99 protein-coding genes, 3 pseudogenes, 3 CRISPR repeat arrays and 3 riboswitches (2 of these 108 only partly in view) are annotated in these 115,343 nt (G+C 36.2%); of the genes and pseudogenes, 20 read left to right on the forward strand and 82 right to left on the reverse strand.

Features of this window, described 5'->3' with window-relative positions:
• Both AB3I20_RS01275 and AB3I20_RS01280 read right to left on the reverse strand, forming a co-directional pair.
• Positions 1-312, reverse strand: partial view of a hypothetical protein gene (locus tag AB3I20_RS01275; protein ID WP_368026845.1) — the 5' portion only. The gene continues 1,332 nt to the left of window position 1, outside the view; only the first 312 of its 1,644 coding nucleotides appear in the window; it begins with the start codon at positions 310-312; its stop codon lies off the left edge, out of view.
• A 3-nt stretch (positions 313-315) separates the two neighbouring features.
• Entirely contained in the window at positions 316-1,050 is a 735-nt protein-coding gene (locus tag AB3I20_RS01280) for an ATP-binding cassette domain-containing protein (RefSeq protein WP_067481941.1), read from the reverse strand.
• Positions 1,051-1,220: 170 nt separating this feature from the next.
• On the opposite strand from AB3I20_RS01280, the gene AB3I20_RS01285 reads away from it, so the two are divergent.
• Complete coding sequence (locus AB3I20_RS01285) at positions 1,221-1,523, forward strand: DUF2316 family protein (RefSeq protein ID WP_067481939.1); 303 nt, start codon at positions 1,221-1,223, stop codon at positions 1,521-1,523.
• Between the two features lie 114 nt (positions 1,524-1,637).
• Complete coding sequence (locus AB3I20_RS01290) at positions 1,638-1,787, forward strand: hypothetical protein (RefSeq protein WP_169819312.1); 150 nt, start codon at positions 1,638-1,640, stop codon at positions 1,785-1,787.
• 437 nt (positions 1,788-2,224) lie between these two features.
• On the opposite strand, the gene AB3I20_RS01295 is transcribed toward AB3I20_RS01290, so the two are convergent.
• Positions 2,225-4,006, reverse strand: a complete 1,782-nt coding sequence (locus AB3I20_RS01295) for an ABC transporter ATP-binding protein (RefSeq protein WP_067481937.1) — start codon at positions 4,004-4,006, stop codon at positions 2,225-2,227.
• Positions 4,006-5,748 (reverse strand): ABC transporter ATP-binding protein, encoded by a 1,743-nt coding sequence (locus AB3I20_RS01300; RefSeq protein WP_067481934.1) that lies wholly within the window; start codon positions 5,746-5,748, stop codon positions 4,006-4,008. Before AB3I20_RS01300 ends, AB3I20_RS01295 begins: the two co-directional genes overlap by 1 nt.
• A gap of 135 nt (positions 5,749-5,883) precedes the next feature.
• On the opposite strand from AB3I20_RS01300, the gene AB3I20_RS01305 reads away from it, so the two are divergent.
• Positions 5,884-6,720 (forward strand): AraC family transcriptional regulator, encoded by an 837-nt coding sequence (locus AB3I20_RS01305; protein WP_067481932.1) that lies wholly within the window; start codon positions 5,884-5,886, stop codon positions 6,718-6,720.
• A gap of 66 nt (positions 6,721-6,786) precedes the next feature.
• Here AB3I20_RS01305 and thiT read toward each other — a convergent pair whose 3' ends face one another.
• The 3 genes from thiT to AB3I20_RS01320 form a co-directional block, all read right to left on the reverse strand.
• Entirely contained in the window at positions 6,787-7,347 is a 561-nt protein-coding gene (gene thiT, locus AB3I20_RS01310) for an energy-coupled thiamine transporter ThiT (RefSeq protein ID WP_067481930.1), read from the reverse strand.
• Between the two features lie 55 nt (positions 7,348-7,402).
• Positions 7,403-7,504, reverse strand: a riboswitch (TPP riboswitch).
• A 132-nt stretch (positions 7,505-7,636) separates the two neighbouring features.
• On the reverse strand, positions 7,637-8,956 hold the full coding sequence (locus AB3I20_RS01315) for a PTS sugar transporter subunit IIC (protein ID WP_067481928.1): 1,320 nt from the start codon (positions 8,954-8,956) through the stop codon (positions 7,637-7,639).
• A gap of 169 nt (positions 8,957-9,125) precedes the next feature.
• A complete protein-coding gene (locus AB3I20_RS01320; protein ID WP_067481926.1) occupies positions 9,126-9,839 on the reverse strand; it encodes a GntR family transcriptional regulator in 714 nt (237 codons plus the stop codon).
• A 174-nt stretch (positions 9,840-10,013) separates the two neighbouring features.
• On the opposite strand from AB3I20_RS01320, the gene AB3I20_RS01325 reads away from it, so the two are divergent.
• Positions 10,014-11,438: a glycoside hydrolase family 1 protein gene (locus AB3I20_RS01325; protein ID WP_067481924.1), complete on the forward strand. Its 1,425-nt coding sequence runs from the start codon at positions 10,014-10,016 to the stop codon at positions 11,436-11,438.
• A 204-nt stretch (positions 11,439-11,642) separates the two neighbouring features.
• A CRISPR array of direct repeats spans positions 11,643-11,943; the repeat unit is 37 nt; unit sequence GTTTTAGAGCTATGCTGTTTTGAATGCTTCCAAAACA.
• Positions 11,944-11,988: 45 nt separating this feature from the next.
• Here the strand turns inward: AB3I20_RS01325 and AB3I20_RS01330 are convergent.
• Positions 11,989-12,360 (reverse strand): pyridoxamine 5'-phosphate oxidase family protein, encoded by a 372-nt coding sequence (locus AB3I20_RS01330; protein WP_067482431.1) that lies wholly within the window; start codon positions 12,358-12,360, stop codon positions 11,989-11,991.
• 214 nt (positions 12,361-12,574) lie between these two features.
• Here AB3I20_RS01330 and AB3I20_RS01335 point away from each other — a divergent pair, with 214 nt between their 5' ends.
• Positions 12,575-13,012 (forward strand): PH domain-containing protein, encoded by a 438-nt coding sequence (locus tag AB3I20_RS01335; RefSeq protein ID WP_067481922.1) that lies wholly within the window; start codon positions 12,575-12,577, stop codon positions 13,010-13,012.
• A gap of 65 nt (positions 13,013-13,077) precedes the next feature.
• Here AB3I20_RS01335 and AB3I20_RS01340 read toward each other — a convergent pair whose 3' ends face one another.
• Together AB3I20_RS01340 and AB3I20_RS01345 are read right to left on the reverse strand one after the other, a co-directional pair.
• Positions 13,078-13,455: a MerR family transcriptional regulator gene (locus tag AB3I20_RS01340; RefSeq protein WP_067481920.1), complete on the reverse strand. Its 378-nt coding sequence runs from the start codon at positions 13,453-13,455 to the stop codon at positions 13,078-13,080.
• Positions 13,456-13,504: 49 nt separating this feature from the next.
• Positions 13,505-14,359, reverse strand: a pseudogene (locus AB3I20_RS01345) (aldo/keto reductase).
• Positions 14,360-14,895: 536 nt separating this feature from the next.
• Here AB3I20_RS01345 and AB3I20_RS01350 point away from each other — a divergent pair.
• Positions 14,896-15,096, forward strand: a complete 201-nt coding sequence (locus tag AB3I20_RS01350) for a hypothetical protein (RefSeq protein WP_067481918.1) — start codon at positions 14,896-14,898, stop codon at positions 15,094-15,096.
• A gap of 80 nt (positions 15,097-15,176) precedes the next feature.
• On the opposite strand, the gene AB3I20_RS01355 is transcribed toward AB3I20_RS01350, so the two are convergent.
• On the reverse strand, positions 15,177-17,315 hold the full coding sequence (locus AB3I20_RS01355; protein ID WP_368026847.1) for a UvrD-helicase domain-containing protein: 2,139 nt from the start codon (positions 17,313-17,315) through the stop codon (positions 15,177-15,179).
• Between the two features lie 512 nt (positions 17,316-17,827).
• Between AB3I20_RS01355 and AB3I20_RS01360 the strand changes: the two genes are divergently transcribed.
• Both AB3I20_RS01360 and AB3I20_RS01365 read left to right on the forward strand, forming a co-directional pair.
• Positions 17,828-18,892, forward strand: coding sequence for a type I restriction endonuclease (locus AB3I20_RS01360; protein ID WP_067481914.1), 1,065 nt, complete (start codon positions 17,828-17,830; stop codon positions 18,890-18,892).
• A gap of 140 nt (positions 18,893-19,032) precedes the next feature.
• A complete protein-coding gene (locus tag AB3I20_RS01365; RefSeq protein ID WP_067481912.1) occupies positions 19,033-19,422 on the forward strand; it encodes a YxeA family protein in 390 nt (129 codons plus the stop codon).
• 75 nt (positions 19,423-19,497) lie between these two features.
• Here AB3I20_RS01365 and AB3I20_RS01370 read toward each other — a convergent pair whose 3' ends face one another.
• From AB3I20_RS01370 to AB3I20_RS01385, 4 genes are all read right to left on the reverse strand, one after another.
• Positions 19,498-20,214 (reverse strand): transaldolase, encoded by a 717-nt coding sequence (locus tag AB3I20_RS01370; RefSeq protein WP_067481910.1) that lies wholly within the window; start codon positions 20,212-20,214, stop codon positions 19,498-19,500.
• Between the two features lies 1 nt (position 20,215).
• Complete coding sequence (locus AB3I20_RS01375) at positions 20,216-21,586, reverse strand: PTS ascorbate transporter subunit IIC (RefSeq protein ID WP_067481908.1); 1,371 nt, start codon at positions 21,584-21,586, stop codon at positions 20,216-20,218.
• A 63-nt stretch (positions 21,587-21,649) separates the two neighbouring features.
• Complete coding sequence (locus AB3I20_RS01380; RefSeq protein ID WP_067481906.1) at positions 21,650-21,931, reverse strand: PTS sugar transporter subunit IIB; 282 nt, start codon at positions 21,929-21,931, stop codon at positions 21,650-21,652.
• A complete protein-coding gene (locus AB3I20_RS01385) occupies positions 21,931-22,398 on the reverse strand; it encodes a PTS sugar transporter subunit IIA (RefSeq protein ID WP_082294042.1) in 468 nt (155 codons plus the stop codon). Before AB3I20_RS01385 ends, AB3I20_RS01380 begins: the two co-directional genes overlap by 1 nt.
• Before the next feature lie 263 nt (positions 22,399-22,661).
• Here AB3I20_RS01385 and AB3I20_RS01390 point away from each other — a divergent pair, with 263 nt between their 5' ends.
• Positions 22,662-24,569 carry a BglG family transcription antiterminator gene (locus tag AB3I20_RS01390; protein ID WP_067481904.1) on the forward strand — a complete coding sequence of 636 codons (1,908 nt, stop codon included), beginning with the start codon at positions 22,662-22,664 and terminating at the stop codon, positions 24,567-24,569.
• Positions 24,570-24,741: 172 nt separating this feature from the next.
• Positions 24,742-25,042: a CRISPR direct-repeat array (repeat unit 36 nt; unit sequence GTTTTGGAAGCATTCAAAACAGCATAGCTCTAAAAC).
• A 266-nt stretch (positions 25,043-25,308) separates the two neighbouring features.
• Here AB3I20_RS01390 and AB3I20_RS01395 read toward each other — a convergent pair.
• The 6 genes from AB3I20_RS01395 to AB3I20_RS01420 all read right to left on the reverse strand — a co-directional run bounded on the left by AB3I20_RS01395 (position 25,309) and on the right by AB3I20_RS01420 (position 31,333).
• Positions 25,309-26,688, reverse strand: a complete 1,380-nt coding sequence (locus AB3I20_RS01395) for an FAD-dependent oxidoreductase (RefSeq protein WP_067481903.1) — start codon at positions 26,686-26,688, stop codon at positions 25,309-25,311.
• Between the two features lie 176 nt (positions 26,689-26,864).
• Positions 26,865-27,734, reverse strand: coding sequence for a histidine phosphatase family protein (locus AB3I20_RS01400; RefSeq protein ID WP_067481901.1), 870 nt, complete (start codon positions 27,732-27,734; stop codon positions 26,865-26,867).
• 497 nt (positions 27,735-28,231) lie between these two features.
• Positions 28,232-29,506: a phosphopyruvate hydratase gene (eno, locus tag AB3I20_RS01405; RefSeq protein ID WP_067481899.1), complete on the reverse strand. Its 1,275-nt coding sequence runs from the start codon at positions 29,504-29,506 to the stop codon at positions 28,232-28,234.
• Between the two features lie 106 nt (positions 29,507-29,612).
• Positions 29,613-29,678: riboswitch (Fluoride riboswitch) on the reverse strand.
• Between the two features lie 43 nt (positions 29,679-29,721).
• A complete protein-coding gene (locus AB3I20_RS01410; RefSeq protein WP_067481896.1) occupies positions 29,722-30,024 on the reverse strand; it encodes a hypothetical protein in 303 nt (100 codons plus the stop codon).
• 72 nt (positions 30,025-30,096) lie between these two features.
• Entirely contained in the window at positions 30,097-30,459 is a 363-nt protein-coding gene (locus AB3I20_RS01415; RefSeq protein ID WP_067481894.1) for a hypothetical protein, read from the reverse strand.
• Between the two features lie 100 nt (positions 30,460-30,559).
• Positions 30,560-31,333 (reverse strand): MerR family transcriptional regulator, encoded by a 774-nt coding sequence (locus AB3I20_RS01420; RefSeq protein WP_067481892.1) that lies wholly within the window; start codon positions 31,331-31,333, stop codon positions 30,560-30,562.
• A 79-nt stretch (positions 31,334-31,412) separates the two neighbouring features.
• Between AB3I20_RS01420 and AB3I20_RS01425 the strand changes: the two genes are divergently transcribed.
• Both AB3I20_RS01425 and AB3I20_RS01430 read left to right on the forward strand, forming a co-directional pair.
• On the forward strand, positions 31,413-33,131 hold the full coding sequence (locus tag AB3I20_RS01425) for an ABC transporter ATP-binding protein (RefSeq protein WP_067481890.1): 1,719 nt from the start codon (positions 31,413-31,415) through the stop codon (positions 33,129-33,131).
• Positions 33,132-33,135: 4 nt separating this feature from the next.
• Complete coding sequence (locus tag AB3I20_RS01430) at positions 33,136-34,926, forward strand: ABC transporter ATP-binding protein (protein WP_368026848.1); 1,791 nt, start codon at positions 33,136-33,138, stop codon at positions 34,924-34,926.
• Between the two features lie 347 nt (positions 34,927-35,273).
• On the opposite strand, the gene AB3I20_RS01435 is transcribed toward AB3I20_RS01430, so the two are convergent.
• Both AB3I20_RS01435 and AB3I20_RS01440 read right to left on the reverse strand, forming a co-directional pair.
• On the reverse strand, positions 35,274-35,531 hold the full coding sequence (locus AB3I20_RS01435; RefSeq protein ID WP_067481886.1) for a hypothetical protein: 258 nt from the start codon (positions 35,529-35,531) through the stop codon (positions 35,274-35,276).
• A gap of 97 nt (positions 35,532-35,628) precedes the next feature.
• Positions 35,629-36,237 carry a hypothetical protein gene (locus tag AB3I20_RS01440; protein WP_067481884.1) on the reverse strand — a complete coding sequence of 203 codons (609 nt, stop codon included), beginning with the start codon at positions 36,235-36,237 and terminating at the stop codon, positions 35,629-35,631.
• 654 nt (positions 36,238-36,891) lie between these two features.
• Positions 36,892-37,060: direct repeats of the CRISPR family, unit length 36 nt; unit sequence GTTTTGGAAGCATTCAAAACAGCATAGCTCTAAAAC.
• A gap of 340 nt (positions 37,061-37,400) precedes the next feature.
• On the opposite strand from AB3I20_RS01440, the gene AB3I20_RS01445 reads away from it, so the two are divergent.
• A complete protein-coding gene (locus AB3I20_RS01445; protein ID WP_067482427.1) occupies positions 37,401-38,144 on the forward strand; it encodes a TraX family protein in 744 nt (247 codons plus the stop codon).
• Between the two features lie 52 nt (positions 38,145-38,196).
• Here the strand turns inward: AB3I20_RS01445 and AB3I20_RS01450 are convergent, their stop codons facing one another.
• The 20 genes and pseudogenes from AB3I20_RS01450 to AB3I20_RS01545 form a co-directional block, all read right to left on the reverse strand.
• Positions 38,197-39,720, reverse strand: a complete 1,524-nt coding sequence (locus tag AB3I20_RS01450) for a zinc ABC transporter substrate-binding protein AdcA (RefSeq protein WP_368026849.1) — start codon at positions 39,718-39,720, stop codon at positions 38,197-38,199.
• An 18-nt stretch (positions 39,721-39,738) separates the two neighbouring features.
• Positions 39,739-39,858: a putative metal homeostasis protein gene (locus AB3I20_RS01455; protein WP_086270960.1), complete on the reverse strand. Its 120-nt coding sequence runs from the start codon at positions 39,856-39,858 to the stop codon at positions 39,739-39,741.
• A gap of 13 nt (positions 39,859-39,871) precedes the next feature.
• On the reverse strand, positions 39,872-40,918 hold the full coding sequence (locus AB3I20_RS01460) for a GTP-binding protein (RefSeq protein WP_067481880.1): 1,047 nt from the start codon (positions 40,916-40,918) through the stop codon (positions 39,872-39,874).
• Positions 40,919-40,946: 28 nt separating this feature from the next.
• Positions 40,947-41,111 carry a 50S ribosomal protein L33 gene (rpmG, locus tag AB3I20_RS01465; protein WP_256869270.1) on the reverse strand — a complete coding sequence of 55 codons (165 nt, stop codon included), beginning with the start codon at positions 41,109-41,111 and terminating at the stop codon, positions 40,947-40,949.
• Positions 41,112-41,118: 7 nt separating this feature from the next.
• Complete coding sequence (locus tag AB3I20_RS01470; RefSeq protein WP_067481878.1) at positions 41,119-41,496, reverse strand: hypothetical protein; 378 nt, start codon at positions 41,494-41,496, stop codon at positions 41,119-41,121.
• Between the two features lie 12 nt (positions 41,497-41,508).
• Complete coding sequence (gene rpmF / locus AB3I20_RS01475) at positions 41,509-41,682, reverse strand: 50S ribosomal protein L32 (protein WP_067481876.1); 174 nt, start codon at positions 41,680-41,682, stop codon at positions 41,509-41,511.
• Between the two features lie 32 nt (positions 41,683-41,714).
• Positions 41,715-41,984, reverse strand: coding sequence for a 30S ribosomal protein S14 (gene rpsN / locus AB3I20_RS01480; protein WP_067481874.1), 270 nt, complete (start codon positions 41,982-41,984; stop codon positions 41,715-41,717).
• 326 nt (positions 41,985-42,310) lie between these two features.
• The gene (locus AB3I20_RS01485; RefSeq protein ID WP_067481872.1) at positions 42,311-42,694 is read right to left on the reverse strand and encodes a VOC family protein; all 384 of its coding nucleotides are present in this window, start codon (positions 42,692-42,694) and stop codon (positions 42,311-42,313) included.
• 260 nt (positions 42,695-42,954) lie between these two features.
• The gene (locus AB3I20_RS01490; RefSeq protein ID WP_067481871.1) at positions 42,955-43,314 is read right to left on the reverse strand and encodes a YxeA family protein; all 360 of its coding nucleotides are present in this window, start codon (positions 43,312-43,314) and stop codon (positions 42,955-42,957) included.
• Between the two features lie 850 nt (positions 43,315-44,164).
• The gene (locus tag AB3I20_RS01495) at positions 44,165-44,866 is read right to left on the reverse strand and encodes a YcjF family protein (RefSeq protein WP_368026850.1); all 702 of its coding nucleotides are present in this window, start codon (positions 44,864-44,866) and stop codon (positions 44,165-44,167) included.
• A gap of 538 nt (positions 44,867-45,404) precedes the next feature.
• Entirely contained in the window at positions 45,405-46,796 is a 1,392-nt protein-coding gene (locus AB3I20_RS01500; RefSeq protein WP_067481868.1) for a hypothetical protein, read from the reverse strand.
• The gene (locus AB3I20_RS01505; protein WP_067481867.1) at positions 46,793-47,362 is read right to left on the reverse strand and encodes an RNA polymerase sigma factor; all 570 of its coding nucleotides are present in this window, start codon (positions 47,360-47,362) and stop codon (positions 46,793-46,795) included. The genes AB3I20_RS01500 and AB3I20_RS01505 overlap by 4 nt, the downstream gene beginning before the upstream one ends.
• Before the next feature lie 585 nt (positions 47,363-47,947).
• Positions 47,948-49,333 (reverse strand): sucrose-6-phosphate hydrolase, encoded by a 1,386-nt coding sequence (locus AB3I20_RS01510; protein WP_067481866.1) that lies wholly within the window; start codon positions 49,331-49,333, stop codon positions 47,948-47,950.
• Between the two features lie 35 nt (positions 49,334-49,368).
• Positions 49,369-50,769 (reverse strand): annotated as a pseudogene (locus AB3I20_RS01515) (sucrose-specific PTS transporter subunit IIBC); the annotation flags it as partial.
• Between the two features lie 135 nt (positions 50,770-50,904).
• Positions 50,905-51,888, reverse strand: a complete 984-nt coding sequence (locus AB3I20_RS01520) for a LacI family DNA-binding transcriptional regulator (RefSeq protein WP_067481862.1) — start codon at positions 51,886-51,888, stop codon at positions 50,905-50,907.
• 181 nt (positions 51,889-52,069) lie between these two features.
• Complete coding sequence (locus tag AB3I20_RS01525; protein ID WP_082904069.1) at positions 52,070-53,788, reverse strand: class I mannose-6-phosphate isomerase; 1,719 nt, start codon at positions 53,786-53,788, stop codon at positions 52,070-52,072.
• Between the two features lie 19 nt (positions 53,789-53,807).
• The gene (locus AB3I20_RS01530; RefSeq protein ID WP_067481858.1) at positions 53,808-56,459 is read right to left on the reverse strand and encodes a glycoside hydrolase family 38 C-terminal domain-containing protein; all 2,652 of its coding nucleotides are present in this window, start codon (positions 56,457-56,459) and stop codon (positions 53,808-53,810) included.
• A 15-nt stretch (positions 56,460-56,474) separates the two neighbouring features.
• Entirely contained in the window at positions 56,475-58,451 is a 1,977-nt protein-coding gene (locus AB3I20_RS01535; protein WP_067481856.1) for a fructose-specific PTS transporter subunit EIIC, read from the reverse strand.
• On the reverse strand, positions 58,438-59,592 hold the full coding sequence (locus AB3I20_RS01540; protein WP_067481854.1) for a glycerate kinase: 1,155 nt from the start codon (positions 59,590-59,592) through the stop codon (positions 58,438-58,440). Before AB3I20_RS01540 ends, AB3I20_RS01535 begins: the two co-directional genes overlap by 14 nt.
• Entirely contained in the window at positions 59,589-61,274 is a 1,686-nt protein-coding gene (locus AB3I20_RS01545; RefSeq protein WP_368026851.1) for a sugar phosphorylase, read from the reverse strand. The genes AB3I20_RS01540 and AB3I20_RS01545 overlap by 4 nt, the downstream gene beginning before the upstream one ends.
• A 120-nt stretch (positions 61,275-61,394) precedes the next feature.
• Between AB3I20_RS01545 and AB3I20_RS01550 the strand changes: the two genes are divergently transcribed.
• The gene (locus tag AB3I20_RS01550) at positions 61,395-62,144 is read left to right on the forward strand and encodes a MurR/RpiR family transcriptional regulator (protein WP_067481850.1); all 750 of its coding nucleotides are present in this window, start codon (positions 61,395-61,397) and stop codon (positions 62,142-62,144) included.
• A 444-nt stretch (positions 62,145-62,588) separates the two neighbouring features.
• Complete coding sequence (locus AB3I20_RS01555) at positions 62,589-63,038, forward strand: hypothetical protein (protein WP_368026852.1); 450 nt, start codon at positions 62,589-62,591, stop codon at positions 63,036-63,038.
• Between the two features lie 117 nt (positions 63,039-63,155).
• On the opposite strand, the gene AB3I20_RS01560 is transcribed toward AB3I20_RS01555, so the two are convergent.
• The 5 genes from AB3I20_RS01560 to AB3I20_RS01580 form a co-directional block, all read right to left on the reverse strand.
• Complete coding sequence (locus tag AB3I20_RS01560; protein WP_368026853.1) at positions 63,156-64,721, reverse strand: phosphatase PAP2/LCP family protein; 1,566 nt, start codon at positions 64,719-64,721, stop codon at positions 63,156-63,158.
• A gap of 16 nt (positions 64,722-64,737) precedes the next feature.
• A complete protein-coding gene (locus AB3I20_RS01565) occupies positions 64,738-65,916 on the reverse strand; it encodes an FtsW/RodA/SpoVE family cell cycle protein (RefSeq protein WP_071869335.1) in 1,179 nt (392 codons plus the stop codon).
• Positions 65,888-67,036 carry an FtsW/RodA/SpoVE family cell cycle protein gene (locus AB3I20_RS01570; protein WP_368026854.1) on the reverse strand — a complete coding sequence of 383 codons (1,149 nt, stop codon included), beginning with the start codon at positions 67,034-67,036 and terminating at the stop codon, positions 65,888-65,890. The genes AB3I20_RS01565 and AB3I20_RS01570 overlap by 29 nt, the downstream gene beginning before the upstream one ends.
• A 115-nt stretch (positions 67,037-67,151) precedes the next feature.
• A riboswitch (M-box (ykoK) riboswitch) is annotated at positions 67,152-67,319 on the reverse strand.
• 479 nt (positions 67,320-67,798) lie between these two features.
• The gene (locus AB3I20_RS01575; RefSeq protein ID WP_368026855.1) at positions 67,799-70,537 is read right to left on the reverse strand and encodes an FtsX-like permease family protein; all 2,739 of its coding nucleotides are present in this window, start codon (positions 70,535-70,537) and stop codon (positions 67,799-67,801) included.
• 10 nt (positions 70,538-70,547) lie between these two features.
• The gene (locus AB3I20_RS01580; protein ID WP_071869338.1) at positions 70,548-71,249 is read right to left on the reverse strand and encodes an ABC transporter ATP-binding protein; all 702 of its coding nucleotides are present in this window, start codon (positions 71,247-71,249) and stop codon (positions 70,548-70,550) included.
• Positions 71,250-71,415: 166 nt separating this feature from the next.
• Between AB3I20_RS01580 and AB3I20_RS01585 the strand changes: the two genes are divergently transcribed.
• The gene (locus AB3I20_RS01585; RefSeq protein WP_067481836.1) at positions 71,416-71,967 is read left to right on the forward strand and encodes a TetR/AcrR family transcriptional regulator; all 552 of its coding nucleotides are present in this window, start codon (positions 71,416-71,418) and stop codon (positions 71,965-71,967) included.
• A gap of 1,194 nt (positions 71,968-73,161) precedes the next feature.
• On the opposite strand, the gene AB3I20_RS01590 is transcribed toward AB3I20_RS01585, so the two are convergent.
• The 11 genes from AB3I20_RS01590 to AB3I20_RS01640 all read right to left on the reverse strand — a co-directional run bounded on the left by AB3I20_RS01590 (position 73,162) and on the right by AB3I20_RS01640 (position 81,722).
• Positions 73,162-74,019, reverse strand: a complete 858-nt coding sequence (locus AB3I20_RS01590) for an aldo/keto reductase (protein WP_095803599.1) — start codon at positions 74,017-74,019, stop codon at positions 73,162-73,164.
• A gap of 44 nt (positions 74,020-74,063) precedes the next feature.
• Positions 74,064-74,378, reverse strand: coding sequence for a carboxymuconolactone decarboxylase family protein (locus AB3I20_RS01595; RefSeq protein ID WP_071869340.1), 315 nt, complete (start codon positions 74,376-74,378; stop codon positions 74,064-74,066).
• Positions 74,379-74,393: 15 nt separating this feature from the next.
• Entirely contained in the window at positions 74,394-74,807 is a 414-nt protein-coding gene (locus tag AB3I20_RS01600) for a cupin domain-containing protein (protein ID WP_086270972.1), read from the reverse strand.
• Between the two features lie 160 nt (positions 74,808-74,967).
• A complete protein-coding gene (locus tag AB3I20_RS01605) occupies positions 74,968-75,849 on the reverse strand; it encodes a LysR family transcriptional regulator (RefSeq protein ID WP_368026856.1) in 882 nt (293 codons plus the stop codon).
• A gap of 657 nt (positions 75,850-76,506) precedes the next feature.
• Positions 76,507-77,310: an NAD(P)H-dependent flavin oxidoreductase gene (locus tag AB3I20_RS01610; protein WP_368026857.1), complete on the reverse strand. Its 804-nt coding sequence runs from the start codon at positions 77,308-77,310 to the stop codon at positions 76,507-76,509.
• Positions 77,303-78,097, reverse strand: coding sequence for an SDR family NAD(P)-dependent oxidoreductase (locus AB3I20_RS01615; RefSeq protein ID WP_368026858.1), 795 nt, complete (start codon positions 78,095-78,097; stop codon positions 77,303-77,305). The genes AB3I20_RS01610 and AB3I20_RS01615 overlap by 8 nt, the downstream gene beginning before the upstream one ends.
• Positions 78,090-78,416, reverse strand: a complete 327-nt coding sequence (locus AB3I20_RS01620) for a hypothetical protein (RefSeq protein ID WP_143139943.1) — start codon at positions 78,414-78,416, stop codon at positions 78,090-78,092. Before AB3I20_RS01620 ends, AB3I20_RS01615 begins: the two co-directional genes overlap by 8 nt.
• Positions 78,367-78,714: a hypothetical protein gene (locus tag AB3I20_RS01625; RefSeq protein WP_067481818.1), complete on the reverse strand. Its 348-nt coding sequence runs from the start codon at positions 78,712-78,714 to the stop codon at positions 78,367-78,369. The genes AB3I20_RS01620 and AB3I20_RS01625 overlap by 50 nt, the downstream gene beginning before the upstream one ends.
• A complete protein-coding gene (locus AB3I20_RS01630) occupies positions 78,711-79,856 on the reverse strand; it encodes an acetyl-CoA C-acyltransferase (RefSeq protein WP_368026859.1) in 1,146 nt (381 codons plus the stop codon). The genes AB3I20_RS01625 and AB3I20_RS01630 overlap by 4 nt, the downstream gene beginning before the upstream one ends.
• Position 79,857: 1 nt before the next feature.
• Positions 79,858-81,168 carry an AMP-binding protein gene (locus AB3I20_RS01635; RefSeq protein WP_368026860.1) on the reverse strand — a complete coding sequence of 437 codons (1,311 nt, stop codon included), beginning with the start codon at positions 81,166-81,168 and terminating at the stop codon, positions 79,858-79,860.
• The gene (locus tag AB3I20_RS01640) at positions 81,165-81,722 is read right to left on the reverse strand and encodes a biotin transporter BioY (protein WP_075492150.1); all 558 of its coding nucleotides are present in this window, start codon (positions 81,720-81,722) and stop codon (positions 81,165-81,167) included. Before AB3I20_RS01640 ends, AB3I20_RS01635 begins: the two co-directional genes overlap by 4 nt.
• 705 nt (positions 81,723-82,427) lie before the next feature.
• On the opposite strand from AB3I20_RS01640, the gene AB3I20_RS01645 reads away from it, so the two are divergent.
• Entirely contained in the window at positions 82,428-83,627 is a 1,200-nt protein-coding gene (locus AB3I20_RS01645) for a restriction endonuclease subunit S (protein WP_368026900.1), read from the forward strand.
• Positions 83,628-83,652: 25 nt separating this feature from the next.
• On the opposite strand, the gene AB3I20_RS01650 is transcribed toward AB3I20_RS01645, so the two are convergent.
• The 4 genes from AB3I20_RS01650 to AB3I20_RS01665 all read right to left on the reverse strand — a co-directional run bounded on the left by AB3I20_RS01650 (position 83,653) and on the right by AB3I20_RS01665 (position 90,468).
• Positions 83,653-84,561: a site-specific integrase gene (locus tag AB3I20_RS01650; protein ID WP_368026901.1), complete on the reverse strand. Its 909-nt coding sequence runs from the start codon at positions 84,559-84,561 to the stop codon at positions 83,653-83,655.
• Positions 84,562-84,651: 90 nt separating this feature from the next.
• Entirely contained in the window at positions 84,652-85,845 is a 1,194-nt protein-coding gene (locus AB3I20_RS01655) for a restriction endonuclease subunit S (RefSeq protein ID WP_368026861.1), read from the reverse strand.
• Positions 85,845-87,446 (reverse strand): type I restriction-modification system subunit M, encoded by a 1,602-nt coding sequence (locus AB3I20_RS01660; protein ID WP_368026862.1) that lies wholly within the window; start codon positions 87,444-87,446, stop codon positions 85,845-85,847. The genes AB3I20_RS01655 and AB3I20_RS01660 overlap by 1 nt, the downstream gene beginning before the upstream one ends.
• 19 nt (positions 87,447-87,465) lie before the next feature.
• On the reverse strand, positions 87,466-90,468 hold the full coding sequence (locus tag AB3I20_RS01665) for a type I restriction endonuclease subunit R (protein WP_368026863.1): 3,003 nt from the start codon (positions 90,466-90,468) through the stop codon (positions 87,466-87,468).
• Positions 90,469-91,097: 629 nt separating this feature from the next.
• Between AB3I20_RS01665 and AB3I20_RS01670 the strand changes: the two are divergent.
• Positions 91,098-91,454: pseudogene (locus AB3I20_RS01670) on the forward strand (tyrosine-type recombinase/integrase); the annotation flags it as partial.
• 99 nt (positions 91,455-91,553) lie between these two features.
• On the opposite strand, the gene lepA reads toward AB3I20_RS01670, so the two are convergent.
• A complete protein-coding gene (gene lepA / locus AB3I20_RS01675) occupies positions 91,554-93,389 on the reverse strand; it encodes a translation elongation factor 4 (RefSeq protein WP_067481810.1) in 1,836 nt (611 codons plus the stop codon).
• Between the two features lie 147 nt (positions 93,390-93,536).
• On the opposite strand from lepA, the gene AB3I20_RS01680 reads away from it, so the two are divergent.
• The 3 genes from AB3I20_RS01680 to AB3I20_RS01690 are packed head-to-tail and all read left to right on the forward strand — an operon-like array spanning position 93,537 to position 95,943.
• Positions 93,537-94,757 carry an enhanced intracellular survival protein Eis gene (locus AB3I20_RS01680; protein WP_067481808.1) on the forward strand — a complete coding sequence of 407 codons (1,221 nt, stop codon included), beginning with the start codon at positions 93,537-93,539 and terminating at the stop codon, positions 94,755-94,757.
• Between the two features lie 26 nt (positions 94,758-94,783).
• Positions 94,784-95,275: a nucleoside 2-deoxyribosyltransferase gene (locus AB3I20_RS01685; protein ID WP_067481806.1), complete on the forward strand. Its 492-nt coding sequence runs from the start codon at positions 94,784-94,786 to the stop codon at positions 95,273-95,275.
• Positions 95,275-95,943 carry a hypothetical protein gene (locus AB3I20_RS01690; RefSeq protein WP_368026902.1) on the forward strand — a complete coding sequence of 223 codons (669 nt, stop codon included), beginning with the start codon at positions 95,275-95,277 and terminating at the stop codon, positions 95,941-95,943. Before AB3I20_RS01685 ends, AB3I20_RS01690 begins: the two co-directional genes overlap by 1 nt.
• Before the next feature lie 77 nt (positions 95,944-96,020).
• Here the strand turns inward: AB3I20_RS01690 and clpB are convergent, their stop codons facing one another.
• From clpB to murC, 18 genes are all read right to left on the reverse strand, one after another.
• Positions 96,021-98,630 (reverse strand): ATP-dependent chaperone ClpB, encoded by a 2,610-nt coding sequence (gene clpB / locus AB3I20_RS01695; protein ID WP_368026864.1) that lies wholly within the window; start codon positions 98,628-98,630, stop codon positions 96,021-96,023.
• Between the two features lie 170 nt (positions 98,631-98,800).
• On the reverse strand, positions 98,801-99,859 hold the full coding sequence (locus tag AB3I20_RS01700) for a lysylphosphatidylglycerol synthase transmembrane domain-containing protein (protein ID WP_071868442.1): 1,059 nt from the start codon (positions 99,857-99,859) through the stop codon (positions 98,801-98,803).
• 10 nt (positions 99,860-99,869) lie between these two features.
• Complete coding sequence (locus AB3I20_RS01705) at positions 99,870-100,142, reverse strand: DUF1294 domain-containing protein (protein WP_067481798.1); 273 nt, start codon at positions 100,140-100,142, stop codon at positions 99,870-99,872.
• A 61-nt stretch (positions 100,143-100,203) separates the two neighbouring features.
• Positions 100,204-101,100, reverse strand: a complete 897-nt coding sequence (locus tag AB3I20_RS01710) for a diacylglycerol kinase family protein (protein ID WP_067481796.1) — start codon at positions 101,098-101,100, stop codon at positions 100,204-100,206.
• Between the two features lie 197 nt (positions 101,101-101,297).
• Complete coding sequence (pepT, locus tag AB3I20_RS01715; RefSeq protein WP_067481794.1) at positions 101,298-102,536, reverse strand: peptidase T; 1,239 nt, start codon at positions 102,534-102,536, stop codon at positions 101,298-101,300.
• A gap of 15 nt (positions 102,537-102,551) precedes the next feature.
• Complete coding sequence (locus tag AB3I20_RS01720) at positions 102,552-103,673, reverse strand: Nif3-like dinuclear metal center hexameric protein (protein ID WP_067481792.1); 1,122 nt, start codon at positions 103,671-103,673, stop codon at positions 102,552-102,554.
• Positions 103,670-104,371 carry a tRNA (adenine(22)-N(1))-methyltransferase TrmK gene (locus AB3I20_RS01725; RefSeq protein WP_067481790.1) on the reverse strand — a complete coding sequence of 234 codons (702 nt, stop codon included), beginning with the start codon at positions 104,369-104,371 and terminating at the stop codon, positions 103,670-103,672. Before AB3I20_RS01725 ends, AB3I20_RS01720 begins: the two co-directional genes overlap by 4 nt.
• Before the next feature lie 610 nt (positions 104,372-104,981).
• Complete coding sequence (locus AB3I20_RS01730; protein ID WP_067481788.1) at positions 104,982-105,401, reverse strand: hypothetical protein; 420 nt, start codon at positions 105,399-105,401, stop codon at positions 104,982-104,984.
• A gap of 29 nt (positions 105,402-105,430) precedes the next feature.
• On the reverse strand, positions 105,431-106,357 hold the full coding sequence (gene dnaI, locus AB3I20_RS01735) for a primosomal protein DnaI (protein WP_067481786.1): 927 nt from the start codon (positions 106,355-106,357) through the stop codon (positions 105,431-105,433).
• A complete protein-coding gene (locus AB3I20_RS01740) occupies positions 106,357-107,739 on the reverse strand; it encodes a replication initiation and membrane attachment family protein (protein ID WP_067481784.1) in 1,383 nt (460 codons plus the stop codon). Before AB3I20_RS01740 ends, dnaI begins: the two co-directional genes overlap by 1 nt.
• Before the next feature lie 13 nt (positions 107,740-107,752).
• Positions 107,753-108,253 carry a transcriptional regulator NrdR gene (nrdR, locus tag AB3I20_RS01745; RefSeq protein WP_067481782.1) on the reverse strand — a complete coding sequence of 167 codons (501 nt, stop codon included), beginning with the start codon at positions 108,251-108,253 and terminating at the stop codon, positions 107,753-107,755.
• A gap of 269 nt (positions 108,254-108,522) precedes the next feature.
• A complete protein-coding gene (locus tag AB3I20_RS01750; protein ID WP_067481780.1) occupies positions 108,523-108,855 on the reverse strand; it encodes a hypothetical protein in 333 nt (110 codons plus the stop codon).
• Between the two features lie 191 nt (positions 108,856-109,046).
• On the reverse strand, positions 109,047-109,679 hold the full coding sequence (gene coaE / locus AB3I20_RS01755) for a dephospho-CoA kinase (protein ID WP_082904077.1): 633 nt from the start codon (positions 109,677-109,679) through the stop codon (positions 109,047-109,049).
• Positions 109,652-110,488 (reverse strand): DNA-formamidopyrimidine glycosylase, encoded by an 837-nt coding sequence (gene mutM / locus AB3I20_RS01760; protein WP_067481778.1) that lies wholly within the window; start codon positions 110,486-110,488, stop codon positions 109,652-109,654. Before mutM ends, coaE begins: the two co-directional genes overlap by 28 nt.
• 24 nt (positions 110,489-110,512) lie before the next feature.
• The gene (gene polA, locus AB3I20_RS01765) at positions 110,513-113,158 is read right to left on the reverse strand and encodes a DNA polymerase I (RefSeq protein ID WP_067481776.1); all 2,646 of its coding nucleotides are present in this window, start codon (positions 113,156-113,158) and stop codon (positions 110,513-110,515) included.
• Between the two features lie 119 nt (positions 113,159-113,277).
• Positions 113,278-113,961 (reverse strand): Bax inhibitor-1/YccA family protein, encoded by a 684-nt coding sequence (locus tag AB3I20_RS01770; protein WP_067481774.1) that lies wholly within the window; start codon positions 113,959-113,961, stop codon positions 113,278-113,280.
• The gene (locus AB3I20_RS01775; RefSeq protein ID WP_067481772.1) at positions 113,954-114,439 is read right to left on the reverse strand and encodes a MaoC/PaaZ C-terminal domain-containing protein; all 486 of its coding nucleotides are present in this window, start codon (positions 114,437-114,439) and stop codon (positions 113,954-113,956) included. The genes AB3I20_RS01770 and AB3I20_RS01775 overlap by 8 nt, the downstream gene beginning before the upstream one ends.
• A 157-nt stretch (positions 114,440-114,596) precedes the next feature.
• Positions 114,597-115,343, reverse strand: partial view of a UDP-N-acetylmuramate--L-alanine ligase gene (murC, locus tag AB3I20_RS01780; RefSeq protein WP_067481770.1) — the 3' portion only. The gene runs 588 nt beyond the window's last position; 747 of the gene's 1,335 nt are visible here — the last part of the coding sequence; the start codon falls outside the window, past its right edge; it ends in the stop codon at positions 114,597-114,599.

A 115,343-nucleotide genomic window follows, 5' to 3' on the forward strand; every position in this document is an offset into this window, starting at 1 on the left:
TAAACCAAGGTTGCCAGTGTGGTGAGTAAATGCTTTACCGGAAAATAAATCTGCTCCGCTCAATAGTATCGCGAGTCCATAGTAAAGAGCCAACCATAAACCTTTGGCGAGAATACTGCGGATATTTTCAATTATCAAACCAATGACGGTTAAAATTTGTTTCAATTCATAACTTTGATAGAAACGAGTAGGTATGAATTTTCCAATAACAGGTATTTTTCGTGAATAAAAAACAAGGCCATTGACCTTTTTAGTGACTGAAACTTGTTCTAATTGCCAATAGTCGCGCAAATAATCAAACATCCGGTTCATAGACTACGCCTCTTCCTTTGTAAAAGTAGGCCGTTCTTCTCTATCAGACAACAGATCAATGATTTCCTCTTCGAAATCTTGGTCATGAATCTTATCTGATGCAATACCAATCAATTTTTTGTGGTGTAGTAACACGATTTCGTCACAAAGATCTTGTGCTAATTGTAAAATATGAGTCGAAAAAATAATAACCGAGTTCGTTTTCATCTTTAAAATCAACTCTTTCATCTCGTGGGCGGCAACAACATCAAAAGACGTTAATGGTTCATCTAATAATAAAACAGGTGGTTGGACCATAAGTGAAACCAAAAGCTGTACTTTGTTTTGCATTCCGTGAGAAAAATCTTTTAACAAACGGTGTTGGTCTTGACGTTCGATCCCTACTGAATCTAGATAATTTTCTGGTCGTTTGATTTCTTCAATCCGATCTTGATTGATATCAATAAAAAACTTCACAAACTCATATGCTGTCATAAATGCTGGTAAATGTGGCATCGTATAAACAAAACCGATTTCAGTATTGTCATAGTCTGTGTTGAGAATGCCATTTTTTTCAAGGCCAATCGTTCCATTATCAAGTAATAGATTTTTTGAAATACAATTGAACAAGGTTGTTTTCCCAGAACCATTTCGTCCAAGCAAACCGTAGATTTTTCCCTTTTCAAAGGTAAAGCTAGCATCATCAAAAATCACTTTTTCATCAAAATTTTTCGTTATGTTTTCCAATACTAATTTCATTGTTCACCTCTTAATTTTTTTGTTCTTGTCTTCCTCGTTTCCTTGCTAATTTTACTTTACTGCATATTGTTAAGCTTTCCAATAGTGAATCACGTTTAATCACAGGTTTTACTTGTATTTTTCATTTATTAGGACTATTATTTCTACTATTAAATCAAGGAGATGGTCTGATGTCTTTAACAAAACAGCAACAAATAAATACACTAAATGAATTTCAAGAAAACTTTGCTTTACTAGGTTCATCGACTCAAGAAATTGCTGATGAATTAAGAACTTCTCCGGAGAAAATAGAAGCCATTTTGCTACTACAACCAGCTACAATCGAAGAACCTTGGATTCTAAAAAATTATTTAATCGAAAAATTAATTGAGCAAGGAAAAACACCTATTCCTTTCTCTGCTTTAATTGGCGATTATCATGATTATTGGTTCCTTGACACAAGAAAGATTGAAAAAAGAATACTCACGGATTAATCTTAAGAAACTCTTTACTAGCTGTTTTTTCTTTTTTATGTTATATTACTTGTGGAATTTCGTTATCAACGTAGTAGTTGCCTTTCGTTAAGATTTAAGAAAGGAGAATGAATTATGACATTCTATAACAAAAACTTACAATATCGTGTTACTTTAAATACTGATTTGAATCTATTTATCGTTTTTGATAAAGACAATGCAAACCACGTAGCTACAGGTGTCACGATTGAACAAGCTGTACAAGAATTGAAAAAATCCCTATAGGAGAGATATCTCATATGAATGATTGCAGTTCTAGTCATTAAAAGCACCTACTGGATGAATACAGTAGGTGCTTTTTTGGTTCTGCTATTTCTTCAGTTTTCTTTAATTTGTAATTAGATTTCTTGCTATTAAGGATATTCCCTGCTATTATTATTCTTAATACGAAAAATATTTTTATCGCGAATTGTTAATTTGTTTGATGAAATTTAATCAACACTGGCGTAACCTTGGAGTTACAAGGATGTATTAGAGGTTAGGGAATACATCGTTTAAATGAGAAAAATTAATTGTTAGTAATAGTCACCACCAACTTTAGAATAATAAATATTGATTAGTTAGATAGCCTTCTCTTAACAGAGAGGGCTATCGTTCATTTTACAAGAAAAACAGCAAGAAGATACGAACTGCCTCGTACGCTCCTTGCTGTTTTTTCGTTATCAATTTGCTTGAAGTAAATCATATTGTGATTGATACAAATGATGATAAAGACCTTGTTTCTCCATCAATTCTTCGTGTGTCCCTGCTTCTGCAATTTTCCCACCTGCGACATAAAAAATTTGAGAACTATTTTTAATTGTCGATAATCGGTGAGCAATAATAAAGGAAGTGCGCCCTTTCAATAACTGCTGCAAACCTTCTTGTAGTAATTCTTCTGTTTTAGTATCAATACTTGAAGTGGCTTCGTCCAAAATCAAAATTTTTGGATCTGCCAATAGCGCTCTGGCAAAAGAAATTAGTTGGCGTTGTCCCGCAGAAAGTGTGCTACCTCTTTCTTCGACAACGGTATCGTAGCCATCTTTTAGCTCTTTGATAAAATCATGAGCTCGAACGATTTTAGCAGCTGCAATTATCTCTTCTTTTGTTGCATCTAACTTTCCGTAACGAATATTATCAATAATTGTCCCAGAAAAAACAAACGTATCTTGTAGCATGACGCCCATTTGTGTTCGTAATGAAGCGAGTGTGACTGACCGAACATCATGACCATCCACTTGGACACTTCCCTCATTAACGTCATAAAAGCGACTCAAAAGATTAATAATAGTTGTTTTCCCTGCGCCTGTCGGGCCAACTAACGCAATACTCTCACCTGCGTTAATATGGAAGTTAACATCATTTAAGATATTCTTGCCTTCTTCATAACGGAATGTGACGTGATCGAATGTAACATTTCCTTTAATCGGTGGTAAAATCTGTGCATTTGGTTCATCTTGGATATCAGGTACTTCATCCATTGTCTCAAAAATCCGTTCCAAGTAAGCTGTTGCAGTAATCAGTGAGTTATAAAAATTTCCAATATTGATTACCGGATTCCAAAAATTGTTGATATAACCGATAAACGCAATCAATGTCCCTGTTGTAACATTAACCCCGATTTGACGAATACCTACAAAATAAATCAAGCAAGTTGTCATTACTGCAATATTTTGAACTCCCGGCCACAGCATGAACTGAACCTTGACAGCTTTCATCCAGGAGGAACGATACTCATCACTGACTTCATTGAAAATCTCGTAGTTTTCCTGTTCACGAGCAAAAGATTGTGTGATTTTTATACCGGATATACTTTCATGAATATACGCATTTAAATTTGATTGCTTATTACTCAACACTTGATATGCTTTACGTTGTTTCGTTTTGATGACCATAACAATCACAAATAAAACTGGCAGTAAAATTAAACTATACAAGGTTAATTTGACATCAATAAAAAGCATAAATATTAGAGTAATTAGCACATTGAAAATGTCTGAAATCAAGTTAATCAGACCATTACTTAGCAGGTCGCTTAACGTATTGATATAGTTAACGACACGAATCAAAATTTTCCCATGAGGTCGATTGTCAAAATAGGAAAATGGTAAGTGTTGTAGATGTTCAAAGATTGCATAACGCATATCTTTTAAAATATCTTGACCAATCTCGGTAATTGCATAAATTCGATAACGCATGCACCAGCCAATGACCACTAGCGAAATTAAAAAGATCACACTTATTTGGACCAATAATGTGGTATTTCCTTTTGGAATCACATCATCAATGGCAATTTTGGTAAAGTAAGGTCCCAACATCCCGGCAGTATTGGCAAGAATGATGACGAACAAAGCCTTGAAAATCGCTTTTTTATAGGGTTTAACATAAATGGCTAAGCGACGGTAATGTGACCAATTGAATTCTTGCTCCAGTGTTTCATCCACATCAAATTTATTACGTGCCATTAGTTCCCCTCCTTCTCTTGGATACCTAATTGTTTTTGGTAAACTTCATAGTATCGCCCTCTTTGTTCCAGTAATTCTTTGTGTGTTCCTTGCTCAATTACTTGTCCTTTTTCCATCATTAGAATCAAGTCAGCTTCACGAACAGAAGAAATACGATGAGCGATAATGAATGTTGTTTTTTCAGTTGTTAGTTGTGTTAACTCACGTTGGATCTTGAATTCTGTTTCCATATCCACAGCTGAAGTCGTATCGTCCAAAATAAGAATTGATGGGTCTTTCGTTAAAGCTCTTGCTAAAGAAATGCGTTGTTTTTGTCCGCCAGAAAGTCCTACACCACGCTCACCTACAATTGTTTCGTATCCTTCGGGCATCCGTGAAATAAATTCATGTGCATCAGCAATCTGTGCCATTTGTTGGACGTACGTTTCATTTGCTAAAGGATTACCAAAAGCAATATTATCTTCAATCGTGTTAGAAAATAAAAAGACATCTTGCATAACCATCGAGATGTTTTCACGTAATTGACGAACAGGGTACTCTTTTGCATTCTTTCCATCAATCAAGACTTCACCTGAAGTTGGATCATAAAAACGACCAACTAGGTTAACTAACGTTGTTTTCCCAGAACCTGTTTCCCCTAAAATACCAATCGTTTGCCCTGGACTAATCTTAAATGAGATGTGTTTCAAAACTAATGTATTTGGGTCATCAGAAAAATGGAATGAAACATCTCTAAATTCAACATGCCCTTTGATTTTTTTTACTTCATCATGAGTCAATACAGGAATTTGTGGTTTGGTTCCTAACATTTGACGAATTTTGATACAAGCTGCCGAAAAACGTTGAACATCGTTAATCAACCAGCCGCTCATTCTCATCGGCTGATTCAGCATCCATAAAAAGCCATTGAATGCGATCAAATCACCCAAGGTCATCTTTCCTTGAATAACAAATAACCCGCCTAAAATTAACGTAATCACGTTCAAGCTTCCAGCTAGTCCATCTAACCAAGGTAAGTATTTCATAGACACCTCGGCTGATTTCATGTTTTGTACTTTGTAATCTTCGTTGTGCTCAACGAATTTTTGAATTTCAAAGTCTTCTCTAGCAAAAGCTTTGACGACTCGATTTCCCCCGATGTTCTCCTCAACCATCGAATTCAAACGGGAAAAACTTTCACGAATCTCAAAAAAGATTGGTCGTGCTTGTTTCGACATCTTCTGGGTAAGCAAGAAAATGATTGGTGTGATTGCAACCAACGCCAACATCAATTGCCAATTAATTGTCGCCATTACGATGACAGCAATACTGAACCATAAAATACATTCAATGATGTTATAAACGACCCACGAAACAAAATGACGAATAGCGTCTGTATCCCCTGTCATTCTAGCCATAATATCCCCAACTCGAGTGTGATTAAAGAAATCAAAATCAAGTTCTTGTAACTTTTGATACATTTCTTGTCGTAATTCAAACAAACTGTTCTGACCAATACGTTCAAATAAAATCTGATAAGTATATCGAATGATCGTTCGAAAAATCGTGATACCAATCATTAATGCTAATAAAGGAATCAATAAATTGGCTTCACCTTTTTCAATTACTTTGTCGACAATCTCACCAGCCACTAATGGGTTGACTACAATTAAAAGCGCATTGATTATTAAAAAAATAATTGCCAGAAATCCTTTATTTGCATACTTCTTTACATATTGCCAAATCCATTGATAATTGCTCATTTTATTTCCCCTCCTATACGAAAGCCTTTTCTCAATCAAGTACTAGCTTATCTTTAATAAATTTGAAAGAAAATGGTTATTCTTACTTGTTTTGATGTACAATATTATCAAATCCACAAGAAAGGGTTTTCATTTATGAGTTATGCAAATGCCCAAATATTTAACCCAGAAATTATTTACGCTTTTGATCCTTGGAATGAGCAAGGAAACAAAAGTGACATCCATACCCATGATTTTCTAGAAATCAGTATTGTTTTAGAAGGTCAAGCGAACTACACCATCGAGGAACAAGAATTTCAATTAAATGCTGGTCAAATTATGCTTTTTAACCCTGGCACCCATCACGGTGAAGAACAAAGAACAGGAACTTATTCACATCAACTTCATATTGGTTTAACGAATATTTCATTAGACGGACTAAAGAGAAATCACTTACCAACTAAAAAAGCAATTCTTAATCTTGGGGAATATCAATGGGAATTTCTCGACAAAGCGTGGCGTCTAGTTAAAGAATATAGTGAAGAACAACCTGAATTTCAATTAATGGTCAAAGCGTTAATTATCGAAATGTTAGTACTTATTTTAAGAAGCCTAGAAAAAGTGCAAGATAATACGGTCACTCTAGCCCTTTCAAAAAATGCCAAACGAAAACAGTATTTAGTCAATCATGCCATTTACTATTTAGAAAACCATCACACGCAAGAAATTACTTTAGAGCAATTAGCTGATACGTTGTATGTTAGTCCTACGTATTTATCAAAAGTTTTTAAAGAGTCTACAGGTATGAGCCCCATCAATTATCTTATCCAAGTTCGGCTAAAACATGCCAAGGAACTACTAGCAAACGAGCAACTAACTATCCGAGAAATTTCTCAAGCTGTTGGTTATCAAGATGCGTATCATTTTAGTAAGCTCTTCAAAAAATATTACGGCGTCTCTCCTTCACAACTAGCAAAGAAATCACTGGCATAACAAAAAACTCTTAAAAGACTTATTCATTCTGAGTCTTTTAAGAGTTTTTTTATTTTCAATTCCTTTTTACTTCAAAGGATCAAATAATTTTGGTGAAACTCGATAACATATAACGACAACGATTGCTACAGCGATTGCAGTAGCAAGGCCACTTGCGCCATTCATGACAAATGAAAAAAGCCAAGGGTTCATACCTTCTGGTGCGTAATCTCCCCAAAAAATACCGCCAGCCACAAAATGCCAGAAAAAGCGAGTAAAGGTTCCAACCACCGATGAGACAATTAGGATTCCATAAATTTTGGTTGTCTCTCCATTCACCATTGCGCGATGCAAAGATAAAGTAAACAATCCAGCGAATCCAGCAAAGGTAAATGCAATTGGGTATTCAATTAAAACTTGTGGGATACTTAAAAATTGAACTTTCCCCATTAAAAAGTGTAATAGACCCCAAATCAAGCCAGCACCTAACCCTGCCTTGAGACCTCTACGTAAAGCATAAATAGTTATTGGAATTTGCCCGATCGACAAAGTAAAACTGCTTCCAATGTCTAGTGGAATCAATGAAAGCACCATAGCTAATGCTGCGATAATTGTCCCCTCAATCCAAACTTTTGTTTCTGAATGCATAAAAAAACTCCTCCTTTAGAATCACCACAATTCACAAAGGAGAAGTGTTAGCTACACTTCCACTCGTCACAATTCCTACGTTCGTATGACCGAAACAGGTACGGAGGGTTTAGAGTAAACTCATTCTCAGCCTCGAAAGGCTCCCCTTTGTGAGTAGATTCTATTATTTTTTACTTACCCGACTAGCATAACATATTTTTTCTTTCGTCAGAAGTGAAAAGATTTTTTTTGTTTAAGCAAATCAAAAAGCGAACCATTGAACTGTTCGCTTTTTTAAGATTTCTGAACTTTATTTTGTCATATCAGACGTAACTTTTTCATCAATACGTAAAAATGGTAAGTAGATGAACACGCTAGCTGCAATAATTATCACTTGAAGAACTGCAGCACGCCAGTCCCCTCCAGTCGCTAAGAAACCAGAAATGATTGGTGGTGTCGTCCAAGGAATTTGGACAACGACGTGATTGATCAATCCAACTGCAGTCGCAAAATAGGCGACGGTTAACGAAAAAATTGGTGCTAAAACAAATGGAATAATCAAACTAATGTTAAAGACGATTGGTAACCCAAAAATAATCGGCTCGCTAATATTGAAGATAGCTGGTGTAACAGATAACTTAGCAAAATCTTTGTAGTCCTTACGACGACTAAAAATAAAAATCGCAATAAGTAAAGCAATTGTATTACCAGAGCCGCCCATTACAGCAAAAGTATCTTTGAATGCCATATTGATGATATGAGGAATCTCTTCTTTATTTGCATACGCAGCCATGTTTTCTTGCATATTTTGAATCAAGAATGGATCTAATAATGAACCTGAAATGACAGCTTGATGAATTCCGAAACCAAAAAATAGATTTGCAATAGATGTTAACAATAAGAATCCTGGTAGTCCAGTAGTGATTTTACTTAAAGGCTTTGTAATGATCGTAGTAATCAATGTGTTGACATCCATATGGAACAACTGATTGATAGCAAATGAACCAATCGCAAATACTGTGATCGTCAACATAATCGGAATCAAGACATTAAATGATTTCAAAACAGCTGGTGGAATATTTCCAGATAAATTGATCTGAAGTTTTTCATTTTTAGATAACTTAATAAACAATTCTGTTGCTGCGAGACCAACAAAAATACCGACAAACATGCCTGAAGCTCCAGTGTAAGCAATCGGAATCACTCCACTCACTTCAATTGCTTTTTGACTGTTCTCTGGAGTGAACATCGTAACCATTGGTGTAAGGACAATAAAAGTAGAAATAGCAACCAACACTGCAGCGATTGAATTTTGATAATTGCGGCTAACGCACATATGATAAGAAACTGCTGCTACGACTAACAATGTCGTAATGCTAAGTGTACCATTGCTAATTGAAATTCCGATTTCTTGAATTGTAGATAAAGTAGCCGGTCGAATAAAGTGACCTAGAAAACCGGTCGGCTCCAATATGACATAGTTAATCAAAGTGACAAATCCTGCCAGCATCATAAAAGGCATGAATGTTGCAAATGCATCTCGCAACGTTCGTAAGTGAATCTGGTTTCCTAACTTTGTTGCGACCATCCCAAACTTTTCAAGAATGATCTCTTTTTTATTTTTACCCATAAAACTCTCCCCCTTCATTTGTAAGCGATTGCTTTCACCTAGATAATAACTCGTCTTTCCGATAAAGTAAATATCTTTTTTAAAAAATATATACTTTTGTCGAAAATAAAAAATAAACAGCAAGAAGTTAAGCTTAACTTGCTGTTTATTTTGATTGCATATCCGATTTTTATTTTTCAACAAAGATTGCCTCAAAAATGAAGTCCTTATAAATATGTCTGGATAACGAATACTCAAACGGCGTTCCTGAGGACAAAGAGACGACTTTATCTACTTCAATCATAAATTCACCGGGCTCGATATTTAAAATTTTTGCATCAAACTCATTGGCGATATCTCCCTTAATCCATAAATGAGAGGATTTTATTTCCAAATTTAATTCGTCTGTGATATAAGCATAAACTGATTTTTTCAAATGCTTAGGTTCCAATCCAGGTATAACAGCCAATGGCATAAATGTTTGTTCAATCGAATAAGGTTGATGGTCTATAAATCGACTTCGAATAATATTGTAAATATAATCTTTTTCGCTGATTTCCAACATCTCCGCCACTTCTTTTGAAGGAAGTTCAATCGAAAAAGTATGGATTTCAGAGTCAACATGTTCTTCTCCCATCGCGCTCAATAAACCTTCGTTTGGACCGAAAACTTTTGAATTATCAATTGGTTTACGTAAGACTTCTGTCCCAAATCCGCTACGTGTTCGCAACACGCCCTCGGATACTAATAAATCAATTCCTTTTTTTACAGTTAATTTACTTGTTCCGTATTCTTCCGCCAATTGGTCACCAGTCGGCAATTTTGTTCCAACCTGATATTTATCATCCATGATTTTTCGCTTAACATCTAAATAAATCTCCATATATTTGGGAATCTGTTTCATACTTATCCTCCTTTCACTTAAAACAATAGCTTCTCATATACTTTACCATACTTTCAGCTGTTTTTAACTAAAAAAAATAAGCTCCTGTCGTAAAAGTATATATTTTTATAAAAAGATGTTTATTTTATTTGAAAGCGGTGTTATGATTGGTATGAATTTAAAGGAGGTCTATCAATGAGTACAATCAAAAAATTATCCTTTCCAGAAAATTTTTGGTGGGGATCTGCGTGGTCTGCTGAACAAGCTGAAGGTCGTGGCGAAACAGGAAAAGCTGAAACGGTGTGGGAACGTTGGTATAAAGAACAACCTAATCGCTTCTATCAAAGAATCAGCTCAGAAATCACAACCGATCACATTCATCGTTATAAAGAAGATATTCAATTGATGAAACAAACCGGACATAATTCTTTTCGAGTATCTATTTCTTGGGCAAGAATGTTTCCGCAAGATGGTGTAGGAGAAGTGAATCCACAAGCGATTGCTTTCTATCGTGATTTATTTACTGAAATGAATAAAAACGGAATAAAAGTTTTTGCTAATCTTTATCATTTTGATATGCCTGCTAAGTTACAGGATCAAGGTGGTTGGGAGTCACGGGATGTTGTTGAGGCTTATGTCCATTTTGCAAAAACGTGTTTTGAAGAATTTGGCGATTTAGTCTTTCACTGGTTTACGTTTAACGAACCACTTGGCCCAATCTTAGGCTCTTATTTAGAAGACTTCCACTATCCCAATTTGGTTGACTTTAAACGCGGAAGCCAAGCCGCATTTTTTACGATCTTAGCTCATGCGAAAGCAATCGAAGTCTTTAAAACATATAATTTATCAAGCAAGATTGGTGTCATTTTAAATCTTAGCCCAACTTTTCCAAGAAGTAATAATTCCGCTGATGTCAAAGCCGCGGAGATTGCAGATTTATTTTATACACGAAGCTTTTTAGATCCAATGGTGAAAGGAAACTTCCCGCCCAAACTGGTTGAACTTTTAACCGAATATGATCAGTTACCACTCGACTTTACTCAGGAGGATTTAGCAACGATTCAAGCGAATACCGCCCAAATTTTAGGATTGAACTATTATGAACCTCGCAGAGTAAAAGCTCGTCTAACAGCAATCAATCCCGAAAGCCCCTTCCTACCTGAATGGTTCTTTGAAAATCATGTAATGCCCGGGCGTCGTATGAACGAATATCGTGGTTGGGAAATTTATGAAAAAGGAATCTATGATTTATGTATGGATATCAAGAATAACTATGGAAATATTGAAGCATTTATCTCTGAAAATGGCATGGGTGTTGCAAACGAAGAACGATTTATGGATGAAGATGGACAAGTAATTGATGAGTATCGGATTGAATTTATTCGAGACCACTTAGCTTATCTTTGGAAAGCAATTGATGACGGCTGTAACATCAAAGGTTATCATTTATGGACATTTATTGATTGTTGGTCATGGATCAATTCGTACAAAAATCGTTACGGACTAGTTTCCTTAGATCTACCTACTCAAAAAAGAACAATCAAAAAAAGTGGCGAATTTTATAAAAAACTAAGTGATGAAAATGGATTTAATTACGATATTGATTTGTTAGTTCTTTAAACAATTATGTCCCTGTAGCTCAGACTCATCCATCAACCAAAAACTGGTTATGACAGAAAGTCAGTTTATGCTATACTAAAGAAAACTGTTCGTTGACATTCAAATAGCCAACATATTACCAAATAAATAGAAAGAAGCATTCAAACTGAAGCCTTGCTATGGGTGAATAGTGCGATTACGAAATCTCAAAAATTTTTATCCGAGGTTTTAGAGCTATGCTGTTTTGAATGCTTCCAAAACATCAAAATGAATTTCATTCAAAAGCTCTAAGTTTTAGAGCTATGCTGTTTTGAATGCTTCCAAAACAAATATGATTCACTACGCACAACAATTTGTGTTTTAGAGCTATGCTGTTTTGAATGCTTCCAAAACAAACGCTAAATAGAAAGCGTAATCTTCACAGTTTTAGAGCTATGCTGTTTTGAATGCTTCCAAAACATAGCCACGACCACGAAGCATTTTCTTTAAGTTTTAGAGCTATGCTGTTTTGAATGACTGGCTAAATGTATGATAAAAAAGGACCGCCCATTGAGAGCTGGTCCTTTTTTTGTTAAATTTTTTGATCAATTTCAGTGACAGTTATTTTTAGCACACGGCTTAAGAACGGAAACTTTTCCTTCATTTCATTAAAAATTGGTCCCTCTGTGATAAACTCAGCGGTTCCGTGCAAATGGAATCCTGCACCAGGTCCTATTGTACCAATGACTTCTTTGCTTCCAACGGTTAACATCACTTGATTATTTTTTTCGATATCTTGTTGAACACTGTGCATCCCAGCTGCAGGAATATATAATTTATCGCCACTGATTTGAACATAGCTATTCCAAGTGTTCACAGCATGAAAGCCCGGAGCATTTTCACTCGAAGAAATTATTGTTACTGCTCCCTCATGTCTCATTACCTCTAAAAATGTTTCATTCATCATTTTGCAGACCTCATTTCAATTATCGTAAGTTTATTATAGCACCACTAAGTATTTCGTTCACTTTCTAGTAATAAAAAAATCAGACTTATAACTTAAAAATATATACTATAATTATGTGCGACGTGGTACGATAAAATAAGGTATGATTAATTAAATAGTCAATCATACTAAGTGTTTAGACACAAAAAACAACAACTTAGGAGGTCTCAATATGGCATTATTTAATAATCTTGTACAAGGAGCTTTAGGAAATTACTCAGAAAAAACGCCAGAACAATTGACTCAAGAATATGGAGCATATCTTTTTGATAATGAAGAAATTACGATGGGCTATCAATTGGTTAGGGATGCGTTGATTTTTACCAATCATCGAGTGATTTTCGTTGATAAGCAAGGAGCAACTGGTAAGAAAACCGCCTTCCACTCGATACATCTTGATTCAATTGTCGAAGTCGATATGGAAACTGCTGGAACAGGATTAGATGACAGTGAGATTACAATTACTTATCTTAAAAATATTAATCAACGTTCAAACAACGAAGTGCATGCCGTACATAAATTTGAATTTCCTAAAAAGACGGATATCTTACCCTTATACCGCTATCTAGGAAATGTCAGTATGACAAATCGAACGCGAATCAACAAATAATTTTGAATTGTTTCGCCCACTTTGCCGTATCAAAAGGTGCAGTAAAGTGGGCTTTTTTTCGTTATTTATTGTAACTTTTGTTCAGACTCGCGCATGTGCCCTTCGTAGTTTTCGACTTTAAACAGCAAATAATCATGTGCTTCTTGCATTTTAGTTATTTTTTCTTGCATCAACTCAGCTTGCTCCAGTAATAATGCTTTGCGAGCTGGGATCGTTGAATCATCGTTTTCATAAATCATCGCCACATATTCGCGTAAGCTTTCCACACCCATTCCTGCATTCCGCATCGTCTTTGTGAATTTCAACTGATTAATGCTTCTTTCTGAAAAATTACGTAGCCCGTTTTCTTGTCTTGGTACGGGCATAATGATTCCGATTCGTTCATAATAACGGATGGTATCATTCGATAGTCCTGTTAGATTGACTGCTTCTTTGATATTCATGTTGTTTCCCTCCGGCAATTGATCATTTTGCAGCTACATTAATTAAAAATCAAAGTCTTTCCATAAACCATTTTACTCTTTCTGGATCATGATGGTCAAAAAATGCTGATTCTTTTTGATCTAATTGAGCAATCAACGCCAAATCCTCCGCTGATAATTCAAAATCAAAAATAGTAAAATTTTCTGCCATTCGTTCGGGATTCACAGATTTTGCCAAGGCGATGATTCCTCGCTACATCAACCAGCGCAAAACAACCTGCCCAACTGTTTTGTTATACTTTCGACCAATTCCGGCTAACGTTTCATTAGTAAACAGCTCATGCCGTCCTTCCGCAAAAGGTGCCCATGCTTCCATTTGAACATCACACATTTTATGATAACTGACAGCTTCTTGTTGTTGGTTCCAAGGATTAACCTCAATTTGGTTGACTTGTGGTTGGGCTACTTCATTCATTTTGACAAATTCAATTAGCTTTGCCGAATCAAAGTTGGAGAGTCCAATTGATTTAACCAAACCTTTTTCTTGTGCAGCTGCCAAGGCACGCCATGCACCATAAATGTCGCCATAAGGTTGATGAATCAAGTACAAATCCAGATAGTCCAGATTCATATTGATGAGTGATTGTTGGATAGCTTGGGTTGCCTTTTCTTCTCCCATTTGTTGAATAAAAAGTTTTGTTGTGATAAAGAGTTCTTCTCGTTGAACAAGCCCTTCAGCAATTGCACGTTGGATTCCTTGACCAGTTTGAACCTCATTTCCATATGAAATAGCTGTATCGATTAAACGATACCCGATTTTGATTGCTTGATAGACCGCTTCAGCAGTGTCTGCTAGTGGGATTTGATAGACACCAAAACCTAATTGTGGCATTTTTTTTCCGTTGTTTAATAGTTTGCTATTCACTATTCTTCACTCCTTTTTTAAGATAATTCCATTCAATCATCTGGAGTGCACTCTAAGTCAAGAAAACATTTTGCTATTTCTTTATTATTAACCACAACATGTTCATCTACTTCGATTAATAAGTAAGTCATCAACTTCTTACTGATTAATGAAATTTATAAACACGAGACGAGTACTCTTTAACTCTAAAGTAAAAGGAGATGTGAGAATACTTGTCTTGCATCCCTTTTTCCAGATAAATGGGTTCAAGAGGTAACTTCTTCAAAATAAAAATAAATTTCACAAAAATTTGAGAAGCAGCTTCTGGAAATTTATTCTTATTTATTGGAGCTAGACACTTCTTTCACAGCCTTATTCATGGTGTTCCCAAAGCAATTTATTCGACAATGACATTAAGTGGAAATCTCACAAAATTTGAAAAGCAATTTACAAAAATTTCTATTTACTAAAGCTAATAACCTCTGTCACAAGGATTTTTTAAGCAAAAAACTCCCACCCGGTAGGAGGAGGTCGTTCCCTATTTAAAAAGATTAAGCATGCTAGCTTCTACTGGATTTACTATTTTTGATTTGCAAAACTTGACCAGTGACGCACAAAATTTGACAAAGGAAGAACAAATTACCTTTACAGAAGAAAAGATTCAGGAAATAACTGCCATGCAAAATGACTTAGAAAGTGCGAAGGAACTCTTGTCTAAAATGGTTGCAGAAAGTAAAAAAAACGATTGCGTCCTCTAATTTTTTTAAAGAAGCGCGGGACAAAACACAAGAATGACTCGTGTTTTGCACCGCGCTTCAATTTTTAATCCTCAATCAATTCAATTTTTCTTCAACTGCTCCGTTAAAAATCTTGTCAATTCTCCCTCATACGTAATCCACACCGCTTGCGTTCCACGAGAAATCGCTGTATAAAGCAATCGTTGATCTTGCTCTGTCTGATAATTTTTGTCGGAAACATCAAACAAGATGACATGGTCAAACTCTAATCCTTTTGCTAATTCAATTGGTAGAATCCGTACTTTTTTTGTCACATGCTCAGAAAGTTCTGCTCGCAAACCATCTGCTTCTGCTAATGTTTTTGTCAGGATTGTATAAATTTTCTCAGAATCCAGTTGTTCAATCAGATGGATAAACACTGACAGTCGGTCATAAGGGAGCCACTGAATTGCTTCTCCGTCTGGACGAATAGGTGTAATTTGCATTTCTTCGGGATTTTCCAATAATGATGCAAATAGTTTCGTGATTGCGCCACTTGAACGATAACTTGTCGTTAATTGATAATAAACAACGGAGTCTCCTATCAGCTCACTGATTTCAGCAAAAGAAATCTGACTGTTAAAAATCCCTTGATTTTCGTCTCCCACCATTGTCAGATCAGCACGTGGCCAAAAATGACGAATCAATTGAAGCTGCGCAGGTGTATAATCTTGAATTTCATCAATCAAGATAACTTTGTAATCCAAAAGGTCAAGCTTTTCAACTAATGTATGCTGAATGAACAATTGGATTATTGCTTCATCGAGGGTCAAAATTTCTTGTAACAGATATTCTTCTCCTGTAAATGCTTGATACAATTGAACAATCAAGTTGGTACTATCCAACCAATCTAGCTCGTTGATTTGCTCTGTTACTCTCCGATATTTTTTCCTCAATAAGATTTCGGCGTATTTTGCTAACGCTGTTTCTGATTGTTCCGTTAATAATTTACCAAAATATTCTCGTTGCTGTTTTTCCGTCAGTTCTAATAACTGATTTCTCAACTTTGCACTTTGGCTTTGTTGCAACAAGTGATGTTCCCACTGCTGAAGCATTTTTTCTTTAGTGCCTGCAATTCGTTCACGTAAGTCATAGTCTGTTGGTGTAGAGTTAAACAACTCAGCAATTTGTTCAGGTGTAAAGAAGACTTGTTTCTTCTGATTCACCTCGTTAAAGGTGACCTGTAGTGAACGAGTATTCTCTAAAATAAATGTGATAAATGCTTGACTTCGTAAGACGCGTTCTTGTCTGGTTGCCTCTTGTCGACTGATACGTTGAAAATAAGTTGTTTCATCTTCCACTTCAGCTTCTGAAAAGTCTCTTGCCAATTGTAAAATAGTTAAGGTCGGTGGATTTTCTTCTCCTAAACTAGGCAAGACATCTGCAATATAATGACCAAATGCTTGGTTAGGTGAAAAAATCAAGATATCTTTTGCAGAATACGTTTGTTGATTTTGATAAAGGAGATACGCAATCCGTTGCATGATTGTTGAAGTTTTACCACTGCCGGCTACCCCATTGACCAGTACATTTTTTGCTTCTTGATCACGAATAATTCGATTTTGCTCTTGTTGGATTGTCGCCGTAATATCTCGCATCGTGCTCGAAGTATTTTGCGCTAATACGTCAAGCAATACATCATCTTGAATGGTTGTCTTAGTATCGAAGTAATTGATTGGTTGGTCTGCTTTAGTAATTAACTGTCGGCGATTTTCAATTGCTACTTCAATTTCTCGGTTGTTCACTTGATAATGAGACTTCCCTAGCTCATTGTTATAAAATAGTTCAGCAATCGGTGAACGCCAGTCGTAGATTAAATCTGATCCTTTTTCAGTGGTAAAACCATTGATTCCAATATAAAAATCTTCATCTGGTTCTTCCTCCAAAAAATCCACGGAAATTTTACCAAAATACGGCGAAGCTAGTAATCGCTCAACCTTTTCTAAATTCTTTCTAGCGGAATCCAGTTGAATATTGTACTGGTCAATTTGCCGATTCAAGGCTTCAATAGTGGCAAAGGTGTCTAAATTATCAGTGATATTGTCCATGTTTAAACGAATATCACCAGTCATTTCTTCAATGTGCTGTCGCCCATGCTGATCTTTTTGTTGAATCAACTGCAGCAATCGTTTTTTTTCTGCTTTCAACTCTTGATAAACTGACGTTAAATGCTGTTGTTCTTTTTTCTCTACATTCTTCAAGAAAACACGCCCTTTGCCTATTTATTAAATTACTAAAAAATGATCCGTAAATGTTTTATCTACGGAATAGCAGTTTACAGCCACATCCACTCAAAAACAAGGCTACAATTACAATTTTTTTTGCGGTATAATAAAGATATAAGAGAAGAACGATTTTAGGACTTTAAGTGTGGACTACTTGTTGGTCTGCTTTTTTTTGCTGTCGTAGTTACTTATTTTATCTTCTCATTTATATTTTTCACCTCTTTTTTTCAATCCATGATAGAATAATAATTGTAAAACGTTTACGAAAATATTTGATTTTTAAAATCATACAAGATAATAGAAATATCATGATGATACTTAATTATTCAAATTTTTTGATTTATAAATTATTTTCATTACAGATAATAAGGAATTATGTGTAAGACTTTGTGGGGAAAGCCTATTTTAAACCATCATTCTTTGATTATAAAATTTGTGTATTTACTACTTTCCTTTTGACTCGTAGTAAATACCCGAGGAGGATTAAAATGGAGTCGGAAAAATTCCAAGATACTTTAAAACAATTAGGAAAAAGAGTCATTGAATTAAAAGATAATATTGGTACAGAAGAAGCAACTAAAACTTCTCTTATCATGCCTTTTTTTTCAGCATTAGGATATGATATCTTTAATCCTACAGAATTCGTTCCTGAATTTACAGCGGACGTTGGTATAAAAAAGGGAGAGAAAGTTGACTATGCCATAGTTCTTGACGGTGCACCCACAATTCTTGTAGAAGCAAAATCCATCAATGAACCATTAACAAAGCATGACTCACAACTATTTAGATACTTTGGCACGACCATGTCTAAATTTGGGATTTTAACGAATGGTGAAGAATACAAATTCTTTACCGATTTAGATGAGCCTAATAAAATGGATCTCACACCTTTTTTGACTATTGATATAACAAATATTAAGGACAGCCAGATTCCTGAGTTAGCAAAATTCCACAAGGATAACTTTGATGTAGACAAAATCACTAGTTCTGCTGCTGAGCTTAAATATCTAAGTTCTTTAAAAAATTATCTTAACTCCGAACTCAATGATCCTACTGAAGAGTTCGTTAAGTATCTTCTAGGTGAAATATATGATGGGATGAAAACCAAACAAACAATTGAAAAGTTTAAACCGATAATAAAAAAAGGACTGAATCAATTTATCTCTGAACGAGTAAATGATAAATTAAGTGCTGCCCTTAAAACTTCTGTATCTGTTGAGGAAACGGATACTCCGTCAGATTCTGATACAACAGACAGCTCGGATAATGAAATTGTAACTACCCCTGAAGAACTAGAATCTTATACAATCTGTAAAGTCGTCTTAAAAGATACTATCCCTTTGGACCGACTCTTCTATCGTGACAATAGAAGTTACTTCAACATCTTGCTTGATAATAATATTAGAAAATGGATTTTACGCGTATACTTTAACACCAGTAGCATGAAGATTGAATTGAATGATGACAATCATACTGTTTATGAATTGAAAGAACCTATCGATATCTACAATCATTCAAAAGAAATCATTGATGTCGTTACTAATTTTCTATAATTCACGATCAAATGGATAGCCCGTCTTGATTACGATTACCACCTTATCTTGGCCTTGCAAAACTGTTAGCACCCTGTTAGCCCTATCTTGGATCACCCTTGGTATACTAGAACATATTTCTAGGAGAAAAAGGTGATAAGATGAAAAAAGTGATTGGCGTAATATTTTTAGCATTATTGGCATTCGGTGGATTTAAAGGGTATCAATATTATCAAGATACTTATGTTGGTGAAGTTGCCTATGCCCATGTGCCAAACGAAGTCCCGGCTAAAGTAAAACATAAAAGTGAAAGTGCTATTGGTGACAATAGTCCCTGGTTTTCTTACGACTACGACCTTACTTTTGTTAAAGAAGACGGCTCAACTGAAAAACGAGAGATTCAGATCTCTAATGACAATGCGGAACCATTGATTCCAAATTCATATGTCAAAGTAAAAATGAGTAAAAAGCGGATTATCGAAGGTCCCAATACAATTGATCAAAAAGACTTACCCGAGAAAGTAAATAATAAACTAGTTACTACTAACTAGTCCAATAAATCTTATAAAAAGAGAAGCTTGGAACAATCAGTCGATTGCTTCAAGCTTCTCTTTTTATTGCTTAAGTTATTCTTCATCCAAAATAGTAAATCCTAGAGTTTGGATATCTCGATTGAACATTTTGACGGTTTCCAACGAAAGTTCATTCAAGTCCATGTGATACATTGACAATTTAGAAAGGATCGCAGGCGTCACAGTAATAATATCAACACCTAACTGTTCTGCTTGCACGATGTTGTAAACTTCTCTTGAACTTGCCCAAAGTAATTTAGTTCCTTCTTTACGGCCACAAATTTTCAAAGATTTTTCCATCAATGGTAAGGGATCGATTCCTGTGTCAGCAACACGTCCAGCAAATACAGAAACGATGTTTTCAGTGCCATTCGCTAATGCACCAACTGTGGCTTCTACTTGTTCTAAAGTCATGATAGCTGTGATGTTAAGTTTCAATCCTTTTTCTGATAATCGCTGGATTAATTCAGTTGATGACTCACCTTTCGTATTCATGATTGGAATTTTGACGTAAACATTGTCGCCCAATGCAGCGAGTTTCAAAGCTTCTTTTTCCATCGTTGCAAAATCATCGGCAAAAACTTCAAAACTGATAGGTAATCCTTCGACTTTTTCCAATACTTCTTTTGCAAAAGCAACATAATTCGTAATTCCCGCCTGTTTCATCAAACTAGGGTTAGTTGTAAATCCCGAAACGATTCCAGCAGCTTTCATCTTCAACATCTCTTCAATCACTGCACCATCTGAATAAATATCAAGGTTAAAATTCATGTTAATCAAGCTCCATTTCTTCATTATTAATCGCTGTTTTAGATGGTCGAATAATACTTGGGGCAATCAAAGCGACTAGAACTGCCACAATGATGACATAGATTCCCGTTTGTCCAAATTGACCACCAACTTTTCCTAATAAAATACCAATCCATCCAAAGTCAAAATCACCAAAGGTTGCATTTGAAAATCCTAGCTGACCTAAAACTGGTAATAAAAGTGCTGGTAAAAAGGCTAAGAATAAGCCATTGACGAATGAGCCAACCACTGCACCGCGTCGTCCCCCAGTTGCATTACCGTAAACACCGGCAGTTGCACCACAGAAAAAGTGCGGAACCAATCCAGGGATAATCAATACACCACCAAAAGCGCCAAGGATAAACATACCAATCAAGCCACCAACGAAACTTGAAATAAACCCAATGATAACTGCTGTTTGTGCATATGGGAAAAATACCGCACAGTCAACAGCTGGCACAGCATTTGGAATGACTTTATCAGCAATTCCCTGAAACGCAGGTAATAAATCAGCAAGAATCATACGGACACCCGAATAAACAATTGTAACGCCTACTGCGAATTTCAATCCACAAAGAATCGCGAATAAATAGGGTGATTTTCCGTCTGATAAAGTCGAAACAAATTCAGGTCCCGCCGCAATAGCGGAAATCAAGTAAAAAATCACCATCGTTAATGCAGTAGAAATTGTCGTATTTCGTAAGAACCCAAATTTTTCTGGCACTTGAATATCTTCTGTCGACTTTGAACCTTTTCCAACGATGCTCCCAATAAAAGCGGATAAGTAATAACCAATCGAGCCAAAGTGTCCCATAGCGATTTCATCACCATCAGTGACACGAAGCGTATATTTTTGACCAATTGCTGGAGAAATTGCGCTCCATGCACCTAAGAAAAAGCCACCGACTAAAATCAAAGAGGTTCCAGAAAAGCCAACTGCACCTAATACTGCCGATAATAAACACGCCATAAAGAATGAATGATGACCAGTTAAAAAGACATATTTATAACGGGTAAAGCGTGCTACTAACAAATTGACAATCAGTCCAACGATTAAGATCGACATTGTTTCAACACCAAGAATTTTTTGTGCGACAGAAGTTACAGCTTCATTATTTGGCACTACTCCTGTAATGTGAAATCCTTTTTCAATCATCTGAGAAAGTGGATCAAGGTTTCCACTAATAACGTCTGCACCTGCGGCTAACATCAAGTAACCAAGAATTGGTCCCAATGTTCCGGTTAAGATTTTGTGTCCAGGTGCTTTCATTGCAACCAAGCCAACCAAAGCAACTAACCCCATCAAAATTGCTGGTTCACTAAACATATCCTTGAGAAATTCCAAAAATTCCATTATGAATCCTCCTGTTTTATTGAATCTATTTAATCCTCTCATATGGCCATATAAGATAAATGATTACCCTTTACTTAATTCTTCCAATACTGGTAAAATGTCTTCCGAAATTTTTTTCTTGTCTGCGTAGCTTCTAACGACAGCGACTTTTTTGTTTGCAGGAAACTGTTTGGCAAATTCATCGACTGTTACAAACAGATCGGGTTCTTCTCCCAACGCTGCATTAAAATCACTGGATTTCGCATCAACTTCAAACCCATTCTTTTTCGCAATCTGATTGATTTTCATTGCCAATAAATTACTACTACCAATTCCATTCCCACACACTGTAATAATTTTGATCATTATAATTCCTCCTCTTCTTTGATAAACTTTTCTGCTAGTTTAATAAATGCTGTTTTTGTCGATGTTTCTAATAATGCATCGACTTTTTCCTCTTCATCAATTAGTGCGGAAATTTTTTGAAGCATTGCCAGATGAGCCTCATTATTATCCGTTGCTAGACAAATAATTAAGTACACATCTTTTACATCACCAAAAGAAATCGGCTCAACTAATTTCAAAATACTAAATCCTGTTCCTAATGCGCCTGCTTCTGGTCGGGCGTGAGGCATTGCAACTCGTGGTACTAATACCATGTACGTGCCCATTTCTCGAACGTTTTTGATCATTGCCTGAATATACTTTTCTTCAATGATTCGTTCTCGTAGTAAAGGTTCTGCGGCTAACTTCACTGCCTCTTCCCAGTTAGCAACCTTTGATTTGAATGCTAGATGATTTTCACATAAATAGTGCTGTTCGATTTCTTTCACTCGATTACCTCCTCGCTATCCATACTATAAATGAAATCGCATACATCCGATACCACTTCTCTTTCCTTTTCAAAGTGGAAAGAGCTGAATTTTTTAGTTCAATGACTTCCGTTATTAAATGGAAATCATTTGACCACCTTCAAACGAATCCATCATGCCTTGGAACTGTAAGCCTTTTCTTTCTTTTGGATTTCTTATTAAAATCTGCCAATTGTAATTCAGCTCATTCCTATATATGATAACAATTAAGGGGGGAGCTAATTATGTTTGCGTATAAAAGATTAAACCAGCTGTTTCAACGTCTCTATACCGAAAAAAATTGTTCCAGTGAGCAGCTGGCTTCGGACTTTTCAGTTTCTAAACGAACAATCAGAAATGATTTGAAGGAGTTAAATGATTTTCTAGCGAAATACGATGCCACAGTCGTGCTCAAAAGAGGTATTGGATACGAAATGTTACACAAAGAAAATGTTCAAGAACTATTTACCGAGCTGCATTCACAATCAACCACCCCATCCCATCAACTAGAAACTTCTGAAGATCGAATCAAGCAATTATTACTTCTGTTCTTATTTTCAGAGAAAGAAATATCACTAGATGAACTGTGCAATCAATTATATGTCGGGCGAACGACAATCTTAGGTTATATTCGCCAGCTTCGCTTATTACTTGCTTCTTATGAGATCAAAATCACTTCAAAAGTAAACATTGGGTATAAAATCGTTGGGGAAGAATCAGCTATCCGGCAGGTAATCTCAGATCAATTAATTGAAAAAAATTTTGAGAGCTATATCTCGCAGTTTTCTCGTAATGAGTATGAACTGTTTCACGAAATCAACTTAGTCGAACTATCACAGTTAGTAACAGATTACTTTCCACCTAATCTGTATAAAATTTCTGACTATCATCGAAAAAATTTTGTTATTCACCTAGCCATTGCTATCCTTAGAGTGAAAAATCAGCATCATCTTGAATCTGTTTCGAGTTTTTTTATTATTGATGAAAAGATTCAGTCTTCAATCAGAGAACTTTTGACAGCTATCGAAAAAAAGAATCAAATCAGCTTTGACCTTCAAGACGAAATCTGGTTACAGAACCATCTCTTTTTAGATTTACAACAGCCGCAACATTCCAGTAGCCAAACAACTAAGATCTATCAATTCATTGATCAGATGTTGATGGAACTTAATGAAATGATTGGTGAAGACCTGCAACAAGATGAGATTTTACGAAAAGATCTCTTTATCCATTTTTCTAGTTACCTGACATTAAAGGAAATTATGAAAAATAAAAAAAATCCCCTATTATCGGAGATCAAAAAGAATTTTTCGTATGCCTTTGAATTAGCTGTTTTGGCAACAAACAATAGTAAGTGGCTAAGCACCTTTGAGTTCACCGAAGATGACATTGGTTACCTAGCTTTACACATTGCGGCAGCGATTGAGCGAAAAAAAGCACACACAGCAGATAAAAAACGAATTTTGGTTGTCTGTGGTCAAGGCGTTTCGACAAGTCGGTTGATTGAAGCGATGCTCAAAAAGCGTTTTTCTGATCAATTAGAAATCATCGATACTATTTCCTATGCAACTTATCAAACAAAAAAGTTAACAAACGTTGATTTTCTTATCTCAACAGTTCCTCTCGAAGATAAACAGATTCCTGTTATCCAAATCGACTTTTTAGATATTAAACAAGGGATGGGCAAAATTGAAAAACTTTTAGCTGCTGAAGAAGAAAAACGTCATTTTTTGAGCTTGTTTGATCCAGCCTTATTCGTTGTCAACAATCAGCAACTTACACGGGACGAATTAATCCAGTCAATCGGAACTATTTTACAAGAACAAGACATTGTCGCTGAAGATTTTATTGAAAAAGTGATTGATCGAGAAGAAATTGCACCAACAAATATCACTGAGTTGATCGCAATCCCTCATGCTATTGATGCCTCCATCCAGAAAACAAAAATTTTTGTTTACATCTCAAAAGAACCGATTTTTTGGCGTCCGAATGCAACCGTAAAAATCATCTTTTTACTTGCCGTTGCTGAAGATGACAAAGACAAACTCCAAGCTTTTTTTGAGTATTTATCTGATCTTGTAGAAGACCGAAAACTACAACAAAAAATAGCTGATACGCAAAATTTTGAAATGTTTCTAGGTACTATTCGTTAATTAAATTAGGTATCAAAAAAACGCAGTTTCATGAATAGCTCCCTACTTTTAAGGAACTACATGAAACTGCGTTCTTTTTTACTGCAAATTATCATCAGTTATTCTTGAGTCAATATCACGTATTCTTTCTGCTACTTTTTATAAACACATACTAAAACAATGACAGTTTCAGTCAAAAGTAAGCATTCAAAACAGCATAGCTCTAAAACAGCCTATAGTCGCTTTTCTTTAATACGACTGTTTTGGAAGCATTCAAAACAGCATAGCTCTAAAACAATGTACAACGACTAATTAAGTTAGCTAATGTTTTGGAAGCATTCAAAACAGCATAGCTCTAAAACTAGCTAACAAGTGGGTAAAATCAAGTCCCAGTTTTGGAAGCATTCAAAACAGCATAGCTCTAAAACAACAGACATGGTGGCACGCCTAGCAGAATTGTTTTGGAAGCATTCAAAACAGCATAGCTCTAAAACCTCGGTTCAAATTTTTGAGGTTCCGTAATCGCACTATTCGCCCATAGCAAGACTCCAGTTTGAATGCTTCTTCGTTAACGTCATTGGTTATTCTTATTTCAAGGAACACTTTTCTTTAGTATAGCATGAAACCTTATTTGCAACGAAAATAGTTGGAAAACAATAAGCTTTTCACTATACTGGCTATCATTTGATTGTAAATGAAAAAATCAACCTCCAAAAGCCTGTCCATTTGACTACTTTTGGAGGTTGATTCAATTTTCGCTTTATTCAATAAATTCTTTTTCAGCTAAAGCATGTTGTGCAGCTAGGTTCAACAGACTCCATTGACGGTCAAATCCTGGTTGGAAGAAAAAGTCTGCCTCAGCTAAATCTTCTAGTGTTAATTTTTGTTGGATTGCTAAAGCTAACACATTTCCTTGAGCAGTAATATCATAAGTTGATAACACAGCTCCACCCAAAATTTGATGGGTCGTTGGATCGAAAAATAGTTGAACAGAAACTCTCGTATTTCCAAATTTTTCTGGTACATATTTTGGTCGTAAAGTATCTTCAAAGTAAGCAGAGGCAATTGTTACTCCTGCTTTACCCGCTGTAAAACTATTCAAACCACTTGCAGCAAAATGATAGTCAAATACACTCAATGCGGATGAACCAACTACTCCGCCAAAAGGTTGGCTTGGAATGCTTTCAAATAAATGTTGCACAACATAACGTGCTTCTCTTCTGGCAACTGTCGCCAAAGCAATTGGCATTTTGGCACGTGCCGGAATCGAATAAGCAAGTGTTGCATCACCAATGGCATACACATCTGGAAGATTGGTTTGAAGGTATTCATTCGTTACAATCCAACCACGTTGATCTAAGTCAACGGTTCCTTCTAACCATTCAGTATTGGCTTTTACTCCTGCTGCTTGAATGATCAAATCAGTTGGGATTTCTTCACCGTTTACTTGAATAGCGGAAACATTTCCTTCGCCTAAAAATGCTTCAATTTTTGCGCCGGTCATGACTTGGATTCCTTTTTCTGTTAAATGCTCTGCTAAAATATCTGTCATTTCTTGGTCCAGATAAGTGCCTAATGGACGGTCTATCATATCTAAAAGAATTACTTCTTTCCCAGCTTTACAAAAAGCTTCGGCTGCTTCAATACCAATATATCCAGCACCAATAACTGCTACATGTTTAACATCAGAATCATTGAGCTTTTCTTTGATTTTCGTTGCCCAGTTATACCCACGCATCAAATAAACATTTTCTAAATCGGTACCTGGAACTGGAAGCGAATTTGGTGTGACACCAGAGCTTAGAATCAATTTATCATATGCATAATCAGTAGTCTGATCTTCCAGTGTATTGGTGACAGTCACTGTCTTTTGATCTGCATTGATTGCTTTTACTAAATGATTATTCAAAATGTGTACATTTTCTTCTGGAAAGTTTTCTGGTCGAAAGTTTCTGACATCATTTACATCCGTTACTTGGTCCTCTAAATAAAGTTCCATTCCACACGACATAAACGAAATATAATCTCCAGCCTCAAATAACGTAATCTCCACATTTTCACCATATCTAGATAATAATTCTAAAATAGATTGATGTCCGCCATGTGATGCACCTACGATGATAACTTTTCTTTTACTCACGATAAATCTCCTTCCTTGTATAAAAAATAAACTTCCCCCCACAGTTCCAGAATAGTACGAACGAATTTATCTGTCATACCATTTGCTTGTGAAAAATCAAAAGTTATTTTTTAGTTTTCCGGAGCTGACCGCTTGGAGCCACAACTTTTTTGAGCAAGTTACTTTTCATCTGCAGACTATTTATCTTTTGCACCTTTTTCTAAGTAAGATAAATCATTAACTGATTCCACTGTATACTTACCATCTTGATAAATAATTTTACAAACACTGGCATTTTTTAAGCCAGTTGGCGGAACTTCTGCCGATTCATCAATTGATGCGACAAATGAAGCAATTGTCATACCGTGTGAAGTGATTAAGATTTTATCTTGCCCTTTTTCCTCAGCTGTTTTAACAATGTCAGCTACTGCACTCGAAACACGGTCAATAACTGTTTGATAATCCTCTGCTCGCCAACTCACTTCATCAGCAGCGACATCATGCTCTTTTCCTAATTCTTCAAGTTTCTTTTCATCTAATTCATGTAAAGTGTCTGCAAAACCTTGGATTGTTTTGACGAATCCTTCTTCACCCATTTCATTTTGCCACTCTTCTAACGTTTTTCCTTGTTCTTTGGCAATTTCGCTCCACATTTCAGGATTGGGAATTCCTTCATAGGTACCAAAGTTGAATTCACGTAATCGTTTGTCAGTGTGTAATGTATCTAAAAGCTTTTCTTGTCCATTATTTTTCAATACTAAGGTTGCTGTTTCGACTGCTCGTCCGCTATCACTAGAATAAACTGCATCAAAATCTACATCTGCTAATCCCCTCCCCAAGTCCTCTGCAACAGCGATGCCTGCCGGTGTTAACGGTGCATCGATCCAGCCTTGCGAGCGATCCGTTGTGTTCAGCATAGTTTTGCCATGTCTTGCTAAATAAATTTCTACTTGATCTGGCGCTTTATTTGCCTCTTTTTCAGTACTTGTTGCGGAGTTTGTTTCTTGACAAGCTGATAAAGAAAACATCAATCCAATCATTCCTACTACTTTCAACCACTTTTTCATTTCTATCCCCTTCCATTTTTAAGCACATGTCAAAAAATTCCAACGAACGTTTTAACAATGTACTTCTTGATACATTCTTTTTTAGTGATAGCGAGTTGCTATAATCAAAATGCTCCTTTCTTTAAGCTACTAGTTACTAAAATTTCGTTTTAGCAACTAGTAATTCTATTACCAACTATCCTCAGATAGAATTACACAAAAAAAGACCTAACCAGTCGAAACTGGTCAGGTCTTGCTTAACTTAATAATAACAATCCTATTATTCTTTGCTTATTCAATTTACTATACAAATAAATTACCATTTAGAGAAAGCGCTGTCAATATGATTTGTTCTTTCTTTTTCTATCTCAGACTTTCTTTTGCTTTTAGTTAGCATTTTCAACGAATCAAGCGTGTTTGCTGCTCACATAATAGCTGAAAAAAGAAAAAAGGGGTTCAAGTGAACTTTCTCTCGCTTGAACCCCTTTTTTAATTAAATTTAGCTAATTCTTTGTTTTTTATTGGACTTTAGGAAACTGTGCAAGTGCGCCGTAGCCTTCTAGCTCTTCTTCGATACGTAAAAATTGATTGTATTTTTCAACACGTTCACTGCGTGCCATCGAACCAGTTTTAATTTGACCAGCATTCATCGCAACTGCAAAATCGGCAATAAATGTGTCTCCTGTTTCACCAGAACGATGAGAAATCATCGTTGTGTAGCCATTTTTTCGTGCCATTTTGATGGCTTCAATGGACTCTGACACTGTTCCAATTTGATTTAGTTTAATTAAAATCGAGTTGGCAACACCTTTGGCAATTCCTTCAGCAAAAATCGTTGGATTAGTTACAAAGATATCATCACCAATTAGTTGAATGGTTTGACCCATTTCATCCGTCATTTTTTTGAATCCGTCCCAATCATGCTCTGAAAATCCGTCTTCAATAGAAATGATTGCTGGATATTTTTTAACTAAATTTTGGTAATAAGCAAGCATTTCATCAGAACTTAATTCTTTTCCTTCAAAATGATATTTTTTTGTTTCATCTTCATAGAATTCACTGGAAGCTGGATCAAGTGCGATACCAATTTCCGTTTTTGGTTCGTAACCTGCTTCTTCAATTGCACGATAAAGCATTTCAATCGCAGCTTCTGTACTTCCTAGTTTTGGTGCGAAGCCACCTTCATCTCCGACAGCTGTTTCGTAGCCGTCTTTTGCTAAAATATTTTTTAATGTATGGTAAATGTTAGCAATTTTTTCTACGCCATCACGGAAAGTTGTTCGTTGAATGGGCGTAATCAAAAATTCTTGCACATCAATACCAGAATCTGCATGAACACCTCCGTTGATTACATTGAAAAATGGTTGAGGTAGCTCTAAATCAACGCCACCAAGATAACGATACAATGGAACTTTTTTACTTTGTGCCGCTGCGCGAGCAACCGCCATTGAAACACCAAGAATCGCGTTTGCTCCAAGTCGTCCTTTGTTTGATGTTCCGTCTAAATCAATCATCATTTTATCAATTTTTGCTTGGTCAAAAGGTGAAGTTCCCTTCAATGCATCATTGATTTCTCCATTGACATTAGCAACAGCTTTACTAACTCCTTTTCCTAATAAACGAGTACCGCCATCACGTAATTCCACGGCTTCACGATCACCAGTAGAGGCGCCGCTTGGCACTTCGGCTCTGCCTAATGTTCCATCAGATAAAATCACATCGACTTCCACCGTTGGATTTCCGCGTGAATCAAAAATTTCTCTTGCTTTTACTTGTTCAATTACTACTGTCATCTTTTTTTCCTCCTAGTTTTTACAAAAATGCAATAAAAAAACGCCTATTGTAAAGCAATTACTTAAAAACAGAGTACAACAAATACACTCTTGGATAAGTAATTAGTTTACAATAGGCGCCATCAGCTGATTTACTCAGCGTTTAGGAGGGAGCACCATCCCTCACACATAACGTTAGCACGTTTAGATAATTGTTTCAACTAGAAACACTTCTATCATTCATCTTCCAGCTTAAAATAGTAATCGATGATTGCTTTTATTCCTTGATAATCTTTGATTACAAAGAGATTTGATGGCACTTCAATAATTGGTAGCTTTTTTTCATTGATGAATGGTGCTAACTGTCTCGGTACAATCAGATAGTCTACCTGCTCTTTATCTCGAAGGTAATTCAGCGAAACATCATAGTCTTTAGAAAAGAACTCTTTTAAATGTTGCTGATTTCTTAAGCCTATAGGGAGTGCGGAATAAGACAATCCACCGTCTACCGCTAAGACAAAACAAATCTTCTTTTTCATTACAAACACGCTCCTCACTTATAAAAACAGTAACAATTTCTTATCAGTCCAATTCTCATAGTAACAGTCACACTAATTGATGAATCTCGGATCAACGGTTGAATTAGAAACAAAGAAATCTGTCTTGATTTGAATATCAAATGTTTCTGTAACTAATTTTTCAATTGTTGCGAAAGAATTAGTCGTGCTGATTCGATAGATTTTTGTGCCGTAGTTGATCCATTCAGCTGCTTGCAACAATTCTCGGTAGCCACGTACATCCGGTTTTCTATCAGTAAATACGACAAAGTAATCATGGATTAATTCGCCATTACTTGAACGATTCATACTTGTTGTTGCCCTTTTGATAGGGGTTCCAATTTTTTCGTACAGTTGTAAAGGGCTTCGTCCCCAGATATCAACAGGTTCCTCAGCTTCTTGCTTGTGTTTAACCATCTTATCCCTTCTTCATCATAACTCATTTGTTTCTTTTATCCTACAACGAATAAGGCAAATTTACGAATCTTACTTTTAGACAGACTTATCAAACTGTCTATTATTTGTTTTGTTTCCCTTTGTTCTTGATTTCAATCCAAGATAAATAATACTCCTTATCAGAAGTGTGCTCATATTGTTTTCTTACGAGAAACTCGCCAATAACTTGCTGAATATCATAACCCTTAGCTGTTAACGTACGAACGACCTCTTGAAGATTATTTCGGTCGCTATCTGCAGGATCTACTTCAATGATTACTGGTTGATAATCAAACGCTGGGTTGTACTCCCAAAGGATTTCTTCTTCAATTTCGTCTTCAAAAGATGTGCCGATACAAAAAACATATTCTAGCGATTGACCTTTTTGTTGCCAAATAATCCCTGAGTTACAATTTTTTTCTAAATATTTCCGTGCAGTAAAGTTTTCATCTAAATCAGCACGAACCATTTTCGTAAAATCGATTTTCAAATCATGTGTTCCAGTCAAATCAAACCCAGTGGATGAAAGATGTCGTTTTCGTTGCTCGATTTGTGCCATTTCGCCTTTTAATCTTTCAATTTCTTCTGCCAAACGTTTTTCTGTCTGCTCCAGAACTTCATAAACTTCTTTTTCTGATTTTCGATAAATGCCTTGAACATCTTTGATTGATAAACCCAAACTTCGAATGAATTTGACATCATACAATGCAAATAAATCATCATAGGTAAATGTCCGATAATCATTGGCTTTATTTCGGGAGTTCGTTAGCAAACCAATTGAATCCCAATAACGAATCGTAGATGTTGGCAAGTTCAAAAATTTCGCAGCTTCACCAATAGAAAATGTTTTATTCATTTTTTTTAAAACCTCCTTGACCTTAAAGCTACTTTAACCTGTATACTCCATTATTGTCAAAACTAAGGAGGCATGACTTATGAAAGTACTAAAAAATTTCTTGTTACAAAATAAGGGCATTGTTGCTCTGACTAGCAGTTTTATTGTTTTACAAATCATCGGAATCTTAGGCGTGCCTATGCTAGTAGCACGGCTAATCAATCTTGGCATTTTAAAAAATGATCTTGACGCAATCAAGCTTATTGCCATTCAAATGATTATCGTTACGGTTTTAGGTACGATTGCCGCCGTGATTGGTAGCTATCTGTCAGGAATTCTTGGCGGACGTTTCGGTCGCCAAATCAGAAAATCGTTTTTCCAAAAATTTCAGGAACTAAGCATTTCTGATATTGATAAAATTGGTTCTAGCACTCTGCTCACTCGTATGACGAACGATGTGGACAATGTGCAACAAATGATTGTGATGTTTTGCCAATTGATCCTACCTGCTCCAATCATTGCTGTTTTTGCTTTGACCATGACGTATCTCAATGCGCCAAACTTGTTGTGGATTCCACTGGTAGCTATCCTCTTTTATTTGGTCGTATTATTGTTTTTACTGAAAAAAGGAACACCCATTGCATTAAGTATTCAACCAAAAATGGATCGAATCACTACTAAACTAAGAGAGTTTTTTACTGGAATCAACATGATTCGTGCATTCAACAATCAGGACCATGAAGAAATGAAAACGAATGAATCATTTACCAACTACGCGAATCAAATGATTCAAGTGAATAAAATTTTTGCTTTTATCACTCCTACCGCTTTTCTGATTATGGGTGTTGTCTATGCATCCATTCTTTGGGTCGGTGGTTACCTCGTGGGCAATCAGACCATCCAAATTGGAAACATCGCAGCAATTACGGAATATGCGCTTTTGGCACTCTCATACCTTATGCTTGCAGCAATGGTTTTTGTGGTCATCCCTCGTTCCGTTGCTTCATTGAAACGACTGGAAGAAGTGATGGATTTTGAACCGTCAATCAGTGACCCTGAGCCGTTTTCTTTTCAAATCAGAGATGCTAGTGCTGCAAGCTATCAAAACGTTTCTTTTGCGTACGGAAAAGAAAGCAATCCAGTGATTGAAAAAATTTCATTTACAATCCCAGCTGGAAAAACAACCGCTATCGTTGGCGCAACTGGTTCTGGAAAAAGCACGTTAATGAAGCTTCTTTTACGAATCAATGACCCTACAAGTGGTGAAATCAAATTGAATGATGTCCCAACGACTGCTTTGACACAAAGCAGTATTCGTGAACAGGTTGCTTATGTTCCACAAAAAGCATTTTTATTCAAAGGAACAATTAAATCAAATCTTTTAATGGGAAAAGCAGATGCCACACCAGCTGAAATTGACCAAGCAGCAAAAATTTCTCAGTTAAAATCATTTGTAGATACTTTACCCGATAAATATGAGTCATTCACTGCACAGGGAGGCAGTAACTACTCTGGTGGACAAAAACAACGAATTTGTATTGCGCGAGCGTTAATCAAGCCCGCTTCAATGTATGTTTTTGATGACAGTTTTTCTGCTTTAGATTATCAAACAGATGCCGCTTTGCGAGAAGCTCTCACAAAAGAACTGTCGAACAAAACATTAGTAATCATTGCCCAACGCTTGAGTACAATCGCCCATGCCGATCACATCATCCTCATGGAAAATGGCAAGATTGCTGGTGAAGGCACACATCAAGAATTGTTATGTACCAACAAAATTTATCAAGAAATTGCAGCTTCGCAAGGAATGAAGGAGTGATAATATGAAACAGAACAACATGATGCCGAATAAAAAACATCTGATGTATCGCTTTTGGAAATTACATCGTTTTGAACATAAATATTTTTATCTATTGATGTTTTGTAGTTTGGTTGGAAATATTTTAGTGGTTGCAATGACCTTCTTGATGGCGCTAGGAATTGATAAAATCGTCGCGGTCATTCAATTGAAAGAATCTTTGTCAGTAACACTTGACTTACTCACAGAACAATTGCTTCCAACTGTCTTACTGTTAATTCTGTTTTCGCTAATCAGTAGTGGACTTTCCTACGTGCAAGAACGAGCAATGGCGACATTGAGTGAACGACTTACTTTGAATACTCGAAAACTAATTACGAAAAAAATCAAAAAATTACCGATGTCCTTTTTTGATAATCATCAAGTTGGCGATCTAATTAGTCGGACGACTACAGGCTTGAATCAGCTTTCTCAAGTATTATTGACCGGTATTAACCAACTATTCACATCCGTCGTTACCATTCTTTTTGCGGGAATCATGTTGATTTACATCGACAGTAAAATGTCAATCTTAGTGATTGGTTTATTGGTTCTTAGCGGACTGGTAACACACAAATTTTCAATGATCAATAAAGAAGTGGCCGATAAAGCACAGGTGAAACTTGGTAGTATCAACAATGAAATGGAAGAATATCTTTCTGGTGTCATTGTTTCAAAAACCTTTAACCAAGAAAATCAACAAACAGAGGCTATCAGTCAAACAATTGATGAACATTATACTGTATTTAAACGTGCTCAATTCTTGAACTTTGCTATCTACCCTTTATCCCGTGTTATTAACCAATCAGCTTTTATTTTTAGTGCGATATTTGGTGCAATGACCGTATTAAGTGGCGGAATCACGATTGGTTTCTTGCAAGCATATCTACAATATATCAATCAAATTTCCGAACCAATTTCAACAGCTTCTTACGTCATTAACTCGATTCAAGCTGCCATGGCTTCGATTGAACGGATTTTCTATATTTTGGATCATGAAGAAGAACAAGCAGATACAAGTCGAACAACCATTCAACATCCTGCTGGAAATATCCGATTCAAGGATGTTCGCTTTGGCTACTCCCCCGACAAAACATTGATGAAAAAAGTTGACTTTGATGCGAAAGCAAACCAAAAGATTGCCATTGTTGGACCAACCGGCGCAGGCAAAACAACACTAGTCAATCTACTTATGCGATTTTACGACATCGAATCTGGCCAAATCGAATTCGATGGCATTCCAACCACTGATCTTCCAAGAGAAAATCTTCGCTCCCTATTTGGAATGGTCCTACAAAATACTTGGTTATTTGAAGGTACGATTGCTGAAAATATCGCATATGGAAAAATGGATGCAACACGAGAAGAAATTATCCAAGCAGCTAAAATCGCTCAGTGTCATCACTTTATCCTGACGCTTCCTAATGGCTATGATTCCATCGTCACAAGTGATAATGGTGGAGGCCTCTCACAAGGGCAGCAACAATTGTTGACCATTGCTCGTGTCATTTTGGCAAATCCACCAGTGGTTATTTTGGATGAAGCAACTTCTAGTGTGGATACTCGCACAGAATTACAAATTCAAGAAGCAATGAACTCGTTGACCCAAAATCGGACAAGTTTCGTCATTGCTCACCGCCTTTCCACCATCGAAAATGCTGATTTGATTTTAGTGATGGATAAGGGCGACATCATTGAAAAAGGAACGCATAAGCAACTGTTGAAACGTCCAACACTCTATCGTTCACTTTACAATAGCCAATTTCAGGCAACTTGATTTAAGTAAAAAAGATAATAATAACTATAGCAAAAACAAATTATAAAAGCGTTTTTAATACGTTATAATAATATTGTACGAATAAATTATCCCTATCTTCCAATTCAATTTATTCGTATGATATCTTCTCATGTTAGTTATTCCCAAATATTTACCCAACAAAAAAACCACCAATTATTTGGTGGTTTTTTGTTGGAATTGGTATCAAAAAATCAGTTGATACGTTTCTGACGAATATTGGATAATTACTGCAAACTCGTTTCCTTCAAATGGCTCAGTTGGGTACCATTGATAAACACAGCTATTATTATTGGGGAAGCATTCAAACAGCGTCGCTCTAAAACAAATCATGATAAAAATATTACCAACAATAGCACGCCTATTGTTATGACTAAATCCATAATATTTTCAATCCATACTGGAAATAATAGGCCTTTATAAGGTGACCAAAAAGGGAAACGATATTTTTGGGGGACAGTGAAACTTAACCCACCAGATAGCGCCCAGATAAACAAAGCTAACAATAAATTGTGTTTCATAGCAAAAAAAAGACTTGCAATTAAAAGAAAAAATTGAAAAAGTCTAATAAAACCCAAAGATTTCATCGCCCATCTCCTCATTATATTAAAAACAATCTCTGTTATTCTATTTATTGCAACAATAAATGAAGACAGAGATTGTTTTCCAGTTTAAATTATCAATTTACCAACGATGATCATATTGTGAAGACCATCTTGATTCAGTAAGTGTAATCCGTGCAGTACCAGTATTTCCATGATTATCAATGTTATCTCTGCAATCTTTCGAGTAAACGCTAAGTGCACCCATTGCTATACCTGCTAAAAGAGCTGCAGCTCCAACAATTACTGCACCACCAGAAGCACTAAATTTTGCTAATACGGTAGATAGACTACCGGCTCCTGCTGCTGCAACATACATACCGTTATAAGATGTACGAGCAGTTTGCTTGCCCGAAGCTGAATTATAATATACATTCCAACCGCCATTTTGTATACGTTGACCTAATCCCGCAGCGAATGCTTCTGCTCCCTCATATTTATTAAGAATATATCTTGCAGTGCCTTCAGGGTTAGCTTTTGAAGCTACTTGATATTGTGGTGTAGCCATTTCTTGTTCTAATGCAACCCATTTTGCATTTTTTACCACTTCTGTTGAACTTGCTTCAGGTACAGTAAGTTCATCTGCAGCCACCACTATTGATACCGTGGGTGAAAATATACCTAAACATAAAAGAATTGCGAAAAATAAAGCATAGACACTTTTAGAATAATTACCAACATCGTTTTTCATTTGATATTCTCCATTCATTCATTTAGTTTGTAAACGTTCACAAAAAGTATAATAAACTAATTTGGAAATGTATGCATGATATTTAGAAAAAGGGATAATTATAAATCGGTGTCATTACGATAACATTTTTAAAATTTATTGATAATTCAATTTCAATACCTAAACACGCTAAAAAACAAGGTTTATCAAGTATGTACACTCACAAAAAATAACATTTAATATTTAACTATATAATCTTATAGCCTAATAATCTTCAGGATTTATACCCTCTTCAAAGCATTTGTTCGGCTACATCTTTTTTATTTTATCTTGATATATTTCTGGAACTGGTATTCCAATTTCTTTCAAGCGTTCTTTTTAAACCTTTAATAACCTTTTTACAAGGAAAATCTACGGCTGCTGCAGCTTTAGCTCATACTCTCTAGTATCCAACATATTTTTCCCTTCAAATAGTACAACTCAGAGATTTTAAAAAACTCCGGAAATTGTTGTTCAATTTTTTTAGGATTAAGAAAAAATCTATCCTCTCATTGATATCGATTTCTGCCATTTCAAAATTAAGGAAGATAATTATCAATAAATAGAACATTATCGTATATTTTGAGTATACCCTAAATATACACAGGTAGAGCATTGAAAAACCTTCTTTTCTATTGTTTTGGAAGCATTCAAAACAGCATAGCTCTAAAACTCTGGAATTGTCGGAGTCATCGAATTACCTGTTTTGGAAGCATTCAAAACAGCATAGCTCTAAAACGAAAATTGGGAAAGAGCTTTTGACTACTACGTTTTGGAAGCATTCAAAACAGCATAGCTCTAAAACCTCGGCTCAAAATTTTTGAGGTTCCGTACTCGCACTATTTGCCCATAGCAAGGCTTCAGTTTGGATGCTTCTATTGGTATCTATTTATTTAGATTTCAAGGATCTTTTTTATTAGTATACCATGAATTCACTAGCCCAACTACCCAACTCTTTCCTCATAAAGACCAGTATATGATCGATAACAAAAAAATCTCTTGTGACAAAATTGTTCGCTCGTTCTATATTACTTCACTAGCCTTTCAATCAATCATATTGTTAACATATAGTTATTGTTAGTTAGGAGGAATTATTTTTGACGATTGATACACCCAAAAAAGGCCTATCAACATTTGATTTAAAGATGTTAGGCATTGTCTTAATGTTTATTGATCATATCCATCAGATGTTTGTTCCATTTGGAGCACCTAACTGGCTAGACTGGTTTGGTAGACCTGTCGCAACAATTTTCTTTTTTGTCAGTGTTATTGGCTTTAGTCATACGCACAACAAGAAAAAATATATGTCAAGACTCTACCTGTCGATGGTTCTGATGACCTTATTTACCTTTACTCTCGAAAAACTTGTGGGATATGATCAAGTTGTTTTGATGAACAATATTTTTAGAGATCTTTTTATAGGTACACTGATGATGTTCGCTATTGATCTTTTTGTCGAAGGGAAACATGCAACTAATTTGAAAAAAATGCTTGGTGGGACGATTCTATTTATTCTTCCAATCCTGTTTTCTTTCTTATTACCACTATTAATGGAAAGCCCCATGATTATCCAAAATCAATTTGTTTTTTTAACAATTACTGCGACTTTACCAGCGTTACTTTTGGCAGAAAACAATGTCATGGTACTGCTGATTCCTTTACTGTATCTCGCTAGAAATAATCGGCAAATCCAGTGTTTAATGATCGTAGTAGTTGCAACCATTTACTTTTTCTTAGGTTCTACGCAATGGATGATGATTTTTGCAATCGTTCCGATTTTGCTCTACAACGGTCAAAAAGGAAAAGGAATGAAGTATTTCTTCTATATTTTCTACCCTGCACATATTGCTATTTTGTATCTCTTATCTGCATTCTTATACACACACTAAAACAAAAACGAGGACCTCAAAAGTCCTCGTTTTTTTCTGTCATAAATAGGTCTTAATGTGCAATCATTTCCTGTGCGATTTCTTGCGAAGTCAAATCAGCTGGATAAAAAGTGGGCCAGTTAGTTAGTTCATTGAAAAGCTTTTGCTGACTCTCTCCACCAAAAAAGACATGGAAATGTTCCGCTTTAACTGGTGCAATATTGTGATCGCTAAATTGCACATATTTAAATTCCCCAGCATCCTTGTCAGCCGTTTCAAAAAGGAAACGTACACCACGATTTCCCTTTTCATAATTTAAAATCTTGTAACCAGCATAGTTGTATTCATATTGATGGTGCTCGCCATCGACAACAAAGTCAATCGTATGATCTGTGATCGTCATTTTATCAACAGTTGTTTTATAACCAGCTGTATAATAAGACTTATATTCTTTCGCAGTTTTATCTTTGTTTAATTTTGCTTTATAGTCGAAAACTTGATCTAAAGCGCCCTCTTTTAACAAAGGATAAAGTGATTGCCACTCACCTGCATAATCAGCTAGTGTTCGGTCTTTGACTGCCTCATCTTTAAAGTAACCATTGGCAACCGTCTTAGTCGATTCTGTTACGTTTTCTGGTTTGATTTCTTTGCCTGCAACGCTTGTTGTTTTTTCTAAAGCCGTCAGATTTTCTTTCATCACCGAGAGATAATCTTCTCCATTTGCTATTTGTTCTTTAGTTAAACTTTCGACAGGGTTTAGTACTTCGAGTTTAACTTTCGCTTCATCTGCTAACGTTTTTGCAATTTTATCCTCAGCATTTTCTTCAAAGTAGATGTATTTAATCTCATTTTCCTGAACATATTCTTTTAGCTCAGCTAGTCGACTTGGTGAAGGCTCTTGGTCTGGAGACAAACCTGCTATAGGAACTTGATTCAATCCGTAATCTAAGGCTAAGTAGCCAAAAGCAGCATGTTGCGTAACAAAGTTTTTTTGCTTAGCTACACTTAATTTTTCTGTATACTCTTCATCTAGTGCTTTTAGTTTTGTTAGATACTTTTCTGCATTTGTTTCAAAAGTTTTCTTTTTCTCGGGATAAAGTTGTTCTAACTGTTCCTTGATTGATGTCACTTCTTTAATCGCCATCTTACGTGAAACCCACGTGTGCGGATCTAACTCATGATGATGCTCTTCTTCGCCGTGGTCATGATCGTGTTCTTCTTCACTTCCAGGTAATAACACCATCCCATTTGTTCCTTTAATTACATTGGGTGAACCTTTTTTCCAACTTTTCTCGGCTTGTGGCACCCAAGTTTCCATATTTTCATTATGATAAACAAAAACATCTGCATCATGAATACTTGCAATTTCTTTAGCAGATGGTTCATAATCATGTGGCTCCGTTCCAGCTGGAATCAGCAACTTGACTTCACCTTCATCACCTACAATGTTCTTCGTGAAATCATACATGGGATAAAAAGTTGTGATAACTGATAGCTTTTCTTTTCCGGTTTCTTTACTAGTTTGACCATTCGTACTGCACGCACCCAGCACGCTTACCAATAGTAGGCTAAATAAACCAACTTTCCATTTTTTCATTCGATTTCTCCTTTTCATTCAACTAGCTCGCTGTTTATTTCGTTTATATTCTTTGATAATCTTTAATGCTCGTTTTCTTGTCTTGATGTTTGGACTTTTTAATCGTCGATACGCACTTGAAATGTCTGTTTTTTCCATTGATTTCTCCTTTTTACTGTTTATAAGCAATGCACAATTGATTAAAGGTTTCTTCTATTTCTTTTGATGCTAAATTTTTTCCAATGAGTACGATTTTTGTCGTTGATTTTTCTAGTGGAGTCAGTTGAAAGCGAACTTGCTGATTAACGCCTTGTACAGCAGCTGCCAATTCACGATTTTCTAGCGCAACAATTCCTTTGAAACGATACAACTCTTGATTAAAAAATAATAACCAATCAATCCAACGTATTAATGCGGCTTCATTTAATTCGCTATTTGCAGTCAACAAAACGGTTTGAAAACCATGATTGTTCTGTTGATGAACAGTTGTTGCATGTGTGTGACCCTGTAAATGATCTTTGTGGTGATGTTCTCTGTGATGCGACTCATTCGTCAATTCCATTTCAGGTTGGGTTGCTACCGGCTCGTTTAACACTTCGGTCGCCTGAAATTTGTCTAAGTGAAAAAAGTCGGTTGCAGAAATCGGCGCTGTTTCCGAAAAATAAATAAAATCAGCTAATGGATTGATTTCGATCAATCTTGCTAGTATTTCTGAACAATTGCTGACAGTATCTCCTTCTTTTAAAGCAAAGAAAATTCGATCCGCCAATGCGATTTGTTTTAGACTGACAGGTTCATTTTGATACATCGAACTATTTTGACTATCCACAACAGTTAAAAGACTATCAATATAATAGGTATTTCGCAGAACAGGTGTAGTTAAAATAGTTTGAATAATTGGCTGAGGATCAGCAATTCCTGTTGTTTCAACAATAATTTGTGACAAAGGAACTTGCCATTCTTTGGTTACTTCTTCAATACTTGCTAACGTTGTTATCAAATCTTCTCTCAGGCTACAACACATGCAACCGTTGTTTAATTGCAGGACATGTTCCTTGGTGTGCAGTAAGAGTTCGTGGTCGATTCCTGTTTGGCCAACCTCATTTTCAATAATAATTATTTCTTCTCTTGGTAGCTCAGTCGCGTTTAATGCCTGATTAATCAAGGTTGTTTTTCCAGCTCCTAAAAAGCCGGATACGATTGTTATCGGTATTCCCAAAGAAATCACCTCTCTTCTTCAAAAATGCTTACTTCATCTCTTTAAAAATTGCACGCCGACGTAATTTAGGTGAATATTTTTTTAGTACTAAACGTTCAGGTGTATTTCGTTTATTTTTACTTGTTAAATAAATTCGTTCACCTGTTTCTTCGCATGCTAGAATAATTGTTTGTCTCAATCGTTTCACCTTCATTTCTGATTTATCTTTCTGATAAAAACTGTTCAACTTGAACCTGTTCATCATAGTTAAATTTCCCTTGCTCAAGTTGGATCATCAATTCATTTTTCAATGAAACTGGTATCTCCCAAAAACCATCAATTTTTTGAAAAAGTTCTGTTTCATACGTAGTAAAAATTGGATAAATTGCTAAAAATTCTTCAAACGAAAGATCCTGTTCCTCATAAAAATCTCGAACAAGTCCTCTTTCAATTGCTTCGACTGTTGGATTACCATTCTCAGTAATAATCTGATTAGCGACCATTGAACGATAAAGATCCGTTTTACTGAAGTCTTCGTTACTATTTTTCTGATAAAATTGGAAGCTTTGTTCAACTAGTGGTGGATAAATAATGTTCATTCTAATCCTCCCTTATTCTTTGCCGCTTACTTTACGTCCTTTATAATAACCTTTAAGTGAAACATGGTGGCTACGACGATAATCGCCTAATTCTTCATCAAATGAAATTTCAGGTTTTGCTATTTTTAAATGCGCTCTGCGCAATTTTTTCTTTGCTTTTGATGTTTTTCTTGCTGGAACTGCCATTTTTTATTCCTCCAGATTTCTTTTCTTCTCTTTTACCAACTTGCTTTTTTTACTCCAGGTATCAAACCTTGAAGCGCTAATTCTCGGAACCTTATCCTGGACATACCAAATTTTTGCATGTACCCCCGAGGTCTGCCATCTATTCGATCGCGTCGTTTCAAGCGATTTGGGTTCGCATTTTTGGGTAGCTTTGCCAAACCTTCATAATCATTGGCAGCCTTTAACTGAAGTCGGATTTCTGCATACTGCTCAATCAACTCTTGTTGTTTCCTTGCTCGCGCCATTTTTGCTTTTTTAGCCATAAGTGTTGACACTCCTTTTTTTTCGATTTGTCTACAACAAAACGTAATCATTACGATTTGACAACGACACTTTATCAAGTAAGTTTTACTTTGTCAACATAAAAATAACATGAAAATTTATTCAAATGAAGATTCGCACATGTATATGCCCATCTTGATAGTTATTTTTATCAAGATACAAGAAATAGAAAAACATTGTTTGCTGATGATTTGATAAACTTTATACAATTAGTCCAAAAAAAGTGTGGATTTTTACTTTGAATAAACAAAAAACAACCTTAGCACTGAACTAAAGTTGTTTTTTTATTTCTATTCTTTTTCGTTCACTATTTTGTCGGAAAATTCGCAAATAAACTGAGGAGATTTCCGTCAGGATCTTTAATAATTGCATAGCGTTGACCCCAAAAAGCATCCCATGGTTCTTTAAAAGTCTCATAGCCAGCATCACTTACTTTTCGATACATCTCATCAACATCTGCCACAGAGTCGCACAAAAAAGCTAATTCGATTTTGTCTCCAATTGTCTGCGGTTCGTATCCATAAATACCAGCAATCATTTTGCTAGTGTTTAAAGAAATTCGAATACCTTCATGTGCTAGCTCAACGTATTCTTCGGTAGTAGCTCCATTCGCGATGAACCCTAACAACGCATAAAATTCAATTGATTTTTCCATGTCTTTAGTAATGATACCAATCATATCTAATTTCATCTTTCGCCCTCCTAAAAAACTTTTTTTGCTGAATCTATTGCCACTGTTCCCCTCAATTAGTCATCGCAAGCTCCTCTCTCTTGATAAGTATAAAGGGGAATCCTTTTCTTTCAAAATAGTTTCCTTCAAAACGTTCATAAGCCTTAAAAAAAACTGACCAAATCATTTTTGATAATGCTCATTAATAAGAGATAACTAACTTAGTTTTAGGTCATTTATCAATCAGAAATTAGTCCTAAATGTTTCATTGAATAGCTAATTCAAGGTTCATTTTTCTCTATAGTATCTAAAGCTTTGTCAGGAACCTTACTCTTTTCTACCTCTTCCCAACTTTTCACTCCGTCACTTTTCGTTACTTTTGCTTTCAAATAGGCGTCTTTTTTTAATGGTTTATTTCGATATTCTTTCATTTCTAAGTCGATTTTCTCACCATTTTTATTGACAAATACTTGATTATACTCAAAATATGAGCTACCTTCTTTATCTGTTTGTTTTTCAGGAGTTGTCGTGATTTTTGTATAGTAGACTTCTTTTTTTAGTTCTCTATCATAAAACTGACATCCTGACATAACAAAAAGACTTGCTAACGCTAAAGTAAGTGTAATAAATATTTTTTTCAATGGCTTACTTCCTCCTATAGTTGATCTATTCAAATAATAATTCATTTTAGTTCAAGTAAACATTGAATCGAGAATGTAAGAGCTAACACTATTGAAAGAATAATATAACTATCATTATGTAATTGGTAATTTCTCGGTCAGATTTGTCTTCCAAGTTGAGTACTCATCTCTTGAACCGCTTGAAAGCATCATAAAGCCCTCCTTCTTATTTTAGAAGAAGGAGGGCTTTTCGCGTTCTCTGAAATTAGAAAAACTTGCTTAATCACCGCAACCATTGTTACTTGGCTTTACCGCAAATCCCTCGCCATCATTTTTTGACTGAATACTGGATCAGAAACTTTTTTCAGATTGATGATCTCCAAAAATCAAATTTATTTAGCGATTGCTTCGATTATTCTCCAATTGAGAAAAAAAAGACTATGACAAAAAATATTGACATAGTCTTTTCTTTTCGAAGCTGAACGCTTGGAGCTACAACCTTTATCTACGGTGCTCGCCAAGCAACTTCTCGAAATAACTCTCAACTGTTCAAAAACATGAAAGGCTATTTTTGTCAGTTGTTCTTTATTTTTTCGAAGCTGAACGCTTGGGGCCACAACCTCTATCTACGGTGCTCACCAAGCAACTTCTCGAAATAATTCTCAACTGTTCAAAAACATGAAAGGCTATTTTTGTCAGTTATTCTTTATTTTTTCGAAGCTGAACGCTTGGAGCCACAACCTTTATCTACGGTGCTCACCAAGCAACTTCTCGAAATAATTCTCAACTGTTCAAAAACATGAAAGGCTATTTTTGTCAGTTATTCTTTATTTTTTCGAAGCTGGACGCTTGGAGCCACAACCTCTTTTGGCTATTTTTTCTTATTTACTCCTTGAATCGCCTTGAACAAAGTATCAAACTGGCCTTTAAACGACATTACTTGATCAAAGATATCTTCCCCATCATTCAGCATTTTGACCGTCACCCAGCCAAGAGATTCCGTAATTGTCATCGCAACCACCGCATTGACCGCACCACCACTAATTGTTCCAACTACCGGAATAAATTTTAAGATATTGCCTACTGCACTACGGCCAAAGCTGACAACTACCAGTTCTTTAGTCAAACTTTTACCCAAACTTTCCGACCAAGATTGTCCAAATATTTTATGTAAACGTGCCATCATCGTTAACTGTACTGAAACTAATAAAAACGCGTCGGAAAACGGAATAGGTGATAAACCAATGATTGCTGCTGTTAAGGATGCCACATGAACCGTTGTATGACATTTTTTACGAGTTTCTTGATCGACATCTGTCAAAAATTCATCAAAAACGCCATCGAAACGACTTCGACTAGCAGCCGTCAACTTTAATGCTTTAGTCTTTGTACTATCAAAAGATTTCATGATGGCAGTAGAGATTTTACTTGGAAATTGTTTCAACACATCATTAAAGAACGATTGAAATTCTTCTTGTTCTTCCTGTGTATCCAACTCAGCTACTTCATTCCGTTTCTTTTCATTTGTTACCTCAAGCTGTTTCTTTTTTTGTTTATCCTTTTTCCCTAACATCTTTCATGACCCCTTTATCAAAAAATTACTAAAGAAATTGTAGCACGGAATACAATTTGGCAACAAGAAAACGTTCAGTACATGCCTGTTACTACCAAAAGTTTATCATTTATTTAAATAAGCACACGTTTAACGTGCATTCCCAGAAGACTCATTTATGTGGTAACTATATTCTTTATAGATAAAGCTGAAACTGTTCACTCCTATCTTTTTCAAGCAACTCCTGTCTGAACACAAAAAATCTCCCAGTCTTCATTTTTAAAATAAAAGCTGGGAGAACCATTCTTTAGCCGTAGCGTTTTTATCTTCTATTATTCCTTACTACGCTCCAAAGCACACTCATTAACTGACAGAAAAAGGAGCTGGAACATACATAAAAAAGTGCCTTCAATTTCCAAAAGTTAGACATTTGAAAGCACCTTTTATTTTGAAAAAATTTTTCGTAGTTAGCCTGAGCTAGTTGAATTATTTAAGGAACAATTGATCCGAGTGCCAATTAGTAGTTCGCTGATTAACACTTTTTCACATTAATTTTTCTTTACTTCTCTTCAGAAGTTGCTGAGTCCTTGGAATCTAAACTTAATTCACTCGCTCCAATTTTAATTGATTGGATTTCTTCGTTATCTTTTAATCCAAATTCATAACGATAATGCATTTTTTTACCTTCTTGGAAATGGCTCCTGTCTTCATCTAATCTGAAAGTTGTCCCATCTTTATAAGTCAATATAATCGGAACATTGATTAAACTCCCCGTATAGTCAAAGTCTAGTGCCAGCGGCGATAAAGTAATATTTTCTAAGAATACTTTATCCGTTGCCCCATCGATTTCTTGATCAGGCAAATTGGTGATTGGTAATTCTTTCGCCTCTTTCAATTGTATCAGCCAATTCCCTTCTTGATAGACACCCCAATTCCACCCGTTTAAAAGAAGTTTTGCTTGAGTTAAGTCTGCTTCTGAAATAGCAAAAACATATTCTTGATAATCAGATCTGCCAGTTTGATTATTATGCGTCCCCTCATCAATACTAAAGTCTACGATTGGTTCTATTTCTTTTTCACCAATAGCTAAACTTGGAAAAACAGCTGCCATCTTAGGTTCATTTGGTATTTTTAGTTGGACATGTAATAAATTATCTTTGTAAGCAATATTGGAAATCGTAAAATTTCGGTCTAATTTTTCATTGACCTCCAATGGTTTTAATCCTTCCTTGATTATCTCGTCCCAAGTAACGCCTAGTTTTTTGGCTTCTTTTTCATCAAATCCACCACCTTGGCTTTCTTGTTTTGTTAAATCAATCCAAGTTTTAGCTGGTTTTACTATTTCTTCCCATTTTGGAGTAAAAGTTTTTATAAAGTTTTTTTCTTGACTTGCAAAAGAACGGATTTGAAACCCGGAAATTGGCGTAGCCTCTGCACCAATCGCGCTGGTAACTAATGTAGCCGTTTTCGTTCCTTCGTCATAATTGACCACTTGGGTATTCCCACCACTAAACATTTCCCAATCCTCGATGACTGTATCTTTTGCTAGCCGATCACCAGTTAAATCAGTTAGTTGGCTAACCAAGTATTGATTATTCCCATCTTTAAAAGAGGCAACAGCTTTTAGCCGTAATCCTTGATCCGTTACTTCTTGACTTAGCTTATCTGAATTTAACAATAAGATTTCTGTATCTGTACCAAACCTTTTTTTATAAGCTAACGACAAATCATCTCGAAAAGTAAATCCTACTAATAGTAAACCTAATGCTGCCGTTGATCCACCAATTATCCAACGTCTTTTTTGTTGTCTCTTTTTTCTAAACATATTCTTTTTTGTTACAAATTTATTCTTGATTTCTTTTTTATTTTTTTCGTGAAAGGGTTGATCAGTACATTTCAGTAATTCATCTAACTGTTCTTCAGTTAAATATTCTAAAGGATCTTTTTTCATCTATTTTCCACCTCTCTAAAAAAAGAATTTTCATTCACTAAATGACGAAGCTTTTTACGCCCTCGATACAAATAATTATCAATTTCTTTACTCGTGAGTTTTGTGCGCTCTGCGATTTCCAGAGGAGATAAATCACAAAAGATTCGCCAAAACAATAATTGACGTGTGGGCTCGTCAAACGTCAAAATCAAGTTATACAGTTCTTGCCATGCTTCTTTCTCATCAAGTTCATCACTAATCAGTTGTTGTGCATCTTCATTTATTTCCGTCAATGGTTCTTGTTTAAATTTTTGGACTTTTTGCCATTTATTTCTGGTCATACTCTTTGTCATAATACACAAATAAGTTTTCAGACTACCTTTTTCTGGATTAAATTTTTCAGGATGTTGCCAAAATCGTAAGAAAACATCACTGATTATTTCTTCCAGATCCATGTTATTATGAACACCACTGCGAGCACCCACTGCCCATAATAATTTACTATAAGCTGTAATTAGATAATCGAATGCATCATCATCACGTTTTTTTAATCGCTGATAAAAAAGTTCATTTTCGATTTCTTCCATTTCTCCACCACCTACGCTAGTACTTTTCAAGAACACTATTAGCACACACTTCACTATCTTGTCCTATTCTCTCCTATAAAAAAACGAAATCAATCATTATTTTGATGAATACACTCGATGGAACTAGTTCTTTTTTCTATTAAGTTAACTGACTTTCTCAAAATATAACGCTTCACATAAAAGAGCTCTCCCAAATTCAACATATCTTCATCATCAACATTTTTGATTTCACATATAGTACAAATCATAAGGAACAATTTCCTCGCATAAAATAAATTTTTCTAAATCATCGTCATTCACTTCTAATACTCATCATACCCAGTTATGTACAAAAATTCCCCAGTATATTTAAGTGCAATCATACGAATAAAAAGCCAACCAGGAATTACCATTCGCGCTAAAATTTCAACTACTACCTCTTAAAGAACATCCTCACTTCACACAAAAAGGGGCTGGGGCAAAAATAGTCTAAATAGAAAAAAAGCCTAAACTTCGTTTTTGAAAACGGTGATTTTAGGCTTTTTTGAATTGAAAAATGTGTTAAGAACAACTGGGCTTTTTAGTTTTGTCCCAATCCCTTTTCTTTTAACGGCAATCAAGCAAGCTGAAATGCACACCACGTCCTTGATTCTTTCCATTATATTTGAGTAATGGTTTCTCAAGGGCGAAAAAACGGGCTGAAGCTACTGCTACTCCATGGTTTACAAAAATTTCTACAGCGGATCCATCAATCATCAACTGAATTTCTTTCAATGGTTCATCTAAATGGTAATGACGAAATTCTTTTTTGCCGTCTTCCCAATTCGTTCGACTCAATTCCAACAGCGATTTTTTAGCATCAAATAGTAAAGAAAAACCAGTCGTTACTTCTACTTGGAAATCTTCAGCAAAAGAGTCAAAGGTCATAAGAATTTCTGAACCAAATTTCGCCAAAGGACATTTCCAGTCTCCCATCAACCCAAAAGTAGACTCTTCTCCGCGCAACTGTTGTAATTCTCGGATGGGTCTTTGATAAAGCCGACCTTCATGGAAGTTCAATTCACGAGGAATCGTTAAACAATGCACCCACTTTTCTGCAACTGTTGGTTGTGCTTGTTCCTTTTCAGGTGGCATTACGCCCATCCAACCATAGAGTATGCGTCGTTCATCAGCTGTTTCAAACGTTTGAGGTGCATAAAATTCAAATCCCCAATCCATTTCTACCAACTCATTTTCTGAAGCAATCTGCCATTCTTTCGTCAGTGACAGATAGACCGTTTGATGAATATTTTGATACTGTTCTCTCTCCGCCGTCAATCCTTGTGGCGAATAAAGTAAGAGTTCTTGACCATCCACCTGAAAAAGATCAGGGCATTCCCACATGTAGCCTCTCTGAGAGATCTTATCCATTTCATTTGAATCAAAAAGTTCGCCATCAAATTGCCACTTTTTAAAGTCAGCGGACGAGTAACAGAGAATTGTTCCTTGCTCTGCTAAAGTTTGAGCCCCGAGTACTAAACGCCATCGATGTGTTTCATTATCAAACCAGACTTTTGGATCACGCACATGACGTGTATACCCTTGCGGATGTTCAAAAAGCGGGCCTAATTTTTTAAAATCTACACCGTTTTCTGAAACTGCCCAACACTGAAAACTACTTCGACTTCTATCAGGGTTAATCACATTTCCAGTATAGAATAAGTATAATTTGCCGTCTTTTTCAATCGCTGATCCAGAATAAATTCCGTCTTTGTCATAAGGCTCGCTAGGAACCAATGCCACTGGCAAACGTTTCCAGTGAATCATGTCCTGAGAAACAACATGTCCCCAGGATTTATAATCATGTGAGCAGTCTTTGGAATTCCATTGATAAAAGAGATGATACGCTCCTTGATATTCAATCAATCCATTGGGATCATTCAGTAACCCTTCTTCTGGTGTACAATGGAAACTCAATGGATAACGGCTGTCCTTTACTCTACCATCTAACATCTAACTTTCACTTCCTTACTAAAGCCAATTGTCTATGCTTGTTCTAGCTCTTCTTCCATTTTTTCTTGGTAGCCAAACAAGTACGTCAAGACAAAAGCTACACTGATTGCTAAGATATTTACAAATAAATAAGGCAATAATTGACCGTTTAAATAAAGCAACGTTCCCGGAATAACTGTAATTGCCATTCCAGTACCAGCCAATTGCAACAAACTAGCTGCAAAACCACCCACAGCGCCACCAATCAGCCCCATGATAAATGGTTTTACATAACGTAAATTTACCCCGAAGATTGCAGGTTCTGTTATACCTAAAAAGGCTGATAAAGCAGAAGGAAAACATAATGCCTTTAATTTTTTCGATTTCGTTTTGAAGCCAACCGCTAAAGTTGCGCCACCTTGTGCTGCAATAGAACAAGTAATAATTGCATTAAATGGGTTCACACCTGTATTTGCCAATAGCTGGACTTCTAAGAAATTAAAGATGTGATGTACACCAGTTACGACGATTAATTGATTTAAAAAACCAATAATCAAACCAGCTAAACCAAATGGTAAAGCCAAAACAAATTCTGTGCCATTCAAGACCACCGTTTCAAAAGAATGAAAAATGGGGCCAATTACCATCAAGGATAGTAAGCTCATGACTAATAATGTAACAAAAGGTGTGACTAATAAATCAAAGGTATCTGGTACGGATTTATGCAATCTTTTTTCCAATTTTGAACCCAAGATGCCGGCAATAAAGGCTGGTAAAACAGTTCCTTGATACCCCACAATCGGAATAAAATTAAGTAACATAATCGGTGTAGCATCTCCAGAGGCTACTGCATAAGCGTTTGGTAAAGCAGGATTAACCAACATTAGTCCTAAAACTATCCCAATGATTGGACTACCACCAAAGACTTTAAATGTTGACCAAGCAACTAAAGCTGGTAGAAAGGCAAACGCTGTATCAGTTAAGACTTGCGTGTATAAAAGAAAGTCCGAATTGATTGCATCAGGTGTCATACCAAACAGTTGCAAAATTTGAGGCTGAGTAATCAATCCACGGAGTCCCATAAACAAACCAGTTGCAACTAAGACAGGAATAATCGGTACGAAGACATCTCCAAACGTACGAACCATTCGTTGAAAAGGATTTGCATTTTTTGTTGCTTCTGATTTCATTTCAGCTGTGGACGTTTCATGAGCGCCTAAACCGATAACCTCGTCATAAATTTTATTAACAGTTCCCGTTCCAAAAATAATCTGATATTGTCCGGAGTTAAAAAATGCTCCTTTGACTTTGGGAATGTCTTCTACCTTTTTTTTATCGATTTTACTTTCATCGTTGACCATCAATCGTAATCGAGTTGCACAATGCGCAACGCTTTGAATATTTTCTGCACCACCAACGGCATGAATCACTTCTGCTGCAATCTCTCGGTTTTCCATTTTGTTCTTCCTCCTCATTTTTATGGAACCGTTCCCGTTTTTGCTTAAAAAAATAACAAATAAAAGCCCAACCCTTTGTGGAACCGTTCCCTTAATAACAAAAACAGCGTAACACGCAGATGTATGCGCTGTCAACTACTTTTTAACAGCACATACACTATTTCTGATAATCATTGTCGTATCAACAATTGTTTGTCGCGCAATCTCATTTCCTTGTAAAAGCTCAGTCATTAAACACGCTGCTTTCTCGCCGACAAGTTGATGGTGAAAGTCAACTGTCGTTAACGGTGGATAGAGGTACTCACCAAAGGAGTAGCCGCCAAATCCAGCAACCGAAAGTTCGACACCAATAGCGATATTCAATTGATTTGCAGCTTTGATTACCCCCATCGCCATACTATCTGTCGCACAGATAATCAAACTGGCATTCTTTTGAGGTAGCAATTCTAATCCTAACTGATAATTATCTTCTGGATAAAAAGTTGAAGGAACGATCTGAGGTGTGATTCCATTTTCAAGAAAAGTTGTCACAACCCCTTGTTTTCGATTGATTCCGACTGACAAATCATTTTCTGGTACACCGACATATAATACTTCTTTGTGACCATATTCCAACAAAGCTTGAGCAAGATTCACACCTGCTTGATAATTGTCATGGTCTACGGAATAGACCGCTTCATTAGATTGCCCGACAAATAAGATTGGCACGTCGATTGAATTCGCTACTTTGATGTGTTCTTCCGTAATTTCGGTTGCCAATAAAATAATACCAGCTACTTTGTTTTGCACTAGACTGTAGATACTCTCAATCTCGCGTTTGATTGCCAATTCAGTATTAGAAATCAGCATTTGAAATCCATTTTTCCGTGCAACCTCATCAATCCCATTCAAAATTGCCATGATTGATGGCGAAGTTAATCGCGGGGAAATTACTCCGATAAAATTACTTTTTTGAATCTTTAGATTACGGGCAAATTCATTAGGTGAATAATTATATTTACTGATGATTTTTTCGATTTTTTTTGCTGTTGCTTCACTAACATATCCGTTATTTAAATAACGAGAAACCGTGCTCTTCGAGACTCCGGATTCTTTAGCAATCTGTTTGATAGTAACCATTATTTCTCCTTATTCCTGTTTTTCTTTATGATACCATAAGAATGATCGATCAAATCACTTAGATTGTCATCTGTTTGCCTAAAAACTTTTATGCCAAACCTAAATAGTTTCCATCCGATACTATTTTTTTGTCCAGATTACATAATAAAAGAGCCTACCGCATTTGCAATAGGCTCTTCTCTTATTTGATAAAAGCTTGAATTACTACTGAAGGATTTTTCCCGTTATTCTTAAAGGATACGTTCTGGCAATTATCTGGAATAATAAAGGTTTCACCGTAATGAATAGTGATTGGAACGAATTCACCATCATCACTGAATAACTCAATGGACTCCCCTTCAACCAAACAAAGCATATTTACCGAATCATGTGCTTCTAGCTTTATTTCACCTGTAAACGTATGTCGACGAGTCTCAATAAATTCTAAGTCACATAGCCCAGTTTTTTCGACAAGAGCTTGCTCGTTACTTGAAAGAATCTCATTTGGTGAAAAAAGATTTGCTCGAACATAATCCTCATCAAATCGACGATCGACATTTTTTCGTCCATGTTCTAAATGAATTGGTCGAGGTTTACCGTCTAACCCCAAACGACCCCAATCCCAAAGTTTAAACGTGAAGATATATGGAGTAGCACTGATTTCAAGTACAACCGCGTTTGTGCCACCACAATGAATTGTTCCTGCAGGAATCGAAAAATGGTCGTGTTTTTGAACAGGAAAATGATTAATATACTTGGTATCATCAAATCTATAGTTGCTATCTTTACTGGCCTTTTCTAGTTCGTTAAACAGCTCGTCTATGTCAGTATTATTTTTTATCCCAAGATAGATTGAAGCATCTTCCTTCGCATCTAAAATATAATAGCTTTCGTTTTGCGTATAAACCATCCCAAACTTTTCTTGAATGTATTCCACCTTAGGATGAACCTGCAGGCTTAAATTTCCGCCACCCATTGTATCAAGGTAGTCAAAGCGGATTGGAAATTCTGTGCCAAATAAAGCATATACGCGTTCACCCAACAGTTGGCTTGGGTAATTTCGTACGAGATTGATTGCCGGGATTTCATATTGCGCATTTTCTAATTCAAAAATTAAACTGTTTTCTTCTGGCACTCCATCAAATGCCCAGCCATAATTTGGGATTTCATCTGGAAGCTCAAATTTTTCTTTCATCCATTGCCCACCCCATGGACTTTGATCAAAGTAGGGCACTAAGCGAAATGGTCGCTGTACAGCTTTTTTTTGAATTGTTTCGTACGTCGCACGATCAATCATTGTCCACTTTTCATTTTTTGTACCATCAATATAAAAATCCGTTTGTGAACGCAACTGACTTTTTAGTTTGTCCGCAATTCGCCATTCAAAAAAATAGCCTCGTTTAAATTTCTTGAGCGCATCTGTTTCAGGCTCCGCCAACCAGTTGTTCAACCCTTTTCTGAATCGTTTTTGGATTTCCCAACGTGTGATGTCGAAATAAACAGTTATGTCAGGTGAAGAAGCTACCAAAGCAGCCCCTACACCCCATACGATAACTAATCCATTTGTTGCTTTGATTTCCTGTTGTACTTCAGTAATTGCGGAACAATCAAAATAATCGTTCATTTCTGCATGGGTCATCAAGCCGAAGACACGATCTTCTGTCAACTCTTTTGCCAACTCACAATTGATTTCTTTTCTTGGTCGAGTACATATTTCACTGTGAATCACCTTCTCTGGTACAAGTTCAGTCACCAGTTGATTTAAAAGTTGCTGATCTATTCCCGGGTATGTCTCGAAACAAATGATCTGTGCGTTTTTTTTAGTTATCTGTTCTTTTAAACTTGCAACAATCTCAGTGATTCCGACCGCTGCTGCAGCATGTTCTTGTACCTTGATTGTTGGTCTTAAATCGTAGGTCATGATTCCTTAACTCCCTTACTTATTTTAGACAAAGTGTTAGAAAATCTTTTGCTCCTAAAGTTTGTCCTTGAACAAAATCATTCAACACATTTTCTGCTAAATCGACAACCTTAACTGAGTCAAATCGATCCAAGTTCATTAATTTGATGGCTTCGTCTGTCTCATTTGGATTGAACAAGCGAATAATCATCCCATCCCCTGCCCACTCTTTTTTAGCAGTACTCATAAACAACTGTTTATTTTCTAATTTCAGCAATGAATCTTCGCTAGGAACAACGTTAGTTAGCGGTGGAATATTAAAACGATCTACCCGATTCAAATAAGAATTCAAGCTTTGTACTTGATAAAAATCTTGCGTTGTAAATAATTTTTTCGAAATTTCATAGGCTTCAGTTGGATCAAAGCGTCCTTCCCCAAAACTTACGAAATAGTCAAATGACATTTCCGTCAGCATCTGTCCATCTGGTGTTTCAACCACCATATTATTAATTCCAGAAGCACGTCCTGGACGCCATGCAAGATCATCTCGACCTAACAACCCATTGCTACGGAATAAAGTTACTGACAATCGTTCTTTTTCAGGTTCCACTTGATATTCTTTTATCATTCCTGTGTGGAAAGTAAAATGTGCCTTTTCATCAGATAACGCAACAAAACTTTCTAATGGATAGATTGGCATTGGCTTTTCAACAAATCCTAATTCACGCCAATTTTCTTGATATGGATTAGTACTCAAACGTTCTAACGCTGAATACCCTTGATCTGCATGATGTTTTGCTAAATCTGTAACACCTGTTTTCCAGTTAACACGGACACGATGATCTAATACTTGATTATTCATTTGGTGAGTGATTCGGATAAAGTTTTCACCTGTGTAAAGCGAGACTTTCGTTTGGATAACAAACTCTACTTTTTCAGTTGACCGTTTTTCACCAGTTAATTTTGCTGGCAATTTCACTGTATGCGTTAACTCCACAGATTGACACAAGTCATTCTTAGTTACAGTACCTCTCTCATAGTCACTAATGATGATTGCTTCATCACCACTTTTTAACGGTGAGTAATCAAAAGAATCTCCTGCATCCGCAGTATCATCAAAATGGAATGGGTCTTCTATTCTTTCTCCCGTTTGTAAATTTTCAATCACTAGGCGGTCAGCAAAATTAAATTTGAACGACTCGTTTTCAATGGAAGTTGTAGCTGATTTTTCCGTTGTACCGATTGTTACTCCTGATTGGTCCTCCATTAGGAGAGTAGTGTATCCCATCGCAGGAACTGAAACGTCTTTCAACAAAATAGTTGAGCGATAATACGGAGGGACCTCTTCTTCTTTCTCCCCTTTTGACGTCACAATGATTCTTTTACCTCCATCGAGACTGATTTGTTCTTTGACTACATATTCAATTGCTTCACCCGTCACCGTTCTGATACCAAAAGACGGTTTTGAACTAAACAGGACTAATTCACGTGTAAAAGTTTGTGTTTTGATATCTGTGTTAAATAACGTTACGACATCTTCTGTTCCTAATTGGCTACTGATAGCTCCTACCAGTTGACGCTTGACTAAATTGATCAAGTCTTTTACTTGACGTAAAGCACTGGTTAAGCGAACAACGATATCATGGTTCGCATCATCCGAATTTGATGCACCAATGCCGTTGTGGGCTTGACTATCAAAGATTTTTTTCCAAATTTGATCCAACCAATTTTGCGGGAACTTGATTCCGTGCTGTTGACCAATCAAACATAATGGTTCTAGTTCATGGATCAGCAGTTCCTCAACTTCAAAATTCAAACGTTTAATATCATAACGCTCGGAACGACATGTATTATGAATACGTGATTTTTGACAAGCGAGCAATTCCCCAGAAATCGTGTCAGGGAAATTATTTTCATCCCAAGCAGCTGCCATAAAGGTTTCATAATCACTAAGTAGGAATTCATATGCTGAATCTAATTCATTTAATTGTTTCACTGTCTCAGGAAACGCTTGATTGATAATGACTTGGTCACCACCAGCCGGCAGCAAAATAGCATTGGTATCCTGATTTTTCCTTGCTAGCTCATCCAGAATAGGTAATAAACGTTGATTGACATAGTTCTCTTCTGTTGTTAAAAATTTTCCCGGACCGTAACCATAAAAAATATTATTTGTTTTAATTGTCTCTTTGTTAGGAGCTTCCCACAAAAAGTTCAAGTTCTTTGCAACCTGTTCGTTATAAACACCTCGTTGAAAAATGGAATAATCCATGCCAAAACGAGAGTAAATTGATGGTAAATAAGCATGTTGCCCAAAAATATCTGGTGCATAACCGATATTCATGGAATGGCCAAAGCTTTCTGCATATTTCACTCCATACAATAAATTACGAATAACGGACTCAGTCATCCCAAGCAATGCATCTGCCTGAGTGTACCAAGGCCCAATGAAAAGGCGCTTCTTTTCGACAAGAGCTAACAAACGCTCTTTATTTTCTGGACGAATTTTCAAATATTTTTCAACAATAGAAAATTGCCCATCAAAAGAGTAGCAAGTGAATGCCGGATCATTTTCTAACGTGTCAATTAAATAATCAAGATTTTCTACTAAAATAATATCGGAATCTTCTTGTGTGAAATACCACTCATGATCCCAATGTGAATGTGCCACTACGAATACTGTTTTTGTCATTAGTTTCCCCTACTTTTAAGCTTTTTTCGCTTCTTTTTTCTTAATCAAATAAAATCGAATAAAGATATTTCCTAAGGCGATGAATAAAACGCCGGCAATCAAACCGACAGCATATGCCCAAAAGTTCTCAACCAGTGGCCAACCCCAAACTGCAGGAAGTGGATACCACTGAACTGCTCCTAAAACAACAGCTAAAACTGCCCCAATTGATGCGCCAATCATATTGATAGGAATCGTGATCAATGGATTTTGCAAAGCAAACGGAATTGAGCCTTCACCAATTGCTAGAAAACCAAGAACCAATGATGTTCGGCCTGTTACGCGTAAATTATCATCAAATACACGACGACCAACGATATATTTATCTAAAATAGTTGCTAAACCAATACCGATTGGTGGAATTACGATCGCTAATACTCTTGGTGTCAATGGGAAAATTTGATCAGCTGCCATTCCGATTGCAACTGCACCGGCTGCTTTATTCACTGGCCCGCCTAAGTCAAACGCTGTTAAGCAAGCAATGATTGTTGAAAGCACTACTTTACCAGAATCTTGATATTGCATAACCATCTGCTGTAGCCAACCATTCAATCCACCAAATACTGGGTCGACCAAGAGATAATTGACAAAGAAGACTGCCAAAATGGATAGACCAGGAATAATCAACATTGGCTTCATTGCTTGTAAATTCTTGTGTAATTTCACATGTTCATTCAAGAACTTACAAACATAGCCAGAAACTGCTCCTAAGATCAATGCGCCAAAGAAGCCAGAAGGAATGCCACCTTCTACACCCCATAAAGTTTGATGTAACCCTGCGGCAAATGCACCACCAATAAAACCAGAAGCTAATGCTGGACGATCAGCAATTGAATACGCCATAAATGCTGTGAAAATTGGATACATAAAGCGCATTGTCATATTTCCCGTAAGCCCAATATAATGAAGCAAGACAATGAGTTGATTTGCATTTGTAGCCATTTCGGCGTTACCGATTTCTTTACTCAATCCGAAGAAACTAGCACCAATTTGCGAAATCCCAATCATTACACCTGCCGCAACTAAGATTGGAATCATGTATGAAATACCAGTCATAACTGCTTGCATCAATGTACTCATTACGGAAGCTTTTTTTGGTCCATAACTAGCATCACTACTAGACAGATCGTCGGCTGCTTTGACTCTACCGTCGGGTGTCGTAATCAATCGATCAATCATTGCAGATCCGTGTTTCAATGGTTCTGCAACTTTTGTTTGAATATAGGGAAGCTCCTTAAAACGTTCCTTACCTTTTGGTGCAATATCCGTTGCGAAAATTATGCCATCTGCAGCTTGAATCATCTCTGGTGTAATTCCGTCTTCGATGCCATTAGCACCTTGTTTCTCTACATGGATAGTGATTCCTTTTTCTTTCGCCGCTTTTTGTAATGCTTCAGCTGCCATATAAGTATGGGCAATGCCGGTCGCACACGCAGTTACAGCTAAGATGTTTTTCGCTGTCATTGGGACTACTTCCTCCATTTCGCTGTTTTGATTCGATAATAATTGCAGTATTTCTGTTTTTGTCCTTGCTTTTTTTAGTTGGTCTACTAAGACAGGATCCATTAATTTCACGCTTAGCTCAGATAAAATTTTCAAGTGAGTTTGTCCTTTTTCAGCGTCTGGAATGGCTAGCAAGAAAATCAGCTCAACTTGATTTGATGGGTCAATTGACGGCCAATCTCCTGCCGGCATCGCTTTGTCCAAAGTAGCAATGGCTACGGCTGCTTTTGAAACAGTTGTTGATTTACCATGTGGAATAGCAAAACCATTCTCCATTCCAGTTTCAGAAATAGCCTCTCTTTCACGGACAGCTGCTAAAAAAGCTTCCTTATCAGTAACGATGTCATTACGAACAAAAGCATCAATCAAGTGATCGAAGACTTCCGCTTGCGTTTGCCAACTTTGATGAATAAAAATCAATGATTCATTTGTAATACTACTTAAATCCATGTCCTATTCCTCCATTTTTTGATAGTTGAAAAGCAGTAATAAAAATTTCAGATACCAATTCAGCAGCATTTTTCAAGGTTGTTGCTTTCTCCATCGCATCCGGTAAAGAAATTGGCTTTGTTTGAATCGAAAAAATTCCAGAAAATGGCGAAGATTCATTATTAGTTATACTTTTTTTTCCACAAATAGCAATCACTGGTTTCTGATACTTCTTAGCTAGTTCTGCGATAGCAAAAGGTACTTTACCAAACAAACTCTGTTGATCGATACTTCCCTCGCCGGTCACCACCACATCTGCTGTTTTCAGCCTGTCTTCAAAGTCAATCAATTCCGTAACCAATTTAAATCCTGCGTCCATTTTTGCTCCAAGAATAGCCAGTGCTCCTCCCAAGCCGCCGGCAGCTCCTGCACCTTGCAAAGTTGCTAAATCAATGTTTAATTCTTTGAGAATCGTTTGACTCAATTTTTCTGCATTTGCATCTAATTGCCGTATCTGTTCGGCTGTTGCGCCCTTTTGTTGAGAAAACACTTGAAATGCCCCTTGATTACCAAAATAAGGATTGGTTACATCATTTGCCACAATAATTGGTATGTTGGGGAATCTGATTGTTGAAATTTCAATTTCGCTGGCATCCAGTAATAAGTTTCCCTCTTCTAAATCGTTTTGTTGCCTGTCAAGAAATGTCGCACCAAATTCTTTCAGCAATCCCAAGCCACCATCAGTAACGCCCGATCCGCCCAATGTAATCACTTTTTGAAAACCACGTTGCTCTATTTCTTTAATCAGTAACCCGAGCCCTTTTGACGAAGCTGCTTTGACTGTTTCAGCACTTGGTTTAATCAAGTCCAAACCCATCGTATCCGCAGACTCAATTAGTGCCTGCCGTTTTCCCTCTGCTCTAAAGCTAAGCACTTTGGCATTGATTGGTTTTCCCATTAGATCAATCGTTGGTATTTCTAAAATTTCCCCGTTTAAAGAATGCTGAACACTTGCTAATGTACCTTCGCCACCATCTGCAATCGCAATTTCTGTTGTACTTTCCACAAAATCAAGTTGATTCAATTTTTCAGCAACAGCACGATTCAGTTCAATTGAGCTAGCACTTCCTTTGAAGCTATCAATAGCTATGAGAACCTTCATTGTTGTTCACCAACTTTGATCCAAGCAATGCCGTATGGTGCTAATCTAAAATTGTTATCCACTTCTGTCTGAGTTAGAACATTGATTCCATTTAAGCCTTCGACTATTTTTTCAGTACCAGTTACATTGGTCAAAGAAATAATTTCAGAGCCATCTTTAGCCGTTCGTTTGAGTGCAAACACTTGCTCATCTAAATGTAGTACTTCCTGTTCCCCATATGGAGAAAATGCTTCATAATTCTGACGCTCTTTCAGCAGTCTCGTGATTCCTTCATAAACTGTTTTGCGATAAGAATCTATGTCTAATTCCGTAGCTAATTGTTTTGTCTCAATTTTTTGTCGATTGATTCGCCGATTAATACCTGATTCCTCAACACCTTGTAAATCCCCACGCGAACCAAAGATGGAATGATAATAAATTGCGGGGACGCCTACAAAGGAAAGCAAAATATTGTGTGCGGCAATCAATTTTTTGGCTGCGAGTTGATCTGTATCTTCTGACGAACGTAACGCATCGCCATAATTGATATTCAATTCATAAACTGTTTGTGACCCATCAGGATTACTCTTATACGAAACTTTCCCTTGATTGTTCAACACTCGTTCAACAATTGTTTCTCGCTCGGTATCATCTAGGATTCCTTCCACTGGTCGCATCCCAATCCCATCATGTGAAGCCAAAAAATTAAAGAACGTTGCTTCATCTGAAAGAGCATGGATTGTGCTCGCCCACTCAGCTAACTTTTGTGTATTCTCTTGAATAAACGAAAACAGAACTAACGGCGGCAATGGAAACTGATACACTTGATTCGCTTCATTATGACCATCACCTAGATACGAAATGTTCTCTTTGTGAGGGACATTTGTTTCAGTAATAATTTGTGTATTTGATGAAAAGTGATTCAAGAGTGTTCGCCACATTTTTACGATTTCATGTGTTTTGGGTAAATGCATACAAGTCGTTCCCGAATCTTTCCATAAGAAACCAATGGCATCTAAACGAATGGACGACGCACCACGAAACGTATATTCAAGTAAGACTTCGGACAAACGTGCTAACATGATTGGATCTTTTGGATTGACATCCACTTGATCATCACTAAACGTGGTCCAAACCTTCTTCTTTTCTCCTTTATCAGTTGAATACTCATGGAACAACGGAGAAGTTCTTGGTCTAGTAACATTTGTGGTATCAAACTCTTCTTGATACTCAACAAAACTTTGTTCAAAACCTATGTCATTGTTTAAAAACTTTTTGAACCATTCACTCTTAGCTGACATATGGTTAGCAACAAAGTCATACATCAAACGTTTCTTCTGCGCTAACTTTTTGATGTCATCCCAATCACCCAGCGCTCGATTGATTGTTAAATAATCCGTCACAGAAAAACCATCATCTGAGGTAAATGGAAACATAGGTAGCAAATGAACATCTGTGATACTGTCATCCAGATATGTCTGGACTACCTCCCTTAACACTTTTAGTCCTTTTTCATTGCCATTTTGAAAACTATCACCATAAGTGATTAGGTATGCATTTGATTGATCGATTGCTGGATTTTCAGTAAATTCTTTCGTAGCGTATTTTTCTAATAAATCAGTAAAAAGTTGATTCGCTTGATCGAGATCTTGCTTACTTGTGTATATTTTTTCTAGATGTGTTGCTATTTTTTCTGTTATCATAAATCCACCTCAACAAATAATTAAAAGCCCTTTCATTTATTACAAACACAGTTATATCACAAAACCGTATTAAAAAAAGTTCAGAAAGCGTATAATTATACGCCAAGGGGGAGATACAAGATGGGTGCTATTGAAAATTATTTTGTAACTGATATTGGAAATCTATCTGAAACTGAGAAATATGTTTTTTATTATTTGGACGAACATCCTAATCTAGTAAAAAAACTTACTTTATCTGAAATTGCTGAGAAATTAAACACATCAAATACCACGATTATTCGAATGACCAAAAAGCTTGGGCTAGATGGCTTTTCCAATTTTAAATACTTAGTAGAAAGAATTGTCAGCGACACACAAATTGTTCCGCAAAAGGATCTGGCTGAACGATACCGCTCTTATCTAGATGCGGTGATAACCGGTACCGATTTAGACAAATTAACGTACATTGCGCAAAAAATCCACGGCGCTTCCACACTCTATGTTGCCGGCGTTGGCATAACAAAGCCGATTGCAGAGTACGTCGCCAAGCGATTTTTACAGCTAAATAAGTCCACACTTTATACCTATGAATCACATCTGATTGAGTTGATGCCAACGTTTACCAAAAAAGATGATATTGTTCTCTTTTTATCGATGAGCGGTGAAACAAAAACAATTATTCAAGCCGTAAAAAAGATGAACTACGTTGAACGAGTTGATCTATTTTCTATTACGAATAATGGTAATAGTACGCTAGCTAAGTTAACTGATGTTACGCTAAGCTCTTCCATGCCAACAAATATTTATGAAAACTATGACATTACTTCTCGCTCTGCACTAATGCTTCAAGCTGATTTATTGATTGAAACTTATTTGGGGCTTTATTTTTAATCATTGAGAGTTAGTCTAGATTCCTTTCATTAATCAATAAAGTCCCATCCACATTATGGGTGGGACTTTATGCTTTTTACAAAATAAGATTCATCTATTCACTTTGTTGCTTGTTTCCAATTCGCTACGAATTGCCTTTAAAGTTATCTCCTGACTGATTAAAATTTTCCACAAAAAAAGATAGGAAGCACCTATCTTTTTTCCTAATTATTTGTCACGATGCTTCGTTACCATGGACATTTTGTTGATTAACGAAGAGTTCGTGCTAGATTAGTGTATCTTCAACCTCATAAGCCCACTTAATATCGCCTACAAAGTTGACATTCAACCAAAGTGAGTGGTCTTCAATTTGATGTTTAACAGTACGATATAGTGTTCCGCGAATAGTATCTTGCTTGGTTACTGAATTCTAAAGAAAAATTCGCATCAAAATATCTACAAAATTTGCAGTTTATTGAGGAAACCATTGGAAGGGATCTCCAGTTAACTACACGACAAGCAGGAGATGTCTGTGCTGCTTTTACACTTTTCATTGATTCTATGTTACTCGTTCATTCACATTATCAAAAAAGAATCGCTTTTTTTCTCGAAGGAAACCGTTATATTTGTGAGAATGTCCAAGCAAATGCGACAAAATATCTTGGTAAATATCATCAACTTTTCTTTCCAAACAGATATGATATTAGTATTTTGGAATACTTTAAGAAAAATCAAGTCGATATTGTTGTGACAAATTATAAAGAATACTTGACAGACGAATTAGATGTAGAAACCAGTATTTTATTTGAAATCATTCCTACTGCGGATAATTGGAATGAATTATTTACCCTAATTAATTCCAGATCCACTCAATTATATTCAATTAAGGAAACAGATCATGTGTCGAACCAATAAAAAGATTCTAAGCAACAAAAAAACTATCAAAAATCAATTGATAGTTTTTTTATTTGCCTGAGCTATTCAGTTTGGCTCTTAATCGTTTCCCAACTGACCTCCGCTAAAATTTCTTCCTTACATGTTCAATTGTTTATGCAATAAATCTTTTACTCTTTGGACTTCTTCTTCTGGTATTCTTTGATAAGATATTCCATCATTTCCAGTAATTCCATCTCCCGTAAAGCCCTCACCTTGGACTTGTTCACTTTCAATAGTTGTTAAGCAAGAATAATAACCTGTTAAGATTTTTTGCATTTGATCGAAGGTCAGATCCGTCTTCCCATTCTCCCCAATACCGTCCATAATTTTCTGATAACTAAAAACGCTTTTCGTTGATAACATTTTGTCGATCAACAATTCCATTACTTCTCGTTGTCTACCTTGACGCCCATAATCACCTGTAGGATCTTCATAACGCATTCGCGAATATTGTAAGGCTTCCCAGCCATCCAAATGTTGCTTTCCTTTTGGAAAATCAATTCCTTCAGCCGAAAAAGCAAAGTCATTATCCACAGTGACTCCGCCCACTGCGTCTACCAGTGTCTGCAACCCGTCCATATTGACCGACACATAGTGATGAATTGGGATATCTAAAAACGTTTCAACCGTATTCATCATCATCTCTGGTCCGCCAATTGAATGTGCGTGATTGATTTTATCCTCGTAATCTGCTCCAACGATTTCCACAAACGAATCTCGTGGAATACTGACTAAAGTTGTCTTCTTTGTCTGATTATTCAAGGTTGCCACCATAATTGTATTTGCCCTGTAGTCGGTTTTTCTTTTCGAATCATTCGCAATTCCCAATAGCAAAATACTCATTGGTTCTGAAGCTTCTGGTGCCTTTGTATTTCCTTTTCGTTCAACGGGCGAATACATTGAGTCTGCCATCTTTTGACTACTGTGATAAAAGCGCAAAGCAAAGACACTCAAACCAGAAACAATGATAACTAGAACAGTAACAAGACTTAGTAAAATTTTTTGCCACGTTGAAAAATGACCTTTTTTAGTTTGTTGAATAGTTAATGTTTCTTGTCGCAAGTATGGATAAAAAAGTCCGGCTGTTCCAAAAGTAGTACCGTATCCAAGCAACAATCCAGTAAAAACATCACTGAAATAATGGACACCCAAATAAATGCGACCACCAGCAATCATAACGAATAAGAAACAGAAACCCAGCTTGATTGATAGAGGAATCTTTTGACTACTGAAAGCATAAACCACAATCATGGAACAAATAAATGTCATGATCAACGCGGAGTGACCACTCGGAAAACTATAAGAAGAACGTGCAAGATATTGTAATTGATCTGGGCGTGCCCTTTGGATCAACTGTTTTAAGACATAACCAATACCACTAACCAATATAAGATTTCCAAAACACCAGATTGCTAATGATTTGCGATTCGTTTTTAGTAAGAAAATCGCTATTGCACCAAAAATGAGTACCATTGGAACAATTGTTGCCACTTTCGCTAACATGCCTACAAAAACAGTTACATAAGTATTGTCTGGGAATCGATATTGGATGAAGATTTGATCCACATAATTAAGCCATGATGCATTCATCATAACCCCTGTTGTAACAATGATTAGTAAAATCCATGCAACAGTGCTATTTAAAAACAATTTCTTTCGCATAAAGTATCCTCACTTTTTATTCTTTTATTTTGTTCATAACAAGCTCTTTTTTCTTGAATCCCATCGTGACGCCCAGCCCAATTCCCAGCACAATCAACGAAGTGCCGCCTTGGCTTAAAAAGGGTAATGGAATCCCAGTTAGTGGTAAAATACCAATTGCTGCGCCGATGTTTTCAAAAATTTGAAACATCAATCCAAAAACAAACGCCACTGCAAGGTAAAGGTTCGCTTTATTATTGGTTCTCAAAGCCGCAGAAAGTATTTGATAAAACAAATAGAAATACAGAAAAACGACGAATGCCGCGCCCATAAAACCAAAACCCTCACCAACTACAGTGAAGATCATATCTGATTCTCGAACTGGCACATACACAGAGATTCCGCTAATCCCACGTCCAAATAATCCACCGCTACCAATCGCATAAAGACTTTGAACTTGCTGATATGCAATCGTGTCACTATATTGAAATGGATCAATCCAAGCACGAACACGGTCTAATTGATAGGTCTTAAAATGTAAGGAATAAAGTAACTTGTTTCCCCATTCGCTGAACACCAGAACTAACAATGTACTACCTAATGTTGCACCGATGCCTGTAATAATCGTCAAAATTTTCCAATGCACGCCAGCAATAATAAACAACGCACCTAGGATTGCAATAAAGACTAAACTCGTTCCAAAATCTCGCTGCATAAACATCAACAAAAAGGTTGGCAAACTGTACATAGCAATCTTGACTAAATAACGCAAATCACTTTTCAAGTCTCTAGTTAAATTTTTTTGAGACCATTCCATTTCATAACTAACTGTCAGCCGTACCATAAAAAGAATAAAACTTAGTTTCATCAACTCAGAAGGCTGAAAAGAAAACGAGCCAATTCGCAACCACCGTTTTGTGTTTGTTAAAGCATACATTGCTGGATCATAAAACCAGTATAAGAGAGCCATTAATCCAAGTGATAACACATACAAAATCGGTGCATATCTTAGTAAGGTTGATACAGGAATCCTGCTGGTGACAACTAGCAGGATAAACGAGACAAGACAAAAAATCGTTTGCTTTAGAATAACACGCCTGACATCAACCCCATCCAAATCAGCAGCTATCGCTTGCACTCCTATACTCATCAAATAAAAAATGAAAATCGGCAAAAACAGAGAATAGTTAAACTCGTTGCTCAAACGCTTGATCATTTACACTTACCTCCGAGGAAAATTTTAGGCAGATTCCTAAAGCAATCGATAAGAACAAATAACTTGTTCCTCCGTAACTGATAAACGGTAGTGGAATTCCAGTCATCGGAATCAGCCCTAAGATACTTGCAATATTGATACTCGTTTGTAAGAGCAACAAAGTGCCAACGCCAAAATAAATCAGACTAATTTGTTGACTGGTTTCTTTTGCTGCTAACATAAACAATCGAAGAATGATTAAAAAAAGAAGTCCTAAAACAATTAGTCCGACGATCATTCCCAGTTCTTCTATTAAAATCGAATAAATAAAATCTGTTTCTGCCACTGGTAGATAACCTTTTTTTGTAATACTATTTCCTAACCCTCGACCAAAGAAGCCACCATTATATAACGCATAATAGGAGTTACTCATCTGAAATCCTTTTCCATACGGATCTAAAAATGGATCTCTCACTAACTGAATACGGTCATAGGTATGCATGAACAAATTTGGTAAAAGATCATGATTACCTAGAAAAAGGATCGTTCCACCTACCACTGCAACTCCTGCAATTGTTGCTAGAAAAAGGCCAATTGAAACCTGATAAGGCAATTGTGCTGTTGTAATGATTACTAGTGCGATTCCCCAAAGAATGATTGCTCCTGTCACTTTTGGTTGAAATAAAATCAATAGTCCACTAAATAAAACTAAAACATAAGGTACCCACATTTCCTTCTTCGTCCGTTCAATCCGAAAAAAATACGCCAGATAAAGAATCAATGCTACATTCGTTATTTCAGAAGGCTGAAATTGAATACCAGCTAATGAAACCCATCGCTGTGCTCCGTTGATATTTATGCCAATGACATAAACCAAAATCAAACTAACGATTCCCAAGCCCAGCAGACTTTTGGCAAGGAATCCTTTTAATAAAATTTTCTTTTTTAGCCGATAGATTCCCGCAATCACAAACCAGCTCATCCCCATAAAAATAGCTTGTTTATAAAATAGCGATAATGCATTTTGCCCCTCAGCTGTCAGTCTGTACGAACTTGCACTGAACACAAGTAAGAGCCCGACTACACTCACTCCCAAATAGGGCAATAATAATAGCCAGTCGATCGTTTTTCTTTTTCTCACAATGTTCTCTCTCCTTTTTAAGCACTTGGTTAAGACGGGAGAGAAACAGTAAATAGCCTCAAAAAAAGGACACCAAACGTTAGCTAAAAAAACTAACAAATCTGGTGTCCCACACAATTAATCTCATCGTCTGAGTTTTAGCACTAAACAACGTAAAGAATTTCTCTTAGCTATTTTATGAAAAGCCTTAATCCGACAATTCCTATTTTACACATTGGCGTCTTTCGACGTTTCTGCGCAATAGCCTGTGTTTGTTTAGGAGCCTCACCTAACAAGTTTACTTATATTTATTTAATTTCATAAAAATCTTACTTTTTTTTTCAAGGAATATCAAAATAAATCGTAAAAAAACGAATTTTCTTTAGAGTTGCTTATGAAATCATTTAGAAAAAATTTATATTTGATCAAAAATGAGACCATAAACAGACGAATTTGTAGTGAATGACTTTAAAAGAACGGACAGGTGTGCTACTTCTGATTCTGTCAAAGTGTATCTTTCTACTGTTGTCAGTCCAGCAGCCTATAATTAAACTGGCAATTCTTTTTTGCATTTATGTTATTAACTTGATTAAGTTCTTCCAAGTAACAGATGAACTTCTGTTTAAAACCTAAAAGATTTATTTTGTATCAAATTAATTTATCTGATGTCCTTCATTCATAACCAATCCAGCACTCACACATTTTTGCTTTTTTAAACGCAACTTTACGTTACAAAAAAAGTTTTGTAAGTGACTTAATAGCTACTTACAAAACTTTTTACTTTTATTCATTCGATTTCAAAGCACTAATCATATCAATTTCTTTTAACTTTTTATGGGTGATAAACATCACGATAGCAGAAAAGATGACCGTCAATGCGCCCGAAACGAAATAACCCATTCCCGGAATCAAAAGTGGAAAAGCCATATTATCGGCACTAGCCATCGTAATAATGAACCAGGTCAAGACCTTGCCAACACCGCATCCTAATAAAATGCCTACCAGAGTAAAGATAACGTTCTCTCGAATGATATACATCGTAACTTCTCCGTCAAAGAAACCTAAAACTTTGATTGTTGCCAACTCTCGTTCCCTCTCCGACACATTGATGTTCGTCAGATTAAACAAAACAACAAAAGCTAACGTGCCTGACAAAACGATAAAAATCAAGACAACTGGTCGTAAATTCTCACTAGCAAAAGCTTGTTTGCTTGCTTGCGTACTCATAAAAGTCGTTGTTGTCACTTGATTAGTGTCTTGCAATTGATTTGCTAATTTTTCTTCCTCTTGAGAAGACATCTCATGACTTTTGAAGAGTACAGTATTTTCAGTGAAATCTTTATCAGTTACTTTTTGATAGTAATTTTGATCCATAAAGATTGTATTACCAAGGTAATTTTCTACGATTCCACTAACCTTTATCTTCATTTTTTTCCCTTCATTATCTTGAATCGTCAAATTACTGCCTATTTTAGCATCGTAAGCTTTCGCAATACCTTCCGTGACAACTGCGCCATCATCGGTAATCTTTATAGCTTCTTTTTTATTCTCTTTTTTCAAGGTGAAATAATCCTTGGCACGATCCGTATTCTTAAACGCGTACAACGACGCACTTAGATCACTGGCCCCTTCTTTTTTAAATTTCACTTGATCAGCAAAAATACTCATACTTTCTTTAACTTTGTCATCAGCAGTTAGCACTTTATTCGCCTTTTGGACATTTGCTTCGTCTTCCAAAGTAACGATTCCTTGAAAGTGATTCAGTTGCTTGAACTGAACATCCACAACGCCACCAATAGAATCTTGTAAACCAAATCCAGCAACCATTAAGCCCATACAGCCTGCGATCCCAAGAATCGTCAAAATTGCTCGAGCTTTATAGCGGAAAAGATTTCTGTACGTCACTTTTTGGTTAAAACTCAATCGGCTCCATAAAGGTGTAATGTATTCTAAAAGAATTCTTTTTCCGGGCTTTGGTGCTTTAGGCATCAAAAGCGCCATAGGTTTTTCCCGTAAATCTTTGATCAAGATATAAATAGTGGCAGCAACGGTTGCAAAAAGAGCCGCAAGTATTGCCACTAAAATCGGCCAAGGCCAAAAATCAGTCGGGTAGTTTTCAAAAACATAATTTTTCTTCAGCATAGTGAAAACAACAGGTGGCAGTCCTTTCGTTCCCACAATAACTCCAAAAACCGTTCCGATAGTCCCTGTCATTAAGGCGTACAATAAGTATTTCTGTGAGATTTCACTATTTCGATAGCCTAACGCTTTCAAAGTACCAATCTCTTTTCGGTCTTCTTCAACCATACGTGTAATAGTAGTAAATGTAATCAAGATGCCAATCAAAAAGAAAAAAACTGGAAAAACATTTCCAATCGCATCAATTCGGTCAGATAGACTAGTAAATTCTGTAAAACCAGGATTTGAACTTCTTTGAGTCAGAATGTAGTTGGGTGTTTTAATGGCTGCGACATCTTTTTTCGATTCGTCAATCTTCGCTTGCGCTTCTGTTAATTTTTGTTGGTTTTCCGTAAGCTCATCCTGTTTTTCAGCAAGTGTTGTGGCTGCCTGTTCCAGTTGGCTTTGTGCTGAGGCTAACTGGTTATCAGCGACAGTTTGACCGTAAAGTATCTCAAGTTGTGCTTTTTGTTGTTCCAACTGTTGTTGTTGACTGCTCAATTGTTCTTTCGCTGTGTTCAGTTCATTTTGCCCATCACTCAGCTTTTGTTGATTTTCTTGTAACTCTTGCTCTCCTTTGACAATCTCTTCATTAGCCATATCTTGTAACTCAGTTTTTCGTGGCTCTTTGCGTTCATCAAAAAGTTTTTGTAATTTTTCCTCGTTATCGATCATCTGTTTCTTATAAACATCGGACATCATGTCTGTCTCTTTCAAATCGGAGAAACGCAAATACAAAATAGAATAGGTTTCACTAGCAAAAGCTGTTTCAGGTAAATAGACGTAACCATCGATCATCCCATCTCCCACAGTCGTAACGCCGCGTTCTTTTTTATCCACATATATGGGAGAAGCCACATAACCTGTGACTGTAAAAGTCTCATCTTTTAATTGGTTATCTTTGATCGTGATCTTACTGTTCAGGGGGTATTGTTCTTTTAAGCTCTCATCCATCAACAACTGCTGATTATTTTTGGGATAACTTCCCTGCAGTAGCGTCAGTTTATTTTGCTTTTTATCCTTAGCATAAGAATAAATCTGTAAATTACGATCTTGCTGCTCTTCCACATAAGGAAAACTATAGCCTAGTTCTTCCTTGGCACCCGCAACTTTTTCGGCAATAGCCAAATCCTCATTTGTCAGACCAGCTGTTCCTTGAATTTGCAAATCCGAAACGTTATGGCTAGTAACAAATTCTTGGACAGTTTTTTCAAGATTCGGTCCAATAGACTTGATTCCTACAAATAATAAGACACCCATGAAAATAATCAAAATGATCGCGATAAAACGTCCTAGACTTTGACGAATATCTCGAAAGATACTACGAATATAGAGATTTTTCATTTTTATAACCTCACCACTCAATCTCAGCCACAGGCAATGGATTTTTATTAATTTCCACGGAGCGGACTTTAGCATCATTGATCCGAATAATTCGATCTGCTATAGGTGCGATTGCCGAGTTATGAGTAATTAAAAGTACCGTCCGACCTTGTTTTTTAGCTACATTTTGTAACAACGTCAACACCTGTTTTCCCGTTTCATAATCAAGCGCTCCTGTCGGTTCATCGCAGAGTAAAATTTTAGGATTTTTTGCCAACGCACGGGCAATTGCTACCCGTTGCTGTTCCCCACCGGAAAGCTGAGCTGGAAAATTTTTCATTCGTTCACCAAGGCCAACTTGGCGTAACGTTTCTTCCACATCTAAGGCGTCTGGTGATACAGCAGTAGCTAACTCTACATTTTCTTTTGCAGTCAAGTTGGGAACTAGATTGTAAAACTGAAAGACGAATCCTACATCCGTTCGCCGAAACTCTGTCAATTGTCGGTTATTAAAATTGGCGATATCCATCCCATCAACGATAATCTGACCTTCATCAGGAGTGTCCATTCCACCTAGGATATTTAATACCGTTGATTTACCAGCACCACTAGGACCTAAAATCACAGCTAATTCACCTTCTTCAACTGAGAAACTGATGTCATTATTAGCTGTAATGGTTGTATCTCCCATTTGATATCGTTTAGACTCATTTTTCACTTCAATATAGCTCATGTTTATTCACCTCGTCATGTTTTCAACACCCTGTTGATTATATACTTTGTTGTTAGTATAATCGTTTCAAGAACTCATGACAATATGCAAAGATCTTGGAGTTGTCATTGAGTAGACAAAAAATATTGAATTGTTCAATAAATGAAAAATGAAAGGAAGTATGCTCATGGCTGGAATCAAAAATAATCGTCGGACTATTTATACAAAAAAGATAATCAAAGAAGCTTTTTTGGAATTGTTGTCCGAAAAAGAACTCCAAAAAATTACTGTTACCGATATTTGTAAAAGAGCAGATGTGAATCGCGGGACTTTCTACAATTATTACACAGATACGATAGATCTTTTCCACCAAATCGAAGCACAACTTATCGAAAAAATCCTTCCCTTAATTAAAATTGACAGTGATGAAGAGTTGGCATCATGGCTAAGTCGACTAATCACTATCTTAAAAGAAGCACAACCACTTTCTTCTATTTTGACCCGTAATTATCAGAATAGTCATCTAATCAAAGCTATTTTTCAAGAGGTCCACGAGGTAGCCATTGAGAGTTTTGCCACTAGATACCATGAAGACGATCCACGATTGCTTGAATACTATTTCACTTATTTTGTCAGAGGTGTTCTGGGAACAGTCGAGGAATGGTTGATTAACGATGATGGAACCAGTGCCGATGATCTGAGCCGAGTTTTGGCCCAAGTTTTACCTTCGGAAGAATAAAAAAATTCTTTTTGATCTACTAATAAGTCATTAGCAAATGCTTATCAGATCAAAAAGAATTTTTTAGATTAATGTTATTTTACCTGTATATAAGATGAGAGAATATTCAAACCAACTATGACCTCTTGAACACTCAGTTGAGGAGCCAAAACAAGAAGCTCTTTAGTGAAACTTGAAACGCCATCCAATAGTTATCCTATCAACTAATCGGACAACTTTGTCAGTATTTTTAGGTTACTACGGTTCACCGCACTTAATATTAACCATAGCCAAATTTTATTTTTATTCGAAGGTAATGATCAATCACTCAAATGTTCAAGAAATTGTTTCAAATCTTCACAATCTATATGAAAACTTCGCCGATACTTTTCTTAATCAAACACTTCAGGGAAATGTTTGAACCTATTAACCGTTAGAATCTATAAAATGATAATTTTTGATTTATATTTTAAGAAAATAACATCATTGGATTTTTCTTAAAATATTAAGTCAAACACTATATCATACGACTGTCACTTTTCTTTTTCAACAATTTCATCTATTAAACTCAAAAAAAAATCGATATATCCGTATAAAAATCATATTTTTATATTTTTCCTTTTACGTTGATGGTATAATAATTGTGGAAAAAACAACTTTGGTAGGCTTTTTACTTATGGATAATCATGATTTAATCAATAACATAATCCGACTTAAGTAAATGAGTTGAACTCAAACTGAATCAGGAAAAAATTTGTTAGAAATAAGATTGAAAGCGTTCCAAGAAAAGTCACTACCGAAAAACTTCAAAAACTTGCCGATATTTTTGAAGTTACTACTGATTACTTGCTAGATATAAACTAGGCATTTGAACGGGCAGCTAAAAAGTCTAGTTGAACTTGAACAATTGCATGATTCAAAGGTTAGTATCGTATATGGCATAAACTCTTTTACCTGAGTAAAAACAACATACTAAAGATGTTCCGACTCGACTGCCCTATTCTGGGAGTTAAAAAAATGATAGTGATAAGGAAAGTTACATTTTTTCTCTACTATTGTCTTTTAAAATCAGTATATAGCTTTTCAAATTAATTTTGGTAGTTAAGAATTATATTCAAAACTTTGTGGGGAAAGTTAAATTGACTGATTTGAAAACAACGTATCAACCAATAATTTAGAGACATCAAAATATGATTGCAACAAAAAATGAACACTCTATTTTTTACTATAAACCGGAAAATTACTTGATTCACCATAGTCATCCATCATTTTGACTGATTTTAACTTTTCCAGATCTTTACTTGACAACTTAAAATCAAGTTCTCCATTCATTTTAATATGTTCTTTATTAGCAGATTTTGGCAAAGGTAACAGACCAAGTTCCAAACAATAACGAATCGCAAGTTGAGGAACCGAAACTTGATACTTTTCAGCTAACTCTTTTAGTTCCACATTTTTCATTAATTCACCGTGCCCTACAGGAGAATAAGCTTCAATCAAAATATCGTTTTTCTTACAAAAATCAATGAGGCCAAATGGGGTATTTGAGATATGTGCTAAAATCTGGTTGACTACTGGTTTTATTGTTGCATGTTTTAAGATATTTTCGATATCATGCTGGTTGAAATTGGACAATCCAATGGAGCGAATTTTTCCTTCTCTCACCGCCTCTTCTAATGCATGCCAGACTTCAATATTTTCTTCATCATAATTTGCTTCTCGAAATTCATCCCATGGTTGAGGGGCATGAATAATCATGAGATCAATTGTTTCTAATTCTAGTTTTGCTAAAGATTCATTGATTGATTTTGCTGCTGTATTGTACGTTTTATGCTCAGCAGCTACTTTACTTGTTAAAAAAATAGCTGAACGATCAATTCCAGAATCTCGAATTGCTTCTCCAACTCCACGCTCGTTTCCGTAAGCCTGAGCCGTATCAATATGGCGATACCCTAATGCCAAGGCATCTCCTACTACTTGGGCTACGACTTTATCATCAATCATCCACGTACCAAATCCAACTTTAGGTATCTTCATCCCATTATTTAACAGATAATTTTCTTGTAAAATCATTATTTTTTCTCCTTTAAATTTCTAGTTTGACGATTATTTTAAATTTAACTGCCAAATATTTCTTTTGCCATTGAAAAGGCGCTCCACGCTTTAGGCCAACCAGCATAGAAAGCCAGATGCGTAATCAACGCTGTGATTTCTTCTTTTGTGACACCATTTTCTTTGGCAATTTTGAGATGAGCTTCTAGCTGAGGAGCGCCCAATGCTAAAAGCGCGGAGCAAGTAATCATGCTGCGATCATGGGCAGATAATTCGTTTTCTTTTGCCCACACTTCTCCAAAAAGTACATCATCATTTAATGCTGCAAATTGTGGTGCAAACTCACCTAGTTGTTCTCTTCCTGCTGTCTGCTTTTTCATCAGAGTATTCCTCCTTTATTTAGTTAAATTTTCATACCATTGATTGTCCACTGGTTCTAACCATTCTGGAGTGCCGGCAGTAATTGCAAGATGCTCAAACCAGCTATCTTTCGTTGCTCCGTGCCAATGTTTAACACCGTCATGTGTCGTGATCACATCACCAGCTTTTAAAAGTTTTGCAGGTTTTCCTTCTTCTTGATACCAACCCTCTCCTCCAGTTACGAGTAATAATTGGAATCCATCATGGTGAATATGCCAATGATTCCGACAGCCCGGTTCAAAAGTCACATTGGCTACACCTACGCTAATTTTTGGATCAGAAATTAATCCTTGTAAGTAACTTTGTCCAATAAAATATTGTGCATAAGCATCATTTTTTTCGCCAATTGGAAAGATTACACCATTTTTCACTTCTTCATGTTTCACCATGTTTGTTTCCTCCATTCAAACATTCAACAATTTTATGAGCCAATGATTCTTGGGTTTCAAACTGCCGAATTCCTACTTCCAAATAAAAACGAGTTGTACGATTGATAAATTCATCGTACAACTCGTTTTTATTTGCGTCTAATGCTTATTGCATATACCTCTATGCCCCAAAAGCATGTTTGAAACGAAAAATAAATTCTTGAATAACCGGTGTTTGAATCCGTTCTTTCCACACTAACACACAGTTGGTCTTCACTTCTGGTTCCATAGGGATAAATACTGAATTTTCTAGCCGTCTTTTGGAAACAACCCCTTCAATTGTGAGAGCGGCAGCTACTTTATTTTCTACCAGTGAAAAAATATTAAAAATCAAATTGAAATTTCCAACTATGTTTAAGTTTTCTAGAGCGGTGCCACTCCAAGTACTCAATAATTTTTGAATTTCCATCCGATTAGAACACAAAATAGGTAACCCAGCGATATCTTCTGGTTTTATTTTTTCATTATTTGAGATGACTAACTCCTTTGAAACTAAAAATCCCCATTTTTCTTCTCGTGGTAATTTTAAAACTTTTGTATTTTTAAGCGCAATTGGTTCTAATAGCACAGCTAAATCGACCAGACCTTTTTCCAAACGATCGCTAATATCATCACTTGTTCCTGTTACAATAGTAAAGTGGACATTGGGATAATCGCTGACCATTTCTTCTAACATCATCGCCACCGTATCAGAATTATCCGCCTCGACACAGCCAATTACAATTGTTCCTGTCAATTCTTTCTTTTTCTTATTGGAAAAAGCTTGCTCTAATTTGTCGTTTAGCTGAAGAATCTCCTCTGCTCGTTCTTTTAGAAAAACACCTTCCGGCAAAAGATAGAGCTGGTTTTTTTCTCGTTGAAACAGCGGCATTCCCACCTGTTCCTCTAATTCACGAATTTGTCTGCTTAAAGTAGGTTGCGTAATGTTCAATAATTTAGCCGCTCTAGAAATATTCCCTTCCTGTGCTACGGTCCAAAAGTACTTTAGTAATCTGATTTCCATGATAGACTCGCACCTTTCTTTTCCATCTTTATTATATCTGATTTTTAAAATAAAAATATTGTTTCATCATGTATTATTTATCATCTTTAAAAAAATATGAATAGGACGAACAAAAGAGCCTGTCCTTTTCGTAAGCAAGTAAGCACATGCTTGAAAAGGTGGCTCCGAAACAGTAGATTTTTTACTAGAAATCTTCACAAGAAACTATTATCTTCCTTATGCATACAATCCATCTTGCTTCTTCACTCCGCAACTATCAATTATTTCTCCGTCAATACTCTGTGGCTCTTCAAAATATATTCTTTAAATAGCGGTAATATCTTTTACTTTTCATGATATAAGTTTAGTCCTTTTTTCAAAAGCATCTAATCTATCATAAATTTTTTGATTCCTTTGTACTTTTTTATCGGAAGCACACCTTTATTAAAACATTGATTGCTTTGTTACCTTAGTGAGTCTGTTTTTCGATTGTATACACGACAGGGCATTTTCATGTAAAGTTGTTCAGCTAGATAATATTTTGCTTTATTCAATAATCCTCACTTGAGCGTGAAACGCTGATTTAACAACCTTTCAATTCATTTAGAATGAAAAAACAGTGTATTCTATAAATAGTAATGATTTAATGATCGCTGATACCCATTTCTCAAAATTTAATTAGTCATCAGACGAACTATTTGGGACACTATTTAGCTTTTTAATAATCTCAGAAACAGTAAGAATTTGATTAATCCTATCAATGCCAATTCCACATGGTAGATAGTTCTCTTTTACTCTTACTGCCCGAAATTTTTTCCCACTAGATTTTGTAAATATCTCTGATTTGATCTTTTTACTCAGCAATAACTTTTTACTGTTTTCTAATAATGAAGACTCTTGACTAAGCAGAAAAACAGTCCCCAATTGAACGCCTGCCGCTCCTACTTGCAATTTCTGTTGTATGTCTTTATTTGTCATGATGCCACCAGCTGCAACAACTGGTATCTTAGTCATCGCTAAGGTATCTAAAAGTAAAGTTTCCAGTTTCGTATTTCCAAGATGGCCCCCTGCTTCATTTCCCTCCACGACAATACAATCTGTCCCACTGTCAATTACTTTTGTTGCTTGGCGTTTGCTACCTACAACCGAAATAACTTTTCTGTTATTTTCCTGCAATTTTTGAATAAGACCTGGTTTAAATCCAGCGCTAAGACTCACAATAGGGATATTCTCAGAAAGAATTACTTCGATTAATTCATCGCTATTCACTTGTTGTAACATTACGTTACAGGAAAAAGGCCGTGTTGTTTTTTCTCTCACCTGTTGGATTTCCTTTTTTAATTGTTCTCCAGTAAGTCCATAAGAAGACAAGGTGCCTAAAGCTCCCTGATTTGAAACCGCTGCTACTAATGAAGAATAAGAAACTTGAGCCATTGCCCCTTGAATAATTGGATACTTCAAATCAAATAAATCTTTAATCATTCTCTTTCTCCATAGAAAACGATACTTTCGCATTTGGTTTATAAACTTCGATTTTCAATCCATTAAGGGAAAAAATCTTTCCTGTACCCAGCTTGCTATAATTAGAAAGCGCATAAATACTTTGGGCAACTTCTTTAGGGGAACCTATTTTCCAATCATCTGGGAACAATTCTCCCGTGTTCTTACAGTTTTGAGTAATTTTTTCGATAATTGGGCTTGTCATATCTGTCAAAGCTGCCGGAGAAATAGCATTTACTTCGATTTCATATTTTTTTCCTTCTATAGCTAGGCTTTTACTTAAGCCAATTACCCCTGCTTTACTCCCTGCATAATTGGCTTGACCAAAAGCTCCTTCCAAACCAGATAAAGAGGTCATAAAAAAGATTGTTTTCCGTCCTGTTTGCTTTTTCATTTGTCGAAAGACCTCTTGAGTCATTCCAAAAGCACTCGTAAAGTTCACGGAAATGACCTCTGTCCATTCTTCTCCTGTCATCTTTCCAAAAGATTTGTCTTGGCAAATACCGGCATTAAAAATATATGTATCGATTCGGCCAAATTTTTCAATCACTTCTCGAACAAACTTCCGACTTAAGTCTTCATTACGAATATCTAATGTTTTTACGTGCAACTTGTCTTCGGGAAAATCTACATAGGCTTCTCTTAATGATTCGGTATTGATCTTTTCACTTGAGAAAGTAGCTACAGAATAGCCATTTAGCAAATAGGTCTCTACTAATCCACGGCCGATTCCTTTTGTACCTCCAGTTATTAACGCGACTTTATTCATGTTCAAAAACACCTTCTCCTATTTTTTTATTGAAAGACCATACCTCGAACTGTTGGTTATCACTTAAATATACGCTTATTTCTTCGCCAACCATGACCTTTTCTAAAAAATAATAAGTATATTTTCCAGTGACATTTAGGTTCAATTTTCTTTCAATCAAGCCTTCAATTCGAGCCATTAATTGAATTCCAAACACCACACCTGTATTATGAACAGGATTCTTATCCTTAGAAAATTCTTGATATTTTTGTAAGTCTGTCAGAGAAAAACTAAAGGTTCCCAGCAGTCCGAACATAGATCTTGGTTTGGCATTCTCCATAGAAAATCCCCTCCTTTTTAATCGTTAATAAGTATGTCCAAAAAGCAATGCTCGTTTTTTGCTGAACTTCTACTTTTTCAAGTGTAACTTCATAAGTTTGGTCTAATATGATTTTCTTTTTGATAACGACAGTTTGTTCTACTAATAAGTGCTCGTATTTTTCTAATTCTGAAACAGAAAAATAGCGCCACAATGTCAATAGGAAAGACTTGGGCCATTCTTTTCCTTCGTAATGAACTATGGCTTTATATTCAGCTATTTCATCTTTCCCAATTAAAATATTTTTACTGACTTTCATTGTGAACTTACCTTCCTAAGCATTAAAGTCGTTCCCTGTCCACCACCCACACACATCGTCACAAGTCCCTTTTTTAGATGGTCTTTTTGTTGTAATTCACTCATTAAACGCCTGACCAAGATAGTCCCTGTAGCACCAAAAGGATGACCATAGGCTAAGGCACCTCCAGATACATTTACGCGGTTCTCTGGCCATTTTTCTAATTGAAAACATGCTAAAACTTGTGCTGCGAAAGCTTCATTTAATTCAATCCGATCCATATCTAATAAGGTCATTTCATTTTTCTTGAGCAGTTTTTCAGTAGCATAAATTGGCCCTAAACCAAATTTTTCAGGCAAAACACCAATTGATGCCCCATCAATAATTTCGAATAGAGGATTCAATTGATGTTCTAGACAATAACGTTCACTAGCGAGAAGTAAAAAAGCTGCCCCATCACTTAGGGGAGAGCTGTTCCCGGCAGTCAACGACCCTCCTTGACAAAAGGCTGAGGGCAAAGCACTTAATTTAGCAATCGTTGTTTTAGGTCTAGGACACTCATCTTCATGAAATTGATTGAAAGAAATAATTTCTTTCGAGAATACCTCGGCTGATTTAGCCTTTTGATAGTTCATTTGACTTTCATAAGCATATTGATCTTGCTTCAAACGATCAATCTGTAGACCTTCAGCTAATTTTTCGCAAACAATTCCCATTGCAGGATCTCCGTATTCTGGAATACTTAAAGGAGCGCGTTCTAAAATGAATGGATTGCGACCATAGAGACGTGTGGGTCGCTCAATCAGCCATGGAGCACGACTAGTACTTTCCACACCACCACAGGCAATACACTCAGCCATTCCGCTTTTAATTTTTGCAGTGGCGACTAAGATACTCTCCAATCCTGAAGCACATTGGCGATCTATAGTAAATGCGGGGACAGTGATATCTAAACCCGATACCAGAGAAATTCGACGACTTACATTTCCTCCACCGCCAATGACATTGCCAGTAATTACCTCATCCACCCTAGTTAATTCATTTCGATTCAGTAATTTTTTTAATAATGTCCCCCCTAACAGTTCGGGTAATACTTCAGAAAACATACCACCATATTTTCCAATAGGTGTTCTTGCACCATCGATTATATAGATTCGTTCCATTTTATTTCTCCTGTATAAATCTTTTTTTCTTTCCACTTTCGTTATATTGAATTTCTTGGACTGAAAGTAAGGTATCAATTTTACCTTTTCGATAACTGTTTTCTTTGATAAATTCATTAATTGCACTCAATGCAAGAGGTTCATCTTTCCAAACAACCTCCGCCAAAACACGTTCGCCCAATTCTGGGTCAGACACACCATATATCAAAGCATCCTTAATTTGGGGTAACTGTAAGACTATTTTTTCCAGATAAGCAGGAAATATTTTTTCTCCTTTTCGGTTAATACGTTTATCTTTACGTCCAAAGTAAAAAAGAACCTTTTCATATTTCCCCAAATCTCCAGTTTTAATCGTTTCCTCTGCTAAGATGATCTGTCCATTATTTAAATAGCCTTGAAAATTCATGGGACTTTTCACAGCAATTTCCCCAATCGAATCGTCAGCGTCTAGAATCGTCACTTGCACTTTAGGAAAGAAATTGCCTAGGCAATTTCTTTCTGGAAGCTGCTGATCATTGTAACTAATAAAACTTGTTTCTGATGTTCCATAAAAATCAAATAATCTTGCTTCAGGACATTTAGAGGCAAACGTTTTTCTTTGATTTTCTGTGACTGATTCCCCACCCAAAATCACATCAAATGTACCAAACATTGGCTTCTCCATTTTTTCAATCCAATAGTTAAAAACCGTCGGTACTGAGAAAATTTGACTATCATTGAGAACAGCCGGATTTGATGCAAGACTACTTATTTTTCTTATTCCTAATAAATAAGTTTGTCCTGAACATAATGTTTGTAACAATGTATAAAGACCTAATGAATAATGAAGTGGCGTCAAACAGGTCACATAGTTTTTTTTTGCAAAAACGGGGACTGAATGAAAAATGTTGAAACTGTTAATCCAGCTTTTTTGATTACGAATAAACCCTTTTCTCTCTCCCGTTGTTCCAGAAGTAAATCCGATAAAAAGTGTGTCTTCTGGAAATAAGATGGGCTTATTATTTGTTTGAAAATGACAAATTTCTTTCGTCCATAAAATAGAAGAGGAAAATTCACCTATAAGTTTGTTTACCTGTTCTTCTGGTCTTTGATTTGAAATAGGAACAAAAATTTTTTTTGCCAAGATACAAGCAATTAATTTATAAACGGTTTCCGGACACTCATCCATAGGAATAAAAACAATCCGTTCTTCTTCTTTTTGAATTTTCTTCTGATAAGAACGACTCATTTGTTGTAGTTTCCCATAATTAATGAATTGCTCATGATAAATGATAGCTGTTTTTTCTTTGGATATATTGGAAAAAGGAATCATTTAGCTTCTCCAGAAACAGTATATTTTTTTAGTCGTTGGTAAATAATAGCCGCGATTATCGATTTTCCAATGTCGATTGGAACAAAAAAAGCTGCCATTTTTAACCCTGTCCACAAAGACTGATGACTAAAATAAGCTAAAGTGAAGCTCCCCAAAATATTGATGAACAAGGCACCGCCTACGATAAAAGCTAATAATATTTTCCAGTAAGTGTCACTACCAATTTTTTCCAATATGGGACAAATTATAAAACCGCAAAGTAAAAATCCAATCAAAAAACCGCCACTAGGACTAAATAAAACTGCTAAGCCACCACGACCGCCAGAAAGGATTGGCACACCCATAAATACTAAGGCTAAAAACATGCCAATCGTGATTGTTCCATATTTCTTGCCTAAAAATCCAGCAGTCAACATAATAATCATATTCTGTAAAACAACTGGAACTCCAATAGCTGGGACAGGAATAGCAATCATCCCAGAAACGATGATTAAGGCTAAAAATAAAGCCATTTTTGTCAATATTTTTACATCAAATTCCCTTGTAGATTTCATCTTTTTATCCATATCACACTTCACATTCCTCTATATTAAGTTTATTGACCTAATCCAATTCTTCTTCCGGATGCACTATTTTAAATTTCTTTTATTGTTAGTTACAACTGGTTAACCAAATAAAGATTAAAGGTTAACGAAATAGTAGCATAGATTTTCTGTGCTGACAATCGGATTTTGAATTTAAACCTTTTTAAAGAAAAATGACTTGTCCTTTCCATTAGTAATCCCCTCATTGATCGAGACCGTCTAAAGGATTTGGTAGAGCAATCTATCTGGACATGTTGTAATTGAGTGAGAATAAATAAAAACTTAACTTTGTTTGCTGAGTAATTGATTTAACGCCCCTTAGCGCTATATCGAATTGATCAGACAAGCGTATTCTGCTTGGGCACAACGCTATGTAAAACTGAAACTTACTAAAAAAATAATATTTTTTATTTTAGCTAGACAATTCTTTTTTGTAGTTTTTTAGATACATTTGCGACGCCATGAAATTGTACTCTTTTGTTAGATAGCTCACTTGCCACCATACCACGGCTATAGTTTGGTTAACATTATCATCGAACTATGTACTAGCATACATAAACTATTTATTGGTTATTAGGCTCAATGGGAAAGAATGATTTTAGCTTGCTGTCAATTCAACTAACAATTTCCATTCTATGCATGCAATTATTACCGAAAACTCAGTAGTAGAAAACTATTTTTCAGGCATGGGAACAGCGTAAGTTTGAAGAACTATTAAATAAAAAAGATGGAGTTCGTCGTGGTCCGTTTGGAAGTGCGTTAAAAAAAGAAATATTTGTTCCAAAAAGTGACTACGTTGTTTATGAGCAACAAAATGCAATTTATGATAATTATGAAACTCGATATAACATAACTGAATCAAAATTTAGAGAGTTAAGTAAGTTCTCGTTAACTGAAGGAGATTTTATTATGAGCGGTGCTGGGACAATCGGGAGAATTTCTCGTGTTCCAATTGGGATTAAACAAGGAGTATTTAATCAGGCTCTTATAAGGTTCAAAATTAATACTGAAGTTACTGATTCGGAATATTTTATTCAATTTGTTCGAGCAGATAACATGCAAAGAAAATTGACAGGTGCTAATCCTGGCTCAGCTATTACTAATCTAGTACCAATGTCAGAGGTGAAAAAATGGGATATTTTAGTTCCATCTAAGCGAGAGCAACAAGAAATCGGAGCATTCTTCAAACAGCTCGATGACACCATCACTCTTCATCAGCAAAAATTAGACCAATTAAAGCGATTAAAGCAAGGTTTGTTACAAGTTTTATTTGCGAATAAAGAACAAGTGCCTAAAGTGCGATTTGCGGGTTTTGACGAAGAGTGGGAGCAGCGTAAGTTAGGAGGTATATTCAAAAAGTATACACAAAAGAACAAGGACTTAGAATTTCATAGTGATTCTGTAATTTCGGTTGCTAAAATGAAATTGTCCCCACCTTCTGCAAAATCCTCAGATGAGTATATGAAAACATATAACAAAATATGGAAAGGGAATATTGCTTTCGAAGGACATACCAATGATGAATTTCCAAATGGGAGGTTTGTCCTAAATGACTGTCAGAACGGAATTGTGTCACACATTTATGATGTATATAGTGCGGTCGATGAGTATAATAATGAGTTTATGAAACGTTATATTAACAACCCTGATGTAATGAGAAAAATTCTTATAAATGCAACCTCAAGTGCTAGAATGATGAAGTCTTTGAATTCGATAGAATTCTTGAAGCAAAGTATTTTATTACCAATATTAAGTGAGCAACAAAAAATAGGTTCATTCTTCAAGCAGTTAGATGATGCTATCGCCCTTCATCAAACCAAATTAGAAAAATTAAAACAACTAAAAAAAGCATTTCTACAAAAAATGTTTATATAAAAAAGGCGCTTTCGCGCCTTTTTTATTATACGAGAGAAGATAAGTGTCGCATAATTTTATCGTTATCTTGGTTTTCTAATTCTTGAATAATGTGTAAATAAGTTTCTTGAGTCGTAGTCATGCTAGAATGTCCTAGCCGTTTGGCAACGCTAGCTATTGATACACCAGCAAATAGTAATAGTGAGGCATGGGTATGTCTTAAAGAATGAACTGTTATAACAGGTATTTTTGCGTTAGTACATAGAACCTTTAAACGATTATTGACTGTAGAATTAAAAACGCGCTTTTTAACAAAGATAGGCTGATCTGGCTCTAAGTCTTTCACTAATTGCGAAAATTGCATTGCTAGTTGCCAGTCCATTTGAATCTTTCTCACAGAAGAAGTATTTTTGGTAGGTTGAAAACTCCCTTTTGAATTTCGATAGTTCCATGTCTTAGTTATAGTTATTTTTTGATGAAAGAAATCAAAATCATCTGGTGTGAGTGCTAATGCCTCAGAAAATCTTAACCCTGTTTTAGACACCAATAAAATGAACCAATCCCAATTTAATTCTTGTTTTAGATCCAATTCCCGTAACAGTAACTGAATTTCATGTTGATTTAAAAATTTTGGTTTCTTTTCTCTTGGAGCCTTACCCTTAATAATTATTTTTCGAGTAGGATTTTGAGTCAATATTCCTTCATCAACTGCGTCTAATATAGCTCCCTTGATTTGGTGATGAAAATCCATCGTAGTCTGCTTCTCATGATCTTCCGCATAAGCATTCAGTAAAGTTTGATAACTTCTCCTATCAAGATCACAAAGTCTTACATCAGGTGCTAACTTCGTCACCCAATGTAAACTCATGTAGTATTTTTCCAGAGTGACTGGACGAATAGAGCCTACTTTATAAAGTTCAATCCATTCTTCAAAGTATTTGTGAAATAGCTGCATCTTTTTTCTCTTCAATACAAAAACCTCCTAATAATTTTGATGTTACTCATTAATTATTAGGAAGTTTAAGTTGATTGTGAAGATTTATTTTTAAATAAACATAGATTGAAGAAATGCTTGTTTTAGTTGTTTTAATTTTTCTAATTTGGTTTGATGAAGGTTGATGGTGTTATCTAGTTGCTTGAAGAACATTCCTATTAGTCTTTGTTCCTCAATGCTTTTTGTATATGGAACTTTAATGTTAGCAAAATTTTCATAAAATAAATATTCTCTTACACTTCCTTCTGTATTACGTCTGACTTCTTTAATAAATATCGGAGACTTGATATATTGAAGAATAAATTCATTGTCAAGATCATCCGACATTTTTACAACAACATAAAGTGAACTGACAATCACCTTCTTATTAAGGTTATTAAAGGCAATTGATCCCACGTTTATTCTCGCAGGATTATAAGCAAACTCCTTTGGCTCAACAAATTTATATGAAGTCTTTTCTAAATCATCTAATCTACTCCCGTCAAATTGATCAGTTTGTGCTATTAACCCTACTTTGTTACTTACAGAGTACGCGGGAAAGTCTAAGCCTTGAGAATTTTTCTTTCCCTGTTTTGTACTCAACTCCTTAAACTTACGCTGCTCCCACTCTTCGTCAAAACCCGCAAATCGCACTTTAGGCACCGGCTCTTTATTCCCAAATAAAATTTGTAACAAACCTTGCTTTAATCGCTTTAATTGGTCTAATTTTTGCTGATGAAGAGCGATAGTGTCGTCGAGTTGCTCAAAAAAAGCCCCTAGTTTATTTTGTTCATCCAGAGTAGGAACTCTTATGTTTGTATCAAGTATATTCTTGTTATACAACCGTTTAATTGTACTCCCCTCTATACCTTGCCAATTAACAATTGAATAAAATTGCTGTAAAAATTTATTATCTAATCGACCATTATGCTTCAACCAAACTATATTACTGTCTTGAAAATACTCGTCTTCTCCTTGATATACTACAGTTCTACCAATGCTCCCAGAAGCAGAAATCAATATATCTCCAACTTCAGGATACGGATATTTCGATTTATATTCTTCAAATAGTTCTCGAGATATAAAAGCATCAGGATAACTTCCAAAAGTTCCAATTTTAAAAAATGGAACTTCTCCATTGTCCGAAGTTTGATCTTTAAAAATTCTTTTATTCATTGCGACAGAACCTAAGTCTCCCAACTTACGCTGTTCCCAATCACCATCAAATCCCTCAAACCGTAACTCTGGCACTCTTTTATCAACCATTATTTAAACACTCCTTTTGTTGCTTCAATCAAATCTTTTGTTTCAGGAGTGGTAGCTAACCGATCTAACATAATTAAAAATTCAGCTTCCGCTTGTTTAATTTCACTGTTTAACTTTGTGATTTCTTGAGTAACTTGAACAATATCAATAGGCTCTTCTTCTTCAAACGTATCAACATATCTAGGGATATTTAAGTTATAATCATTTTCCTTAATCTCATCAAAAGTTGCCAAATGTGCATATTTATCAATGTCCTTACGATCAATATAAGCATCTAAAATAGTTTGAATATGTTCATCTGTCATAGTATTCTGGTTCTTGCCTTTATCGAAATCTTTTGAAGCATCAATAAACAGGACATCACGATTCGTTCGATTTTTCTTTAAAATAATAACGGTTGTTGGAATACTCGTATTAAAGAAAATATTAGCAGGCATACCAATCACAGTATCAATAGCTCCTTCCTCTAGTAACCGTTGACGAATTTTCCCTTCAGCATTGCCACGGAATAGGACACCATGGGGCAATACGATTGCCATTACGCCACTGGACTGTTTCAAATGATAGTAACCATGCAATAAAAAAGCAAAATCAGCTTTTGACTTAGGTGCAAGCACACCAAAGGTTGAGAATCTAGGATCTTGTAAAAATCCTTGGGCTGCACTCCATTTAGCAGAATACGGTGGATTCATTAAAACACCATCAAAGTCAGTTGGTTCTTCAGTTGGCCAATCTTGGTCTAGTGTATCTGCGTTATGCAGAAATTGATTTTCAACTGCAACGCCATGCAGCATCATGTTCATTCTTGCGAGGTTATAAGTAGAAGTATTCAACTCTTGGCCAAAATAAGAGATTGTTCCCGGTTGATTACTATATTTTTTTGCGTTTAATAAGAGCGAACCTGAACCCATTGTTGCATCGTAAACAGTAAAGCCTTTTTGATTTTCTTTTCCATGAAGTACAATTTGGGTCATCAATTTAGCTACTGGTTGAGGTGTATAGAACTCTCCAGCCTTTTTACCAGAGTCACTAGCAAATTGGCCAATCAGATATTCATAAGCATCCCCCAACACATCACCTGCATGACCTGCAATATCTAAAACTGAAAGTTCCTTCATGATCGAAGCAATCGTCTGATTCTGTTTCTGTGGAGTTGCGCCAAGTTTTTTTGAATACAAATCAATATCTTCAAATAAATTTTCAAATATTTCATTAGACTGTTCAATATTTCTAAAACCTTGGGCTAGTGACTCTAATTGAAATTCACCAACATTTACTTGATTAACTAATGAAGTGAATGTTAAATTGGGTTCGATAAAGTAACTAATATCCTCTTTTAAAACCTCAATTAAATCTGTTTTAGTATCTTCGCCATTGTAAGCATCAAGATAAATTTCTTGAGCAGTTAGTAAATTATCTGTTGGTGTTTGCATGGTATCTGCCACATAAAACAACATTCTATCCGATAAATATTTATAGAAAATCATACCTAACAGGTAAGACTTATATTCATTTGCATCCATCTTAGAGCGCAAAATATCCGCACTATTCCAAAGTGCTTGATATAGGGTTTTAGATTTCTCTGTTTGACTTGTTGACATAGTTGTATGGATCTCCTTGCTATCTTCTTTGTAGTAGTGGTTCTATAACATCTTGAATGATTTTTGTATAGGCGGGCTTAATTGCAGCCTTATATTTTAACGGGCTTAGCGCTTGGTCTCCGTATTTTTCTTTGTAGGCTACATAATTTTGTGACTTTCTTAATTCATATTCACCTCGTTGCTTACTGGAACCTCGTCTATAGTTTTTGACAAGGAATAACAGTTCATCATAGCCCACGAACCATTGCTCAGCAATCGATTGAACTTGGTTTTGAATCGTTTCCTCAATTAAAGCATCTAAAAGATTAGAAATTGATTGCCCACGATAAAGTTCCGGATCTAATTGAACTTGCAACCAGAGGCTGCTGATTAAATCCGCTAGACCTGGATTTGTTTTACCGAGTTCGTTAATGTATTCTGAAACCGCCTGAATATCCTTATTAGAAAGTTCTTTTGTTTCTACACGATCATCAGGAATAAACGCTTGAATAAGTGATAGGATGTAGTTGTAATTAATTTCATCCGTATGAACACTTGATAATTCATAGAAAATGTCAATGTCAGTACCTTCATTACTAGAATCAGTATCTTCTCGACGCTTTTTTAGTTCATCAATCACATTTTCATATTTTCCTGCATACTCTTCAATTATTTTGGTTGTCAGATTGGATTCTCCAAGGACATCTTGCTGATTATAGTCAGAATAGACTTGGATAGAGGCAAAATATTTATCAAATTCTTGATAGGCTTTTGCAAATCGTTTTAAATCAGCGTCAGTAGCAGAGTCAATTTCTGGGGTTTCTTCTGGTGTCTGTGCAATATATTTTAACTGTTTCACTTTCTCATCAAAGTTTGCCTTTTCTTCACCCCAACTTGGTGCTAATACATAATTTTCACCGCCATTGCTGTATAAACGTAAGGCATCGTCAACAGCCTCTTTGAAAAGATGTGGTTTTTGAAAAGTCACGATTTGTCCATAAGACTTAGTTTTATCAAAAAGTCGATTCGTTCTACTGAATGCTTGAATTAAGTCTTGGGGCTTCATAGGTACTCTGTCAATAAACAAAGTCGAAAGGCATGGCGCGTCAAACCCTGTTAACAAACGATTAACAACAATCACTAAATCAAGCTGTTCTTCTCTAAAAGTGAATCGTTTTTTTTTACGTGCTAACCGTTCATTAACGTCACTATTGTAAGCTCGAATGTCACTTACTGAATAGTGAGTGTTAAATTCTTTATTATAATTCTCAATTGCCTGTTTCATATGCTTCTGATTATCCACACTTGACTCTTCATTTTCAGTTACAGAATAAGTTATCGCTACTTTTGGAAAATCTGGAAGTACTCGTTTCCCCTTTTCACTTACTTTCACTGACGTGGCTCCAGTTTTAACTTGTTGCAGCAAATCATAATATTTTTGAGCAATTGCGATACTTTTAACAGTCAAAATAGCGCTGTATGTTCGCCCAACACCTTTTTGAAATCCTAATTTTTGATATGAATGATTAACAATTGAGTCAATAACCGCTAATATATGTTCATCTGTTTCATAAACCGTATCAGAAATTTCACCTTCATCTATTTTGTTAATAATCGTATGCTTATACTCAGGCTGAAATCCAAGAACTGCCTTATCATGGATTGCTTCTTTTACTGTATATTGGTGTAATCTTTCGCCGTACTGTTCTTCAGTAGTTTGAGCTAAATCACCTTTTTGTGCACGTTTATTTTCTTTAAAAATTGGCGTACCTGTGAACCCATACCAGAGAGAGTGGATAAAAAATTGCTGGATCACTCGTTGACGTTCTGGAGAAACCGCACGGTGACACTCGTCCACTACAAAGGCCAGTTTTAGCTCCTTTATTCTTTTATATTCTCTTGTATATTTACCTTCTTCAAATTTTTTCATCATCGTATTAATCTTTTGAATTGTCGTCACAATAACACGCTTATCTGAAGCATAAAGACGCTTCACTAGGTTATGTGTGTTCTCTGTTTCATCGATATCAATCGTGTCGTTTTCTGCATAGGAAAGAAAACTTGAAGCTGTCTGTTGGTCCAAATCTCTTCTATCGACGACAAAAATCGTTTTTTCAATTGCTGGAATTTGAAGCAGATTGCGAGCCACTTTGTAACTTGTTAAAGTTTTCCCGCTACCGGTAGTATGCCAAATATAGCCAGATTGTTGACGACCACTAGCTTTTTTGACGGCTTCAATTGCATGCACTTGGTATGGTCGAAGTAAAATCAGTGATTTTTTATCATCATCAATTACTGAATATTGCATAACCATCTGATGTGCTCGAGGAATAGATAAAACTTGGTCTGTAAAATCATTTAATGAAACAACTGGCCGATTGTTTTTATCTACCCATTTTGTCAAGAACTGATCATTTATCTTAGATTCTTTAGCAGCAGCAATGTATCTTGTCTCAGTAGCATTAGAAACGACGAACATTTGCAAAGTAGAGTAAATGCCTCTAAATTTACCTTCGGCGTCGTATTTTTTTATTTGACGAAAGGAATCCATGAATCCTGTTGAACGATTCTTTAGTTCGATATGAATCATCGGTAACCCATTAATTAATAAGGTCACATCTAAACGGCGATCCGCATCTTTCGTATCAATTTTATCTCTTAGTACCTGATTGACAACCTCATAACTAGATTTCCCACCAGCTACATTGTCTCGCCAGAGGACCTCTAGTCGGATTGTTCCTAGACTCGCATCTTCTCGCTGAACTTGAACTTTTGCAATGCCATTTTCACCCGCAATCCATTTTGCGGCTTCATAATAATTTACAAAATTTAGTTGGTTTTGAATTTGAAGCTTTTCTTGCTCAGTCAATGGATTGTCGTCCAGTACTCTTACATTATTCTGTTCTAACTTCTCAAAAAAATTTTGCCATAATAAATTATCGGTGTTTAAATCTTTTCGATAAGTCCATTGGCTCTCACCACTTGTTAACTGTTCGATCAGTTGTTTTTCAATATCCGCTTCGCTTGTATAATCGCTGCTCATTTTTCCAACTCCCTAAATATAGGATTTTCACTTTATCGCATCGTAAGTATAAAAGGATTCATGATTTAATTATAACATGAATATTTTTTTAGCCTCTAAAAAAATATTATCTAAACAATCTTTTAGCCAACTACAACTAGAGAATTTTTTGTGGATTAGTCCCGCACGTGTACACAGTATAATAACTAGTTCTTGTTTCTGACATTAGAAACAGTTAAATCTTAGAGTAGTATCAATCTCAGCTGTTATTCGAAGAACTAATATCATTCTTACTGTCACTTATTATCTGTAGCTGTGAAAAGGAGTTCAGATTTTATCTTGTTGTCAGCGCAAGTTAGATGACCTACAACAAATCTTCACAAAAATGATGAAAGAGTGCCGAGAGTACGAATCGCTGATTAAAAAAAGATTGGCAGAAACGTAAATTAGGAGATTATGAGTGTTTTTATGATAAAAAAACTCACTAAAATGATCTGTGGTTTAAGATACAACTTTTTAATAGCCTCTGAAGGACGTAACACTCACTTGCCTTGAAAGTAGATTTTTTAATAACTACCAACTGTTCATTCTTCAGTTTTTTATTGTTTAACTGGATATAAATACTCTTGTTTGCGGATACTACCTTTAACTCGATCATCTGCTGCATAAAAAAGCAACTAGAAAATCGAATGAAATACGGAAAATGGTATCACGATTTTAATGCCATATGTACAAAAGAAGATGGCGAATTAGTTACTCCTTCATCAGTCAAATCACATACACGAAGAATATCTAAAACATTATCTATCTCTTTCAATTTCCACTCTCTTCGTCATACCCATGCTACACTTTTCCTTGAAAATGGCGCAAAAATGAAAAAAATATCTGAACGTCTCGGACACAGTAGAATTTCTATCACTATGGATACTTACTCACACGTTACAAAGAAAATGAGAAATGAAGCTGTAGATATTTTCGCCCAACGTTTAAAAAGATCTATGGACTAAAACGCCCTATGTTCGCCCAAATAAAAACTTGGGCGAACATAGGGCGAATATTTTTAAATTTCACAAACTTTTGAACTATCAAAAATGATGAAACCCTTGCTATTTCTTTGGCTCATCCTCATCCATCTTAAGAACAGCCATGAAGGCTTCCTGAGGGACTTCGACACTACCGATTTGTTTCATTCGTTTCTTACCTTCTTTTTGTTTTTCAAGAAGCTTACGCTTACGAGAAACATCCCCACCGTAACATTTTGCTAAGACGTTTTTACGCAAAGCTTTAATGTCCGAACGAGCCACGATTTTTTGGCCAATTGCAGCCTGGATTGGGACTTCGAATTGTTGTCTTGGAATCAGTTTTTTCAGCTTTTCAACGATTGCTTTTCCACGTTCGTAGGCAAAGTCACGATGGACGATAAAGCCAAGTGCATCGACTTTCTCACCATTTAATAAGATGTCCATTTTCACTAGCTTGCTCTTTTGATAACCTGACATTTCATAATCAAGAGAGGCATAACCTTTCGTACTTGATTTTAATTTATCAAAGAAATCAAACACGATTTCAGACAATGGAATGTTATAAACAACATTCACACGATAATCATCTAGATAATCCATTGTAATAAATTCACCACGTTTGCGTTGCGACAATTCCATAACTGCGCCAACAAACTCATTAGGAACCATGATTTGTGCTTTTACAAAAGGTTCTTCGACATCTTGAATAGTGACAGGTTCTGGAAAGTCGGCCGGATTATCTACAACAATCGTTGAACCGTCTGTCTTGTTCACATGATAAATTACAGATGGCGCCGTTGTAATTAATTCTAAATTAAATTCACGTTCCAATCGTTCTTGCACTACATCCATGTGCAGCAATCCTAAAAAGCCACAACGGAATCCAAAGCCAAGTGCTTGTGACGTTTCTGGCTCGAATTGTAACGCAGCATCGTTTAATTGCAGTTTTTCCAATGCTTCACGTAAATCATTATAACGAGAAGTTTCTATCGGGTACAAACCACAATAAACCATTGGATTCATTTTACGATAACCTGGAAGAGCTTCCTCAGCTGGATTGTCAGCAAGTGTAACTGTATCCCCAACACGCGTATCTTGCACAGTCTTGATGCTGGCAGTAATGTAACCTACATCGCCGACCATCAAATAATCTCTGGCAACTGCTTTCGGTGAAAAGACACCAACTTCTGTTACATCAAAAGTTTTCCCATTACTCATCATTTGAATTTTATCACCAGGTTTTACTACTCCGTCAGTGATCCGAACATTTAGAACGACACCACGATAACTGTCGTAAACAGAGTCAAAAATCAATGCTTTCAGCGGTGCTTCTAAGTTACCAGTCGGTGCAGGAACGTATTCTACGATTTGTTCAAGAATATCTTCAATCCCAATTCCAGCTTTCGCGCTAGCTAGTACAGCTTCACTGGCATCAATTCCGATTACATCTTCGATTTCTTTACGCACGCGTTCTGGATCTGCCGCAGGTAAATCAATTTTATTGATAACTGGTAAAATTTCCAAATCGTTATCTAAAGCTAAATAAACATTGGCTAATGTTTGTGCTTCAATCCCTTGCGCTGCATCCACGACCAACACTGCCCCTTCACAGGCAGCCAAGCTACGTGAAACTTCATAGGTGAAGTCGACGTGTCCCGGTGTGTCGATTAAATGGAAAATATATGTTTCTCCATTTTTTGCTGTATAGTTTAATTCAACTGCATTAAGTTTTATCGTGATACCACGTTCACGTTCGAGATCCATTGAGTCTAACAGCTGATCTTGCATTTCACGAGACGTCACAGTGTGCGTCATTTCTAAAATACGATCGGCCAACGTTGATTTTCCATGGTCGATGTGAGCAATAATCGAGAAATTACGAATTTGCTCTTGGCGGTGCTTCATTTTATTTATATCCATAGCGTCTCCTCTTTTCATTTAATCAGCACTTTCCATTATACCAACGAAATACAGGAATTTAAAGCCTTTTTCATTAGTGACCGTTTAGAAGTTTTTTTTCCTAAGTTTTGTTATACTTAAATCAATCAAATAAATGGAGATGAAAGAATGGATCAAAAAGATTTCAGAGAAAATCTTGAGTTAAAATCAGTTACGGAGGAAAACGTAGATCAATTTAACGAATTGTTGTCCTATGTTTTTCAAGTAACAGAGTCTGATATTGAGGAAAGTGGATTTGAAAGTAAACGAGAATTCATCAAATCAAAACGCCCTATCTTAGAACTATCCGAAGTATTTGGTTGGTTCTATGATAACCAATTGATTTCACAAATCGCTATCTACCCTTGTGAAGTCAACATTCATGGTACGCCCTATTTAATGGGTGGTGTCACAGGAGTCGGTACTTATCCAGAGTATGCGAACCACGGTTTAATGCAAGACTTGATTGTCGTTGCTTTAGATAATATGAGAAAAAAGAAACAATGGATTTCTTATCTTTACCCTTATAATATTCCGTATTATCGTCGTAAAGGTTGGGAAATCATGTCAGATAAACTTTCCTTTAAAATACGTGATACACAATTGCCTAAACAAGTTCCCGTTAACGGAATGGTTGAACGCTTACCAGTGGATCACGAAGATGTTTATGCTGTCTATGAAAAATTTGCACGTCAAAATCATGGCGCACTTTTTCGCAGTGGTTTTCACTGGGAAGAATATTGGCGCTTTGAAAATGAAGAAGAACGAACGGCTGCTGTCTACTATGGAGCCAATCAAGAACCACTTGGTGTCTTGTTCTATTGGGTTGCAGAAGAAGTATTTCATGTAAAAGAAATGTTTTATTTGAATCAAGAAGCACGCAACGGTCTATGGAATTTCATTTCTGCACATTTCTCTATGATTTATTGGGTAAAAGGTGACATTTATAAAAATGAACCACTGGCTTTCTTACTTGAAGACAGCCAAATTACGGAACAAATCGAACCTTACTTTATGGCAAGAATCGTTGATGTCAAAGAATTTTTACAAAAATTTCCTTTTGCTAGCACAGCAAAACCATTTCATTTCGTTTTGACAGATCCGATTGCACCTTGGAATAACGGCGTCTTTGGTTTGATTTGGGATGAAGAAGATCAAGTACAAATTCTTAATGAACCAATTGGTGAAGCTGTTTACTTGGATATCCAAACTTTGACTTGTTTGATGATGAATTATCGCCGAGCTGCGTACCTTTCTCGAATCGAACGAATCATAACTGATAAAGAAACTTTACGGTCACTTGAGCGAATCATTCCAGATACAGAAGCTTACTTTAGTGACTATTTCTAAAATATAAAATAAAGGATGAATACACAATGAACATTTATTTTGCTGGACCTATGTTCGCTAAAAGCGACCTTTTATATAACGCTAATCTTGTTGCTCAAATTCGTGAGATTTCACCAAAAATTACTGTTTATTTACCACAAGAAAATGAAGCAATCAATGACAAAACAGCTTACGCAGACAGTCAAATGATTGCATTGGCAGACACCGAAAAAGTCTTGGAAAGCCAATTGATGGTTGCTTTACTCGATGGATTAACGATTGATGCTGGAGTGGCATCTGAAATTGGTGTTGCTTATGCAAAAGGAATCCCTGTGATTGGTTTATACACAGATACGCGTCAACAAGGTGGAACACACCCTAAAAAAATTGCTGCTTTACAAGAAGTTGCAGAAAACCAATTTCATTATCTAAATCTTTATACTGTTGGGTTGATCAAATTGAATGGTGAAGTGGTCGCTTCAGAAACCGAATTATTGAAAAAAATTGAAGAATATTTATCTGAGGGGGCATCTCAATGATTATTAATGAGTTAAAAAAAGTACAAACTGCCCTACTGGCTTTTGGGGTATTTGTTGTTGGCTACAATATTTTTGAATTTGTTACGCAAAAATATTCTACTACGCAAGGAATCACATTTATCGTCGAGTCCTTAGCTGGTATCGTTTTGATTTTCTTACCACAAATTATTTTCAAACTATTTAAAATAAGAATTCCTGCTGCTATTGTTTTGTTTTATTGGTTTTTCCTTTTCATTTCTGTCTTTTTAGGAACAGGGTTACACTTGATTAGTATCATTCCTTTTTGGGACAAGATTCTTCATGCAGTTAGTCCAATGGTTCTGACAGCGTTAGGTTATGGTTTGATTGGTTATTTAATGAAAGATGCGCCGATTGAAAAAACCAGTCCTTGGTTATTTTTATTATTTGGTTTTGCTTTTGCTGGAACGTGTGGCGTTTTTTGGGAATTCTGGGAGTTCCTTTGCGATCAATTTTTAGGAATGAATTTACAAAGATTTGCAGCTTCAAATGGAACTTTATTTATTGGTCGAGCTGCGCTGATGGACACAATGGGTGATTTGTTTACGAATACAATGGGTGCCTTGTTCATGGGAATCTTTGCTTGGATGAACAGCCGAAAAAATTTGGCTTACTTCAAAAGTTATCGTTTAGAAAAAGCGAAGAAATAAATACTAACTTGCTTATTTGCACTGATACCATAAAAAAACACTTCAATCGAAATGATTGAAGTGTTTTTTTCATTCATTTATTCTTCTTCTGTCAATTCTTCTGTTGAAAATTGGAGTTTCCCAGCAAGAAAATCAATCGTAACTTTTGATTTTGGTAAAACATGACCTGCAACGATTTCTTTTGCTAAAGGTGTTTCCACTTCTTTCGTAATAAAACGTTTCAATGGCCGTGCCCCGTAAGCTGGCTCGTAGGCAGTTTCTGCAATCCAAGTTCTTGCTGCTTCGCTGATTTCTAATTGAATCTCTTGATGTTCTAAACGACGAGCTAATTGAGCAACCATCTTGTTAACGATTCCCTTAACATTTTCCAAACTCAATGGTGTAAATAAAATCGTATCGTCAATTCTGTTCAAGAATTCTGGTTTAAAGTTTCCACGCAAAATGGTACGTACTTGTTCTTCCACTGCTTCTGGAATTGTTCCTTCTGCTGTTACACCTTCTAATAATAATTGTGAGCCAATGTTACTTGTCATAATCAACACAGTATTTTTAAAATCGACCACTCGTCCTTTGGAATCTGTCAAGCGCCCATCATCTAACACTTGTAATAAAATATTAAAGACATCTGGGTGTGCTTTTTCGATTTCATCAAGTAAAACAATCGTATATGGATTGCGGCGAACAGCTTCAGTTAATTGACCGCCTTCTTCATAACCAACATAGCCTGGAGGAGCTCCAACTAACCGTGACACTGAATGTTTCTCCATGTATTCACTCATGTCAATTCGAACCATATGATCTTCAGAATCAAATAAGTTTTCTGCCAATGCTTTAGCTAACTCAGTCTTCCCTACCCCAGTTGGACCTAAGAATAAGAATGAGCCAAGTGGACGATTTGGATCTTGCAATCCAGCACGCGAACGAATAACTGCATCACTTACGGCATCAACTGCTTCATCTTGCCCAATAACACGTTTATGCAATGTTTCATTTAGCTTGATTAGTTTTTCGCGTTCTCCTTCAACTAACTTAGTTACTGGAATCCCTGTCAATCGACCGACAACTTGAGCAATTTCATTTTCAGTCACAGATTCTTGAACCATTTTGATATCATCATTTTTTGCTTTTGCTTCTAATTCTTTTAATTCTTTTTCTAGTTGAGGAATCGTTCCATGACGTAAGACAGCTGCACGTTCTAAATCATAATTATTTTCCGCATCTTCTAACTCATGTTTGGCTTTGTCGATTTCCGCACGCTTCGTTGAAACAGTATTGACTTCTTCTTTTTCTGTTTCCCATTGCATCTTCATTGCATTTGCTTCTTCACGTAAATCAGCTAGTTCTTCTTGTAGATTTTTCAAACGCTTTTTACTTGCATCATCTGATTCTTTTTTCAATGCTGCCTCTTCGATTTCTAATTGCATTAATCGACGAGTCACTTGGTCAAGTTCCGTAGGCATCGAATTCATTTCGACACGAATCGTAGCACTTGCTTCATCAATCAAATCGATTGCTTTATCTGGTAGAAAACGATCTGTTATATAACGATCTGATAAAGTAGCAGCTGCAACTAAAGCATTATCATGGATATTGACCCCATGGTGAATTTCAAATCGTTCTTTTAATCCACGTAAAATACTAATGGTATCTTCAACAGTTGGTTCCTTAACCAGTACTTTTTGGAAACGACGTTCCAAAGCTTTATCTTTTTCCATATATTGACGATATTCATCCAAAGTTGTTGCACCAATCAAATGCAATTCGCCACGAGCAAGCATTGGTTTTAGTAAATTTCCAGCATCCATACTGCCTTCTGTTTTACCAGCACCCACGATATTATGGATTTCATCAATAAATAGGATAATTCTGCCTTCACTTTTTGTTACTTCTTTCAAAACAGCTTTCAATCGTTCTTCAAACTCACCACGGAATTTTGCACCCGCAATCAATGCCCCCATATCTAATGAAAAAATAGTTTTATCTTTCAAGTTTTCTGGAACATCTTTGCGAACGATTCGCTGTGCTAATCCTTCGACAATCGCTGTTTTACCAACCCCAGGTTCCCCAATCAAAACAGGGTTATTCTTTGTTTTTCGTGAAAGAATTCGAACGACATCTCGAATTTCTTCATCACGTCCAATAATCGGATCCATTTTGCCACTACGGACTTGTTGCACTAAGTCAACACCGTATTTTTCTAATGCTTTGTATTGTTCTTCTTGATTTTTTGAGGTCACTTTTTCCCCTCCTCGCATATCTTCAATATTTTTTCGAAGTTCTTTTTCTGTAATTCCTTGTTTAACTAAATAAGTTGTTAAAGGATAATGTTTTAATTTCATCAATGCTAGGATAACGATTTCTGTTGATAAAAATTCATCTCCAAAGCTTTCTTTTAATTGGTCTGCTTCATTTAACAAGCTAAATAAATTTTGGCTTAAATTTTGACCATACTGAATATTTCCACCTGAAACACTTGGATATTCATCTAGTAATCGGTCAACTTCGCGTTCAAATTGATCAACATCAACTCCCGCGTCCGTATAGAAATTTCGTCCAAAATGACTTGGTTGTAAAAAAATTTTCCAAAGATGCGCAATATCAATTTCTTGATGTTTTCGCGTCACAGCGACTTGTTGCGCTTCTGCAATCGCTTCTTGAAGCGTAGTTGTCATTTTTTCAATATTCATATAAACTACCTCCTATATTGAAAGTTCAAGGATGATTGTTTCTTACCCATCAATCCTACAAGAAACATTATACTCTTTTGGTCAACATTGGTCAAAAAATAAACTCTGACATTCCAAAAAAAATCTAAAAGTAAAAGAACAATTACTTCTGTTCTTCACTTCTAGATTTTTTACATTTCTTCTCGGCTAGACTCGCTGACTTTTTCTCGTCTAACTTCACTGATTTCTTTTTTGATAACTGCACGTCGTTCAACGAGGACATAGAACATGCCATAAATAAATGGTAAGACAAATGAACTAAAGCGATACAATAATAACGAAGATACCGCATCAACTGTTCCGACAAGTGGGCGGAACAATAACAAATAGACAAATTCAAAAGAACCGATACCCCCTGGAGTCGGCAACACCCCCGCTAAAACCACAGCAAAACTAACAAAAGAAAAAGTTAGTAAGAAGTCCACTGATGGGTGATTCTCAACTAAAGTCAGATAAGGAATGATGTACCAGAAGAGTAATTTGACTAAATTCCAAAAATAGATCCAGCCCAGTGCTGTTCGATCTTTTACGATTGTCTGCACTGTTTCGCGTAACGAATAAATTTGGATATTCCAATTATCAACTAGTGCTCGTGTCTTGTTTCGTTTACACAGTCGATTAGCTATTTTTACAAAGAATACTTGAACATTGATACTCATTGATAAAACTAACAAGGCACTCACAATAACAATTGTTAAAATGATCCCTGCTAAAATAAAAGGAATCATTTTTGGCGCTTTTGTATAAAACAATGAAAACTGAATCAGTAAACCAATTATCGCGTACGTAATTACCGCCATCTTGTACATAATCATGTGTAAAGCTGTTACCCCTACGCCTTGCGAAAACCTCATTCCTTTTTTGTTATAAAAGTAGACTTCAGAAATCAGGGTTCCTGTACCAAAAGAAACAATTCGATAAAATGCAACGTAGCAGGAAGTCCAAAAGCCATCCTTTGTTGAAAACTCTGGAGCAAAAGGTTTCGCAATTTCTTTAATGGAACGGCCTTCCGCGATCTGGTAAATCGTTCCCAGCAAAAGAACACCAAGCAATACAACAAGACTTGTTGATAATAATTCTGCTAAAATATCCGCTAAAGAATGCTGAATCAAATAGTAAATGATACCGAGAATCAACAAGAATAATAGCAAGTTTAAAAATAATTTCGTTTTTGTTCGTTTATTCGACATCCGTTACTCCTTAATGGAAAAAATAAATCAAAATCACATCAACAATCACGCCGACAGTAAAGCCAATCGTGAATTTTTTCTTTAATGTCTTGTGGTGAAAAACTTTGCGAGCAATCAATCCACCTAGACCACCGCCAAGCAGGCTAACAAAAATCAAATTGCTCTCAGGAACGCGCCATGCACCAACTCTTGCTTGGTGTTTATCATAGCCCATCAGACAAAACAAATACAAATTAACAATAATCAAATAGAACCATAAAGGGTTGTGTATCAAAACTTCCATCTTTTCTCCTTTTCAAATCGTACTTTTTAAGATTACCCTAAACTACTATTGAATGTAAAGACTATTTATTTTTTGGTACATAAACAACCAACCCTTTTGGTATTACTGTCATTTTAATTGGTAGATTATCTGTCGTTTCTCCATCTGTTCGAGTGCCCACTTTCTTTTCACTGGCCAGTCGCAATTCACTTGTTGTATAGTAATCAATTCCCGGAACAGTATAAAATTTTCCTCGTAGAATACGAGGTAAGTAAAAGACGTAAGAAAAGAAGTTCAATTTTGGAATGATTGTTACATGGAATTTCCCATCATCAGGACTTGCTAAATCATCAAAATTTGTATACCCACCTACTGAGTTCGTCATGGTAACAGTTAGTAGCTGAACTTTTTGCTCCCACTTTTTATCATCCGTTTGAATCGTTAAACGATAGCGACGTTTTTGCACGACCAATTTAATGAATCGTTTAGCAAATGCCCAAGGCCCAAATTTTTGCTTTTCTTCTTGGCTCACACGCATTGCTGTATCAGCCAGTAACCCAACTGTTAACGTTGAAATAATGACTGAATCATTGACTGTTCCATAATCTATGGCTTTCGTCTGTGCAGTTAAAATGACATCTGCTGCTGCCTTTTTTTCTAAAGGAATTTCCAATACGCGAGCAAGATTGTTCACCGTGCCTCCTGGCAACAAACCAATGTGATAATTTTCAATCGTCTTTTGAAAGGCTTTAACGATATGATGAATCGTTCCATCGCCGCCAATGATAATCAACGTATCTGCATCAAAAGATTCAGCTTTTTCAATCAGCGTTTCATCACGAATTTCAGGTCCTGTTTGAGTTAATTGAATCTCTAAGTCTGGTTGCTTATTCTTCGCATATTGTTGAAACCATTTAGCCAACTTCTCTCCTTCATCTTTTCCTGAACTTTTGTTATAAAATACTAGTAGTTTTTTCATAGTTATCGCCACCTTCTACCCTATTTTACTTTTTTTTGCCAAAAATGAAAAAAATTGAGATCATTGTTTTGATTTTTATTAAAAAATTGAAAGAAAGTGTCCGCAACAAACACGTATAAAAAAGTTGGGGCAAATGATTTACTCACTTGCCCCAACTTTTTAGGTTTACTTTAATGAATTCAATTCACATCACCAAATTACTTTTTATCTTTCGTACTCAACTCAGCAATTTTTACAATCACATCAGTTGCTTTTTCCATCACTTGCAACGAAACAAATTCAAAGCGCCCGTGCATGTTTTCACCACCAGCAAAAATGTTTGGTGTTGGAATACCCATATAAGAAATTTTTGAGCCATCTGTTCCACCACGAACGGGTTCAATCACAGGTTTGATGTCTAGATCAAGCATTGCTTGTTTAGCTAGTTCAACAATGCTCATATCTTTTTCGATGATTTCTTTCATATTGTAATATTGATCAAACATGTCAACCTTGATTCGTTCTTGGTCAAATGCTTGATTCATTTTTTCTTGGATACTTGAAATCAACGCTTTACGTGCTTCAAATTTTTCACGATTGTGATCGCGAATAATATAACTCATTGTGACTTCTTCTGGGTTACCTGTTAATGCCATTAAATGGAAGAAACCTTCATATCCTTCTGTTTTTTCAGGAACTTCATCTGCAGGAAGCTGGTTGTGAAAATCAATAGCTAATTGTAACGCATTGATCATTGTATCCTTCGCTGTTCCAGGGTGAACATTTTTCCCAAGAATCGTTAAATTGGCTTGCGCTGCGCTAAATGTTTCATACTGCAACTCACCTAGTGGGCCTCCGTCAATTGTATAAGCAAAGTCCACATTAAATTGGTCAACATCAAACTTGTCTGCACCGACACCAATTTCTTCGTCAGGACCAAACGCCACTTTGATTTCACCATGTGGAATCGTTGGATTTTTAAGCAAGATTTCCATTGCAGTCATGATTTCGGCAATTCCTGCTTTGTCATCTGCACCAAGTAATGTACTACCATCTGTTGTAATGAGTGTTTGTCCTTCATAATTTTTCAAGTTAGGAAAATCTTTGGTATTCAACGTGTATCGTCCTGCTTCGTCCAAAACAATTGTTGATTCACCATCATAATTTTCAATGATTTGTGGATTAACACCAACTGCATTGAAATCTGCTGTGTCCATATGGGAAATAAAGCCTATTGAACGAACAGGATAATCTACATTACTTGGTAAAGTTCCCATTACAAATCCATTTTCCTCATTGTAAAAAACATCAGATAATCCTAGTTCTTCTAATTCTTTTTTGAGCTCTTGCGCAAAAGCGATTTGTGTAGCTGTTGAAGGTGTCGTTGTGCTTGTTGCATCTGAACGTGTTTCAGTTTTCACATATTTTAAAAAACGTGGTAAAAGATTTTCATACATAATATCTGCCCCTTTTTAATGAAATTGGAATGGATTGGTATTCGTTTCAGAAACAAAAAAATCAAGATCCCATTGTTCTTCTTGTTTCCAAGATTCAAACTTTTCAACAAATTTTTCTTTGCATAATGACTCGATATAATGACCAGGATCAATCGCAATCAGACCTGCGCTTTGCATGTCTTGTGCTGTATGATAATAGAGATCACCTGTAATGTAAACATCTGCGCCTTGCTTCAACGCAGAAGGATAAAACTTTTCACCACTTCCACCACAAATCGCAATTCGTTGAACTCTTGGCTCAGTTAGTTGTGGCGGTACAACCACACGTAAGTCATCGACTTGAAGTGCTATTTTGACTTTTTCAATGAATGCTGTTAGGTCTAACTGTTTTGGCAATGTTCCGACACGTCCTAATCCAAAACTTTGTGCTGGTGCATCAATCGAAAACAAATCATAAGCGATTTCTTCGTATGGATGATTCTCTCTCATTACTTGAAGAATAGTTTTCTCTATTGTTTCTGGAAAAACCACTTCCACTTTTGCTTCTTGCACTTTTTCTGCTTTACCAGACGTTCCAATCGCTGGATGCGCTTGTTGGGAAGGAGTAAAACGACCTTGCCCCACGGAGGTAAAACTTGCGCCTGAATACTCACCTAGTTGGCCTGCGCCTGCATTTGCAAGCGCTTCACGCATGATTGTCGCATCCTCAACAGGTAGATAAACTGCTAATTTTTTATACCCTACTTCATGTGTTTTCACTAAATAGTTCTCGACTTGAACACCTAGTCGCTCACAAAACCAGTCATTTAACCCGTCCCAGATAATATCCATATTTGTATGTGCAGCGTAAACAGCAATATCATGTTTCAATAAATCTGTATACATTTTTTCTTGCGGTTCATCCGTAGTCAACTGCTTTATTGGACGAAAAATCGGTGGATGCTTGGCAATCAGTAAGTCGATTTTTTTAGCAATTGCTTCTTCGACTACTTCAGGACGAACATCTAACGTCATCATGACTCTTTGAATTGGTTTATTCAATGTGCCGATTTGTAGCCCGACTGGATCTCCTTCTTCTGCGAGCCATTGGGGACAATACTGTTCAAAGCGATTAATGAACGTTTGTGCATTAATCATCCTAACACCTCCTGAATCTGTTTGATTTCAGTTTCAAATTTTTGTTGGCGTTCGCTGATTTTATCTCCTTTATTTGCTTCAATCATTTGCTGAACGATTGCTTCGCGCTGTGCAAGCTCTCTTTGCCATTTTACTTGGAAAATATCACTCTTCATTTGTCGTAAAATAGGTCCAAACATCAAATCCTCTGGAGAATAACTTACTGGACTAGCAGCTTTTTCCGCTACAATAATCTCGTAGATTTTTTTATTTTCTTCCAAAATAACTTCTTCAATAATCTGATATTGGTTTTCTTGTAACCAGACACGAAGCGTGCGCTCACCAATATTTGGTTGAAGGATCAAGCGTTCTTTTTGATTTAGGCGTGTTTTCCCTGCTTCTAAAATATCACGAATCAATGCGCCGCCCATGCCAGCAATCGTGATAGCATTAATTTCATCTGATGGTTCAATTGCTGCCAAACCATTCGCCAAACGAACAACAATGCGCTCTTCTAAGCCATCTTTTCTCACTTGTTTTTGTGCGGACTCAAATGGACCTTTCACCACTTCACCAGCAACTGCAAACTCAATTTTTCCTTTTAACATCAAAGCAACCGGTAAATAGGCGTGATCTGAGCCAATATCCGCTAAACGAGCTTTTGCAGGAACAAACTCTCCTACAGTAGCTAGGCGTTGCGACAACTCTAAATGGTTCATAACTTCACTCCTTTTCCAATCATTATAGCATTTCCTCTATAAAATAAGGAGAGAGATGTGACAGAAAATCCTTTTTTCCACCAGACCAACCCGATTACTTCTAGGTAAAATGAATGTAAATAAATGGTAATGTGGCATCACCTAAAACAAAACCAACAATAATTACCAGCAAATAGGTTTTCATTGGACGAAAACACTGAGTGATTCCTCTTTAGATCGCGTTTTGCGTGTTAAGAAGATTGCTAGTTTTTTGGCTCTTAGCTATTTCCTCTTGGTGGTATCGTCTTCATTGAAAGTGATAGATCAATTCACCAAGAACCATACTGTAAATTGATTTTTCTACATACCTAACTTCAAATTTTTTGTTCCGAATTCCTAAATAAGATAAATAACCAGAAAGAATTAGAAAAAAAGAGTAAACTGTGGCAGGAGCATTTTCCATTGCTAGATCTAACGTTAGACCAATTTAGCAGTATCTAAGGCTCTTCACAACACTTCCGCACTGTAATTCTCATTTTTTTCTACAAAACAAGAAAAAAATGAGAAAAAACCGGTTTCTTCACTTCGTCACTTGTACGAAATGAAAAAACCGGTTGGTTTGCTTCATTAATTATTGGATAGCTAAAACTTGAATAATTGAATTTCCTGGAATTTGCGGTGGTAACGACATTGTCATCACAGGTTGTTTAGCCAAGGTCAACTCGACTTCTGTTCCCTCAGACAATGCGTCCAGGTTAGGTTTGATTTTATCTGTTGGCGCATTTAAGATGACACCGTCATTCGCAAATGAGGTCCCAATATTCTCAGGATCAATTTTTGCCTTGACGTCAATTAATTTCACACGAACGATTTGATCCTCATCGTCGCTTTCAGTCACTTCTTCAACAGTCCCAGTAAAAACACTTTGATCTTGTGCCAACGAATTAGAAGTCGTTTCAGCTGTTTGTTCATCATTAGTAGACTGATTCCCACAGGCGGTCAATAATAAAAAGGTTGTCGCTAAGGTTAAGCAAGATACTATACGCTTCATAAACCACATCTCCGTTCTTTTATTCACTTTTAGCCGTTTCGACGATTTTTCCCAGTCATCTCAATTTCTTTTGTTAGATAACGAATACGTTCCATAATACGTTTGGCCTTTAAAGGTTCTTCATCTCCACGTTGTGTAACAGACAAATGTTTTTCTAACTCATCCATCGTAAAGTTTGATGAGAAAAAGGTCGGTAGTTGTTCTTGCATTCGATATTGCAAAATAACGCCAAATACTTCATCACGAATCCAACTACTCATGGCATCGGCCCCAATATCATCCATCATTAAGATAGGGGAACGTTTTACCGCATCAAGTTTATCCGAAACTTGGTCTTTACCAATTGCTTGTTTCATTTCAACTGCAAATGTTGGAAAATGAACGAGTGTCGTTGTATACCCTGCAACAGCTAAGTCGTGTGCGATTGCACCTAATAAATAAGTTTTTCCAATACCAAAGCTTCCAACTAAATATAGCCCTTTGTGATAGCCTTTAGGATCCTTTGTGTATTGTTCCACAAAATTAAATGCTTCAAAAAAGGCATCACTACGACCACTTGTTTGCTCAAACCCTTCAAAGGTAGCCGTTTGAATATCTTTAGGCATATCCATTGCTTTCACACGACTACGGATTTCTTCTTGTTTTTGTCGAGCAATTAATGCTTCAGTCGGCACATAGGTGACATCCACATAATGAAAGTTCAACACTAGTTTTGGTTCATATCCTGGTGCAATCATTGTCGGATCATTTTTCTGATATTTTCGCTTTTCTTGAACAAATTCATAAAGTTTTGCATAGCTTTTTTCAATATCTGCTTGTGTTAAACGTTCTTGATGTTCTGCCAAAAAGGCTTGAACATCTGAATCATTCAATACTTCTTGAATCATTTCGGCATACTTTTCTTGGTAGTTGCGTTTACTGATGATCTTTTTTAATTCTCTTCCAACATCTTCCATTAGTTGTCACCCTCCTTTTTAGCAAGATATTCTTTAAAGCGCCGATCAATTTCCGCTTGTTTTTCTTGACTGATTTTCTTCTCGTCTTTTGGTTGATTTACCCAATCAGGTAATTTTTCTCGGCGTACGTTTCGACGAGTATTTGTGTAGTTTCTCGTTTGCTTTTTCTCTGCGCTTTCTTGGCTTTTCTTTTTAATATGAGCAATCGCATCTTCTGCTGTCATAATTTTCTGTTGTGCCCATTCGTTAGCAATCGTATTGACATAGTTTGTCCCTAAACTTGCTTGATTTTTGATAACTAATACATAGTTCAGCAACACATTGATGACACTACTTGGAAGTCCCGAACGAGAAACAAGCTCTTGCATCAACCACGTTTCTGATTTAGATACATAACCATTTTTTTCTTTTTTGATTGACTCTAAGTATTTCATTGGTGGAACACTTTGGGCCTCTTTGATTAACTGTACAGAGGCTGCAGACAACTGTCCTTGTTTCGTAACTGGTTCAGTCTTTGTGGTTTCGATAGTGTCTGAAGTTTCTACAGGCACTTTTACCACGGGTGATTGACTAACTGGGTTTGCTAAAAAGATTTTTTGAAGTTCTTTCAAAGACACTTTTTGTTCTGTGAAGTCGTATGCTTCAACGATTTTTTCACCTAAAGCTAAGTCATCCAAACCATACAATTGCTGATACATTTCGAGTTGTTTGATGATTGATTCCTCTGGTTTTTCAATATGTTTCTTTTGTAACCAGTTTGTTAAAAAAGCCCAATCAATCGTACTTTTTTCAGACAATCGCTTGGTTTTTGCTTGCTCAGTAAATGTTTCTTGCAGCTTTTCGATTTGCTGTTTATCAGCGTCAAATGAAGCTTCATTGAATTGATATACTTCTAAAAATTTTTTGGTTTTTTTCTGATAACCTTCTGTTGAAAATTTTTTTGGCTCGAAACGCTTGACTAACTGGTCGAAGCGACGCTCGCCAACCTTTTCTAATAGTAAAAAGCTTAAAACAGAATCCATAAAGAACTGTTTCACCGACATTGGTTCTAACAATTCATAAAGAAAGCACGTTCCTAGGCTAGGATCTTCTTTGTAATAAACATCTAATAAGCCAATTCCCTCAAGTTTTTTTCGTGCTTCGTAAAATTGAGGAATACCACAACCAAGACTACTCAATAAATCTGCGTGAAGTCCTTCTGGTCCTTGGCCAGTTTCTAAAGAAATTTCTGTCAAAAGAGTAAGGTAAAGACTAAGCGCTTCTCCCCCAATCAAGGGTTGGTAAAGATGTAATAACGCATTTCGGCTTTCTTCTTTTAAAGGACTTTGCTTTCTTCCTTGGTAGATATTTTTTGGTTGAAGCTCTTTCCAAGCATTTTCCAAGGAAATGCCCCCTTTATTCTGTACTTTCGTCTTCGTCATCTTTGGATTTGTTATTTTCTTTTGCCTTCTCCACGATGTCTTGTAGTTCTTTTAGGAACACGGACATATCTTTAAATTGACGGTAGACACTTGCAAAACGAATATAAGCAATCTCATCCAAATTAACGAGATCTTCCATGACATATTCTCCAATTAAATTGGTTGATACTTCATTTTCTCCTAAACTTCGAACCCGATTTTCCACATGGTTCACAATTTGCTCCATTTGTTCCATAGCAACTGGACGTTTTTCAGCTGAACGAATCAGCCCTCGCAAAATCTTATCTCGATTAAATTCTTCACGTTCACCGTTTTTCTTAATAACTAGTAATGGTGCAGCTTCGATTCTTTCAAATGTTGTAAAACGAAATGAGCAATTTTCACACTCACGTCGACGACGAATCGCCCGACCATCATCTGCTTGACGGCTATCAATAACACGGGAATTATTATGTTGACATCTTGGACATCTCATTTAGTTCACCTCATGTATCATTTAAGTTTTATAAAAAGAACATTCTGCTCTTTCATAGTTAGTTGCATTATAACATGAAACTTTTATGTTAAGCGACTTTCCCAGCTAAAAAGATGCAGTTTCCATCATTAATAAAGCGTTTTTATTCATTTTTCGCAAAAAATGAGCTGTGACAAAATTTTATCACAACTCATTTGCCGGTTGAAACGAAACTGTGAATGATTTTTAATTGTCTGCTTTTGAACGCATTACTTCATGCTTTCTAAAAACTACAATTTTTCTTCAATACCAGTATAATGTTTTAACCGTTGCTCTTCGATTTTTTGTTCATCAGGGATATGTTCAGCATCTGGGAGTGGTTTTTTTGTTCGATCAGACATTTCTTTTTTTCGTTCTTGTGTTAAATCTTGTTGGCGTGCTTCTTTTTCTGCTTGTTGATCTTCTAATTCAGCAATTCGTGCTTTGTATTGGTCTGCGTTCTTTTTACCGACCTCAGCTTGCGCACGACCCTCATCTTTTAATTCATCTTTATCAAGTAACTTACCAATTTTTTCTTTGGCAGATCCGACAACTTTATCTTTTTGATTCTTGATATTGCCCATACAAATCCCTCCCTTATTCTTATCTTTAGCATAACAAAAATAAACAAGATACTCAAAATATACGACTAGCTAATCCTTTCGTCCACGCGATTAAACGCGTGATTTTCATTTTACATGCTTTGCAAACAACTTAAAGTCACTAAAATAAAAAGCAAAGCACTTCGTTCAAGCGACGAAGCACTTTGCTTATTTTATTTTTCATTTGTGATAAACGATTGTTGTTTTAACCACAACTCAACTTGTTGAACCAACGCTTCCTTTGTCTGAGTATTATCAAACAAAAAGTCAGCTCGTTCTTTTTTCGTTTCAATCGACCATTGCGTCTTTATTCGTTTCAACGCTTCAGCTTCTGTTAACTGATTTCTTTTCATCAATCGTTCGAGCTGAATCGCTTCTGTGGTATAGACAACTGCTACAGCATCCATGTAACGTTCATAATGTCCTTCAAACAACAAAGGAACATCAACAACAACCAAGGGATTATGCTGTTTTTTTTCAGCAATTTGTTGTTTGATACGTCCGCGAATAAACGGATTTAACACACGATTTAGTGTTTGGCGTAATTCGTTATCCGCAAACACGATGGCACCTAATTGTTTTCGATTTAGCGTACCATCTTCATTTAAGATCTGTTTACCAAACACTTCAACGATTGCAGACAAACCAGCGGTTCCAGGCTCGACGACCTCTCTTGCTACTACATCACCATCAATTACTGGAATCCCATGCTTTTTAAAGACTTCAGTAACTGTACTTTTACCTGTTGCAATGCTTCCTGTTAAACCTAAAACAAAACCTACTTTGGTATTTTCAGTTGCTGACATTTTGGACAATAGTGAGTCCCCCTTTGTGCAACTTTTGTTTTGACGATTGGTGTTTGACAACGCACACATGGCTGGCCTGTTTGACCATAAACATGAAGTGCCATTTGAAAACTACCTGCTTCACCAAGTGCGTTGAGATAACTACGAATGGTTGTTCCACCTGCTTCCACCGCTCTTCCCAATACATCAATGATTGCTAAGCGGAGTGCCGCAATTTCTTTTCCTTTTAATGTATTGGCGGGCTGCTCTGGATGGATTTTTGCTTCCCATAATGCTTCATCTACATAAATATTGCCTAATCCCGTGACTAAGCGTTGATCCAATAGCAACGGTTTGATTGCTTTATGTGATTTTTTGAGACCTGCTTCAAATTCTGCCAAAGTAAATAACTCTGGTAGAGGTTCTGGACCTAACTTCATGATTCCGCGATAAGAATCACTTTGTCCTTTTGCCACCAGCGTCATTCGACCAAATTTACGAACGTCATTATAACGAAGCTGACTGCCATCATCAAAAAAGAAAATGACATGAGTATGTTTATCTAATGGTTGATTTTCTTCCACAAAGGAATATTTTCCTTCCATTCGTAAATGAGAAATCAACTCGTAATTGGTTAAATGAAAAATCAGAAACTTGCCACGACGTCCAATTGATTCGATGGTTTCACCAATCAACGTTGCTTCAAAAATCGGTGCTTCTGGTTGTTCAATAATTTTGGGCCACAAGACTTGCACTTTTTGAATCTTTTTTCCTGTGACCAAACGTTCTAGCCCTTTACGGACCGTTTCAACTTCTGGTAATTCAGGCATGTTTCTTCTTCACCTTTTTCTTTTTTATTTGGCTTCGTACCATGTTTTGCCCCAACTACTATCAGTAATCAATGGCACATGTAGCGAAACAGCATTTTCCATTACTTCTTTGACTAATTGATCTAATGCTTCTAATTCGTGTTCCGGAACTTCAAAAACTAATTCATCGTGTACTTGTAATAACATTGTTGCTTCTAGTTTTTCTTCTTTCAATCGTTTCGCCAAATCAATCATCGCAATTTTTAAAATATCAGCTGCGCTACCTTGAATTGGTGTATTGATAGCCGTCCGTTCTGCAAACGAACGTAAGTTAAAGTTTCTTGAATTGATTTCTGGTAAATAGCGACGACGATGATAAAGTGTTTCCACAAAGCCCTGATCTTTTGCTTCGCGAACAATACGTTCCATGTATGATTTCACGCCAGGGTATTTATCAAAATAAGTGTCGATATATTGTTGCGCTGCTTTTCGAGAAATACCAAGATTTTGCGATAAGCCATAATCCGAGATACCATACACAATCCCAAAGTTGACAGCTTTTGCTTGGCGACGCATATTTGGTGTTACGTCCTCTGCCTTTTCAATCCCAAAGACCCGCATTGCCGTACTTGCATGGATATCTTGACCTTCCAAAAAGGCAGCTTTCAGATGTTCATCATCAGAAATGTGTGCTAATACACGTAACTCGATTTGAGAGTAGTCAGAAGAATAAATCAACCAATCTTTTTTTCTTGGAACAAATGCTTCACGGATTTTCCGACCTTCTTCTAAACGAATCGGAATATTTTGCAAGTTCGGATCAACTGAACTCAAGCGACCAGTTTGGGTCAGTGTCTGAACGTAACGAGTATGCACTTTACCATCAGATTGGATCACTTTTAATAGCCCTTCTACATAAGTTGACTGGATTTTTGCAATTTGACGGTAGACTAAGATGTCGTCAACGATTGGTGCTTGTTCTCTCAGTTGTTCTAACACATCCACCGCTGTTGAATAACCTGTTTTGGTTTTCTTAATAACAGGCAGGCCCATTTTTTCAAACAGGATAACACCTAATTGTTTAGGTGAATTCAGGTTGAACTCTTCGCCAGCTTCCGTATAAATTTTTTCTTCAATTTCTTTTAGACGTTCCGAAAATTCAATCTTCATTTCTTGTAAACGTGAAGCATCGACTTTAATTCCACTAATTTCCATTTCTGCCAAGATTTGTGACAGTGGTAATTCCATTTTATAAAACAAGTCTGCTTGATTTTTTTCTTCTAGCTCTTTGTTCAAAATTGGTGTCAGGGCATTGATTGCTGCAACTTTACGAGCAAGATGCGCAAAGAAAACTTCTTCCTCTTCCGGTAATCCTTTTTTGGCACCTTTTCCATAAACCGCTTCGTCTGATTGGATATCTTGATAGCCATAATGTGCGGCTACTCCTTCGATATCACTGCTTTTATCGTTAGTATCTAACAAATAAGAGCCCAAAAGAACATCAAAATCAATTCCTTGTGTCTTGCCAGTATAACGGTTCAAGGCAACATATGTCCGTTTGGCATCATAAACTTTTTTCAGGCGTGTTCCATCAGTCAACCACTCTTTAAATGCGTCGCTTTCGAAAATACTTAGATCATTGGTCACATAAATTTTTTCTTTTGTCCCCCAAGAAACGCCAACAATGTCTTCTGTATGATAATTTTCGCCTAACATTTCGACATAAAGTGCCATGTCTGTAGTAAACATTTCTGGTTGATACTCTGTCACTACTTCAAATAGAACATCTGCCAGCTCGGGCTCTTCCTCATGGATATCAAGCTTAGCTAAAAATTGCTTAAATTCCATTTCTTGATAAAACGGAACTAATTTTTCTAAGTCTTTTCCTTCATATTTCAATGAATCAATTGTGACATCAACAGGTGCATGTGTGTTGATTGTAGCTAATTTTTTGGACAGAAAAGCTTGTTCTTGATCATTAATAAGATTTTCCTTCATCTTGCTTTTTTTCATTTCAGCAATATGTTCGTAGACGCCTTCGACTGAACCATATTCTTTCAACAATTTAATCGCTGTTTTCTCACCAATTTTGGTTACGCCAGGGATATTATCAGAAGCATCACCGGCTAGTCCCTTCATGTCGATAATTTGTTTAGGCGTCAAACCATCATACTTTTCTGCGATATGTTCTGGTGTGTAACTTTCAATATCGCTCACACCTTTCACGGTAATGTCTACTTTGATAGCATCAGTAGCTAACTGTGTCAAATCTCGATCTCCTGAAAGAATAACAACATCAAATGCTTCTTTATCTACTTTTTCTGCCAACGTACCAATAATATCATCGGCTTCATAATTTGGTAGTTCATAATATTTTACGCCTAGCCCTGTTAACAATTCACGAATGTAAGGCATCTGTTCTTTAAATTCACCAGGTGTTTTTGAACGTCCACCTTTATATTCAGCGTACATCTCTGTACGGAAAGTTGTTTTTCCTGCATCAAAGGCAACTAATACGTGTGTTGGTTGTTCTTTTTGCATCACATTCTCAAACATTGTGTTAAAAGCGTAAATTGCATTGGTATGCAACCCATTTCGATTTTTAAAACGTTCTAGTGAGTTATGCAACGCGAAAAATGCGCGAAAGGCGACGCTATTTCCGTCGACCAATAATAATTTATTTTTTGTCATATCAATTAGCTCCTCATCCGTAAAGTTCTTATTTATTCTAACAAAGAATGTCTTGGAAAGCGAAAAGAAAAAACGGATAGGAGAAAATGTTTATCTCCTACCCGTTTCAATGTTAAAAATTAATTGTTTCGTCCAAAAATTCGTAGAAATGCAAGGAACAAGTTGATAAAGTCTAAATACAATTGAAGAGCCATGAACACTGCCACACCACTGTTTGCTGTTCCATTACTTTGAATGTACACTTTACGAATATTTTGATTGTCATAAGCAGTGATTCCAGCAAAAATCAAGACTAACAAGATTGAGATGAAGAAATCGACTGCACTACTATGAAGTAAGAAAATATTGACAAACATGGCAATGATCACACCGATCAATGCAGCTAATCCTGCGCGACCAATCCCACTCAAATCTTTTTTAGTAACCATTCCCACAACTGACATCCCGATAAACATGCCTGTTGCAGTCAAAAATGCTTGCGTAATTGTTCCAATATCATAAAAAGCAAGCGTCACAGCCAGTACCAAGCCATTTAATAATGAATAGGCAATAAAGCCACCAATAGCTAAACTTGGATTTTTTTGAGCCTTTGCACTTAAAACCAATACTAAAATGATTTGAACAATCCAAAGTCCCATAAAACCTAATGGAAAGCCATTAATAAATGTTGCTACTTGTTGCGGAAAAACTGAGAGTGCTAAGTATGAAGTCAATGCACTTAACGCCAATCCCACACCTAGGAAGCCATACACTTTAGAATAGAAACGATTGATTCCTTCATTTGCTACGCTTTGATTATTCATTTAGTTCACCTTCACTTTCAAATTCAATTTCTAGTTCTGGGTCAGCAGGTGGCTGAACCATTACTACAGCATCGAGTACGCGATTCCCTTCCCCATTTTCTGCTTCAACAGAAATCGTAACGACGTCTTTCATTTTATCTACTTTTATGACCTCAAATTGGAAAGTCAATGTTTCGTAGTGGAAAACTGGTTCAATAAAATTCACAGAAAAATTCACAACGTGTGAGCCTAGACCAGGTAAATGCTTAGAAATAGCACTTGTAATGATACCCATTAACATCACAGATGGCACAATTGGTTGTTGATACTCCGTTTTTTGTGCAAAATCATGCTGAATGTATAATGGATTAGCATCATTCGTCAATCCTAAATAAAGCAACAGTTGATTGTCTTCAATTGATTCTGTTAAAGACAACGAGTCGCCTTCCTCTAACTCATTTATTGTTTTTCCTAATTTTCTCGGCTTACCTATATTCAAAATAGAAACCCTCCAGTTTTATTTTACTCAAGAACAATTGTACCAAAACCAAGCAAAAAGGCAAGTTATGGAAACCACACTTTTTATATACAAGAAAGCAGCCAAAAAGACAAAACTTTTTTGGCCGCTTTTGATTGATTTCGTCATTTGTTAGTGATTACAAGACGTTTCTTGTAGTATTGCTTAATAGTTTTTCATAGGCTTGTTCAAATTTTTGAACATCACCAGCTCCCATAAAGATAACAACTGCATCATGGTAGTCTAACAATGGTGAAACGTTATTTTCTTTCAGAACTTGCCCGCCTTTTTGAACTTTTTCACCTAGGTCTTCGATCTTAACATCACCTTGTTTTTCACGAGCTGAACCGAAAATATCACATAAGTACACGCGGTCTGCTAAATCTAATGCTTCAGCAAACTCATCCATCAACGCAATTGTTCGCGTAAAGGTATGCGGTTGGAAGACAGCAATGATTTCTTTATCTGGATATTTTTGACGTGCACCATCAATAGTTGCACGAATTTCTGCTGGATGATGTGCGTAGTCATCAACAATTGTCATGTCTGAAACGATTTTTTCGCTGAAACGACGTTTTACGCCAGGGAAAGTCAACATTTCTTCTGACACTTCTTTAAGGTCTAAGTCTTCAAAGTAAGCAACAGCGATTACGCTTAAGGCATTTAGAATATTATGTTTTCCAAAAGCAGGAACCACAAAATGACCGATAAATTCGTCTTCATGGTACACATCAAAAGCTGAACCAGTTGTTGTTCGTTCAATATTTCGTGCTTGGATATCATCATTTTCGCTAATTCCATAGTAATAAATTGGCACGTCTGCTTCTAATTTTCTTAGATATTCATCATCACCATACGCAAAAATTGCTTTTTTCACTTGGCGAGC

This window comes from Enterococcus sp. C50 (assembly GCF_040887505.1).
Classification (GTDB): Bacteria; Bacillota; Bacilli; order Lactobacillales; family Enterococcaceae; genus Enterococcus_B; species Enterococcus_B thailandicus.

What these genes read in the sequence shown, in the direction of transcription:
- AB3I20_RS01330 (WP_067482431.1), bottom strand. Translation starts at nt 12,360, where the DNA reads ATGAATGAAACATTTTTAGAGGTAATGAGACATGAGGGAGCAGTAACA.
- AB3I20_RS01565 (WP_071869335.1), bottom strand. Translation starts at nt 65,916, where the DNA reads ATGATCAAGCGTTTGAGCAACGAGTTTAACTATTCTCTGTTTTTGCCG.
- AB3I20_RS01635 (WP_368026860.1), bottom strand. Translation starts at nt 81,168, where the DNA reads ATGATTCCTTTTTCCAATATATCCAAAGAAAAAACAGCTATCATTTAT.
- AB3I20_RS01560 (WP_368026853.1), bottom strand. Translation starts at nt 64,721, where the DNA reads ATGCGAAAGAAATTGTTTTTAAATAGCACTGTTGCATGGATTTTACTA.
- AB3I20_RS01500 (WP_067481868.1), bottom strand. Translation starts at nt 46,796, where the DNA reads ATGAAAAAAGATCCTTTAGAATATTTAACTGAAGAACAGTTAGATGAA.
- AB3I20_RS01535 (WP_067481856.1), bottom strand. Translation starts at nt 58,451, where the DNA reads ATGGATTTAAGTAGTATTACAAATGAATCATTGATTTTTATTCATCAA.
- AB3I20_RS01290 (WP_169819312.1), top strand. Translation starts at nt 1,638, where the DNA reads ATGACATTCTATAACAAAAACTTACAATATCGTGTTACTTTAAATACT.
- polA (WP_067481776.1), bottom strand. Translation starts at nt 113,158, where the DNA reads ATGACAAAAAATAAATTATTATTGGTCGACGGAAATAGCGTCGCCTTT.
- AB3I20_RS01770 (WP_067481774.1), bottom strand. Translation starts at nt 113,961, where the DNA reads ATGAATAATCAAAGCGTAGCAAATGAAGGAATCAATCGTTTCTATTCT.
- AB3I20_RS01600 (WP_086270972.1), bottom strand. Translation starts at nt 74,807, where the DNA reads ATGGTGAAACATGAAGAAGTGAAAAATGGTGTAATCTTTCCAATTGGC.
- AB3I20_RS01305 (WP_067481932.1), top strand. Translation starts at nt 5,884, where the DNA reads ATGAGTTATGCAAATGCCCAAATATTTAACCCAGAAATTATTTACGCT.
- AB3I20_RS01545 (WP_368026851.1), bottom strand. Translation starts at nt 61,274, where the DNA reads ATGATAACAGAAAAAATAGCAACACATCTAGAAAAAATATACACAAGT.
- AB3I20_RS01450 (WP_368026849.1), bottom strand. Translation starts at nt 39,720, where the DNA reads ATGAAAAAATGGAAAGTTGGTTTATTTAGCCTACTATTGGTAAGCGTG.
- AB3I20_RS01295 (WP_067481937.1), bottom strand. Translation starts at nt 4,006, where the DNA reads ATGGCACGTAATAAATTTGATGTGGATGAAACACTGGAGCAAGAATTC.
- AB3I20_RS01605 (WP_368026856.1), bottom strand. Translation starts at nt 75,849, where the DNA reads ATGGAAATCAGATTACTAAAGTACTTTTGGACCGTAGCACAGGAAGGG.
- AB3I20_RS01520 (WP_067481862.1), bottom strand. Translation starts at nt 51,888, where the DNA reads ATGGTTACTATCAAACAGATTGCTAAAGAATCCGGAGTCTCGAAGAGC.
- AB3I20_RS01730 (WP_067481788.1), bottom strand. Translation starts at nt 105,401, where the DNA reads ATGAAGCGTATAGTATCTTGCTTAACCTTAGCGACAACCTTTTTATTA.
- AB3I20_RS01620 (WP_143139943.1), bottom strand. Translation starts at nt 78,416, where the DNA reads ATGGAGAATGCCAAACCAAGATCTATGTTCGGACTGCTGGGAACCTTT.
- AB3I20_RS01320 (WP_067481926.1), bottom strand. Translation starts at nt 9,839, where the DNA reads ATGAAACAGATTCCCAAATATATGGAGATTTATTTAGATGTTAAGCGA.
- AB3I20_RS01575 (WP_368026855.1), bottom strand. Translation starts at nt 70,537, where the DNA reads ATGAAAAATCTCTATATTCGTAGTATCTTTCGAGATATTCGTCAAAGT.
- AB3I20_RS01705 (WP_067481798.1), bottom strand. Translation starts at nt 100,142, where the DNA reads ATGGAAGTTTTGATACACAACCCTTTATGGTTCTATTTGATTATTGTT.
- AB3I20_RS01410 (WP_067481896.1), bottom strand. Translation starts at nt 30,024, where the DNA reads ATGAAAAAGAAGATTTGTTTTGTCTTAGCGGTAGACGGTGGATTGTCT.
- AB3I20_RS01365 (WP_067481912.1), top strand. Translation starts at nt 19,033, where the DNA reads ATGAAAAAAGTGATTGGCGTAATATTTTTAGCATTATTGGCATTCGGT.
- rpmG (WP_256869270.1), bottom strand. Translation starts at nt 41,111, where the DNA reads ATGAAGGTGAAACGATTGAGACAAACAATTATTCTAGCATGCGAAGAA.
- eno (WP_067481899.1), bottom strand. Translation starts at nt 29,506, where the DNA reads ATGACAGTAGTAATTGAACAAGTAAAAGCAAGAGAAATTTTTGATTCA.
- coaE (WP_082904077.1), bottom strand. Translation starts at nt 109,679, where the DNA reads ATGTCAGCAACTGAAAATACCAAAGTAGGTTTTGTTTTAGGTTTAACA.
- AB3I20_RS01510 (WP_067481866.1), bottom strand. Translation starts at nt 49,333, where the DNA reads ATGTTAGATGGTAGAGTAAAGGACAGCCGTTATCCATTGAGTTTCCAT.
- AB3I20_RS01550 (WP_067481850.1), top strand. Translation starts at nt 61,395, where the DNA reads ATGGGTGCTATTGAAAATTATTTTGTAACTGATATTGGAAATCTATCT.
- AB3I20_RS01655 (WP_368026861.1), bottom strand. Translation starts at nt 85,845, where the DNA reads ATGGTTGATAAAAGAGTGCCAGAGTTACGGTTTGAGGGATTTGATGGT.
- AB3I20_RS01360 (WP_067481914.1), top strand. Translation starts at nt 17,828, where the DNA reads ATGGAGTCGGAAAAATTCCAAGATACTTTAAAACAATTAGGAAAAAGA.
- AB3I20_RS01660 (WP_368026862.1), bottom strand. Translation starts at nt 87,446, where the DNA reads ATGTCAACAAGTCAAACAGAGAAATCTAAAACCCTATATCAAGCACTT.
- AB3I20_RS01665 (WP_368026863.1), bottom strand. Translation starts at nt 90,468, where the DNA reads ATGAGCAGCGATTATACAAGCGAAGCGGATATTGAAAAACAACTGATC.
- AB3I20_RS01280 (WP_067481941.1), bottom strand. Translation starts at nt 1,050, where the DNA reads ATGAAATTAGTATTGGAAAACATAACGAAAAATTTTGATGAAAAAGTG.
- AB3I20_RS01595 (WP_071869340.1), bottom strand. Translation starts at nt 74,378, where the DNA reads ATGAAAAAGCAGACAGCAGGAAGAGAACAACTAGGTGAGTTTGCACCA.
- AB3I20_RS01625 (WP_067481818.1), bottom strand. Translation starts at nt 78,714, where the DNA reads ATGAAAGTCAGTAAAAATATTTTAATTGGGAAAGATGAAATAGCTGAA.
- AB3I20_RS01615 (WP_368026858.1), bottom strand. Translation starts at nt 78,097, where the DNA reads ATGAATAAAGTCGCGTTAATAACTGGAGGTACAAAAGGAATCGGCCGT.
- AB3I20_RS01300 (WP_067481934.1), bottom strand. Translation starts at nt 5,748, where the DNA reads ATGAGCAATTATCAATGGATTTGGCAATATGTAAAGAAGTATGCAAAT.
- mutM (WP_067481778.1), bottom strand. Translation starts at nt 110,488, where the DNA reads ATGCCTGAATTACCAGAAGTTGAAACGGTCCGTAAAGGGCTAGAACGT.
- AB3I20_RS01700 (WP_071868442.1), bottom strand. Translation starts at nt 99,859, where the DNA reads ATGTCGAATAAACGAACAAAAACGAAATTATTTTTAAACTTGCTATTA.
- AB3I20_RS01725 (WP_067481790.1), bottom strand. Translation starts at nt 104,371, where the DNA reads ATGAACCATTTAGAGTTGTCGCAACGCCTAGCTACTGTAGGAGAGTTT.
- AB3I20_RS01720 (WP_067481792.1), bottom strand. Translation starts at nt 103,673, where the DNA reads ATGATTAATGCACAAACGTTCATTAATCGCTTTGAACAGTATTGTCCC.
- AB3I20_RS01380 (WP_067481906.1), bottom strand. Translation starts at nt 21,931, where the DNA reads ATGATCAAAATTATTACAGTGTGTGGGAATGGAATTGGTAGTAGTAAT.
- AB3I20_RS01530 (WP_067481858.1), bottom strand. Translation starts at nt 56,459, where the DNA reads ATGACAAAAACAGTATTCGTAGTGGCACATTCACATTGGGATCATGAG.
- thiT (WP_067481930.1), bottom strand. Translation starts at nt 7,347, where the DNA reads ATGCATTCAGAAACAAAAGTTTGGATTGAGGGGACAATTATCGCAGCA.
- AB3I20_RS01375 (WP_067481908.1), bottom strand. Translation starts at nt 21,586, where the DNA reads ATGGAATTTTTGGAATTTCTCAAGGATATGTTTAGTGAACCAGCAATT.
- AB3I20_RS01370 (WP_067481910.1), bottom strand. Translation starts at nt 20,214, where the DNA reads ATGAATTTTAACCTTGATATTTATTCAGATGGTGCAGTGATTGAAGAG.
- AB3I20_RS01585 (WP_067481836.1), top strand. Translation starts at nt 71,416, where the DNA reads ATGGCTGGAATCAAAAATAATCGTCGGACTATTTATACAAAAAAGATA.
- AB3I20_RS01680 (WP_067481808.1), top strand. Translation starts at nt 93,537, where the DNA reads ATGGATCAAAAAGATTTCAGAGAAAATCTTGAGTTAAAATCAGTTACG.
- AB3I20_RS01430 (WP_368026848.1), top strand. Translation starts at nt 33,136, where the DNA reads ATGAAACAGAACAACATGATGCCGAATAAAAAACATCTGATGTATCGC.
- AB3I20_RS01350 (WP_067481918.1), top strand. Translation starts at nt 14,896, where the DNA reads ATGCTAGCTTCTACTGGATTTACTATTTTTGATTTGCAAAACTTGACC.
- AB3I20_RS01640 (WP_075492150.1), bottom strand. Translation starts at nt 81,722, where the DNA reads ATGAAATCTACAAGGGAATTTGATGTAAAAATATTGACAAAAATGGCT.
- AB3I20_RS01495 (WP_368026850.1), bottom strand. Translation starts at nt 44,866, where the DNA reads ATGTTAGGGAAAAAGGATAAACAAAAAAAGAAACAGCTTGAGGTAACA.
- AB3I20_RS01710 (WP_067481796.1), bottom strand. Translation starts at nt 101,100, where the DNA reads ATGAAAAAACTACTAGTATTTTATAACAAAAGTTCAGGAAAAGATGAA.
- clpB (WP_368026864.1), bottom strand. Translation starts at nt 98,630, where the DNA reads ATGAATATTGAAAAAATGACAACTACGCTTCAAGAAGCGATTGCAGAA.
- AB3I20_RS01440 (WP_067481884.1), bottom strand. Translation starts at nt 36,237, where the DNA reads ATGAAAAACGATGTTGGTAATTATTCTAAAAGTGTCTATGCTTTATTT.
- AB3I20_RS01610 (WP_368026857.1), bottom strand. Translation starts at nt 77,310, where the DNA reads ATGATTAAAGATTTATTTGATTTGAAGTATCCAATTATTCAAGGGGCA.
- AB3I20_RS01580 (WP_071869338.1), bottom strand. Translation starts at nt 71,249, where the DNA reads ATGAGCTATATTGAAGTGAAAAATGAGTCTAAACGATATCAAATGGGA.
- AB3I20_RS01420 (WP_067481892.1), bottom strand. Translation starts at nt 31,333, where the DNA reads ATGAATAAAACATTTTCTATTGGTGAAGCTGCGAAATTTTTGAACTTG.
- AB3I20_RS01685 (WP_067481806.1), top strand. Translation starts at nt 94,784, where the DNA reads ATGAACATTTATTTTGCTGGACCTATGTTCGCTAAAAGCGACCTTTTA.
- AB3I20_RS01750 (WP_067481780.1), bottom strand. Translation starts at nt 108,855, where the DNA reads ATGGGCAATATCAAGAATCAAAAAGATAAAGTTGTCGGATCTGCCAAA.
- AB3I20_RS01650 (WP_368026901.1), bottom strand. Translation starts at nt 84,561, where the DNA reads ATGCAGCTATTTCACAAATACTTTGAAGAATGGATTGAACTTTATAAA.
- rpsN (WP_067481874.1), bottom strand. Translation starts at nt 41,984, where the DNA reads ATGGCTAAAAAAGCAAAAATGGCGCGAGCAAGGAAACAACAAGAGTTG.
- AB3I20_RS01390 (WP_067481904.1), top strand. Translation starts at nt 22,662, where the DNA reads ATGTTTGCGTATAAAAGATTAAACCAGCTGTTTCAACGTCTCTATACC.
- AB3I20_RS01435 (WP_067481886.1), bottom strand. Translation starts at nt 35,531, where the DNA reads ATGAAATCTTTGGGTTTTATTAGACTTTTTCAATTTTTTCTTTTAATT.
- AB3I20_RS01630 (WP_368026859.1), bottom strand. Translation starts at nt 79,856, where the DNA reads ATGGAACGAATCTATATAATCGATGGTGCAAGAACACCTATTGGAAAA.
- lepA (WP_067481810.1), bottom strand. Translation starts at nt 93,389, where the DNA reads ATGGATATAAATAAAATGAAGCACCGCCAAGAGCAAATTCGTAATTTC.
- AB3I20_RS01455 (WP_086270960.1), bottom strand. Translation starts at nt 39,858, where the DNA reads ATGGAAAAAACAGACATTTCAAGTGCGTATCGACGATTAAAAAGTCCA.
- AB3I20_RS01525 (WP_082904069.1), bottom strand. Translation starts at nt 53,788, where the DNA reads ATGACCTACGATTTAAGACCAACAATCAAGGTACAAGAACATGCTGCA.
- AB3I20_RS01425 (WP_067481890.1), top strand. Translation starts at nt 31,413, where the DNA reads ATGAAAGTACTAAAAAATTTCTTGTTACAAAATAAGGGCATTGTTGCT.
- nrdR (WP_067481782.1), bottom strand. Translation starts at nt 108,253, where the DNA reads ATGAGATGTCCAAGATGTCAACATAATAATTCCCGTGTTATTGATAGC.
- AB3I20_RS01285 (WP_067481939.1), top strand. Translation starts at nt 1,221, where the DNA reads ATGTCTTTAACAAAACAGCAACAAATAAATACACTAAATGAATTTCAA.
- dnaI (WP_067481786.1), bottom strand. Translation starts at nt 106,357, where the DNA reads ATGGAAGATGTTGGAAGAGAATTAAAAAAGATCATCAGTAAACGCAAC.
- AB3I20_RS01340 (WP_067481920.1), bottom strand. Translation starts at nt 13,455, where the DNA reads ATGAATATCAAAGAAGCAGTCAATCTAACAGGACTATCGAATGATACC.
- AB3I20_RS01505 (WP_067481867.1), bottom strand. Translation starts at nt 47,362, where the DNA reads ATGGAAGAAATCGAAAATGAACTTTTTTATCAGCGATTAAAAAAACGT.
- AB3I20_RS01485 (WP_067481872.1), bottom strand. Translation starts at nt 42,694, where the DNA reads ATGAAATTAGATATGATTGGTATCATTACTAAAGACATGGAAAAATCA.
- rpmF (WP_067481876.1), bottom strand. Translation starts at nt 41,682, where the DNA reads ATGGCAGTTCCAGCAAGAAAAACATCAAAAGCAAAGAAAAAATTGCGC.
- AB3I20_RS01400 (WP_067481901.1), bottom strand. Translation starts at nt 27,734, where the DNA reads ATGAAAAAGTGGTTGAAAGTAGTAGGAATGATTGGATTGATGTTTTCT.
- AB3I20_RS01445 (WP_067482427.1), top strand. Translation starts at nt 37,401, where the DNA reads ATGTTAGGCATTGTCTTAATGTTTATTGATCATATCCATCAGATGTTT.
- AB3I20_RS01335 (WP_067481922.1), top strand. Translation starts at nt 12,575, where the DNA reads ATGGCATTATTTAATAATCTTGTACAAGGAGCTTTAGGAAATTACTCA.
- AB3I20_RS01415 (WP_067481894.1), bottom strand. Translation starts at nt 30,459, where the DNA reads ATGGTTAAACACAAGCAAGAAGCTGAGGAACCTGTTGATATCTGGGGA.
- AB3I20_RS01590 (WP_095803599.1), bottom strand. Translation starts at nt 74,019, where the DNA reads ATGATTTTACAAGAAAATTATCTGTTAAATAATGGGATGAAGATACCT.
- AB3I20_RS01315 (WP_067481928.1), bottom strand. Translation starts at nt 8,956, where the DNA reads ATGGGTAAAAATAAAAAAGAGATCATTCTTGAAAAGTTTGGGATGGTC.
- AB3I20_RS01325 (WP_067481924.1), top strand. Translation starts at nt 10,014, where the DNA reads ATGAGTACAATCAAAAAATTATCCTTTCCAGAAAATTTTTGGTGGGGA.
- AB3I20_RS01540 (WP_067481854.1), bottom strand. Translation starts at nt 59,592, where the DNA reads ATGAAGGTTCTCATAGCTATTGATAGCTTCAAAGGAAGTGCTAGCTCA.
- pepT (WP_067481794.1), bottom strand. Translation starts at nt 102,536, where the DNA reads ATGTATGAAAATCTTTTACCACGTTTTTTAAAATATGTGAAAACTGAA.
- AB3I20_RS01470 (WP_067481878.1), bottom strand. Translation starts at nt 41,496, where the DNA reads ATGAACATTATTTATCCACCACTAGTTGAACAAAGCTTCCAATTTTAT.